The sequence below is a fragment of the Bacillus sp. NPDC093026 genome, assembly GCF_044754665.1.
Lineage (GTDB): Bacteria > Bacillota > Bacilli > Bacillales > Bacillaceae > Bacillus > Bacillus maqinnsis.
In genome coordinates, this window is sequence record NZ_JBIVPN010000005.1 from 1 (window position 1) to 115343 (window position 115343).

116 protein-coding genes, 1 other RNA gene, 2 pseudogenes, 1 riboswitch and 4 other annotated features (1 of these 124 running past the window's edge) are annotated in these 115343 nt (G+C 40.7%); of the genes and pseudogenes, 17 read left to right on the forward strand and 102 right to left on the reverse strand.

All coding sequences use genetic code 11. The annotated features are described in order from the left end of the window. From ACIQCE_RS11950 to ACIQCE_RS11960, 3 genes are all read right to left on the reverse strand, one after another. A partial coding sequence (locus ACIQCE_RS11950) for a nuclease-related domain-containing protein (protein WP_400495187.1) occupies positions 1-570 on the reverse strand: 570 nt, incomplete at its 3' end. Between the two features lie 704 nt (positions 571-1274). Then, positions 1275-1658 (reverse strand): immunity 22 family protein, encoded by a 384-nt coding sequence (locus tag ACIQCE_RS11955; protein ID WP_400495188.1) that lies wholly within the window; start codon positions 1656-1658, stop codon positions 1275-1277. Between the two features lie 4 nt (positions 1659-1662). Beyond that, positions 1663-3285, reverse strand: coding sequence for a ribonuclease YeeF family protein (locus ACIQCE_RS11960; RefSeq protein ID WP_400495189.1), 1623 nt, complete (start codon positions 3283-3285; stop codon positions 1663-1665). A gap of 370 nt (positions 3286-3655) precedes the next feature. Between ACIQCE_RS11960 and ACIQCE_RS11965 the strand changes: the two are divergent. Further along, positions 3656-3826 (forward strand): annotated as a pseudogene (locus ACIQCE_RS11965) (RNA polymerase subunit sigma-70); the annotation flags it as partial. A gap of 420 nt (positions 3827-4246) precedes the next feature. Here ACIQCE_RS11965 and ACIQCE_RS11970 read toward each other — a convergent pair. From ACIQCE_RS11970 to ACIQCE_RS11990, 5 genes are all read right to left on the reverse strand, one after another. Beyond that, on the reverse strand, positions 4247-4540 hold the full coding sequence (locus tag ACIQCE_RS11970) for a spore coat protein (RefSeq protein WP_400495190.1): 294 nt from the start codon (positions 4538-4540) through the stop codon (positions 4247-4249). Between the two features lie 607 nt (positions 4541-5147). Continuing rightward, positions 5148-6488, reverse strand: coding sequence for a sugar porter family MFS transporter (locus ACIQCE_RS11975; RefSeq protein WP_400495191.1), 1341 nt, complete (start codon positions 6486-6488; stop codon positions 5148-5150). Positions 6489-6578: 90 nt separating this feature from the next. Continuing rightward, the gene (gene araA, locus ACIQCE_RS11980; protein ID WP_400495192.1) at positions 6579-8000 is read right to left on the reverse strand and encodes an L-arabinose isomerase; all 1422 of its coding nucleotides are present in this window, start codon (positions 7998-8000) and stop codon (positions 6579-6581) included. Between the two features lie 17 nt (positions 8001-8017). Next, positions 8018-8722, reverse strand: coding sequence for an L-ribulose-5-phosphate 4-epimerase (locus ACIQCE_RS11985; RefSeq protein WP_353856496.1), 705 nt, complete (start codon positions 8720-8722; stop codon positions 8018-8020). Then, positions 8716-10341: a xylulokinase gene (locus tag ACIQCE_RS11990; RefSeq protein WP_400495193.1), complete on the reverse strand. Its 1626-nt coding sequence runs from the start codon at positions 10339-10341 to the stop codon at positions 8716-8718. The genes ACIQCE_RS11985 and ACIQCE_RS11990 overlap by 7 nt, the downstream gene beginning before the upstream one ends. 284 nt (positions 10342-10625) lie before the next feature. Here ACIQCE_RS11990 and ACIQCE_RS11995 point away from each other — a divergent pair, with 284 nt between their 5' ends. Next, positions 10626-11717, forward strand: a complete 1092-nt coding sequence (locus tag ACIQCE_RS11995) for a GntR family transcriptional regulator (protein WP_400495194.1) — start codon at positions 10626-10628, stop codon at positions 11715-11717. Positions 11718-11750: 33 nt separating this feature from the next. Here ACIQCE_RS11995 and ACIQCE_RS12000 read toward each other — a convergent pair whose 3' ends face one another. From ACIQCE_RS12000 to ACIQCE_RS12035, 8 genes and pseudogenes are all read right to left on the reverse strand, one after another. Then, positions 11751-12473: a DsbA family oxidoreductase gene (locus ACIQCE_RS12000; RefSeq protein WP_400495334.1), complete on the reverse strand. Its 723-nt coding sequence runs from the start codon at positions 12471-12473 to the stop codon at positions 11751-11753. 175 nt (positions 12474-12648) lie between these two features. Then, on the reverse strand, positions 12649-13515 hold the full coding sequence (locus tag ACIQCE_RS12005) for an alpha/beta hydrolase (RefSeq protein WP_400495335.1): 867 nt from the start codon (positions 13513-13515) through the stop codon (positions 12649-12651). Positions 13516-14049: 534 nt separating this feature from the next. Further along, positions 14050-15216, reverse strand: a complete 1167-nt coding sequence (locus tag ACIQCE_RS12010) for an acyl-CoA dehydrogenase family protein (protein WP_400495195.1) — start codon at positions 15214-15216, stop codon at positions 14050-14052. Positions 15217-15545: 329 nt separating this feature from the next. Then, positions 15546-16377, reverse strand: a pseudogene (locus ACIQCE_RS12015) (manganese catalase). 140 nt (positions 16378-16517) lie between these two features. After that, positions 16518-17558 (reverse strand): 2,3-butanediol dehydrogenase, encoded by a 1041-nt coding sequence (locus tag ACIQCE_RS12020; protein WP_400495196.1) that lies wholly within the window; start codon positions 17556-17558, stop codon positions 16518-16520. Between the two features lie 403 nt (positions 17559-17961). After that, complete coding sequence (locus tag ACIQCE_RS12025) at positions 17962-18132, reverse strand: hypothetical protein (RefSeq protein WP_400495197.1); 171 nt, start codon at positions 18130-18132, stop codon at positions 17962-17964. Positions 18133-18238: 106 nt separating this feature from the next. Further along, the gene (gene fdhA, locus ACIQCE_RS12030) at positions 18239-19453 is read right to left on the reverse strand and encodes a formaldehyde dehydrogenase, glutathione-independent (protein WP_400495198.1); all 1215 of its coding nucleotides are present in this window, start codon (positions 19451-19453) and stop codon (positions 18239-18241) included. 470 nt (positions 19454-19923) lie between these two features. After that, positions 19924-20520, reverse strand: a complete 597-nt coding sequence (locus ACIQCE_RS12035; RefSeq protein ID WP_353855136.1) for a class I SAM-dependent methyltransferase — start codon at positions 20518-20520, stop codon at positions 19924-19926. Between the two features lie 266 nt (positions 20521-20786). Here ACIQCE_RS12035 and ACIQCE_RS12040 point away from each other — a divergent pair, with 266 nt between their 5' ends. Beyond that, positions 20787-20912, forward strand: coding sequence for a YjcZ family sporulation protein (locus ACIQCE_RS12040; protein ID WP_400495199.1), 126 nt, complete (start codon positions 20787-20789; stop codon positions 20910-20912). A gap of 42 nt (positions 20913-20954) precedes the next feature. On the opposite strand, the gene ACIQCE_RS12045 is transcribed toward ACIQCE_RS12040, so the two are convergent. The 7 genes from ACIQCE_RS12045 to ACIQCE_RS12075 all read right to left on the reverse strand — a co-directional run bounded on the left by ACIQCE_RS12045 (position 20955) and on the right by ACIQCE_RS12075 (position 25611). After that, entirely contained in the window at positions 20955-21116 is a 162-nt protein-coding gene (locus ACIQCE_RS12045) for a hypothetical protein (protein ID WP_400495200.1), read from the reverse strand. A 160-nt stretch (positions 21117-21276) separates the two neighbouring features. Beyond that, entirely contained in the window at positions 21277-21411 is a 135-nt protein-coding gene (locus ACIQCE_RS12050; RefSeq protein WP_008342648.1) for a YrzI family small protein, read from the reverse strand. 424 nt (positions 21412-21835) lie between these two features. Further along, positions 21836-22069, reverse strand: a complete 234-nt coding sequence (locus tag ACIQCE_RS12055) for a YrhC family protein (protein WP_353855135.1) — start codon at positions 22067-22069, stop codon at positions 21836-21838. 71 nt (positions 22070-22140) lie between these two features. After that, complete coding sequence (locus tag ACIQCE_RS12060; protein WP_400495201.1) at positions 22141-23289, reverse strand: bifunctional cystathionine gamma-lyase/homocysteine desulfhydrase; 1149 nt, start codon at positions 23287-23289, stop codon at positions 22141-22143. A 1-nt stretch (position 23290) separates the two neighbouring features. Continuing rightward, complete coding sequence (locus ACIQCE_RS12065; RefSeq protein WP_400495336.1) at positions 23291-24214, reverse strand: PLP-dependent cysteine synthase family protein; 924 nt, start codon at positions 24212-24214, stop codon at positions 23291-23293. Between the two features lie 47 nt (positions 24215-24261). Then, positions 24262-24957, reverse strand: coding sequence for a 5'-methylthioadenosine/S-adenosylhomocysteine nucleosidase (gene mtnN, locus ACIQCE_RS12070; protein WP_400495202.1), 696 nt, complete (start codon positions 24955-24957; stop codon positions 24262-24264). 15 nt (positions 24958-24972) lie between these two features. Next, complete coding sequence (locus ACIQCE_RS12075) at positions 24973-25611, reverse strand: class I SAM-dependent DNA methyltransferase (RefSeq protein WP_400495203.1); 639 nt, start codon at positions 25609-25611, stop codon at positions 24973-24975. 186 nt (positions 25612-25797) lie between these two features. Between ACIQCE_RS12075 and ACIQCE_RS12080 the strand changes: the two genes are divergently transcribed. After that, the gene (locus tag ACIQCE_RS12080) at positions 25798-26001 is read left to right on the forward strand and encodes a DUF2536 family protein (protein WP_400495204.1); all 204 of its coding nucleotides are present in this window, start codon (positions 25798-25800) and stop codon (positions 25999-26001) included. A gap of 194 nt (positions 26002-26195) precedes the next feature. Here the strand turns inward: ACIQCE_RS12080 and ACIQCE_RS12085 are convergent, their stop codons facing one another. The 3 genes from ACIQCE_RS12085 to greA all read right to left on the reverse strand — a co-directional run bounded on the left by ACIQCE_RS12085 (position 26196) and on the right by greA (position 29198). After that, a complete protein-coding gene (locus ACIQCE_RS12085) occupies positions 26196-26864 on the reverse strand; it encodes a DUF1510 family protein (RefSeq protein ID WP_400495205.1) in 669 nt (222 codons plus the stop codon). A 67-nt stretch (positions 26865-26931) separates the two neighbouring features. Further along, complete coding sequence (locus ACIQCE_RS12090; protein WP_400495206.1) at positions 26932-28674, reverse strand: peptidoglycan D,D-transpeptidase FtsI family protein; 1743 nt, start codon at positions 28672-28674, stop codon at positions 26932-26934. 50 nt (positions 28675-28724) lie between these two features. After that, positions 28725-29198, reverse strand: coding sequence for a transcription elongation factor GreA (gene greA / locus ACIQCE_RS12095; protein WP_353855128.1), 474 nt, complete (start codon positions 29196-29198; stop codon positions 28725-28727). A 790-nt stretch (positions 29199-29988) separates the two neighbouring features. Here greA and ACIQCE_RS12100 point away from each other — a divergent pair. Further along, positions 29989-30144, forward strand: coding sequence for an Ig-like domain-containing protein (locus tag ACIQCE_RS12100; RefSeq protein WP_400495337.1), 156 nt, complete (start codon positions 29989-29991; stop codon positions 30142-30144). A 105-nt stretch (positions 30145-30249) separates the two neighbouring features. Here the strand turns inward: ACIQCE_RS12100 and udk are convergent, their stop codons facing one another. The 12 genes from udk to ACIQCE_RS12160 all read right to left on the reverse strand — a co-directional run bounded on the left by udk (position 30250) and on the right by ACIQCE_RS12160 (position 41348). Next, entirely contained in the window at positions 30250-30882 is a 633-nt protein-coding gene (gene udk / locus ACIQCE_RS12105) for a uridine kinase (protein ID WP_400495207.1), read from the reverse strand. 7 nt (positions 30883-30889) lie between these two features. Then, positions 30890-32158, reverse strand: a complete 1269-nt coding sequence (locus ACIQCE_RS12110; protein ID WP_400495208.1) for a peptidase U32 family protein — start codon at positions 32156-32158, stop codon at positions 30890-30892. Positions 32159-32178: 20 nt separating this feature from the next. Next, positions 32179-33108 carry a peptidase U32 family protein gene (locus ACIQCE_RS12115; protein ID WP_400495209.1) on the reverse strand — a complete coding sequence of 310 codons (930 nt, stop codon included), beginning with the start codon at positions 33106-33108 and terminating at the stop codon, positions 32179-32181. Continuing rightward, positions 33105-33770: an O-methyltransferase gene (locus tag ACIQCE_RS12120; protein ID WP_400495210.1), complete on the reverse strand. Its 666-nt coding sequence runs from the start codon at positions 33768-33770 to the stop codon at positions 33105-33107. Before ACIQCE_RS12120 ends, ACIQCE_RS12115 begins: the two co-directional genes overlap by 4 nt. Before the next feature lie 208 nt (positions 33771-33978). Continuing rightward, entirely contained in the window at positions 33979-35061 is a 1083-nt protein-coding gene (mltG, locus tag ACIQCE_RS12125; protein ID WP_400495211.1) for an endolytic transglycosylase MltG, read from the reverse strand. A gap of 86 nt (positions 35062-35147) precedes the next feature. Then, the gene (locus tag ACIQCE_RS12130; protein WP_400495212.1) at positions 35148-35525 is read right to left on the reverse strand and encodes an AMP-binding protein; all 378 of its coding nucleotides are present in this window, start codon (positions 35523-35525) and stop codon (positions 35148-35150) included. Then, complete coding sequence (locus ACIQCE_RS12135; protein ID WP_400495213.1) at positions 35522-36091, reverse strand: biotin transporter BioY; 570 nt, start codon at positions 36089-36091, stop codon at positions 35522-35524. Before ACIQCE_RS12135 ends, ACIQCE_RS12130 begins: the two co-directional genes overlap by 4 nt. 147 nt (positions 36092-36238) lie before the next feature. Beyond that, on the reverse strand, positions 36239-36523 hold the full coding sequence (locus ACIQCE_RS12140) for a DUF1292 domain-containing protein (protein ID WP_353855118.1): 285 nt from the start codon (positions 36521-36523) through the stop codon (positions 36239-36241). A 15-nt stretch (positions 36524-36538) separates the two neighbouring features. After that, positions 36539-36955: a Holliday junction resolvase RuvX gene (ruvX, locus tag ACIQCE_RS12145; protein ID WP_353855117.1), complete on the reverse strand. Its 417-nt coding sequence runs from the start codon at positions 36953-36955 to the stop codon at positions 36539-36541. Positions 36956-36958: 3 nt separating this feature from the next. Continuing rightward, positions 36959-37225: an IreB family regulatory phosphoprotein gene (locus tag ACIQCE_RS12150; protein WP_024718370.1), complete on the reverse strand. Its 267-nt coding sequence runs from the start codon at positions 37223-37225 to the stop codon at positions 36959-36961. 89 nt (positions 37226-37314) lie between these two features. Beyond that, positions 37315-39951, reverse strand: coding sequence for an alanine--tRNA ligase (gene alaS / locus ACIQCE_RS12155; RefSeq protein WP_400495214.1), 2637 nt, complete (start codon positions 39949-39951; stop codon positions 37315-37317). A gap of 82 nt (positions 39952-40033) precedes the next feature. Then, positions 40034-40240 (reverse strand) — a binding site (T-box leader). Positions 40241-40283: 43 nt separating this feature from the next. Next, positions 40284-41348, reverse strand: coding sequence for an AI-2E family transporter (locus tag ACIQCE_RS12160; protein ID WP_400495215.1), 1065 nt, complete (start codon positions 41346-41348; stop codon positions 40284-40286). 195 nt (positions 41349-41543) lie between these two features. Between ACIQCE_RS12160 and ACIQCE_RS12165 the strand changes: the two genes are divergently transcribed. The 4 genes from ACIQCE_RS12165 (at position 41544) to ACIQCE_RS12180 (ending at position 44492) form a co-directional block, all read left to right on the forward strand. Beyond that, on the forward strand, positions 41544-42272 hold the full coding sequence (locus ACIQCE_RS12165) for an amino acid ABC transporter ATP-binding protein (protein ID WP_400495216.1): 729 nt from the start codon (positions 41544-41546) through the stop codon (positions 42270-42272). 22 nt (positions 42273-42294) lie between these two features. Then, positions 42295-43095, forward strand: coding sequence for a transporter substrate-binding domain-containing protein (locus tag ACIQCE_RS12170; protein WP_400495338.1), 801 nt, complete (start codon positions 42295-42297; stop codon positions 43093-43095). A 77-nt stretch (positions 43096-43172) separates the two neighbouring features. Then, complete coding sequence (locus tag ACIQCE_RS12175; protein WP_400495217.1) at positions 43173-43826, forward strand: amino acid ABC transporter permease; 654 nt, start codon at positions 43173-43175, stop codon at positions 43824-43826. Between the two features lie 15 nt (positions 43827-43841). Then, positions 43842-44492, forward strand: coding sequence for an amino acid ABC transporter permease (locus tag ACIQCE_RS12180; RefSeq protein ID WP_400495218.1), 651 nt, complete (start codon positions 43842-43844; stop codon positions 44490-44492). 36 nt (positions 44493-44528) lie between these two features. On the opposite strand, the gene ACIQCE_RS12185 is transcribed toward ACIQCE_RS12180, so the two are convergent. From ACIQCE_RS12185 to cymR, 8 genes are all read right to left on the reverse strand, one after another. Then, positions 44529-44660 carry a YrzQ family protein gene (locus tag ACIQCE_RS12185; protein ID WP_353855111.1) on the reverse strand — a complete coding sequence of 44 codons (132 nt, stop codon included), beginning with the start codon at positions 44658-44660 and terminating at the stop codon, positions 44529-44531. A gap of 20 nt (positions 44661-44680) precedes the next feature. Further along, positions 44681-44872, reverse strand: coding sequence for a hypothetical protein (locus tag ACIQCE_RS12190; protein WP_003216308.1), 192 nt, complete (start codon positions 44870-44872; stop codon positions 44681-44683). 13 nt (positions 44873-44885) lie between these two features. Next, a complete protein-coding gene (locus ACIQCE_RS12195) occupies positions 44886-45344 on the reverse strand; it encodes a PRC-barrel domain-containing protein (protein WP_400495219.1) in 459 nt (152 codons plus the stop codon). Between the two features lie 233 nt (positions 45345-45577). Then, positions 45578-47962, reverse strand: coding sequence for an SF1B family DNA helicase RecD2 (gene recD2, locus ACIQCE_RS12200; RefSeq protein ID WP_400495220.1), 2385 nt, complete (start codon positions 47960-47962; stop codon positions 45578-45580). Positions 47963-47981: 19 nt separating this feature from the next. After that, positions 47982-48635 (reverse strand): tetratricopeptide repeat protein, encoded by a 654-nt coding sequence (locus ACIQCE_RS12205; RefSeq protein ID WP_400495222.1) that lies wholly within the window; start codon positions 48633-48635, stop codon positions 47982-47984. A gap of 62 nt (positions 48636-48697) precedes the next feature. Continuing rightward, positions 48698-49816: a tRNA 2-thiouridine(34) synthase MnmA gene (gene mnmA, locus ACIQCE_RS12210; RefSeq protein WP_400495223.1), complete on the reverse strand. Its 1119-nt coding sequence runs from the start codon at positions 49814-49816 to the stop codon at positions 48698-48700. A gap of 94 nt (positions 49817-49910) precedes the next feature. Beyond that, positions 49911-51053, reverse strand: coding sequence for a cysteine desulfurase family protein (locus ACIQCE_RS12215; protein WP_400495224.1), 1143 nt, complete (start codon positions 51051-51053; stop codon positions 49911-49913). A gap of 18 nt (positions 51054-51071) precedes the next feature. After that, positions 51072-51491, reverse strand: a complete 420-nt coding sequence (gene cymR / locus ACIQCE_RS12220) for a cysteine metabolism transcriptional regulator CymR (protein WP_400495225.1) — start codon at positions 51489-51491, stop codon at positions 51072-51074. Positions 51492-51695: 204 nt separating this feature from the next. Here cymR and ACIQCE_RS12225 point away from each other — a divergent pair, with 204 nt between their 5' ends. After that, on the forward strand, positions 51696-52961 hold the full coding sequence (locus ACIQCE_RS12225; RefSeq protein WP_400495226.1) for a replication-associated recombination protein A: 1266 nt from the start codon (positions 51696-51698) through the stop codon (positions 52959-52961). Between the two features lie 52 nt (positions 52962-53013). On the opposite strand, the gene ACIQCE_RS12230 is transcribed toward ACIQCE_RS12225, so the two are convergent. The 5 genes from ACIQCE_RS12230 to ACIQCE_RS12250 all read right to left on the reverse strand — a co-directional run bounded on the left by ACIQCE_RS12230 (position 53014) and on the right by ACIQCE_RS12250 (position 57743). Continuing rightward, on the reverse strand, positions 53014-53778 hold the full coding sequence (locus tag ACIQCE_RS12230) for a tRNA threonylcarbamoyladenosine dehydratase (RefSeq protein ID WP_353855103.1): 765 nt from the start codon (positions 53776-53778) through the stop codon (positions 53014-53016). 92 nt (positions 53779-53870) lie between these two features. Continuing rightward, a non-coding RNA gene (ssrS, locus tag ACIQCE_RS12235) (6S RNA) lies at positions 53871-54051 on the reverse strand. Between the two features lie 72 nt (positions 54052-54123). Then, positions 54124-55908 carry an aspartate--tRNA ligase gene (aspS, locus tag ACIQCE_RS12240; protein WP_400495228.1) on the reverse strand — a complete coding sequence of 595 codons (1785 nt, stop codon included), beginning with the start codon at positions 55906-55908 and terminating at the stop codon, positions 54124-54126. Between the two features lie 18 nt (positions 55909-55926). After that, positions 55927-57201 carry a histidine--tRNA ligase gene (hisS, locus tag ACIQCE_RS12245; protein WP_353855101.1) on the reverse strand — a complete coding sequence of 425 codons (1275 nt, stop codon included), beginning with the start codon at positions 57199-57201 and terminating at the stop codon, positions 55927-55929. A 73-nt stretch (positions 57202-57274) separates the two neighbouring features. Next, positions 57275-57514, reverse strand: a binding site (T-box leader). Positions 57515-57572: 58 nt separating this feature from the next. After that, entirely contained in the window at positions 57573-57743 is a 171-nt protein-coding gene (locus tag ACIQCE_RS12250; protein ID WP_353855100.1) for a YrzK family protein, read from the reverse strand. A 160-nt stretch (positions 57744-57903) separates the two neighbouring features. On the opposite strand from ACIQCE_RS12250, the gene ACIQCE_RS12255 reads away from it, so the two are divergent. Beyond that, positions 57904-59457 carry an N-acetylmuramoyl-L-alanine amidase family protein gene (locus ACIQCE_RS12255; RefSeq protein WP_400495339.1) on the forward strand — a complete coding sequence of 518 codons (1554 nt, stop codon included), beginning with the start codon at positions 57904-57906 and terminating at the stop codon, positions 59455-59457. A 94-nt stretch (positions 59458-59551) separates the two neighbouring features. Here ACIQCE_RS12255 and dtd read toward each other — a convergent pair whose 3' ends face one another. The 8 genes from dtd to ACIQCE_RS12295 form a co-directional block, all read right to left on the reverse strand. Continuing rightward, positions 59552-59995 carry a D-aminoacyl-tRNA deacylase gene (dtd, locus tag ACIQCE_RS12260; protein WP_353855098.1) on the reverse strand — a complete coding sequence of 148 codons (444 nt, stop codon included), beginning with the start codon at positions 59993-59995 and terminating at the stop codon, positions 59552-59554. 18 nt (positions 59996-60013) lie between these two features. Beyond that, positions 60014-62224: a RelA/SpoT family protein gene (locus ACIQCE_RS12265; protein WP_353855097.1), complete on the reverse strand. Its 2211-nt coding sequence runs from the start codon at positions 62222-62224 to the stop codon at positions 60014-60016. A 142-nt stretch (positions 62225-62366) separates the two neighbouring features. Then, positions 62367-62879 (reverse strand): adenine phosphoribosyltransferase, encoded by a 513-nt coding sequence (locus ACIQCE_RS12270; protein ID WP_353855096.1) that lies wholly within the window; start codon positions 62877-62879, stop codon positions 62367-62369. A gap of 23 nt (positions 62880-62902) precedes the next feature. After that, positions 62903-65236 carry a single-stranded-DNA-specific exonuclease RecJ gene (recJ, locus tag ACIQCE_RS12275; RefSeq protein WP_400495229.1) on the reverse strand — a complete coding sequence of 778 codons (2334 nt, stop codon included), beginning with the start codon at positions 65234-65236 and terminating at the stop codon, positions 62903-62905. 80 nt (positions 65237-65316) lie between these two features. Next, entirely contained in the window at positions 65317-65676 is a 360-nt protein-coding gene (locus tag ACIQCE_RS12280; protein ID WP_400495230.1) for a LapA family protein, read from the reverse strand. Between the two features lie 101 nt (positions 65677-65777). Then, on the reverse strand, positions 65778-66266 hold the full coding sequence (locus ACIQCE_RS12285; RefSeq protein WP_400495231.1) for a cation:proton antiporter regulatory subunit: 489 nt from the start codon (positions 66264-66266) through the stop codon (positions 65778-65780). A 329-nt stretch (positions 66267-66595) separates the two neighbouring features. Further along, a complete protein-coding gene (gene secDF, locus ACIQCE_RS12290) occupies positions 66596-68824 on the reverse strand; it encodes a protein translocase subunit SecDF (protein ID WP_400495232.1) in 2229 nt (742 codons plus the stop codon). Positions 68825-68859: 35 nt separating this feature from the next. Further along, complete coding sequence (locus tag ACIQCE_RS12295; RefSeq protein WP_400495233.1) at positions 68860-69156, reverse strand: post-transcriptional regulator; 297 nt, start codon at positions 69154-69156, stop codon at positions 68860-68862. A 116-nt stretch (positions 69157-69272) separates the two neighbouring features. Between ACIQCE_RS12295 and spoVB the strand changes: the two genes are divergently transcribed. Next, on the forward strand, positions 69273-70823 hold the full coding sequence (gene spoVB, locus ACIQCE_RS12300) for a stage V sporulation protein B (RefSeq protein ID WP_400495234.1): 1551 nt from the start codon (positions 69273-69275) through the stop codon (positions 70821-70823). Between the two features lie 2 nt (positions 70824-70825). Here the strand turns inward: spoVB and ACIQCE_RS12305 are convergent, their stop codons facing one another. After that, positions 70826-71488 carry a DUF421 domain-containing protein gene (locus ACIQCE_RS12305; protein ID WP_400495235.1) on the reverse strand — a complete coding sequence of 221 codons (663 nt, stop codon included), beginning with the start codon at positions 71486-71488 and terminating at the stop codon, positions 70826-70828. Positions 71489-71655: 167 nt separating this feature from the next. Between ACIQCE_RS12305 and ACIQCE_RS12310 the strand changes: the two genes are divergently transcribed. Further along, positions 71656-72033 (forward strand): TIGR04086 family membrane protein, encoded by a 378-nt coding sequence (locus tag ACIQCE_RS12310; RefSeq protein ID WP_353855088.1) that lies wholly within the window; start codon positions 71656-71658, stop codon positions 72031-72033. Positions 72034-72081: 48 nt separating this feature from the next. On the opposite strand, the gene yajC is transcribed toward ACIQCE_RS12310, so the two are convergent. The 7 genes from yajC to ACIQCE_RS12345 form a co-directional block, all read right to left on the reverse strand. Next, the gene (yajC, locus tag ACIQCE_RS12315; RefSeq protein WP_353855087.1) at positions 72082-72348 is read right to left on the reverse strand and encodes a preprotein translocase subunit YajC; all 267 of its coding nucleotides are present in this window, start codon (positions 72346-72348) and stop codon (positions 72082-72084) included. Positions 72349-72394: 46 nt separating this feature from the next. Beyond that, positions 72395-73540 (reverse strand): tRNA guanosine(34) transglycosylase Tgt, encoded by a 1146-nt coding sequence (gene tgt, locus ACIQCE_RS12320; RefSeq protein WP_400495236.1) that lies wholly within the window; start codon positions 73538-73540, stop codon positions 72395-72397. A 30-nt stretch (positions 73541-73570) separates the two neighbouring features. Beyond that, positions 73571-74599 (reverse strand): tRNA preQ1(34) S-adenosylmethionine ribosyltransferase-isomerase QueA, encoded by a 1029-nt coding sequence (gene queA / locus ACIQCE_RS12325; protein ID WP_400495237.1) that lies wholly within the window; start codon positions 74597-74599, stop codon positions 73571-73573. Positions 74600-74633: 34 nt separating this feature from the next. Beyond that, on the reverse strand, positions 74634-74834 hold the full coding sequence (locus ACIQCE_RS12330; RefSeq protein ID WP_353855084.1) for a DUF2905 domain-containing protein: 201 nt from the start codon (positions 74832-74834) through the stop codon (positions 74634-74636). Then, the gene (gene ruvB, locus ACIQCE_RS12335; protein WP_400495238.1) at positions 74827-75831 is read right to left on the reverse strand and encodes a Holliday junction branch migration DNA helicase RuvB; all 1005 of its coding nucleotides are present in this window, start codon (positions 75829-75831) and stop codon (positions 74827-74829) included. Before ruvB ends, ACIQCE_RS12330 begins: the two co-directional genes overlap by 8 nt. Before the next feature lie 11 nt (positions 75832-75842). Then, positions 75843-76445 (reverse strand): Holliday junction branch migration protein RuvA, encoded by a 603-nt coding sequence (gene ruvA / locus ACIQCE_RS12340; protein ID WP_400495239.1) that lies wholly within the window; start codon positions 76443-76445, stop codon positions 75843-75845. Between the two features lie 150 nt (positions 76446-76595). Then, on the reverse strand, positions 76596-77096 hold the full coding sequence (locus ACIQCE_RS12345) for a BofC C-terminal domain-containing protein (protein ID WP_400495340.1): 501 nt from the start codon (positions 77094-77096) through the stop codon (positions 76596-76598). Positions 77097-77333: 237 nt separating this feature from the next. Between ACIQCE_RS12345 and ACIQCE_RS12350 the strand changes: the two genes are divergently transcribed. Next, complete coding sequence (locus tag ACIQCE_RS12350; RefSeq protein ID WP_400495240.1) at positions 77334-77978, forward strand: protein kinase family protein; 645 nt, start codon at positions 77334-77336, stop codon at positions 77976-77978. Positions 77979-78014: 36 nt separating this feature from the next. Here the strand turns inward: ACIQCE_RS12350 and ACIQCE_RS12355 are convergent, their stop codons facing one another. From ACIQCE_RS12355 to nadB, 7 genes are all read right to left on the reverse strand, one after another. Beyond that, positions 78015-78194, reverse strand: coding sequence for a hypothetical protein (locus ACIQCE_RS12355; protein WP_400495241.1), 180 nt, complete (start codon positions 78192-78194; stop codon positions 78015-78017). Between the two features lie 358 nt (positions 78195-78552). Then, entirely contained in the window at positions 78553-80310 is a 1758-nt protein-coding gene (gene thiC / locus ACIQCE_RS12360; RefSeq protein ID WP_400495242.1) for a phosphomethylpyrimidine synthase ThiC, read from the reverse strand. Positions 80311-80435: 125 nt separating this feature from the next. After that, a riboswitch (TPP riboswitch) is annotated at positions 80436-80544 on the reverse strand. Positions 80545-80818: 274 nt separating this feature from the next. After that, positions 80819-81445 carry a YhcN/YlaJ family sporulation lipoprotein gene (locus ACIQCE_RS12365; protein WP_400495243.1) on the reverse strand — a complete coding sequence of 209 codons (627 nt, stop codon included), beginning with the start codon at positions 81443-81445 and terminating at the stop codon, positions 80819-80821. Between the two features lie 133 nt (positions 81446-81578). Beyond that, the gene (gene safA / locus ACIQCE_RS12370; protein WP_400495244.1) at positions 81579-82751 is read right to left on the reverse strand and encodes a SafA/ExsA family spore coat assembly protein; all 1173 of its coding nucleotides are present in this window, start codon (positions 82749-82751) and stop codon (positions 81579-81581) included. A 131-nt stretch (positions 82752-82882) separates the two neighbouring features. Beyond that, positions 82883-83992 carry a quinolinate synthase NadA gene (gene nadA, locus ACIQCE_RS12375; RefSeq protein WP_400495245.1) on the reverse strand — a complete coding sequence of 370 codons (1110 nt, stop codon included), beginning with the start codon at positions 83990-83992 and terminating at the stop codon, positions 82883-82885. Next, positions 83979-84842, reverse strand: a complete 864-nt coding sequence (gene nadC, locus ACIQCE_RS12380) for a carboxylating nicotinate-nucleotide diphosphorylase (protein ID WP_400495247.1) — start codon at positions 84840-84842, stop codon at positions 83979-83981. The genes nadA and nadC overlap by 14 nt, the downstream gene beginning before the upstream one ends. Further along, positions 84824-86413, reverse strand: coding sequence for an L-aspartate oxidase (gene nadB / locus ACIQCE_RS12385; protein ID WP_400495248.1), 1590 nt, complete (start codon positions 86411-86413; stop codon positions 84824-84826). The genes nadC and nadB overlap by 19 nt, the downstream gene beginning before the upstream one ends. 80 nt (positions 86414-86493) lie before the next feature. On the opposite strand from nadB, the gene ACIQCE_RS12390 reads away from it, so the two are divergent. After that, a complete protein-coding gene (locus ACIQCE_RS12390) occupies positions 86494-87636 on the forward strand; it encodes an IscS subfamily cysteine desulfurase (RefSeq protein WP_400495249.1) in 1143 nt (380 codons plus the stop codon). Positions 87637-87639: 3 nt separating this feature from the next. Further along, positions 87640-88182 (forward strand): transcription repressor NadR, encoded by a 543-nt coding sequence (locus ACIQCE_RS12395; RefSeq protein WP_400495250.1) that lies wholly within the window; start codon positions 87640-87642, stop codon positions 88180-88182. A 156-nt stretch (positions 88183-88338) separates the two neighbouring features. Here the strand turns inward: ACIQCE_RS12395 and pheA are convergent, their stop codons facing one another. From pheA to ACIQCE_RS12495, 20 genes are all read right to left on the reverse strand, one after another. Then, positions 88339-89220 (reverse strand): prephenate dehydratase, encoded by an 882-nt coding sequence (gene pheA, locus ACIQCE_RS12400; RefSeq protein ID WP_400495251.1) that lies wholly within the window; start codon positions 89218-89220, stop codon positions 88339-88341. Between the two features lie 19 nt (positions 89221-89239). Beyond that, positions 89240-89683: an ACT domain-containing protein gene (locus ACIQCE_RS12405; protein WP_400495252.1), complete on the reverse strand. Its 444-nt coding sequence runs from the start codon at positions 89681-89683 to the stop codon at positions 89240-89242. A 55-nt stretch (positions 89684-89738) separates the two neighbouring features. Then, the gene (obgE, locus tag ACIQCE_RS12410; RefSeq protein WP_400495253.1) at positions 89739-91025 is read right to left on the reverse strand and encodes a GTPase ObgE; all 1287 of its coding nucleotides are present in this window, start codon (positions 91023-91025) and stop codon (positions 89739-89741) included. 21 nt (positions 91026-91046) lie between these two features. After that, complete coding sequence (locus tag ACIQCE_RS12415) at positions 91047-91640, reverse strand: Spo0B C-terminal domain-containing protein (protein ID WP_400495254.1); 594 nt, start codon at positions 91638-91640, stop codon at positions 91047-91049. A 273-nt stretch (positions 91641-91913) separates the two neighbouring features. After that, positions 91914-92198: a 50S ribosomal protein L27 gene (gene rpmA / locus ACIQCE_RS12420; protein ID WP_003216586.1), complete on the reverse strand. Its 285-nt coding sequence runs from the start codon at positions 92196-92198 to the stop codon at positions 91914-91916. 5 nt (positions 92199-92203) lie between these two features. Then, positions 92204-92548, reverse strand: a complete 345-nt coding sequence (locus tag ACIQCE_RS12425; RefSeq protein WP_400495255.1) for a ribosomal-processing cysteine protease Prp — start codon at positions 92546-92548, stop codon at positions 92204-92206. 14 nt (positions 92549-92562) lie between these two features. Continuing rightward, on the reverse strand, positions 92563-92871 hold the full coding sequence (gene rplU / locus ACIQCE_RS12430; RefSeq protein ID WP_353855067.1) for a 50S ribosomal protein L21: 309 nt from the start codon (positions 92869-92871) through the stop codon (positions 92563-92565). Between the two features lie 12 nt (positions 92872-92883). Next, positions 92884-92956: a sequence feature (ribosomal protein L21 leader region), on the reverse strand. A gap of 66 nt (positions 92957-93022) precedes the next feature. After that, a complete protein-coding gene (locus ACIQCE_RS12435) occupies positions 93023-93892 on the reverse strand; it encodes a M50 family metallopeptidase (protein WP_400495256.1) in 870 nt (289 codons plus the stop codon). Continuing rightward, positions 93885-94667 carry a peptidoglycan DD-metalloendopeptidase family protein gene (locus ACIQCE_RS12440; protein WP_353855065.1) on the reverse strand — a complete coding sequence of 261 codons (783 nt, stop codon included), beginning with the start codon at positions 94665-94667 and terminating at the stop codon, positions 93885-93887. Before ACIQCE_RS12440 ends, ACIQCE_RS12435 begins: the two co-directional genes overlap by 8 nt. Positions 94668-94779: 112 nt before the next feature. After that, entirely contained in the window at positions 94780-95583 is an 804-nt protein-coding gene (gene minD, locus ACIQCE_RS12445) for a septum site-determining protein MinD (protein WP_353855064.1), read from the reverse strand. A 2-nt stretch (positions 95584-95585) separates the two neighbouring features. Continuing rightward, positions 95586-96269, reverse strand: coding sequence for a septum site-determining protein MinC (gene minC / locus ACIQCE_RS12450; RefSeq protein WP_353855063.1), 684 nt, complete (start codon positions 96267-96269; stop codon positions 95586-95588). 54 nt (positions 96270-96323) lie between these two features. Then, the gene (gene mreD, locus ACIQCE_RS12455; RefSeq protein ID WP_400495257.1) at positions 96324-96842 is read right to left on the reverse strand and encodes a rod shape-determining protein MreD; all 519 of its coding nucleotides are present in this window, start codon (positions 96840-96842) and stop codon (positions 96324-96326) included. Further along, a complete protein-coding gene (gene mreC / locus ACIQCE_RS12460; RefSeq protein ID WP_400495258.1) occupies positions 96839-97738 on the reverse strand; it encodes a rod shape-determining protein MreC in 900 nt (299 codons plus the stop codon). The genes mreD and mreC overlap by 4 nt, the downstream gene beginning before the upstream one ends. 17 nt (positions 97739-97755) lie before the next feature. Continuing rightward, entirely contained in the window at positions 97756-98778 is a 1023-nt protein-coding gene (locus ACIQCE_RS12465; protein WP_353855060.1) for a rod shape-determining protein, read from the reverse strand. A gap of 90 nt (positions 98779-98868) precedes the next feature. Continuing rightward, positions 98869-99543 carry a RadC family protein gene (gene radC, locus ACIQCE_RS12470; RefSeq protein WP_400495341.1) on the reverse strand — a complete coding sequence of 225 codons (675 nt, stop codon included), beginning with the start codon at positions 99541-99543 and terminating at the stop codon, positions 98869-98871. Positions 99544-99591: 48 nt separating this feature from the next. Then, complete coding sequence (locus ACIQCE_RS12475) at positions 99592-100161, reverse strand: Maf family protein (RefSeq protein WP_400495259.1); 570 nt, start codon at positions 100159-100161, stop codon at positions 99592-99594. Positions 100162-100339: 178 nt separating this feature from the next. Beyond that, positions 100340-101344: an SPOR domain-containing protein gene (locus ACIQCE_RS12480; protein ID WP_400495260.1), complete on the reverse strand. Its 1005-nt coding sequence runs from the start codon at positions 101342-101344 to the stop codon at positions 100340-100342. A 163-nt stretch (positions 101345-101507) separates the two neighbouring features. Continuing rightward, on the reverse strand, positions 101508-102239 hold the full coding sequence (locus tag ACIQCE_RS12485) for a prepilin peptidase (RefSeq protein ID WP_400495261.1): 732 nt from the start codon (positions 102237-102239) through the stop codon (positions 101508-101510). Positions 102240-102384: 145 nt separating this feature from the next. Further along, positions 102385-103689 (reverse strand): bifunctional folylpolyglutamate synthase/dihydrofolate synthase, encoded by a 1305-nt coding sequence (locus ACIQCE_RS12490; protein WP_400495342.1) that lies wholly within the window; start codon positions 103687-103689, stop codon positions 102385-102387. A 66-nt stretch (positions 103690-103755) separates the two neighbouring features. Next, complete coding sequence (locus ACIQCE_RS12495) at positions 103756-106398, reverse strand: valine--tRNA ligase (protein ID WP_400495262.1); 2643 nt, start codon at positions 106396-106398, stop codon at positions 103756-103758. Between the two features lie 58 nt (positions 106399-106456). After that, positions 106457-106687 (reverse strand) — a binding site (T-box leader). Between the two features lie 171 nt (positions 106688-106858). Between ACIQCE_RS12495 and ACIQCE_RS12500 the strand changes: the two genes are divergently transcribed. Further along, positions 106859-107047 (forward strand): hypothetical protein, encoded by a 189-nt coding sequence (locus ACIQCE_RS12500; RefSeq protein ID WP_400495263.1) that lies wholly within the window; start codon positions 106859-106861, stop codon positions 107045-107047. A 91-nt stretch (positions 107048-107138) separates the two neighbouring features. Here the strand turns inward: ACIQCE_RS12500 and ysxE are convergent, their stop codons facing one another. The 8 genes from ysxE to hemA all read right to left on the reverse strand — a co-directional run. Continuing rightward, positions 107139-108170, reverse strand: a complete 1032-nt coding sequence (ysxE, locus tag ACIQCE_RS12505; protein ID WP_400495264.1) for a spore coat protein YsxE — start codon at positions 108168-108170, stop codon at positions 107139-107141. Positions 108171-108207: 37 nt separating this feature from the next. Beyond that, positions 108208-109449, reverse strand: a complete 1242-nt coding sequence (locus tag ACIQCE_RS12510; protein WP_400495265.1) for a LysM peptidoglycan-binding domain-containing protein — start codon at positions 109447-109449, stop codon at positions 108208-108210. 131 nt (positions 109450-109580) lie between these two features. Continuing rightward, entirely contained in the window at positions 109581-110873 is a 1293-nt protein-coding gene (gene hemL / locus ACIQCE_RS12515; protein ID WP_400495266.1) for a glutamate-1-semialdehyde 2,1-aminomutase, read from the reverse strand. Positions 110874-110900: 27 nt separating this feature from the next. After that, the gene (gene hemB, locus ACIQCE_RS12520; protein WP_400495267.1) at positions 110901-111869 is read right to left on the reverse strand and encodes a porphobilinogen synthase; all 969 of its coding nucleotides are present in this window, start codon (positions 111867-111869) and stop codon (positions 110901-110903) included. Beyond that, the gene (locus tag ACIQCE_RS12525) at positions 111869-112660 is read right to left on the reverse strand and encodes a uroporphyrinogen-III synthase (RefSeq protein WP_400495268.1); all 792 of its coding nucleotides are present in this window, start codon (positions 112658-112660) and stop codon (positions 111869-111871) included. Before ACIQCE_RS12525 ends, hemB begins: the two co-directional genes overlap by 1 nt. Beyond that, positions 112657-113592: a hydroxymethylbilane synthase gene (gene hemC / locus ACIQCE_RS12530; protein WP_400495269.1), complete on the reverse strand. Its 936-nt coding sequence runs from the start codon at positions 113590-113592 to the stop codon at positions 112657-112659. Before hemC ends, ACIQCE_RS12525 begins: the two co-directional genes overlap by 4 nt. 37 nt (positions 113593-113629) lie before the next feature. Then, entirely contained in the window at positions 113630-114460 is an 831-nt protein-coding gene (locus tag ACIQCE_RS12535; protein WP_400495270.1) for a cytochrome c biogenesis protein, read from the reverse strand. A gap of 7 nt (positions 114461-114467) precedes the next feature. Further along, a protein-coding gene (hemA, locus tag ACIQCE_RS12540; RefSeq protein ID WP_400495343.1) for a glutamyl-tRNA reductase crosses the window boundary here: on the reverse strand, positions 114468-115343 show its 3' portion. The gene runs 492 nt beyond the window's last position; only the last 876 of its 1368 coding nucleotides appear in the window; its start codon lies beyond the right edge, outside the window; it ends in the stop codon at positions 114468-114470.

Sequence of the window (115343 nt, forward strand, 5' to 3'; positions counted from 1 at the left end):
TTCAAAAACAAACGAAAAGTCATTAGCAATTGATTTCGCATTTTTATGATTAATCCCATGAATAACTGTTCCACGCCAATACTTCGTTTCTATAATATAGATATCTGATGGCAAAATAACTAAATGGTCAATTTGTCTGGTCTTTGTCTCCCCATTGTCATCATAGGGTACAAATACGTTTCCCATTATGACCATTTCGTTTTCATTTATTTTCCCATCAGATATTAACTTATCTTTTAATTCCGTTAAAATCGTGTGGGTAATGACTTCACTGGTATTTCTTGAGCATTTTTTATGATTGTTTATGTATTTATCCATCTTTTCAATCTTGTTCTTTAGAAATTCCTTTTCATTTAAAAATGCATACTTTTGATTATCAATCATGACTTCAGCTTGTTGTAAAGCAACTGAAGCCTCTGTATGAGCTTGCGCCAGATGATCTTCATATGTTTGCTCTAGTGTTTTCAATTCACGTTCTAAATTGTTTTGATAAAATTTTTTTGTCTCTTTTAATTTCCAGATCATATAACCAGAAAATCCAAGAAGAACAATAATAACTAATGTAGACACCGATCTCCTCCTAGAAAGTATATAATTATACATTTTATTACAAATAAATTCTTTTTTGAAGTGACTGGAAGAAAAAAGATCAAATTTTTTTATTTTCTTCTAATCCGACCATTTACCTTGCTGCATGTGTCTTTCCTTTTCCCAATCTTTTCTGAATAACTGCTCATTCTTAGCAGTTGAAGAATTAATCTTCTTTTTATCATCAATAAACAAAAAACCCTTAATTTCATACTCATGACTCCTTACTGAATAATCACCACCTTACGCTATTCGCTTAAATAGATTTTTCAATGATGACTACACTCCGAGAGGATGCCAAATACAGTCAATCATCGTAAAATGAAAAACTGTCCTCGATACGGCTGCCGCAGACCAGCTGCTATCCGAGCTCAGAATGTCCCTCTCGTATGGCCACATTCCTCAACACCTTTGTTCCGTATCCAGATTCGCCATTATATGGGAAAGGTGCGTCTCCCAATGATAAAAAGCGGACACCAATCAAGGCACTTAAAGTGCTCAATGATCAGCGTCCGCAGGTTCTTCTTTCTGGACAAAATATTCCGTACGTTTTGTTTGTCTCTATTATACGATGATCCACATAGAAAAAAAGGTCCCCTTTTTGTCGGCTTTTTCTCGGTTTTTTCTCGGCAATGCAAATAAAAAAGCACCCATTGCCTTTTAAGCAAGTAAGTGCTTTAAATTGATCAATCTACATATTCTGCTGTACCAATAAACTGTATTGTGTATTCATCTTTCTCTACTGAATTAACAGCCAAACCGTCTTTCTCATAATTATAATTATAAATTAAAATAATGGTATTATATTTAGAGTTTAATTTGATATCATTAAATTGTTTTATCAATTGATCATCATATGAGAAATCAACCAGAAGTTCTTTTACATCATCTTCAGCTTCTGGAATCCAATCTTTTTCAATTAAACTCCTATCATAATAACCTAGTTTAAATTCTTTCTCAAAAATAGATGGAATGCTATCACCATCATCGTTATACATAACTTTTGTGTAATTTTCGACCTCATCAAAATTACTAAAGTTCCCCAACCACAAAGAAACATCATTTTTCATTATATTACCTCCTTAGCCCTTCCGGTAAATCCTGAACGCCATTTTTCATGCGTTTACTCGCCCATTCATTTAACTCTCTAACAAAACTTTCATAATCAGGAGCATTATCAATAATTTTTAATATTTCATTATGTGCTTTAGTAGAGCCCCGTCCTCCATGCCGTCCAGGAGGATTAACAAATTCAACATCTTTAGTTAGCGTCCTCAATTCTTTTATGCGATCCATACTCACATTCCACTTTTTAAATTGAGGTGTTCTTGCTACAAGATGCCACTCGTGGTAGCCTCCTGGTTGTCTAATTCTATCTTCAATTTTACTTCTCAAAGCAGGAACATTCCACGCTTTCTCAAATTCATCGACTGATAATTTATCAAACCACTTATTAAATTCTTTATTTCTAACAGAAGGGATATCAGTGCTCTTGCCAGCTCCCTTTACCCCCATTTTCCCCTGAAAACCTTTCGCCCCAAACGGCAAAAGTATTCCTAGCGCCGCATTCATACTCGCTTCCTGCTGTTCTTTCGAGATTTTATTTCCAAACATGTCTCTGCCTGTAATCGCTTCGCTGAAGCCGTTGGCGGCGGTGAGACCATATAAGCCTTTTTGAGATGTTTTTAAGGCGTCAAAGGATTTTTGCGATTTCTTGTAAATGTCGACTGCTCGTACTGCGGCTGATGTGGCTTGGGTGGTTTTGTAGATCGCTTTCCCGCCTTTGAAGATGCGCCCTGCCCAGCCGACGATTGGGATGTAGCCTGCTGCTGCCATTCCGCCTGCCGCGACTCGCTGTCCTGCGGTGAGCTTTTCGCCTGTTATTGGATCAATACCCGTTGCGGCACGTTTTGCATCATTCACACCTGTTAGTTCATTGACGATATTTCCCCCATAATCGAGGGCTTTTTCATACCAAGGACGGTTCGCCAGTGCTTCTTGTTCTTTCGCAATCTTGCGGGCTTCTTCCTGTTCTTTTTTGATTTTGAGATATTCAGAAGTTTGCTTCTCAATATCGCTTTTTGCCTTGTAGACTTCGCTATTTTGATACGCTTTCTTATCAAAATTCATCGGTGAAATGGTTTTTCCGTCATTTGTCGCATTCATCATTTCGGCGTACAATGCCATTGTAGCCTGCTCTTCAGTCTCTGACAAAGCATATTCATCTTTTAGATGTTGGTCTAATTCGTTTAAATCGTTTACGGTCTTTTTCCGTTCGTCTTCGGCATCCGTTATCTTTTCATGAAAGATGTGATCATCAAACACATCAAGGGAGATGAGATCATCTATGTCCTGAAAAATGCTTTCCAGTGCCTTCTTTTGATCAGATACAATGCTTTTGGCGTTTTTTAACCCCATCTCTACCTGATTTTCTAAAAAGTGTTCATCAATAAAGGTATCACCGCCAAGATTGGCATCTTCAAGTGTACCCGCAACACCTTCATGGAAGGCTTTTTGTTTATCTGTGAAACTAATCAGCATGTCCACATTTCCAGCTAGTTCTTGATAAAAACTTTTAATATTGTCAGCACCTTTTCCCGTGAAATCATCACCGAGATTGGCTACACCTTGTAATGCGTGCTTCAAATCTATCATTTGTTCTCGGAGTTCCTGATAGTGCTTCGCTCTTTCTTCCATAGCGCTGGTTAGTGCTTTGGCATCAAGTATTTTCCCCAGAGGAAATCACTCCCTCCTATTCATTGATAAGGACAATTTTACCAACACAAAGATTGTCCTTAAATAGGGAAAAAGATACAAAAACAGCAATCAGCAAATTTCGGAGTGCAATTTAAAACCATCAATTATTGATTATATTGTTTTCTTTTAGAAACCGCTCAGATAATTTATTCCCTTCATCATCAAACAGAATGAATTTTGGTTATTAAAAAACAACATCCTATACATTTCAACCAAAAAAAGTAAGTTAATAAGAATTAAGGATGAGAAATATAAAACTGAACCAGAAGAATAAAATTTTGCTGGACTGTTATTGCACCCCTCGTTTGACATTAATAACGAGATTCTCATGCATTTGCGTGCGCTCAAAAAAACAAAAAAAGATGTTTCACTTCACGACCCCATCGGTCAAGATAAAGAAGGTAACGAAATTTCTTTGATTGGCATTTTAAAATCAGAAAGTGAAGACGTGATTGACACCATTCAGCTAAATATGGAGCTTGTTCAATCCCTTTAGAAAATAAAAAAGAAAGAAAAAACATGATTCAAAGAAAAATTTCTAGAGCTTTGTGATTTTTTTGATTTAACGCATGCCTTGACATGCCTGTCAATCAGTATTCACTAGGAATGAAATATAAGCTTTTCTTTAATAGTATGGTGGCAAGGTCTCCAGAACTGATCATTCTTGATGAACCTTTTACATCTCTTGATGAAGCGCTTCAAACTCAATCGATTTCCTTGCTGAAAAATGAATTCTCACATATATGTATTTTTATTTACAAGTCATCAACGCTATCTCTATTCTGAATTAGGGAACCGTTTCTTTCAGCTCGACAATGACAGCGAAAAGAAATGGAAGGTTAAACAGACAAAAGGCATCCCTATAAAGGATGCCCTCTTTCTTTCTTGCCTTACTGCACATTTACCATTTGCAACGTTTTACCGGGCGGCAGCAAGGATTCTTTACATCCCAACCGCAATCGTATTCTTCAACAATATACTCATTCTGTTCAGATTGGGTCACAGGATAGTAGTTTTCAATTCTTTTGATATGCTTGTTTACGTTTGTGATATGAGTTGGATGAATTTTTCTAATGGTTTTTTCGTTCGTTGTTGTATTGACAATCTGACGTGTAGGGGATACAACCGTCTCAACTTCTCCCTGATTCCCTCGGCGAGGACCAAAGAAAAAATTGTCTAATTTGTTTCGGCTCATTTTAACACCCCTTCAACTTGTCTTTTGCTTACACTTTATCGTATGCCAGCGATTAATGATTGATTAGATGCTCGTCTAATTCTTAAAAAATCCGCTATGATTCTATTTCAACCTCTTCTTTTCTTGCTTTATAACAGGGGATTTTTAACATATCATACACATGATATCTTGTAAGGAAAGCAAACATCATCGGCGCCCTTCGACGGCTTTTATCTAATAATGCGACTGAAAAAGGGACCTTCCAGCATGCTATTTATCAGGAAGGCTATCGTTCTCGAAGCGATTTCGCCATTTTATAAAAAAACATATTGATCCTAAGGAGGGTAGCTCTCTATTGGCATACATGGAAAAGCAAGAAGGGGATGACACTTTTGTCTACCGCACCGTAGCCTGATAAGTGAGTCAAATTGATAATGAAAGCAAGAGGTGACGTACATGACGACGATACAAATTATCCCGATCAGCTAAGCGGAATTTATACTAAATATTCTGACTTTCTTGAAGTGTTAGATATGTCTCCATATAATCAATAAATTTTCTCTCTGTTGAACTGAAAAATGAGCTCCGTTAAAAACCCATCTACCACTTATGGATAGATGGGCTCTCTTTATACACGTGCTGCCATATCGGTTTCGATTTGCTCTAAGCTTCTTCCTTTTGTTTCGACTAAAACAAAGCGGGTGAACAATAGTCCGATTAAGCAGATCACTCCGAATGAGGAGAAAATGATACCAAAACTAAATTGATCAGCCAAGATCGGGAAGACAAGTCCGACGGCTAGTGATCCAGTCCAGTTGAAGGCAGATGAAATGCCTGCTCCAATGCCCCTGACAGAGAGCGGAAAGATTTCGCCGATGATGATCCAAGTGATCGGCGCCCATGAGAAGGCATAGCACAAAATAAAGCAGCAAAGTGAAATCAATGTGACCCAGTTTAAAATCCCTTCACTGACTCCGAGTGCACCTAATGCCGCTGGTGCAAAGAAGGAAAGTGCCATCCCTGATCCCCCTACTGTGAGGATCGTTCGGCGATCAAACCGATCAACAAATTGTAAAAAAATGACGGTTGTCACCACAAATATGACACCAACGATGACCGTAAATCCTGCAGCCACCTGCGGAGCAAGGCCCACATTTCTCGCAATACTTGTTGCGTAGTACACAATTGAATTAGCTCCCTGTATTTGCTGAAGTGTGGCCATGCCAATCCCAATGACAAGTGCCATTCGGAATTTCTTTTGGAACAATTGACGAATACCTGAACGTTCTTCTTTTGCCACCTCTAAAATTTCTTGCATTTCCGCCTCGATTTCTTCATTGGAGGAGCGAAGAGATCTTAACACATCACGGGCTTTATTCGCCATTCCATGCTTGATTAAGTACCTCGGAGATTCAGGAAGTTTAAGCATTCCAATATAAAGAACGATGGCAAATAGGGCTGCACTGCCGAGCATAAACCGCCAGCTATTCGGAATGGGTTCAAATACAAATGCCACAATATAACTAAGCAATAACCCGCTGACAATCATAAGCTGATTAAGCCCAGACAATTTGCCGCGAATTTTAGCAGGAGCCATCTCCGACATATAAGCTGGCACTAATGATGAAGCGGTTCCTACTGCTGTTCCTAAAAAGATGCGGGCAATGGTCAGAGAGATTTCTTCTGGCGCTATGGCTGATCCGATGGCACCTACAAAAAAGATGATGGACGAGACCAAAATGAGCTTTCGGCGACCAAACTTATCACCTAATAGACCGCTTAAAATCGAACCAATGATCGCACCACCCATTAATGAGGATACGACAATTCCAAGCCATAATGGACTGAGCTGAAATTCTTGCTGAATGTGCCCTTCTGCACCCGCAATAATGCCAATATCGTATCCAAATAATATCCCTGCAAACGATCCGAAAAAGAAGATAAATTTACTTGACACTTTTTTCTCCAAGTTGATACCCCCCTCGCTTAATAAACCGCTTTCATTTCTCCCAATGATTGTACTTTTTTCATAGAATAAGAGAACCTTTTCAACATTCCTTTATACGACAACGTAATCTACATTCACAAGCTTAGCAAATCGAATGATTTGATCAACAGTTAAATGGAGAGACACCACTGTATGATGCCCACCACCTTGTTCGATCCATGCCTTCACACCACCCTGAAAGGTCGGTTTTACTTTCCATAAAACGCGAGCAACTGGTAAATGGGGTGCTGCTTCTTGCGGCTCAAAGGCTTCGACTTCTTGAATGAGCCATTTGAAATGCGTACCAAAGTCTGCAATGGATACGACCACCCCCTCTCCCGCTTTTCCGTCAAACACAAGGCGAGCTGGATCTTCTCGATTTCCTATTCCAAGAGGAGACACAACAATGACGGGTTTGGTATTGGCGAGTGCCGGATCTACTTCTAACATATGAGATTGCAGCACAGCTTCCTGTCCAAACGTCATTTCATACGTGTAGTCCTCCATAAAACCAGTTGATTGATGATGGCTCATAACCTTTAATAAACGAGCAAGCGCTGCCGTTTTCCAATCACCCTCACCTGCAAAACCATATCCCTGTGCCATGAGTCGCTGTACCGCAAGTCCTGGCAGTTGCTTCATCCCATGTAAATCCTCAAAGTTCGTCGTAAAAGCATTGTAACCGCCTTCATCTAAGAAACGTTTAATTGCAATTTCATATCGCGCCTGCTCCTTCACACTCGCTTCCCATTTTTCCACTGAATACGATCCATAATTGATATCATATTGTTCTAGATAATCGGCAAATAACGCATCAACTTCTGCCTCTTTCACCGCATTCACATATTCAACAAGATCGCCTATCCCATAGTAATCAACCGTCCAGCCGAATTGAATTTGTGCTTCTATTTTATCCCCTTCTGTAACAGCCACATGGCGCATATTATCACCAAAGCGGGCCACCTTAATTTGAAAGCTCTCATGATAGGCAGCAGCTACATCCATCCATTCGGCGATTTGCTGCTTCACATCTTGTTTGGACCAATGACCGACCACAATATGGTTTCGCTTTTTCAATCGCGCATTAATATATCCATACTCCCTGTCTCCATGAGCAGATTGATGTAAATTCATATAGTCCATATTAATGGTGTCCCATGGAATTCTTTCATAATACTGCGTGACTAAATGAAGGAGGGGCTTTTGCAACAAAGAGGTGCCTCGTATCCACATTTTTGCTGGAGAAAATGTATGCATCCAAGTGATGACACCTATGACCTCATCACGATAATTGATCTCTTTCATCAGTTGTGTGATTTGATCAGCACTGACAGCAAGCTCTTGTAAAATAATCGGGTATGGTAGTAAACCGCTTTCATTTAAAGCATTCGTCATCGTTTGTGCATCTGCCTTCACTTGTTGTAACGCTTTATCCCCATATAGATGCTGTGAACCAACAACAAACCAAAACTCTTTTTTCTGACTTGTTAACATAGAAATCCCTCTTCTCTTTATCTTGAAGATTTTTGTCCGTAATACGCGTTTTGACCATGCTTTCTTAAATAATGTTTATCTAAAATTCGCTGCGGGAGCGGCTCGGCATACTCGTTCAATTGCTTTGCAAAGAGATTCATTTTCGCAACTTCGTCTAGTACCACACTATTCATGACCGCGCTCTTCGCATCTTTCCCCCACGTAAATGGACCATGACCTTGCAATAAGATGCCTGGAACCGCCATCACATCTAAATCTCTTTTCTCAAACGTTTCAATGATCAGTCGACCTGTCTCCACCTCATAGCCGCGATTTACTTCGTCTTCTGTGAGAAAGCGAGCGCAAGGGACATTACCATAAAAGGTATCAGCATGGGTTGTGCCCATTGCGGGTAAATCAAGACCAGCTTGTGCCCATACCGTCGCCCAAGTCGAATGACTATGTGAAATACCACCAATCTCTTCATAGTGTTTGTAAAGCACAGCATGTGTGGCTGTATCTGAAGAAGGGCTCAATTCTCCTTCAACCACCTGACCGTCAAAATCGACAACCACCATATCTTCCGCTTTTAATTTGTCATAATCGATACCGCTTGGTTTAATCACAAACAGACCGCTGTCACGATCGCATGCACTGACATTGCCCCATGTAAATTTCACAAGTCCATATTTGGGTAGGTCTAGATTGGCTTGAAACACTTCTTCTTTTAATCGCTCTAACAAATCCATTCCGCTCCCTTCTTCAGCGTTAAATGGTCTACTGCTGCTTTCTCAATATGCAACCCTTCTTGATAGCGCTTTAAAAATACCTCAAAGCCTTTGACATCTAGTGGATCTGGTTCCATCAGCTCTTCTGATGTACTTGCAAACACTTGATGTTCAAGGAAATCAGCCAAAGGTTGCTGTTGATGATGCACTACGTATGAAGCGAGGACGGCCATACCAAATGCACCACCTTCTCCTGCAGTTGAAATAACTGAGACAGGTGTGTTCAAAGCAGCGGCCACCATTTTTTGACCAACGAGGGGTGTTTTAAACAAACCACCATGCCCTAGTAATCGATCAATCGCCACTTGTTCATTTTCTTTTAACCTATCCAATCCTATTTTCAACGCACCAAATGCAGAAAAAAGATGGGTACGCATAAAATTGGCTAGATTAAAATGGCTCTCTGCCGATCGGACAAAAAGAGGTCTGCCCTCTTGCATCCTTGTAATATTTTCACCAGAATAATAGCCATAGCTTAATAGTCCTCCACCATCATAATCTGCTTTTAAGGCTTGACGAAGTAATACTTCGTACAACCTTTTTGTGTCAACCGGCTGGCCCATTGCTTCAAAAGCTTCACGAAATAAACCCATCCAAGCGTTTAAGTCACTTGTACAATTATTGGCATGAACCATCGCTACTGGATTCCCATCTGGTGTGGTGACGATATCGACTTCAGGGTATACACCTGCCAGATCTTTTTCTAATACAATCATGGCAAAGACAGACGTACCAACTGAAATATTCCCTGTTCGTCTTTTTATACTGTTTGTGGCCACCATCCCTGTCCCAGCGTCTCCCTCTGGCGGGCAAAAAGGAATACCTGGCTGCAATTGCTTCGATTGATCTAAAATAGATGCTCCTGCTGTCGTTAACATGCCAGCCTCTTCGCCAGCAAGATATACACTCGGCAAAAGATGACGAAGCTGCCACGGATAGCCTTTTTCCGCAATCAATTCATCAAATTGATTGAGCATGGCTTCGTTATAATTCTTCGTTGTTTCATCGATTGGAAACATCCCTGAAGCATCCCCAATTCCTATGGCCTGCTTTCCAGTTAACAGCCAGTGAATGTATCCAGATAAGGTTGTCATAAATTCTAGACGATAGACATGTTTCTCCTCATCTAATATCGCTTGATACAAGTGAGCAATGCTCCATCTTTCTGGGATATGAAATTGGAATAAGTCCGTCAACTTTTGACTAGCTTCGCTGGTTGTTGAATTCCGCCATGTTCGAAACGGGACGAGCAGCTCCCCTGTATGATCACATGCGATATACCCATGCATCATGGCAGAAACCCCAATAGAGCCAATTGTCCGAATCGTGACTCCATAAGTTCGCTCTGCCTCCTCTTTCATATGGCGATAAGCAACCTGAAGACCCGTTATGATATCGATTAAGTGATACGTCCACATTCCATTTTGGCGTGTACTATCCCATTCATATGTCCCCTGTGCGATTGTTTGAAACTGCTCATCTATTAAAATCGCTTTAATTCGAGTTGAGCCAAACTCAATGCCTAAAGATGTCCGTCCCTCTTCAATGACTCTTGCAGTAAATTCATGATTCATTTTTACGTTCATCCCCCATTTTGGTAGCGGTTTCAAATTTCATTTTAAGATAAAGTGTGTTTATCTGTGTACAAACATAATATAATATTTGTACGTACATGTGTCAATAATAAATATAGTTGTACATACATAAAAAGAGTAATTCCTCCATTTTGTGCTTATCTAAGAAGATAATATGTGAGAAAATGAAATTGCATGTTCCTAATCGAACAACCATGTTAAAATATGTCCATACAATTTCTTCTCAATCCGAGCAGATGAACAACTGAGAAAGAAGTGAAACGATGAAAAAGAAATATCAAATCATTATGGATGATATAAAAAGTAAAATACTTACAGGCGATTACCGCATTGGGGATCAGATTCCAACCGAGTCTAGCTTACAAGACATCTATCAAGTGAGCAGGCATACTGTTCGCAAAGCGATATTAGAACTGTCAAGTGAAGGGTTTTTGCGAAGCGAAAAGGGCTCTGGTACATATGTCTCCAATCAATATCAAACAAAGCCTGCTGGACATTCTCATATGAAAACAATTGGTGTCATTACAACATACATATCTGATTATATTTTTCCTTCGATCATACGAGGTATTGAAAGTCGGTTAAATGAAGAGAACTATTCTCTCTTGTTGGCTAGCACAAATAATGATGTCGAACAGGAAAAAAAAGCGTTAGAAATGATGCTCTCCTTTGGTGTAGATGGGCTCATTGTCGAACCGACAAAAAGCAATTTATATAATCCGAACATCTCGTATTATCTGTCATTCAAAGAGCAGGACGTACCGCTTATCATGATTAATGCCTATTACGAGCAGCTAGATGTTCCTTTTCTCTGTTTAGATGATGTCAAGTCCAGCTATCTTGCCACAAAAGAGCTCATCACCTCTGGACATACAGAGATTGGGCTCATTTCAAAAACTGATGATTTGCAGGGGAAATACCGAATGAAGGGATATATTCAAGCGCTCGGAGAAGCCAAACTCAACTTTCTGCCAGAGCATGTTCTTTTCTTCGATACAGAATCGAAGCAGCATCTGGGTGATCACATAAAAAACTTCCTTATGGACCATCAACATGAACTGACAGCCCTCGTTTGTTATAACGATGAAGTTGGATTAGAAGTAGCCAATGTGTGCAGCCAGATTGGTCTTTCTATCCCAGATGACCTTTCGATTATTGGACAGGATAACTCTTATATTGCACAAAAAAATGCCCATGTGAAGCTCACTACATTGACTCATCCCCAAGAGCAAATGGGGCGAGACGCTGCAAATTGGATGATTAAGAAAGTGCAAGGAAAAAAGAATCTTCCTGATCAAACCTATTATGAGCCTGAATTAGTGCCCGGTGATACGATCAAAAAAATGAAAAAATGAGCCCCTCATGTAGGAAAGCTCATTTTTTCATTTTTATTCTCTCTCTTCTTTTGAAGAAGTCACCACACACATACCATCAGCACATGCGGTCTCATGAAATGCTCCATTTGACATCTGACCTGCTTGCTCATTCCAAGCCGTTTCAAGTGCACGCAGCAAGGTGTCTGATGATTGTGCACCTGCAACAGAATACTTGTCATTGATCAAGAAAAAGGGAACTGCAGCAATGCCAAGCTCTCTTGCCTCTGTTTCGTCGCCGCGAACATCCTCTGCATACTCTTGACCGTCTAATACTTTTTGTAGCTCACCTTGATCAAGACCTACTTTTTTTGCAATGTCCAAGAGGGTTTTGTGATCGCCTACATGCTTTCCATCTGTAAAATATGCTTTAAAAAGCTCTCCCATGACGATATCGCCTTTTCCTGCTTTGCTAGCATACTGCACAAAACGATGCGCATCAAATGTGTTGGTCAGAATTATAGGATCAAATTGAAAATCAACCCCCTTTTCCTTCCCTACCTTCTTCACCTGCTCATTCATGGCAATCGCCTGACTACGGCTCATTCCATATTTTTTGACTAGCATGTCATGCACATCGTAATCTACTTGTTTTGGTGCATGCGGATCAAGCTCAAAGCTTTTAAACTCTACCTCTACCTGATCTCTCTGTGGGAACTGTTCAAGTGCCGCTTCTAACTGTTTCTTTCCTATATAACAAAAAGGACAGGCAACATCTGACCAAATTTGTACTTTCATTTTCATCTTCCTTCCACCTGCTTCAAGTCTTCTCTCAATAGATGTAACTATTATAGTTACATCTATTGAGTATTGTCAAGGAATTATTGTTTTCCGTCTTCTTTCAAATGAAAAACCTTTCCTTCAAATGGAGGAAAGGTTACGGTCTTGTGTATAGCCAATTGAATCAGCCTGTTTATTGATTTTGTTTCTTTAAAAAAGCCATAACTGCCTTTGTCATATCTTGTGCTTCTTTTGGCGCTCGGTCCGATCCAAACCACTTATTCAGACCACTATGCGTCAACGTATTGACCCGAAAAACAAAACGATTGCCTTTTTCATGATTAAGCCTTTCTGCAAAGCGGTACACCTCGGGATTTTCCCATCGTGTAATCAAATACACAGGTGGTAGATTTGCTTGATTCATATAAGTGACCGGTGATGCTTTTGTCCATACCTTTTCATTTTTCCCAAACACTTTTTGATAGGATGGAATGGCTTGTATAAATTGATTGATGTTTAAAGGTCCGTCTAAAATCACGATTGATCGAATTGATTTTGGCGAAAGCCCCACACGCTTTAAATAAGTCGCATCCGTAGCAACTAAGGCCGTTAAGTGACCGCCGGCTGAGTGACCCATCACATTGATTTTCGCTGGGTCGATTTGGTACTGATCCGCATGAACCTTAACCCATTTGATGGCTTTCGCTGTGTCATATGCCATCTGATCATACTGGGCATCTGGATGAAGCCGATAATTGATGGAGACAAACACATACCCATGCTCGGTAAAATAATTGGCTTTTGAAGCGATCTTGCTCTTATCGCCGCCTGTCCATCCGCCGCCATGCAAATAGATCATCACCGGATGCTTCCCAGCGGTTCGACTTGTGTCCTTAGGCATGTACATATCGAGTGTTTGCTGATTGTTTTTGGTGTCTGCATAATGGATGTTCGCCGTCGGCTGAGATTGATTTAAACGAAAAACAAAGAACACACATCCCAATAACCCCGCGATAACAGCTACAAACATAAGCCATTTAATGATTCGTTTCAACGTCATTGCACCTTTCTGTGTTGGGATGAACAAGCATAGCTATCTTTTTGAGTCAAAAAAGCTTTTTTATATTCTATTGAGATCAGCCTGCCATTTATATGAAATAGAAAATTTGCATGTGAGTTGGTTTTTTAGAGTTTTGTTCAGTGAATGTCGTTTTTGTGGAATGAAGATGATGTTTTAAATCCTTCCATTAGGAAATAATGAAAGAGAGACCTAGCACAACATATTGACGATTTATTTTAACTATATATTATACATTAATCATCCTTACAAATATCAACTCATCTTGCAATAGTTTAAGGCAATATTGATTCTAATGGGAAATTTTTAAGAAGTAAAGACACTATCCCCTTCTTTTAGATGGGGAGTGTTATTCTCTTATATTTGCCAAGTTCCTTTCGATCAGCACAAAAAATTTGGCTCTCATGACTCACTTTCAGTGATTGTAGGCAACTCGGTGCTTCCATGCCCCGCTCATGTCTCTTTATTTCTCCTCCTAAAAATTAAGGTACAATTCATTTCATCTGGCTCTCCATTTCAAATGAGTTGTTTTTTCTCTTCAATGGCCTGCTTCGCTATTTTTGAAATCGTCATATCATCCATTGGCGGGTTATGAAGTCCAGCACGAATGTCTCGATAGTAACGCTGAAGCGGGCAACCAAGGCTTAAGCTTTTTGCTCCGACTAGTCGCATGGCTTTATCGACAATTTGCAGACTATGATTGACTACCGTATGCTTCACAGCGCCAAATTCATTGGATAGGATTTCCCTTTTTTCTACTTGTTCATATAACCGTGTTGTTGAATAGATGATGTGCCGTGCTTGTTTTAACAGTAAATCGATTTCCCCAATGAGTTGTTGGACATTAGGCAGATCACTAATCGTTCCGGTGATGCTGTTAGGTGAATGTGTGATCGCATACTGGACAGCATAATCTCTTGCTGCTTGCGCAATGCCTAAATAGCAGGAAGGAATATGTGCGATCCAAGGGTTTAAAGTATCGCCTCGTGGACCTTGCTGCACTTCGACCAGCATGTCATCTGAGACCACTACCTGATCCAATATCAAATCATGGCTTTCTGTCCCTCTCATTCCAACAACATCCCATGTTTCTTCTATAGAAACACCTTCCGTATCACGATGAATCAAGAAGAATCCTAGTGCTTCTTTTTCTTCAATCCAAGTTCCTACTAAAAAGTATGTGAGCACTGGTGACATCGTTGTAAAAATCTTACGTCCATGGATAATCCATTGGTCGCCAGATTTTATGGCCGTTGTACCAGGCTTTCCCCCTCTAGTTGGACTGCCTGTCTGCACTTCGCTGACTGCTCGATTCACAAGCGCCCCCCGCTTAATCTCTTCTGCAAAAAATTGCAACTTCTCTTCATTCCATTGCTTTTTTTCATAAATCTCACCTACCACACCTTGGTGCCAGCCAATGGATAAAGCAGTCGCACCATCCATGCTACCTAATGTTTCTTGAAACAATACCATGTCTGCCACAGATTGACCTCCTCCGCCGTACTCGACTGGCAGAGACAAGGTTGTATACCCCATTTCTACTAATGATTCTATATTCTTTTTAGGAAAATAAGCGCCCTCGTCATGTTCTTTTGCGGATTGTTCTATCGTTTCACGAAGTGACTCCAGTTTATTCAGCCATGTTTTTTGAAAGTCTGTATCAACAAATAATGCCTTAGACAACGTGTATCCATCTCCTCTATACTCTCTTAACTAATCAGAATACATAAAACATACTTTACTTATAGGATTTAATGTGTTAAATTTTATCAATATGAAGTACATCTGTCAAAGGTCTGAGATGCTACTATGCGCTCATCTACTCATCCTATGGTTCAACTAGATGAGAATTACAAATAACACGTTTCATAACACTGATATGAAAAAAGACATATTTGTATAAAGATACCTTGTATTCAGCCGGTCACCGACTTGTCCGAAGTGCCATTTTTTCTTTAGAAAATATAAAAAGTCGATTAGACATGAAAACCTGATCGACTTTTTTGATTCATTTATTCACCTTTTTTAGGCGTGTTAAACAGTTCCTTTGGTGCCGGCTTAAGCTTTGGCGCAGAGCCGAACACAACAGGTGCGGAAATATATCTGAACTCTCCTTTTCCATCCATGCTTCGTCCATGTGCCCATCTGCCATTTTTGCTTTCTTCTCCTCTTGAGAAGTTAAACAAATCATATGATACTTGCTGTTTTTCAAGTGAACGCGGGAAGGTTGTGGGTACGACCACATTCCCTTCTCTTTCCTCTAATTCTTTAATTGCGGCAAGCCACATATTTTGATGATACGTATCACGTGCAATGAGAAAGGACAGCATATCTTTCACTCCAGGGTCATCGGTCATTTCATAAAGCCTTGCAACCTGAAGTCTTCCTTGAGATTCAGCATTTAAATTTGCCCGAAAATCAGCCATTAAATTCCCACTTGCAATAATATACTTTGCATTCCAAGGATAGCCTTGACTATCTGCTGCCATCGCGCCTAAGCCCGCAACGATGGCATGCTGAGGATTCGTTCCCCCCATGACAGCAGCAAGCGCAGGATCGCTATGATACGCTAACTCCTGCTCTTTGACCGGTGCTTTATCAAGCAGACGTGCAATCATCGTCGCCAGCATCTCGACATGGCCAATTTCTTCTGTTCCAACATCAAACAATAAGTCCCTGTATTTTTGATCAGCTCGACAATTAAATCCTTGAAATAAATATTGCATCATGACGCTGATTTCTCCATATTGACCGCCTAACACCTCCTGCGATTTTTTTGCATAAAGGGGGATCAGGCTTAGTAGGCTTAGCTTCATATTGCAGTTCTTTGATGTGATAAAACATGATGTCATCTCCTTCAATCATCAAAATCTCTTCTCTTATACTATTCAAGCGCAACTCTCTTTATGAAAAATAAAGAAATACATCAAATTTTGAAAAAAAAAAAAGAGAATGGCTTTTTAACCATTCCCTCATTTGTCTTACTATTCTGCACTGACTAAAATTTTCACTTGATCTTTCTCTTTGATTAAAGCATGGAAACCATCTTCAATCACATCGTCTAGCTTGATTTTTTTTGTAACGAGTTTATCTGCCGAGAAATAGCCTTTTCTCATTAAGTTTAATACAGATGGGAATACATCTCTGTAACCGATAATTCCTTTTACTGTACGTTCTTTAATAACAATATCATTCGGCAGAATTTCTGCACCTTTTTCCCAAATGCTCACAATAACAGTTTCACCAGAAATTCTAGTCGATTGAATCGCTTGCTTTAATACAACCGGTACACCTGTCACTTCAAAAGAAACATCGACTCCGCCATTTGTACGGCTTGCAATCTCTTGTACAACATCATCGTATTGAGAAGGATCAACAATGATTGCTCCAAGCTCTTTTGCTTTTTCTTGGCGTTCTTTGGATAATTCAACTGCATAAATATCTGTAGCTCCTGCTGCTTTTAATGCTTCGATCACAAGTAAACCAATTGGGCCACAGCCAAACACAGCCGCTGTATCCCCAGCTTGTACTTTACTAGAACGAACGGCGTATAAAGCAACTGCAGAAGGTTCTACAAGCGCGCCTTGCTCATATGACAATTCATCCGGTAAGTGATGAAGTAACTCTTCATCAACCGATACATATTCAGAGAATCCACCGCCGCCTCCGGCAAGTCCTAAAAAGCCCATGTTTTCATCTAAGTTATAAGCACCTTGGTGCCCGTGAGTCGCAAAAATAGGCTCTACAACCACTCGATCGCCTACTTTGTAATGGCTTACGCCTTCTCCTACTTCAACAACCTCACCAGAAAATTCATGACCTAGCGTCACTGGTGCTTTTTCTTTCGTAAGTGGATGAGGTTCATTCACTGGAATGAAAATAGGTCCCCCTAGATATTCATGTAAATCACTACCACAAATGCCACACCATTTCACTTTTAGTTTTACTTTTCCTGGAGCAACTGTTGGTTCGTCTATTTCCTCTAGTCGAATGTCTTTTTGATCGTGCCATCGTAGTGCTTTCATTTGTAAGACCCCTTTTCAATATAATTAACTAACTTAAATAATTATAACATAGTTTTTTTAATTTGCTAAACCGGAGGCACTATTTGATTAAAAATCAATGGACGGAAATGATAAAACATAGTAATAAACAGAAAAGAAGCATACTAATAGATGTTTGTATAGATAGAACATGCGCCATTCCGCCAAGAAACCCTGTCATGCCAATCGTCAAAATCACTTCACATAAAGCATAAAAGCTTGTCCTCCGTCCCATTACTTCTACCAGGATATTTGACTGATAGAAAACTATAAAGCCTGTGTTGGCAAATGCTAAAAAGAATGTGAGAACAAAAAAACAACAGACGCTACAAACAATGTGTTAGTAAAAGCATAAATCAGATAAATCCGTTCCAAACACTTGATCTTAACGGGCGATTGCTTTTGCTGTATGACCGCACCTGTTGCTATATCCAGCAAGGTTTTGACGGTCAGCCCATTCAACTAGCAGATCATGATCCTCTTCTTTTGCGTAAGTTTGGCTCATCACATACTTTTCTGCGTTTCGTCCAAATGGGTCAGTGACTTTTCTTTTCACCTGTCTGAATTCATACTATTCCTCCCCTTTGAAAATGTCTTCTATGTAATCTTTTCAAAATAAAGAGCCGTCCATTTCATTGAACGGCCCAATTTAATTTAAGTGATTATCGAGAAATCACCCCATGCGGGTCAATCACAAACTTCTTCGCCACACCAGAATCAAAGTCACTATAACCTTCTGGGGCTTGATCAAGATTGATGACTGTCGCATTGACGGCTTTAGCAATTTGCGCTCTGCCGCTTAAGATCGATTTCATCAGACTGCGGTGATATTGCATGACAGGGGTTTGGCCCGTCACAAACGTATGGGCTTTTGCCCAGCCAAGTCCAATCCGTACTTTAAGAGAACCGACTTTGGCATCCTCATCGACTCCGCCTGGATCTTCTGTGACGTAAAGACCTGGAATGCCAAGTTTCCCACCAACTTTGGTAATATCCATAATTGTGTTTAAAACGGTTGCTGGTGCTTCTCCTTGATCTCCATGACCTGAAGCTTCAAAACCGACACAGTCAACTGCACAGTCGACTTCTGGCTCACCTAAGATGTTAGTGATTTGTTCGCCAATTCGATCATGTTTTCGTAAATTGATCGTCTCACAGCCAAAGCTTCTTGCTTGCTCTAGCCTTTGCTCATTGAGATCTCCGACGATCACAGCAGAAGCGCCAAGGAGCTGAGCGGAATGCGCTGCTGCAAGACCTACTGGCCCTGCACCAGCAATATACACGGTAGATCCGGTCTTTACTCCGGCAGTATAGGCACCGTGAAACCCTGTCGGGAATATATCAGAGAGCATCGTCAAATCAAGTATTTTTTCCATTGCCTGATCTTTGTCTGGGAATTTCAGCAACTGGAAATCTGCATATGGAACCATTACATATTCGGATTGCCCACCAACCCATCCGCCCATATCAACATATCCATAGGCGGAGCCAGGACGATCAGGGTTTACATTCAGACAAACATGGGTTTTTTGTTCCTTACACATGACGCATCGTCCACAAGCAATATTAAACGGAACTGACACAAGGTCACCTTTTTGAATAAACTCCACATCTCGACCGACCTCAATGACCTCACCTGTAATTTCATGTCCAAGTACAAGTCCTTCGGGTGCAGTTGTACGCCCTCTCACCATGTGCTGATCACTCCCGCAAATGTTTGTCGTCACGACTTTTAAAATGACGCCATGCTCACATTTACGACCAACATTGGCTTTAGGAACACCTGGACCATCCTTTAATACCAAATCAGGGTAACCTATATCCTCAACTGCTACATTTCCAGCCCCTTTATAAACGACACCTTTGTTTCCCGACATGTGTTCATTCCTCCCTAGTTAGAAAATAAGATCTCTACATTTTTCTATTTTTATCGACATTTCCCTTCTTTGAATTGCACATTGAGTCAAAGAGAAATGAACAACCTTGTCTATCACAGGGAGAAACATGTATACTCCAGTCAAATAAAAAAGAAAAAATTGAAAAAAAAGCTAAACTTTTGCAGAAACGTGTCGATATAAGAATTAAGCCAGACAGGTATCCTTAATCGACAAACAAATTCCTTATATATACTATCATTCCTTACACACCTGGCTGGCCCTACATATGAACACAAAAAGTTCTACTAAGCTTGTCGACAAAGTTGACAAGCTTTTTTCTTTCTGATGAGTGAATCCATCTAAATAACACTATATCCAGTATGAACAAAAGTGAAAAACCCCTTTTTCTAAAGAAAAAGGGGTTCTAACATTTGCGGCTCTTCTTGTTCATTACCTGGGAAATATATTCATCATTTTAACGCTTTGATACAGATGTATGTATCATAGTGGTAAATGGAGACTTCTCTAAAATGATAGTTAGAAAACATGCGTCTCACGTCTTGTTCATTGTATAACGATTGTGCCTGTTTTTGTTCTTTCATTAACTCCTGCTTTTGAAAAGATAAGTATACTTCTCCATCCACTTGAAGGACCCGGTACACCTCTTTCATCACTTGCTCTATATCAGTCCAAAAATAGATGGTTTGCACCGTAAATAATTTATTAAATGATCTGTCTTCGAAGGGTAAACTTTCGGCCTTCCCGAGTGAAATCACTGCTTTATTTTGTTCCAGCAGTTTTTTATTTTTTCTTTTTGCGTATTTGACCATATGACGAGAAGCATCAACTCCATAGATTTTTCCTCGGTCGAGTTTTTCTGCAACTTTTGATAAAGTCATGCCTCTTCCTGTTCCGATTTCTAAAATACGGTCATTTTCTTGTATATTTAAGAGTTGAATCGTCCATTGGTTGATATCATGATGATTTTTTTCCATATAGCGGGCAACCCATTTTGAAAACAAGCCTTTTGGTTCCCTCATTTGCTTTCCAATCCAGCTTTGAATCAATGTTTAACACCTGCTTTACACCAGTAAATAAAACTATTTACAAATTTTCTTACTTTTTATATCGGCTCTCATCTAACAAAAATTAAGACCTAGTCCTAAATCCTTTGTCCTTTATAAGACGACATCTTTTCTAAAAATGTTTCGCATAATCAAAAATTTTTAACCAAGTAGGCGGTTTCATTAATTCTGCCGAGATTGATTTCGTTTTCTGCATGAGCTGCATATTTTATGAATGTATCTTGATTAGATAAAGGTGGTGCTAGATTATGGGCTTTGGCGGTTATTCTGGAGGCTACTGCGGTGGTTACGGTGGCGGTTTTGCAGGCGGATTCGCGTTGCTTGTTGTACTGTTCATTTTATTGATCATCATTGGTGCAAGCTGGGTTTATTAATGTAAAAGGAGCAGAAAACGGTGACGTTTTCTGCTCCTTTCTTTAGTACCAATAGGTAGGATAACTGTATATATGCCGTCTGAGCATTTCCTGCTGCTCCCTTTGGAATCGATATGGATTGCCATACCCATGCTTTAAGGAATGCGGAATGGACACATATCCGTGTCCAACTGATGGAAATCGCATATATGGTGACATAGACATTCATTGATCACCTCACTATCTGCCTTTTACGATTATCATATGTGGAGGTCATCAATGTGGAACGTGTCTAAACCTGGTCCTTCTCCCTTGTATAAAAAGCAAGCATTGCAAGCATGATAAACATGTCTGTCTCCTCCTTTACGTGATTTTCTTCTCATCTTTAGTTCATATACTTTAGTTGTTTCTGCTTCATTTCTTCATAAAAGGTTTCTACCTGTTGTTCATAAAGAACTGTTTCAATGTCTTTGTATTTACGCTGGATCGTTAATGTAATAAAAAATAAGTGGATTGTCATATACGCTCACCTCCCTTCAGTTCGCAAAACGCGAAATAGCCCACAGATCTTCTATATCAGTTGACCTGTGGGCACACAAAAACGCAGATCAAAAGACGCTGTCTTTCAACCTGCGATGGATGATGCGCTGAATCCTCGTTTCTTAAACAGATGTAAAGCGTGCTCCGTAATAGGTAAAGGAAGAACACGAACTCTTCCACAGGCTGATGACATAATGAAATTGATGGTTTAATTGATTTTTAAATACAAGCAACATATTCTTCAGCCTCCTTTACGTTTTTATTTACTTTGTAAGTATATCCAGCAAGCGCCATTTTGTAAACCAGTTTTTAGGAATTTAGATGATTTTTGTGTTTTTCACTAATCGGCCTTGTTCGTTCATCCAAGTCAATTTAAAAAGCCCCCTCATCATGAGGAGACTTTTTTATAAATCTTCGTCAAGTTCTTGAAGTTTCTTTTGATAAAATAAAGCCCGTTTCACACAAACAAAAGCAGCGAATAGGAATACACAATCTACTCCTATCATCAGCATTTTTGAAAATGCTTCTACGTGTTGGTTTGGCAATATGGTACCAATATATATAAAGGTACTGACAGCAAGCAAAATAAAAGCGTATTGCTTGTAATCTGTCATTAAACCATACCACTTTTTCTTCACTTGTTTCACCTTCCATGTTCAATGTCTATTGATAGCTTAACATAGTAAGAGAAAGTGAAGTGCATGTAAATCTATCCATTCATTAGAACGTTTAGCCCTTGCTCTAAGTCATGTAATAAGTCATCAATATCTTCAATTCCAACCGAAATACGAATTAAACCATCTGTAATGCCAAGCTCTTCTCGTCTTTCTTTAGGGATAGATGCATGTGTCATACGTGCTGGGACAGAAATTAAGCTTTCAACAGCTCCAAGGCTTTCAGCAATCGTAAACAACTTGAGTTGACTTAAAAACACATCCACATTTTCTTCTTTCCCAATATCAAAAGAGATCATGCCGCCGAAGCCTGTCGCTTGTGTTTTCGCCAGCTCGTGCTCTGGGTGAGCTGGCAGTCCTGGATAATAGACACGTGTTATCGCTGGATGCTTCTCTAAATATTCGGCTATCTTTTGCGCATTTTGTTGATGCGCCTCCATTCTCAGACCTAGTGTTTTCATCCCTCTCATTAAAAGCCATGAATCTTGAGGACCTAGAATACCGCCTGTTGAATTTTGAACGAAATGTAGTTCTTCTCCAAGCTCTTTTGTCGCTGTCACGACAAGTCCGCCTACAACATCACTGTGACCTCCTAAATATTTTGTAGCACTATGCAACACAATGTCGGCACCATATTCAATCGGCTTTTGGAAGTAAGGCGTGAAGAAGGTGTTATCTACAATCATCAGAATATTGGCTTCTTTTGTCATTTGACCAATCGCTTGTAAATCTGTCATTTTTAATAAAGGATTGGTCGGTGTTTCAATGTATACAGCCTTCGTCTGAGGCAAAATGGCATTTTTGACTGCTTCAGGATGACTTGTATCAACAAATGTTGCATCAATCCCAATGCGGTTTAGTACCTTGGTGATGACTCGATAGGTACCGCCGTATACGTCGTCTGTAAGCACAATATGATCTCCGCTGTTAAATAACATCATGACAGCTGTAATAGCAGCCATCCCTGAACCGAATGCGTAGCCACTTGCTCCTCCTTCAAGATCACGAATGACTGTTTCAAGTGCAGTTCTCGTTGGATTCGCTGTTCTGGAATATTCATAACCTGTATGTTCTCCAGCTTTCGGCTGCTTATAGGTGCTCACTTGATAAATTGGTACAGACACTGCGCCTGTTTTTTCATCTCCTGTTGTTCCCCCATGGATCATCATCGTTTTCGGTTTCATTTTATTTTCCTCCCTCATAAATTCCTTTACTTAAATATCGATCACTGCTATCTGGAAAAACGGTTACAATCACTGTCCCAGGTACTGCCTTTTTGGCTTCCTCCAGTGCTGCAAATAAAGCGGCTCCAGATGAGCTTCCTAGTAGAATCCCCTCTTTCTCCGCTGCTTCCTTCACCATACGGAAAGCATCATCATCACTGACGGTATAAATCTGATCAAATAAAGCCGTGTCCATATAATCTGGTATAAATTCAAGACCAATTCCTTCTGTCCTGTGCGGCCCAGGCTCTCCCCCATTTAAAATAGATCCTTCTGGTTCAACCACGACCGTTTTTAATGCATGATTTTGCTCTTTTAAATATGCGGCACATCCTTGGAAGGTTCCTCCAGAACCTGCTCCTGCAACGAAGATGTCTATTTTTCCATGTAATTCAGTCCAAAGTTCAGGGCCAAGTGTTTTATAGTAAGTCAATGGATTTACTTGGTTTTTAAATTGTAAAACGCAATAAGCATTGTCAAGGCTTGCCTCTAACTCAAGTGCTTTATTTATTGCACCTTTCATTCCCTCTTTTCTTGGTGTATGAATAATCTCTGCACCAAGCGCCTTCATAATTTGTTGTTTTTCTTGACTAAAGTGTTCTGGTACACAGAAAATAGTCCGCAATTGATATTTTCTTGCACTTAATGCAAGCCCAATCCCAGTATTTCCTGCAGTTGCTTCAATCACGGTCCCTCCTGGGCGAAGTTGACCAGACGCAAATGCTTCTTTGATCAGCATTTCCCCTAATCGATCTTTAATACTTCCACCTGGATTCATCATTTCAAGCTTCGCATACACTTCAACACCTTCTGGTACGCCAATACTTGACAGCTTTAGAAGTGGTGTTTGACCAATTAATTCAGTGATATCCTTAATGACAACCATCATTTTTCCCTTCCTTTACGTGGAAAAGAAGGGGGAAACCCTTCTTTTTATTGTGTTTGCTTTATCATACGCAGGACAAGGTCTGTTGAGTGAATCGCTGCTTGCTCTAGAAATTGATCAAAGGAAACATTCGATTCTTTCCCAGCAATATCCGATAGCGCTCGAACGACAACAAATGGTGTTCCAAACAGCTCGCATACTTGCGCAACTGCTGCTGCCTCCATTTCAACCGCATATAACTCTGGGAACTTCTCTCTCACAAACGCTACACGTCCTGGGTCATTCATAAACGAATCTCCTGTTGCGATCGTTCCTTTCACTACTTGAATATGATCAATCTCAGAAGCTGATTCCTCTGCTAATCTCACAAGTTTTTCATCTGCGACAAAAGCAGCTGGTAAACCTGGCACTTGTCCATATTCATAATCAAAGATCGTCACATCCACATCATGATGTCTCACATCAGTAGATATGACAATATCCCCTACATTTAAAGAGTGATGGAAACCGCCAGCAGAACCTGTATTGATTACATAATCTGGCTGAAAGCGATCAAGCAAGAGAGTTGTGCTGACAGCAGCATTCACTTTTCCAATCCCTGATTTTAATAAAATCACTTCTTTATTTTCATAAGTCCCTGTTGTAAATTCACACCCAGCAATGTTTTCTTGTGAGGCATTCTTTAATTGATCTCTTAAAATGGTTACTTCTTCTTCCATTGCACCTATTACTGCGATTTTCAAATCAAAAACATCCCTTCATTCCCATTTCTTCGCCACTACGATCCAAACAAAGTCATTCATCTGCTGAAAGGATGTGCTAAAACCTTCTTCTTCAAAGATTTGCTTTAGCACATCAATGGATGGATAATATTCCGTTTCTAAATCCTCTGCAAGCTGGTCAAATCCAGCGGCTTTTGCTTTTTCAATTTCAGCATGATGTGCTGCTTGATTTTGAAACATTGTATCAGCAAAGACTATTTTACCATCTGAGTGAAGGATGTTGCTATAGATGTGAATGGCTTGTTTTTTTTCTTCGTCCGTTAAATGGTGGAAAGCATATGAGCTGACGATCGTATCCGGCTTAAAAGGAGGCTCCGGAAACGTTAAAAAATCACCATCGTGTACATTTGGCACTCCTTTTTGTAGAGCAGCTTCTCTCATCGCTTGTGATGGTTCAACACCAAAAACTTGTTTACCCGCTGCAAGCAGCGCATCCGTTAAATTACCTGTGCCACTTCCGAATTCAAGGACACATTTACCTGAGCGTTTGACAATTTCTTTTAAAATAGCTGGATAATGGCGAAAGACCTCTTCATACTGCTCATCATGGCCATTTACCGTGTCATCATAAGATGAAGCCCACTGATCAAATAAAGAAAGAAACTCACGTCCCATTTTCTTTACCTCCACTTTATCTATTTATTCCTATATGCATAGTATGCTTTATTCCGCGAACAGTTTTTATCCTACCACATCTTCTGCTTCTTTCCTACTAAAAAATACTGGGAAGGGGTAGAAAAATGATTGCACTTTTGAAATAGAGAGATTATGATGAGCCTAAAGCATGAAGGGGTGAATTTGATGGATTTTCAACTGGATTTTCTAAAGGATAAAATTGAATTTTTTGAAGCAACTTCCTTAAAAGAACTCGAACAAAACATCCAAAAACAAATTGAACATAATCAGGCTATTCTGCTGACAGTCCATTCAGTGAGTCACCAAACAACTGTCATAGATGACCGTCTTTTATATACAGCCGTTGTTCATTTTAAAGCCAATGTCTAATGAAAAAAAGATAGTATGACTATCTATTCAACGTGTAGACAAACCCTCGCATTCGTTGTTATCTGTGCGCTGGTGCTCACGAATATTTCATTCGCTCCGCATAAATAGCTTAGGTCTTCCTGACTTCAAGGGTTTTCAATTCACGATGAAAAAATGACAAAGGGCTAAAATAAAAACCATTTAGCCCTTTGTGGTTATTTTAATTTTTCAACCTTTACAGGTTTCCAGCCTTTTTCATCAACCCATGTCATTTCCACACGGTAGCGCTGACCTGTCGATTTATCTCGGATGGTTCCTTTTGCATCTTGAGGTCCACCATTGTTACCTAACCAAATAACAGTCATTTGATCCTCTGGAATACCCGTTGCATATGACATGGCTTTCAGCATTTCCTTCCAGTCTTCTGACTTGGAATCGTAGGTAGCAGTATGTGAACCAGTTTGCTCTGTACCTATAGGTTTCCAGTCATCATTTTCATATGTTTTGTCCACATCACTGATTTTCCCGCCGTCTGTCTCTTTGGCGTCTTTTAACGCATCTTTGTTTGGCTGATCTTCATCATCATTGGTTATCTTCGTATCGTCGTCTTGGTCAGATGAATCTTCTTTTTTTGCATCTGAATCATCAGATTTGTCTTTGTTTTGATCTTTTACATCTTCATCTGTTGTCTGTTTATTATCACTCGATGCAGGTGCCGTTTTTGATGGTTCATTCGCTACATCTGTATCTTTCGGTTTATTAAAAATTAACAAACTCGATGCGACAACTAAAATAAGCACGACAACTATACCAATTAATATGTTAAGCACCATATTCGCCTTTCTGCGCTTATCACGATGTTCAAATCGAGAGTTTCTACTCAAAATCTCTGCACTCCTTTGCCTCTGTTCCCTAAGTCGTTACTATTCTAACATGACATGAAGGGATGTTCTATGTCTGTTTCTTTTCAATTTCATTGACCTTTTTTACAATATCATAAAACGCATCATTTGTCTTAGCCCGGCCACTTGTCTCATCTAGATGGACCACAACGAGAGCATATTTGGGTTTTTCCATTGGAAAGTATCCTGCAAACCATTTATGGTAGAGCGTATTCCCTTTTTTATCTTTACTGCCGGTTTGGGAAGTGCCTGATTTCCCCGCAACTTTAAATGGCAAATCTTGAAATCTTCTTCCTGTGCCTTTTTCATCTGTCACCACCTGCCTTAAATATCGCTGCAATTTTTGCGCGGTATAACGGTCAATATTCTCACCTTGTGCTCGTTTATTTTGAAAGGAAAGCATGGTCGTTCCATTTTGATAAAGGACTTTATCTGCAATTCTCACTTCTCTTCGTTCGCCGCCCCTTGCAATAGTTGCCATCATGTTGGCTATTTGAAGAGGGGTCGTTTTGACATTTTTTTGTCCAATCGCTGTTTGTGCAATCGCCTTTTTGACATGCTTGTCTCTTTTATCTCCCCAGACGTTGCCCGTCTCTTCTCGATCAAATTGTTTGAACTGCTCCTTGTGGTAAACATCACCTTCCCAGCCAACACGATCAATGAGCCCAAGTTTCGTAGCTGTCTGCTCGATGATTTGTGGATCGGTTTGAATCATCTTGTCAGCTAGTGTCGCAAAGGTATAGTTACAGCTTTGCGCAAAGCTTTCGGACAGGTTCAGCACGGCCTGTTTTCCCTCTGGCTCTCCATATAAATTCTTTCGACAGTCATACATGGTATGAGGCTTGTCAAGGTTTTTTTCTATGGCAGCGGCAAGCACGGCTGTTTTAAAAACGGAACCTGGTGAAAATGCCGTAAGCATGTAATTCCTCGCCTTGTGCCGATTCTTGCTTGTGACACTTGGCACACTCGCCATGGCCAGCACACTGCTATTTTGAATATCTAAGAGAACAGCCCCGCCTTTTTTCACTCCTTGTTCTTTAAGAATAGTCTCCATTTCAACTTGCATCTCTTCGTCCATTGTTGTCTGCACCTGAAGCGGATAAAAGGAATTGGCTTCTGCTGTATATTTGACGTCCATCCCAAACAAAGGGTTTCCCTTGCCGTCCACATGATATAACAATTTTGTGTCTTGTTCAGGCAATAAAAATTCATCAAACGTACTTTCCAGACCAAACGTACCAATTTCAGTTCGAATCGAGAGCTCCTTTTTATCTGGATAACGTTTTCTGAGCAATTCTGGATTCTCGCTTGTGAACCCTAATGTCTGAAGTGCAAGCCTTTTTTTGTCTTTCTCTTTCATATATACGCCGTAGACGCCTGAATATTTCATATCATTGATATCTTTCAGCTTTTTTTTCGTGATGTCGTCTTTTAATATGAGAGGCTTTTTGGTTTTTGATAGCTTCCTTTTGAGTTCTTCTGGTTCCATATGGAGAATAGAAGCGGTTTGTTTTAAATGAGGGAGATCGTATTGCAGAAAAGGAAATAAGATGACCGCTGGCTGTTCTTTTGTGAGAAGCCGCTTTCCATTTCGGTCTAAAAACTCACCTCGTCCATCTGAAATGACCACTTCTTCTGTTCGTTGTCTGACACTTTCTTGAATTAAATTGATGTCAAGCTTTGAGAAGGATTCTGTGAAAAACAGCTGTATTTCTGCCAGTCTCGCTAAAAGACCGAGCAATAAAATAAAAATAATGGCTCCTGTCCATTGAATTCGTCTTTTTTTACGCATAAAAACACCTCATCCCTATTGTGGACGAGGTGTTTATCGTGTAAACGTATTTATGAAATTTTCACAATTTGTACGAACATTTCGCCGCCTGGTGTTTGAACGGTTACTTTGTCATCTACTTTTTTGCCTAACAAGCTTTTCGCAATTGGTGAATCGTTTGAAATTTTTCCTTCAAACGGATCAGCCTCTGCACTTCCAACAATGGTGTAAGACTCTTCTTCTCCGTCTGGTAATTCAACGAATGTGACTGTTTTACCAAGAGAGACGACATTTGAATTGCCTTCATGTTCAATTATTTTTGCATTACGAATCATGTTATCAAGCGTTGTAATACGACCTTCTACAAACGCTTGCTCTTCTTTTGCTGAATCATATTCTGAGTTTTCAGAGAGGTCTCCAAAGCTTCTAGCGATTTTAATTCGCTCGACAACCTCTTTACGTTTAACCGTTTTCAAATATTCAAGCTCTTCTTCTAATTTACGCTTTCCTTCTTCTGTCATTGGAAATACTTTCTCTTGTGCCATGAATCATTCACTCCTTCTATTAATCCTCAACATACAAGCTTCTGTATGTGAGTGACGACTGAAATATACAAGAATGAGGACATGTTCAGGCCCTCATTCTTTCTGTCCCATATTCGTAAAAGTCCATCTTACATGGCAACCCGATTAGATGCAACTATTATGCCTTTTTTAAGCCAAGGAAAGAAGCGATCTAATCATGGGCTATCTTCATCGCACAAACTGTGGAAAGGCACAGGAAGCTCCTGTACCTAGTTCGGCCATTTCGATCCTATGCAAACGGAAGAATGACTTATCCATTCTTCATCATCCAATACATAATATGGTCAGTGTACGATATGTCTATGCTATATTATTACAAAATTTCATTTTGATCAAGAATTGTTTGAAAATTTGTGATGATTTGTTGTCGTTTTTTTAATATACTTTTAAAAAAGTCGAAAACTTCATCTATCTGCGTTCTATCGTATCTTTTTTATTTTACTTTCCCTTCATTGTTTTCCTATCATATCAAAACTCTCATACAATCTTTCTTTTAAAGAAAAATATTGGATGTTGTCGAATTCTTATGATGTAAGACCAAATACATGTCAAGGAGTTTTGAATGAAAATAAAGAAAACAATGGTTTCCGTTTTATTCGTCTCTAGCTTATCTTTTTCACGAATGGGTATGGCATCTACCTAAGAAACACATGCTTTTGCAACGAATAACAAGTATTCCGAGCTTCAAACATCTAGTGTAATATCAATTCAAAATTATAACTTATCTTTAAAAGTGGGTGAGCGTTAATCCATTTCTGACAGTGCAGCTACACGCTATTGGACAGATAATCAAGGGGTAGCTTCTGTTAGCTTTAATGGAGTGGTGACGGCTCATTCACCAGGAAAAGCCACAATCACTCTTTATAAAGGAACTTCTGTTTTCGGACAAGTCTTCGTGACTGTCTGATGATGTCGCTTGAAAAGAAGACAAAGGGCTAAAATAAAAACCACTTTAGCCCTTCTGTCAACAATCTAGATCTTTACGATGTTAAGGTCTTTTTTACTACAATGTTTATTCTCCCCGGTTCTGGAGGATCGTCTGAATCTTTGTGACCATCAAATCAATTGCCACATGATTTTGACCGCCTTCTGGGATAATGATATCAGCGTAACGTTTTGTTGGTTCAATGAATTGATTATGCATCGGTCTTACGACAGACACATATTGTTCAATTACTGAATCAATGGAGCGGCCTCTTTCTTTCATATCTCGTAAAATACGTCGAATGATCCGAAGGTCTGCATCTGTATCAACATACAGTTTCATATCCATCAAATTTCTTAAACGTTCATCTTCAAGAGCAAAGATGCCTTCAACGATGATGACATCCTTTGGTTCAACATACACCGTTTCTTCTGAGCGTGTATATAGCTTAAAATCGTAAATTGGTTTTTCGATTGGTTCGTATCTTAATAGCTGTTCCAAATGCTCAATCATGAGGTCATTATCAAATGCAAGCGGATGATCATAGTTCGTGAGCAGGCGCTCTTCAAATGGCATATGACTTTGATTTTTATAATATAAATCTTGCTGGAGCATGAGGATGGAATGTCCTTTGAATTTTTCATAGATAGAATTTGTGACACTCGTTTTACCTGAACCCGAGCCGCCCGCTATTCCAATCACCACTGGTTTTCTCCCCATGGACCTGTTATTTCCCCTTTCTCATCATGTTGCTAGGGTAAACTTTTTGATCAAGCTTAAATTTCACGATTTGTAGCGGGTGACGGGCGGCATCAAGCTCATTCCCTTTTTCATCCCAAATTTTATCAATTTTGCATGTGAAGTTCTCAATTTCCGGTCCGAAGAATTCAACTTCATCTCCAGCTTTAAAGAAGTTACGCTGCTGCAATGTCACGATTTGTTCTTTTTCATCATAATGAAGAACAAGTCCTACGAAATCAAATGTTGTTTTCTTCCCATGAACGCCAAACATTTGTTCATCCGTTCCTGGTACTCCCTCAAAAAAGGCAGGGGCCGTGTCACGATTTGCACATTTATCTAATTCATCTAACCATTCTTGCTGGATGACAAAATTGTCGGGGTCCGCACAATATGCATCGATCACTTTACGATACACGCTGACAACGGTTGCCACATAATGAATAGATTTCATTCGTCCTTCAATTTTTAAGCTATCAATACCCATTTCAATCATTTGTGGAATCGATTCTACAAGCTTTAAATCTTTTGGACTCATCGCAAAAGGTGCATCTTCTTCACCAAATAATGGCTTTTCCTCTGAACCATCGAGCTTATACAAATCATAGTCCCAGCGGCAAGATTGACAGCAGCCTCCGCGGTTGGAGTCTCTAGCTGTCATATGGTTACTAAGCACACAGCGTCCAGAATAGGCAATACACATCGCGCCATGAATGAAAGTTTCGATTTCAATATCTACCTTTTCTTTCATTTCTTTAATTTCTAACGCGCTTGTTTCACGTGCAAGCACTACACGCTCCAGTCCCTCTTCCTTCCAGAACTGAACGGCTTTCCAATTTGAAAGAGATTGCTGCGTACTTAAATGTACTTCTAGTTTAGGTGCTACTCGTTTGCACGTTTCGATAATTAGCGGGTCGGCTACGATAATGCCTGCTACACCAGCACCTTCAATCGCTTGGAGATATTCTTCAAGGCCGTCCATATTCTCATTGTGAGCAAAAATATTCGTTGTCACATAGATTCGTGCGCCATATTTGTTCGCAAACGCAACGCCTTCTGCCATTTCTTCAATTGAAAAGTTATCTGCATTTGAGCGAAGACCGAATTCTTTTCCACCAATGAATACGGCATCTGCTCCATAATGTACAGCAATTTTCAGCTTTTCCAGGTTACCTGCTGGTGCAAGTAATTCTGGTTTTTTTGTAATGACACGTTTTCCATTGATCATTTCAGAAATTCCATCTTTTAAAAGTGCCATATTCTCTGCCTCCTTTTGTTTTAATAAACCGTTTCTTTAAAGAAGAATCCTGTGTCAATGGAACGATTGACAGGTTGAATTTCTTCAATGCGCTTGACCCAATCCTCTTTTTGATTTTCATAAGCTTCTTTATCTACCATCAGCAGGTCAATTGCTTTTCTGTAAAGTGAGGTCACCTCTGTCATGTAAGAAAGTGACTTTAAAATTCCGTCAATTTTAAATGAATCAATTCCTGCGTCAACAAACTCTTCTAATTCATCAATCATACAAACATCATTAGGACTCATGATATGCGTGCCGTTTTTATCCTCAAATATAGGATATTTGTTTTGACGCTCTTGATCATGGAGGAATAGACCTTCTTCCATATCTCTTCCTTCAATGTCCATCTGCTTGCCTTGATACTCATAGTAATTACCGATTAGCGTACGTTTTGATTGGAACATACAGGTCATGCCATGTACTTGAATTTCGATCTCAACATCAGCGTTTTCCTTAATCTCAATCACACTGTCCATATTGAGTTCTTTAGCTAGAACTGCTCGGGTTGCACCTTTTCTGCCCCAGTAGTTACAAGTGAAATAGTTTGTTCCGGTTGTTTCTGTGCTCCAGTGAAGATTCAGGCTGACACCTGCTTCCTTCGCAACCATGATCACTGCTGGGTCACCGAAGACCACACCGTCTACTTTTAATGCATCGAGAAATGTTAAATAATCTTCAAGCAGTGGAACACGGTCATTATGAAAAATAGCATTCATTGCCACATAGACTTTTTTGTCGTGTGCATGTGCAAGGTGAACGGCCTGTTTCACATCTTCTCTTGAAAATTCGCCTGCAAGACGAATACCATATGTTTGTTCACCTATTAAAAATGCGTCAGCTCCCGCCTCGATTAGTGGCAGTATATCTGATACTTTCCTTGGCGTCACAAGTAATTCTGGTTTTTTCATGATTGGTCACCTCTTTTTGTACTAATGGCTATCCCATCTCCAACCGGTATGATACAAGTTTGAAAATGAGGATTTGACATAAGCCACTGATTATATCGATCAATCTTTCCAATTAATTGTTTTTTGCGTTTATCTTCTACCTCTTCTTCATAATTTGTCGCCACTAAGCCTTTAAATAATACATTGTCTGTGATGATCATTCCACCATCAGCCAGCATGGGCTCAAACAATTCAAAAAAGCGTTTATACTGTCCTTTTGCAGCATCAATGAAAATCACATCATATGGCGCCATTGTTTGAACAGTTTCTGCCGATTCAATGGCATCACCAAAGAACACATGTATTCTTTCTTTTAACTGTAATTCCTCAATATTGCGTGTCGCTTCTTCATACCGTTTCTGATTTCGTTCAATGGTGTAAATGTCAGCATCAGGTAGAGCCGTAGCCATCCTGATAGCCGAATAACCAATCGCTGTTCCAACTTCGAGAATTTTCTTAGGCTTTTTCATTGAAAGGAGCTGCAGTAAAAACTCAATGCTCACCTTTTCCATAATCGGAACATGATTCACTTTGGCGTATGCTTCTAATTGCACTATTTCATCAGGACCTGGCGGAATTAAATTTTCAATATAATTATTTATTCGATCATCTTCGATTGTCATTATATGTCTAGCTCCTTCATGACCTTAGAAAGAAGAGTCCTGCCTTTTTGCAACTCCCTTTCTCGTCAATCTTTCGTTCGTCTAAGTAAAAACAACCCGATACATTTTACCATAAAGAAGTGGTAATTGCGAACCAATAAATTGGATGACTCAACGAAAAAAACTGCAGCCAATCTGTCAGTTGTCTACAGTCTTTTTCTCTCACAAGTTAATTGCTGCCTGTGATGTATTTTGCTTTGGCTTTGTTATGCTCATTCAGCGTTTTGGTAAAGACGACTTCTCCATTTTTCTTCGCTAGGAAGTAAACAAAATCTGTTTTCTCTGGATGTAATGCTGCTTTCCAAGAAGATTCCCCAGCATTTGCAATTGGTCCAGGTGGCAGCCCTTTGTTTACATACGTATTGTAAGGTGATTTCACTTTCAGGTCTTTGTACAGGACGCGAGATTTATGTTTACCGAGCGCATAAAGAACGGTTGGATCTGTTTGTAGCGGCATGTCCTTTTTTAATCGGTTATAAAAAACACTTGAAATTTTTGCTCGATCCGTCTTTTCGGTAGCTTCCATTTCAATTAAAGACGCCATTGTCAGAACATCGTGAATGGACATGTTTCTCTTTTTCATATCTTTTTCATGCATTTTCACGTATTGATCCGTTTGTTTAATCATTGTTTCAATGATGCTTTCCAATGGTTCATCTTCACGATAAAACGGATACGTAGCAGGAAATAAATACCCCTCTAATGGATGTTTGATATTTTTCTGCTCAACTTTTGATGTCACAGTCTTCGGGTATTTTTTCATGAGTTTTTTGATAAAAGCTGGATCATCCAACTTTGCTACAACTTCCTTTGCTGAATAGTTCGTTTGGTTGGCAATAATCGTTGCAATATCAGACAACTGTTTTCCTTCTGGAACCACAAGCTGAAAGGCGTAATCTGTTCCGCCAGAAGTCAATTTTTGGATAAGCTGATCTACATCCATTGTTTGTTTCAAATGAAAGTATCCTGCTTGAAAGCCGGTAGCTTTTTTGTATTTTGCAGAGTAAGTAAAAATAGTCTCATTCGAAATAAGCCCTTTTTCTTTCAAAATGCCGGCAATCTCTCGAACAGATGTACCGTTTGGGATATGGATATTAATCGTTTGTTTGCTTTTTTGATCGACCGGTCCGAGCGCTGATTGAACATATAAAAAGCTTGATAATGTCGTAATGATGATCACAGCAAGCACAGATAACAGGGCGATCCCCATTTTTCTTTTAAAAAATGGTGGTTTCTTTTGTTCTGAAAACATGCATGGCCCTCCTCACATCTAGCCTTTATACTACATGATTCGACGGAGTTCGGCAATGACTTGCTCATACATCAGTTTAGAGAACTTCACATAATACCGCTAAACCAACACCACCGCCACTCTTTTTCAAACATTCTCATATACCGATCTTCAACAATGACTATAGCTGCCTCACTTAAGATGAGCTTCTCTACACATTCTGCATGAGACCATCTCGGATCAAGCGGAATGGCTGTCCACCCTGCTGAAGCAGCTCCAGCAAATATTTGAAGAAAAGACACACCATTCGATATTAAAAAAGCGACTCTTCTTTGCTGATGAGTTACTTTTTTCAACCACTGTGCTGATTTCTGAACAAGCTCATACCATTCTCTATAAGTCATGCTTTCTTTCTCATTGATGATAGCCATTTGATCAGGTCTAGTCTCTGCATAACTTGCATACGTTTCAGTTACAAGTGTCAAATTGCTCGTCCTCCTTTATGTATTTCCCTTTTGCGATAAGACATCGCTTGGATGATTTTGACCGTGAAAACGGAACAAATGCCAGCTTTGATTAAATCGCCAGGTACATAAATCATACTCAGTAATGCTGCTTGTTTTACTTCTATATGCATCATCATTGCTTGAAAAGGAACACCGCATATATACAAAATACCAATACTGCATAACGCATACACAGCAAATAGACGTAATGCGGTCATTTTTTTCAGGCGATTCAGCCACCAACTGATCACAAAGGCAGCAATTGGATAGGCAAGTAAAAAACCGCCACTTGGTCCAAAAAAGACCCCAATTCCACCTCTTCCTCCTGACAAAAGCGGTGCACCCGCTGCCACAATTAGAAGAAAAAGAAGTAAACTCATCCATGCTTGTTTTGGCTTTAACAACCCGCCAGCTAGCAGCAAACCAGCCGTTTGTAATGTGATTGGAACCGGTGTAAAGGTGAAGAAAATAGGCGGGATTAAACCTAAAATACCCATAATAGCTGTCATGAGTGCGATTTGCATCATTTCTTGAATTTTTAACATACATGCCCCTCACTCTATTTATATATAGAAATAAGAGTAAAAGTTCTTCTCATATATGTCAACTTAAAAAATAATTAGGTTAACATAATGTATATAAAAAGACCTGTGATTGAGATCTCGGATCATGATCACAGGTTTTTTTTATTTCTACTCTTCGTCCTCTTCTTGATCTAAGAACGTATTTAACGTTTCTTCAATCATGTCCCACTCTTCATCTGTTTCAATCGGCTCAAGTTCCCCATCTTCCCCATTTTCATTAGGTGTGAAGCTTGATGCATGAATTTCAATTTCTTCATTGTCTTGCTCAGAGATTGGGTAGTAAAGAACATATGATTTGTTGAAATGGTCACTTTCAAAAGTAAATAATATTTCGCAAAGCTGTTCATTTCCATTATCATCAACGATTGTAATTTGTTTTTCTCCGTGTTCCATTTGATTCACCTCATTTTAATTTAAGCTGTCTAAATACCCTTGCAGGATCATCACAGCCGCCATTTTATCAATGACTTTTTTACGCTTTTGTCTGCTCACATCGGCAGAGATGAGCATTTTTTCCGCTGCCATCGTCGACAGACGCTCGTCCCAAAGCACAACAGGAACATTGTACGTGTTTTCCAGCACTTTCGCAAATGATTGGCTGGCCTCGCCTCTTGGACCGACCGTACCGTTCATATTCTTCGGAAAGCCAAGCACAATTTGATCAGTTCCGTATTGCGCAATGATGTCAGACAGGCGGCTTAGACCAAAGTCTCCGCCTGCTTCATCAATTTTAATTGTTTCAATTCCTTGAGCTGTCCATCCCATTTCATCACTTATGGCAACACCAAGGGTTTTCGTGCCTAAATCTAAGCCTAAAATTCTCATGTTTTACGCCTCTTTATGTGTCTCTAAGTACGATTTAACCAATTCCTCAATTAATTCGTCTCGTTCTAGTTTACGAATTAGGTTACGTGCATCCTGATGTCTTGGAATATAAGCAGGGTCGCCTGACAGCAAGTATCCAACAATTTGATTGATCGGGTTGTATCCTTTTTCTTGGAGTGCGTCGTAAACTGTGATTAGCACTTCATTCACATTGGTTTCAGCTGAATCATCAGAGAAGTTAAATTTCATTGTCTTATCAAATGAACTCACTGCGTCTTGCACCTCTCTTCCAACATTCTACTAGCAAGCATTTGTCTAACCGCTCATCTAATACCATTATTCTACACTACATTGCATGATTATAAAACGGATTTGACAGATTCTTCGACAGTTGCTAGTGCTTCTTCAAGCTTGTCTGGTTGTTTCCCGCCTGCTTGAGCCATATCTGGACGACCGCCTCCGCCTCCCCCGCAGATTTCAGCCACCTGCTTGACAAGCTTGCCTGCATGAAGTCCTTTTTCAATAACGTCTTTTGTCACACCTGCTGAAATGTTTACTTTTCCATTTTGTACAGCGCCGAGTACGATGACAGCTGATCCTAATTTAGCTTTTAGGTCATCTACCATTGTTCTTAAGTGGTTCATGTCTTTTGCGTTCACTTTTTCTGTTAAAATTTTCACTCCGCCAACGTCTGTTACTTTTTCTAAAATAGAGCCTGCTTCTGCCTGACTTAGTTTCGCAAGAAGGGATTCATTTTCTCTTTGAGCCTCTTTTAACTCTGCTTGTAAGGAAGCGATTCGTTTTGGTACATCCTTTAGATTTGATTTTAATTCCGAAGCAGCCTTCTCCAAAATCGCAAGCTGGCCATTTAATTCTTCATAGGCTCCTTTGCCTGTGACAGCCTCGATACGGCGCGTTCCTGCACCAATACCCGATTCTGATGCGATTTTAAACAAGCCGATTTCAGCCGTATTTTGCACATGACAACCTCCGCAAAGCTCGATGCTGTAATCACCTACTTGAACGACACGAACGATATCGCCATATTTCTCACCGAATAACGCCATCGCGCCCATTTCTTTTGCTTCTGCAATAGGTTTAAGATCAATTGCAACAGAGATTCCTTCCCAAATCTTTTCGTTGACGATTGTTTCAATTTGCGCCAATTCCTCTTTTGTGACTTGTCCAAAATGAGAGAAGTCAAAACGAAGTCTATTTTCATTCACTAATGAACCTGCTTGATTGACGTGACTGCCCAGTACATCTTTCAGTGCCTGATGAAGCAGGTGCGTCGCAGTATGGTTTTTCACAATACTTTTTCGAAGAGCAGCTTCAACTTCAGCAGTAACTTCAAGACCTTTTTGCACAGTGCCGCTGACAACCATTCCTTCATGGACATGCTGGCCGTTTGGTGCCTTTCTGACATCGTTAATTTCAATGATGGCTTCAGCACTTCTTAACGTCCCTTTATCTGCTACTTGTCCGCCGCTTTCTGCATAGAAGGGTGTTTCATTTAATATAATTTGGACCTTTTCACCTTCATGCGCTTCTTTCACAATCTCACCATTTTGAAGCAGTTCAATGATGTGTGCTGTAGTTGTTAAATTTTCATACCCAACGAAGGTGCTCTCTACTTTAATATCCCCTAAAGCACCGCCTTGAACTTGCATGCTGCCGACATCTTGCCGCGCTTTTCTTGCACGTTCACGCTGTTTGTCCATTTCAGCTTGGAAGCCTTCTTTGTCTACTGTCATTTTCTCATCTTGTGCATATTCCTCTGTTAGCTCGACAGGGAAGCCATACGTATCATACAGCTTAAAAACATCTTCACCTGATATTTGTGAGCTCCCTTTGTCTTTTTCTTTTTTGATCATCTCTGACAGAATGGCAAGCCCTTCATTGAGCGTTTCATGGAAGCGTTCTTCTTCGTTTTTGATCACTTTCGAAATAAATTCTTCTTTTGCTAGAACATCTGGATAGAAATCCTTCATGATCTCGGCCACAACTGGCACAAGGTCATACATAAATGGACGGTTGATATGAAGCGTCTTCGCATAACGGACTGCACGGCGCAGCAAACGTCTTAGTACATAACCGCGTCCTTCATTGGAAGGGAGCGCTCCATCACTAACCGCAAAAGCTACTGTACGAATGTGGTCAGCAATGACTTTAAATGCTGTGTCCTTTTCTTTCGTTTCTCCATAGGTTTCTCCAGAAATCGTTTCCACCGCACGAATAATTGGCATGAACAAGTCTGTATCAAAGTTCGTTGGAACATTTTGAATGACTGATACCATTCGTTCAAGACCCATCCCAGTATCAATGTTTTTCTTTGGTAGTGGTGTATAAGAGCCATCTGGATGATGGTTAAATTCAGAAAAAACAAGATTCCATACTTCTAAGTAGCGCTCGTTTTCACCACCTGGATAAAGTTCCGGATCATTCATGTCATTTCCGTATGCTTCGCCGCGGTCATAGAAAATTTCAGTATTTGGTCCGCTTGGTCCTTCTCCGATATCCCAGAAATTCCCCTCAAGACGAATAATGCGTTCCTCAGGGATACCAATTTTGTCTCTCCAAAGAATATAAGCTTCCTCATCTTCTGGATGAACAGTCACAGATAACAAATTCGGATCAAAGCCAATCCATCGTTCGCTTGTCAGGAATTCCCATGCCCAATCAATCGCTTCTTCTTTAAAATAGTCACCGATTGAGAAATTACCAAGCATCTCAAAGAACGTATGATGGCGGGCTGTTTTCCCTACATTCTCGATATCATTTGTACGAATTGATTTTTGTGCGTTACAAATACGCGGATTTTCAGGAACAACACGTCCATCAAAATATTTCTTTAATGTCGCCACCCCGCTGTTAATCCATAGAAGTGTTGGGTCATCATGCGGTACGAGTGAAGCACTCGGTTCTACCGCATGTCCTTTTTCTTTAAAGAAGTCTAAAAACATTTGACGTACTTGCGCAGAAGTTAAAGTTTTCATTTAAAAAATCCTCCCTTTTTATTTAACATATCTCCACACAAACGAAAAAACACCCCGCCCTATGCAAGCATAAAACTACTTACACAGGGACGAGATGCTCTCGCGGTACCACCCTGATTATAGACACCAACGTCTATCACCTTCACATCCGATAACGCTGGAAAGAGCGGCAGTGTTTATCTGCACTCAGGACTAGCTTCCGTTAAAGGTCTGATAAGGCTTTTCTCAGCAAATAAAACCTCTCTCTTTATCAGCTTTTTAACGTACTCGGGTCCATCATTGAATTGACTATGTATGAATCGAAATTATTATAGACAACTCGGCACATATTGTCAATGAACGCTTCGTCTCATGTGAATATATTGCACAATGATGACTCTAATAATTGCTGCAGATGGTACGGCCAAAATCATACCAATTAAACCAAACAATTCTCCTCCTGCAAGCAGAACAAGCATGATGACCACAGGGTGCATATGAAGACTTCTACCCACAATAATCGGGCTGAGCACATTGCTTTCTAAAAATTGCAGAACTGCCACTGTGATCATCACAATGATGACTGATTTAACTGAGACAGTGAAAGCAATGATTAAAGCAGGAACAGCACCAATTATAGGTCCAAAGTATGGGATAACATTGGTTGCGCCAATCAGTACACCTAATACGAGTGGATAAGGAATATGAAACAACCAGAAAATTATGGCTGCTGCTCCTCCAATCAGTGAACAGACAAACAATTGTCCTCTTATATAATCACCAAGTGAGTTATCGACAGCCCTTACAAATGCATATCCTCTCTTTCGGAACTTAGGCGGCGTTAAATACCATGCAGCCCGCTTCATCGTGTTTATATCTTTCACCATGTAAAAGACAAGAAAAGGAATCAAAGCAGCGACTAATGCATAATCAAATAACACCTTACAGCTAAGAATCATCCGCTCTGCGCCATTTGCCGCATAAGTTTCCGATTGCACAATGAACCGGTCAAGCCGTTCATGCAGCCTGTCAGGCCAGTGGCTCGTATGACGATGAATATGAGATAAAGCGCCATTATAGGTTTCAGCAAGCACTGGTATTTGCTCTGACAGCTCATTTAACTGTGCAATCATTACAGGCGCCCCTTTATATACAGCAAAACCTGTGCCGCCGAAGAATAATAAATATATCAGCAAGAGACTGAATGTTCTCGGCAAACCCTGACCGTGCAGCCTTTCAACAATTGGATAGAGCAAATAAGTAATAAAAATGGCGATGAAAAGCGGAATGAGAATAGCTTTTAACAATAAAAAAATAGGCATCCATATCTCGTCTAACTGAATCAAAATGAGTAGGGATGCAAGGACAAGCAATACACCTGCAGCATATATAAGAAACTCTATCGGACGTTTCTTCACCTTTTTCACCTCTTTTCTTATTGTTTAACCTTCTTCTGTAAATATCCATATAAATAAAATTTGTCCTAACTTTGTTAAAAATGAATACACATGAAACATACAGCTCCATCCAACGTCACTAGAATTTTGTCACATCCCATTCCATCATTTCCCTTTTTCACAAGCGTCGAAAATGAACAGAAGAGGAGGTTCTTCATGATCACATTCGAAGAAGTCAACAAGTATTATGGCCAGTTCCATGTACTCAAGGACATTAACCTACATATTCAAAAAGGTGAAGTTGTTGTGATCATCGGTCCTTCGGGGTCTGGTAAAAGTACCATGCTCAGGTGCATCAATCGTCTTGAAAGTATTGATGAGGGGAAAGTGCTCGTCAACCAAGTATCTGTTCAGCACCCCAAAACCAACATTAATCTTGTCAGACAAAACATTGGCATGGTGTTTCAGCACTTCCATCTCTATCCTCATAAGACGGTGTTAGAAAACATCATGCTAGCGCCCATGAAGGTCAAAAAAGTGAGCAAAGAAGAAGCAAAGGAAACGGCTGAATTTTATTTAAATAAAGTCGGTATTCCTGATAAAGCAGATGCTTACCCTTCAAAGCTTTCTGGAGGTCAGCAGCAGCGTGTGGCCATTGCAAGAGCTCTTGCAATGAAACCTGAAGTCATGCTTTTTGACGAACCTACTTCTGCTCTTGACCCAGAGATGATCGGAGAAGTACTAGATGTCATGAAACAGCTGGCCCGTGAAGGAATGACCATGGTCGTCGTCACACACGAAATGGGATTTGCCAGAGAGGTTGCTGATCGAATTGTCTTTATCGATGAAGGAAAGATTCTTGAAGAATCCACACCTGCTGCATTTTATGAAAAACCGCGTGAGAAACGCGCTCAACAATTCTTAAGCCGAATTTTAAATCACTAGGGGGAATTGATTCATGAAAAATATGAAACGCTTATCTTTACTTGTTTTCATCACTTGTTGTGTTGTCGCACTTACAGCTTGTGGTTCTACAGAGAAAGGATCATCTGTTCCAAAACAAAAAAGCTCATTAGAAGCCATTAAGAAAGATAAAAAAATTATTTTTGGTGTAAAAAATGACACACGTCTGTTCGGTCTAAAAAATCCTAGCAGCGGGGAAATAGAAGGATTCGATATTGATATTGCCAAAGCCATTACGAAGGAAATACTCGGCGTTGATGGAAAAGCAGAATTTAAGGAAGTCACGTCTAAAACGAGAATTCCCTTGTTGCAAAAGGGAGATATTCATGCGATTGTCGCCACTATGACGATCACAGAAGAACGCAAAAAAGAAGTCAACTTCTCTGATGTTTACTTTGAAGCAGGACAATCACTTCTTGTGAAAAAAGGAAGCAACATACAATCCATTGATGATATTAAAAAAGGAACCAAGGTGCTTGCCGTCAAAGGTTCCACCTCTTCCCAAAATATTCGCCAAAAAGCACCGGAAGCATCTGTCTTAGAATTTGAAAACTATCAAGAAGCCTTCACTGCATTAAAATCTAACCAAGGACAGGTGCTCACAACAGATAATGCGATCTTGTTTGGAATGGCAGATGAAGACTCAAACTATGAAGTAGTCGGCGGCACCTTCACAAATGAGCCTTATGGGATTGCCGTGAAAAAAGGCGATCAAGAGCTGACAGATGCAATCAACAAAGCATTAAAAGATTTAAAAGATAAAGGAGAGTATGACAAGATTTATAAAAAGTGGATTAAGGAATAATGGTTTTACAAGCAATACAGCTGTCGCCAGGTTGAGCCGCTTAGGCTCGCCTGTTGATCAGAAAGGAAGTGGACTGATTGCTGCGGTTTTCAATTTTAACTGAAAACTTAGACCTTTATTTAGAAGGGTTTAAATATACCATTGGTGCAAGCATTATCGCCTTAATCGGAAGCTTTTTGATCGGTACGTTCATTGCCATTATGAGAATTGCTCCACTAAAGCCGCTGAACTGGTTAGGGACGGCTTACGTGGAGTTTATTCGGAATATTCCGTTATTATTGATCACATTTGTTTTCTTTTTTGGTTTACCAGAGTTGGGCATTGTGGCAGATGGCTTTACAGCCGGAACCATCGCACTTGCCATTTACACCTCTGCGTTTATTGCCGAAGCCATTCGAGCAGGCATACAAGCTGTTCCAATTGGACAAATGGAAGCAGCTCGTGCTTGTGGTCTGTCATATGGTGAGACAATGCGATATATTATTTTGCCGCAAGCCATTAAAATGGTCATTCCTCCTCTTGGAAATCAATTTATTAACCTTGTCAAAAACTCCTCTATTCTAGGCGTCATTGCAGGGTTTGATCTGATGTATCAAGGGGATCTCATTGCTTCCCGAACGTTTGTGACATTTGATGTATACATCTTCGTTGCTATGTTTTATTTACTATTAACGATTCCGCTTAGTATAGGGGTTGGCTATTTAGAAAGAAGGTTAGCCCGAAGCCACTAGAAAGGAGGAAACACAATGGATTTTTTAGGGGCCTATCAGCCTGATCATCTCGTCTTTTTACTCGAAGGATTTGCTGTCACCTTAAAAGTGGCTTTTATCTCCATCATTTTGAGCTTTGTCATTGGATTGATCGTTGGCACATTGAGATTCGTTCAAATTCCTGTTCTATCAAAAGTGCTCGCTGTCATTGTTGAAACGATTCGGAACTTGCCGCTTTTGCTCATTATTTTTTTTACGTATTTTGCATTGCCTGAAATCGGTATCAAGCTTAGTATTACCGTCTCAGCAATCGCTGCATTAACCGTTTTTGAATCGGCTATGTTATCAGAAATTATACGTAGCGGACTTAAATCAATTGATAAGGGGCAGGTTGAAGCAGCAAGGTCCTCTGGTTTCACTTATATTCAAACATTAAAAATGATCATGATGCCTCAAGCTTTACGCCGTATGGTGCCACCGATTGTGAGTCAATTTATTTCACTTTTAAAAGATACATCCTTAGCGGTCGTCATTGCTCTCCCTGAACTATTGCATCACGCTCAAATTTTGAACGGCCAAAGCCAGTCATACTTACTTCCCATTTTCCTCCTTTCGGCATTGCTGTATTTTATCGTCAACTTCGGCTTATCACTGATTGCAAGGCGATTAGAATATAGGCAAACTTAAAAAGGACATCCGCTCATTCATGGATGTCCTTTCCCTTTAAAGCATACGCATAACACGTTTTCTCAGCTTTTTCATATTCCGCTTAGATGGCATATCATATTTACTTGCAAGGTGATATGCAAGTGCACCCGCACTAAGCGTTAATAGTGAAGAAGTCATTTTGCCCATTCGAAATTCCCCCTTAACACTTATAGTTGAATCGAACGTTCATCATCACTAAACAGATCATCTAAACTGCTTAGTGTACCGTCTTCCTCCACTTGATGTGTAGATATTTTGCCTTTTGACAGCGTCAATTCAATAAAACAGCCCCAACAATAATATTGATTGACCCCTATTTTTCCGATGTCTTTACATTTGCAATTTGGGCAAATGAGCATAATCAGCACCTCTTTACGTTCGGTTTAGAACAAGTGCTTCCTTTTGAACGTTCATCAAGGTTCCAGCAGCGTAAAGCTGCTTTCGTATCCCTGATAGCTCTGTAAAGAAGCCGTCTGAGAGTTCATATGCTACGATTGTGCCCGAATTTGGACAAAAGTATACATCTTCCAAAATGCCTAAATTTTCACCATCGGGTGATTGCATCATTTTCTTTTTTAGTTTCGAAAATAATATGGAGGGTGCAGCGGAATCTAATCCCATCGACTCATGGCAGCACACATATAAACCTTTGTCTGTCAGTTTATCGCCACCTGAGAATGGAATGAGCGCACAATCTTTCTTTTTCCCGTCTAAAATATACCCTCCGCAGCTACCGCCGGCTAATAAACAAATATCTTTGATTTGACCAAGTGAATGAGACAGTTCATCTGTATAGATAGACATTCCCTCAAGCTCTCGACATGTTCTCAAAATGTGATCAACCACCTTTTGCGGAACAGTCTTATCGTGTGCGTTTGTTGTATGCCTCATACGAAGAAATGGCTTCCATGAATGAAGGTAGACAAACCCATTCGTTGTCAGATCTGCGTGCTGGTGCTCACGAATGTTCAATTCCCTTCGCACAAGTAGCGGTTTTCAATTCACGCTGAAAAATGTCAAAGGGCTAAAATAAAAACCATTTTAGCCCTTTGTCAACAATCTGTTTAGTCATGCATAAAATCAAATGGGGTGATTCCCTCCATTCCGATATTTGCATCATGTACGCTAAACGGAAGTTCTTTTTGAAGTGCTTCAAGTTCAGCATCCATCACCTTTTCGGTGTTTACAAGTCGCATCGTTAATGACGTTTGTCGAAGGGAATCTTCATTATTTTTGACGCCCCATTCCAGTGCTAATTCTTCACCGCACAGAATCAAATACTTTTTGCTTCGTGTAATGGCTGTGTACAACAAATTTCGTCGAAGCATTCGATAATAGCTTCTGACCACTGGGAGCACAACGATCGGAAACTCACTGCCCTGTGATTTGTGAATGGAGCAGCAATAAGCATGTGTAAACTGATGAAAATCTTTTTTCGTAAAGGTGATTTCATTCCCATCAAATGATATGACGACCATGTCTTCTTTTTCCGTATTTTCTTTTGCGTAAAAAATCGAGACAATTTCGCCAATGTCACCATTGAAAATGTTATTCTCCGGCTGATTCACAAGCTGAAGCACCTTATCCCCCGTCCGGTACACAACATCACCAAAGGAGATTTCCCTACCCTTTGGTTTTTTAGGGTTCAAAATTTGCTGAAGCATTTTATTTAGCTCATTGATGCCGGCTTTTCCTTTATACATAGGGGCTAATACTTGAATATCTTTCGCCGTATAGCCTTTTTGAGCTGCGTTTAGGACAACCTTTTCAATGACTTCTTTCAATTGATCTGTTGTACATTGAATAAAGGATCGATCTTTTGATCGTGCAGCTATATTTTTTGGTAGAACACCATTTTTCATATCATGAGCTAGCTCAACAATGGTCGAGCCGTCTGCCTGCCGGTAAATATCTGTTAAGGTGACAGCAGGTACGACATTTGATGCTAGTAAATCCCTTAATACTTGTCCTGGGCCAACAGATGGAAGCTGGTGTTCATCCCCCACCATAATGACTTGAATCTGATCAGGGATCGCTTTGAATAAGTGGTTTGCAAGCCAAATATCCAACATGCTCGATTCATCTATGATGACAAGTTTCCCTTCAATTGGCTGATCCTCATCGTGCGAAAAGCCTTCAGACCCATTCCAGCCAAGCAGCCTGTGGATGGTCACTGCCGGAAGCCCTGTTGATTCGGTCATTCGTTTGGCCGCCCGTCCCGTTGGAGCAGCTAGGACAAATGGAAACGATTCATCCTTTTTGTAATCACTTGGATCAAGCGATACGCCGTGCAGATCGCTATACAGCTCAACGATTCCTTTAATCACCGTTGTTTTTCCTGTCCCTGGTCCGCCCGTTAAAAGCAGCATAGGTGACATGAGCGCTTTTTGGATGGCTTCTTTTTGTGTAGGAGCATACTGTACACCTAAACGTTCCTCCAATTCACCAAGTGCAAGGAGGAATTCTGATTCAGGAAATTGATCTGCATATTCGGTTTGGGATACAATTTTTTGAATTCGTTTTGCCACACTCTGCTCTGCATAAAACAAAGAAGGATGATAGCACCTGTCATCTTCAATTATCATATCTTTCCCTTCACCAAGCGCGAGTATTTGATTAGCTACATCCATCTCCGTGACTTTGTCATCATTCCCTGTTTGGTTGAGCAACTTTCTCGTTTCAACAATGAGATCTTTTGTTTGGATGTAAGTATGGCCGTCTTTCAGGCAGGCAGTCTCTACTGTATAAAGAAGTGCTGCACGAATCCGAGCCGGATCATTTCCGGAAATGCCCGTTCTTGCCCCTAGCTCATCTGCTTTAATAAATCCGATTCCCTCTACATCTTTCACAAGTTGATAAGGATTTTCTTTAATTTTTTGCAGGGTTTCGCCTTCATACACTTGGTAAATTTTCATACTCAACTGTGGACCAAAGCCATACTGATTTAGGTGGATCATGATTTGCTCCAGTCCTTGATGCTGTTGAAGCGCAGCAGCAAGCTTATCGGCTTTCTTTTTTGATAAGCGTGGAACCTCATACAAAACAGCTGGGTCACGCATAATTTTATGAAGCGTTTGATTCCCTAGCTGACCCACAATGTCTTCTGCTGTTTTCTTCCCTATCCCTTCAAATAAGTCACTGGAGAGGTAATGAATAATTCCTTGTTTCGTTGTTGGCACTTCTTTTTCAAAATGAGTCGCCTGAAACTGTTCGCCGAATTTCGGATGGCTCGTGACTTTTCCATAAAAAATGTACGTTTCGTTCTCATGAAGTGCTGGGAAGTAGCCTGTGACAGATGCCGTTTTTTCCTCTAAGTCTTCTGATGTCTCAATGACTTTCACTTTTAATACTGAATATAAATTGCTTTCATTATGGAAAATAACAGCTTGCACTGTGCCTTTTAGAAATGGCTCATCATCAAGCTTCATTTGATCTGGATTTTCCTGCACAGGTCTTCCCTCCTTCCTTTTATTTTACCTCTTGAATCAGCTTTTGGGCATGAAGTGCGAGCAGATGATCAGGCTGAACTTCAACGGCTTTCCCTAGCATTTCAAGTGCTTCGTCCTTATTCTCTAGATAAGCATAAGCGACCCCTAAATTATAAAAGGCATCTGCATGTTGTGGGTCACGCTTTACCACTTCTGTAAATATATTCACTGCTTCTTGCAGTAGATGTTCATTTGCTAAACACATGCCGAATTGAAACCTTGCTTCATTGTCATCTTCATTTAATTCGATTGCTCGCTGTAGATAAGGCATGGCGAGCTTCGGCTGCTCTAATTTCATAAGCGTATGACCTAACATATAAAATAGATCACTATTTTCCATTCCAGTTTTAAGTGCTTTTTCAAAAAAGTCTTTTGCTTTCATAAAGTCTTCTTTTAATGTGTACACATTTCCTGCTCCGTAATAAGCCGCAGCTGCTGTGTCATCTAGCTCAATTGCTTTCTGGAAAAAATTCAAGGCACGTTCGTATTCATTGATACTTGAAAGTAAATTGGCAAAATTGATATATGGAACGGGGTCTTTAGGGCTTTCTTCTATTGCTTTTGTAAAAGCTTCTGCTGCCTTTTCGATATCCCCTTGATTGAGTGCTTCAATGCCGATCTCATTGTGATTCATTTCGTTTATCTCATCCTTTCATTAAAAAACCTCAACAGTGACGTTGAGGTTTTTGAAACATGTTAAACATACGACAGCTTTTGACCATCTTTAAAGACATCATCTATTGTACCGCCCCCAAGACATTCGTCACCATCGTAAAAGACAACAGCTTGACCTGGTGTGACAGCACGAACTGGTTCTTCAAAGAATACCATCGCTTCTTGCTCACCTGTTATTTTGACTTTGACTGGATGATCTTCTTGACGGTATCTAAATTTTGCTGTGCATGTTAATTCACCGTTTTCGTCTACAATATGAGAACGAGTCCAACTGATATTGACGGCTGAAATACTGTCAGAATATAAAAGCGGATTATGGAAGCCTTGTTCCACAAATAACACATTTCGTTCCAAATCTTTCCCAACAACAAACCAAGGGTCACCGCTTCCACCAATTCCAAGCCCTTGACGTTGACCAATTGTGTAATACATCAATCCATCATGCTGACCTTTCACTTCTCCATCCATTGTCTGCATCACGCCAGGCTGTGCTGGCAGGTACTGACTAAGAAATGTTTTGAAGTTTCTTTCTCCAATAAAGCAAATGCCAGTCGAATCTTTTTTCGTAGCAGTTACCAGCTTTGCTTCTTTCGCCAGTTCACGAACCTTGCTTTTCTCTAAATCACCGATTGGGAACATCACTTTATCAAGCTGCTCTTGTGTCAATTGATTTAAGAAGTACGTCTGATCTTTGTTCGCATCAAGGCCTCTTAGCATTTTGACTTCGTCGCCTGTTCGATCGACACGTGCATAGTGACCTGTTGCCAAATAATCTGCACCGAGCGATAAAGCATGCTCAAGAAAAGCTTTGAACTTAATTTCTTTGTTGCACATGACATCTGGGTTTGGCGTTCTGCCTGCTTTATATTCATCGAGGAAATATTGAAACACTTTGTCCCAATATTGCTTCTCGAAATTTACTGCATAATAAGGGATTCCGATTTGGTTACAGACACGAATGACATCCTCGTAATCTTCCGTTGCTGTACATACACCATTTTCATCAGTGTCATCCCAGTTTTTCATAAATATGCCGATGACATCATAGCCTTGCTCCTTTAACAAAAGGGCAGCAACTGATGAATCGACTCCTCCGGACATCCCGACCACAACTCTTGTCTCTTCTGGTCTTTTTGTCATCTTCATCAACTCCAATTTCAATGAAACAGCGTTCGTGTTTCTTCTTCAGGTGTAAAGCTGTTTCATTCTTCACACTAAAATGAAGGGGAAACATTCATTTGACAAGACGTTTCACAACAGCCGCTATTTTGTGTGCTGCCTGCTCCACATGATCCTCTTCATTTCCAAGACCGAAGCTTATTCTAACTGAGGACGTCAGCTCTTTTGCTTCCTTGCCAAACATGGCGCTTAAAACGTGCGAAGGAAGGACAGATCCAGCCGTACATGCAGATCCACTTGAAACAGCAATTCCTTCCATATCCAAATTCACAAGTAACGATTCAATAGAGACTCCCAGGAAATGAACATTTAATATATGCGGCAATGTATGTTCAGGATGTCCATTGATCGTGAAAGCAAGGGATTCTTTCTCAAATACTTGCAACATGGTTTCTTTGAGCTTATCATAATGCGCTGCTTTTTCTCTTCTATTTTGCTTTGTCAGTTGTACTGCTTCTGCAAGCCCAACGATTCCAGCCACATTTTCAGTACCAGCACGCCGCTTTCTTTCTTGTTCTCCCCCGAACATTTGCGGCAAGAGTTTCACACGTTCATTCACATATAAGAAGCCTGTCCCCATCGGTCCATTTAGTTTATGGCCTGAAGCAGACAATAGATCAATATGGAGATCGACTACATCAATAGGCATTGTCCCAAATGCCTGTACGGCATCTGTATGAAAATAAGCAGGATGATCTTTCAAGAGTTCGCCAATTTCTCTTATTGGCTGAAGAACCCCTGTTTCATTATTACCGTACATGATGGTGACGAGGATGGTATCATCTCTTAGCTCCCGTTTTAACTGATCTAGATGAATCAATCCTGTTTGATCCACATCTAAGTAAGTCACCTCAAACCCTAGCTTCTCTAAATGTTCACACGTATGCAACACCGCATGATGCTCTGTTTTCGCTGTGATGATATGTTTTCCTTCATGTTGCCTTGCCATTGCTACACCTGTGATCGCCAAATTATCTGCCTCTGTTCCACCACTTGTCAGGATGATCTCCTGCGATTTACAGTGTAATTCTGCTGCGATCACTTCTCTTGCTTCATCAAGCCACTTTCTTGCCTCACGTCCAAACGAATGAATACTAGAGGGGTTGCCGAATGTCTCTGTAAAAAAGGGCAACATCTTGTCCACAACACGCTGTTCCATTGGTGTTGTGGCAGCATGATCTAAATATATACGTTCCATTTCCGGTACACCTCTGAATTAAATATAGAACATGTACGCATCTTGGTCCCCATCGCCTGTATAACTAGCTAGGTCTTCAAGAGTTGTATTGTCCAGTACATCTTTTACTGCATCACGAATACGAATCCATAGCTCACGCTTAGCTGGTTCCTCATTTTCAATAACTTCGACAGGACTAATTGGTCCTTCTAATACACGAATAATATCACCAGCTGTAATTTCGTTCGGTTCATGGGCAAGTACATAACCGCCGTACGCTCCGCGAATACTTTTCACAAGACGGGCATTGCGAAGTGGTGACACAAGTTGTTCTAAATAATGCTCAGACAAATCATTGTTTTGAGCGATAGATTTTAATGATGTAGGGCCTTCGCCATGTTTTTTGGCTAGTTCTATCATAATCGTCAGACCGTATCTGCCTTTAGTTGAAATTTTCACGTTAAACACCTCTGCGTTTTCTATTCTATGTCATCAAATTTTTCTGATTTCATATACGCTTATATAGACCAAAAGCAATTATATCATACTTTCAACTAACTTTCATTTGCAGGTTCCCCGCTTCACGTGAGGCCACATCCCTTTCCTATTTGAAGAAATTTCGGTACTCTATACACACAAGACAAAGCTCAGGAGAGATAAATCATGAAACCTTTAGCTTATCGGATGCGACCAAGTCATATTGAAGACATTATTGGACAAGAGCATCTAGTTGGAGAAGGCCAAATTATTAGACGAATGGTAGAGGCCAAACATTTGTCCTCAATGATCTTATACGGACCGCCTGGGATTGGCAAAACGTCAATTGCCACTGCTATTGCTGGTAGTACAAGCATTGCCTTTCGAACACTGAATGCGGTCATTCATAACAAAAAAGATATGGAAGCTGTCGCAGCTGAAGCAAAAATGAGCGGCCAAGTCATCCTGATTTTAGATGAAGTACACAGGCTGGATAAAGGGAAGCAAGATTTCTTACTTCCTTATTTAGAGAATGGGATGATCATCTTGATCGGCGCCACAACAGCGAATCCCTATCATGCGATGAATCCCGCCATACGAAGCCGAACCCAAATATTTGAGCTAAAGCCTCTTGAAACAGAGCAAATCAAAGCAGCCTTAACACGGGCATTGCTTGATGAACATCGAGGACTTGGCGGTTATTCCGTAACCGTCGCTGATGAGGCAATGAACCATTTTGCACAGGGATGCGGCGGGGACGTCCGGTCCGCTTTAAACGCCCTTGAACTAGCCGTCTTATCGACGAAAGCTGATGAAAACGGAAATATCTCCATTACCCTTACCGAAGCAGAAGAATGTTTACAAAAGAAGAGCTTTTCGCACGATAAGAACGGTGATGCTCATTATGATGTCCTCTCGGCTTTTCAAAAATCCATTAGAGGATCTGACGCTGATGCTGCTCTCCATTATCTCGCAAGACTTATTGAAGCTGGAGATCTTGAAAGCATCTCAAGACGATTACTTGTGATCGCTTATGAGGATATCGGCCTAGCCAGTCCGCAAGTGGGACCACGCGTATTAAGCGCTGTTCAAACAGCAGAAAGAATTGGTTTTCCAGAAGCACGTATCCCGTTAGCAAATGCAGTCATCGAGCTGTGCCTTTCCCCAAAATCAAATTCTGCTTATACTGCCATTGATGCAGCTTTAAAAGACATTCGATCAGGAAAAGTAGGTGAAGTGCCTGTTCATTTAAAGGATGCTCACTATAAAGGAGCGACGGCACTTGGAAGAGGCGTAGATTATTTATATCCGCACGATTATGAAAACGGCTGGGTGAAACAGCAATATTTACCTGATCCGCTTAAAAACAAGCAGTACTATCAGCCAAAACAAACTGGGAAATTTGAAGGAGCGCTTAAGCAGGTCTATGAGAATATAAAACGACAAAAATAAAAACCCCCCCCTGCATCAGGATGAGGTCAAGTCCCATCAACAGGCGGGGAATTTATTTATCTTTTACACGGGTAATTGGAATGTCTTTTAAAAGCTCCATAATGACATGACCACCCATGATCAGCCCAGCAACAGACGGTACAAATGCATTGGATGAAGGCGGCATTTTCGCCTTGCGAATCTTCGCCTCATCATTTCCTACTTCTTTTCTTACATCCTCACGAATGACAATTGGACTTTCGTCAGAGAAAATGACTTTAATCCCCTTATGGATGCCTTCCTTACGCAGACGTGTTCTCACAACTTTTGCAATTGGATCCGTATGTGTTTTCGAAATATCAGCAATTTGAAATCGTGTCGGGTCTGTCTTATTCGCAGCACCCATACTAGAAATCATGTTGACATTGCGCTTTAGACATTCTTTCATCAAATGAATTTTGTAATGAATGGTGTCAGAAGCATCGATGACATAATCAAGAGGATATTCAAAAAATTGCTCATATGTTTCCTCTGTGTAAAACATCTTCAGGGCAATAACTTCACATTCTGGATGAATATCAGCAATTCTTTCCTTCATTAAATCAACTTTGGGTTGACCAATTGTTGACAAAAGAGCCGGCAACTGACGATTTATATTCGTAATATCAATATCATCTTTATCAACAAGAACAATACGCCCAACGCCCGAGCGAGCAAGTGCTTCTACTGCAAATGAACCTACTCCGCCCACACCAAGCACTGCAACCGTACTGTTTTTTAACCTATCTAAGCCTTCCTTGCCAATGGCAAGCTCGTTTCTTGAAAACTGATGTAACAAGTGCCTCACTCCACCTTTATTTAAAATGAATCGAAAGAATCATATCACATTCAGACTTCTCCGTCATCCTTCTCAAAGAGAAAAAAACACAAAAAAGCCCCGAACACGCCGCCAGCTTTTCCTTCGTTTTGAACCCCGCACCATGCAGGTGGGTGCTCTCTTCCTCACTTTATAAGTCCTCTATTGAGGCATTTATGCAGAAAGGAAAGACAAGCTCCCGTATAAAAAAATGTTCGGTCAAAACTAGGTAACCACCGTACGTATCAGGACTTTATTTACTGGTTGATGAAAGCATATCACAGGCATGCCTTACTTTCAAGCGTTTACATACCCATAAACATGCATCTATTTTACTGTTTTACTTTTTGTTTTGATAGCTAGATTTAGCTCATCAAGCTGCGCTTTGCTTACCTCACCAGGTGCGTCTGTTAGTACGCAACTCGCACTTGCTGTTTTAGGGAAAGCAATCGTGTCTCTTAAGTTAGAACGACCCGCTAGCAGCATCACTAAACGGTCAAGCCCAAGTGCAATACCGCCGTGCGGAGGAACACCATGATCAAATGCATCAAGCAAGAAGCCGAATTGTTCGTATGCTTCTTCCTTTGAAAAGCCAAGTAAACCAAACATTTTTTCTTGAATGTCCTTTTCGAAAATACGAATAGAACCTCCGCCAAGCTCATAACCATTTAGCACAAGGTCGTATGCCTGTGCCTTCATGTCTTCTGGGCTTGTTTCAATTAATTCAAGATCGTCACGAACTGGCATAGTGAATGGATGATGGGCAGCATAGAAGCGGCCTTCGTCTTCATCTTTTTCAAACAGCGGCCAATCGACAATCCATAAAAAATGAAATGCAGACTCATCAATGAGTCCAAGCTCTTTGCCGAGTTTTAAGCGAAGTGCTCCGAGCGCATCATGGACAACTGACGTCTTATCAGCAACAAAGAGTAAAAGGTCGCCTTCTTCTACTTGTAGCTGCTGCTTTAATTCTGTTTGCTTCGTCTCATCAAAGAATTTGGCAATTGGCCCCTTCAATTCTGCCCCTTCTGCTTTTAGCCAAGCTAGACCTTTTGCGCCGTAGTTGGCTGCAAATGCACCAAGTGCATCAATGTCTTTTCTTGAGTAGTTGGCTGCAGCTCCTTTCACATTAATTGCTTTCACAGCTCCGCCATTTTGCACAGCACCACTGAACACTTTAAAGTCTGAGTCCTTCACCGTGTCTGAAATGTTCACAAGCGTCATGTCAAAACGCGTATCTGGCTTATCTGATCCATAACGATTCATCGCTTCATCGTACGTCATACGTGGTAATGGTAATGTCAGATCAATTCCTTTGACATCTTTCATGACCTTTGCCATCATTTGTTCAGCAAGATCCATGATATCCTCTTGACTCATAAAGGACATTTCAATATCGACTTGTGTAAATTCCGGCTGGCGGTCAGCTCGTAAATCTTCATCTCTGAAGCACCTTGCGATTTGATAGTAACGATCTATACCTGACACCATCAGCAATTGTTTAAATATTTGTGGAGACTGAGGCAGTGCATAAAACTCCCCTTCATGTACACGGCTTGGTACAAGATAGTCACGTGCACCCTCTGGGGTACTTTTCGTTAAAATCGGCGTTTCAATGTCTAGAAAACCGTTGTCATCTAAAAAGTGGCGGAATGCTTTTGTCACTTCATGACGCATCTTCATCGTTTCAAACATCACAGGGCGGCGAAGATCTAGGTAACGATATTTTAACCGGACATCTTCTGATACCTCGTCTGCTTGATTTGAAATTACAAATGGAGGCGTCTTCGCTTCACTTAAAACCTTGACAGATTCTGCTTGGATTTCAATTTTGCCTGTTTTTAGATTAGGATTGACAGTTGCTTCCTCTCTTGCGACAACCGTACCTTTTATATCAAGGACATATTCATTTCGAATTGATTCTGCTGTCTCAAGCGCCTCTTTCGAAAGATCTGGGTTGAATACAACCTGAACAATTCCCGAACGGTCGCGCAAATCAAGAAAGATTAACCCGCCAAGGTCACGTCTCTTTTGAACCCACCCCTTTAAGATGACTGACTGACCAATCTGGTCTTCTGTTACTTCTCCACAATAAAAAGTTCTACCAAACACAAACATTCCACTCCTTCTTTACGCTTTCTGGTGGGCTTTCAACATTTGAATCAGCTCATCAAGCTTCACTTCAATTTGTTCACCCGTTGTCGTATCTTTTACATTTACAATATGTTGATCAAGCTCATCGTCCCCAAGAACGGCAATAAATTTTGCTTTCAGGCGGTCAGCTGATTTAAATTGCGCCTTTAGTTTTTTCCCTGTATAATCCATTTCGCTTGAAATGCCTTCTTTTCTAAGTCGATTCAATAAAGAAACGGAATAGTCTTTCGCTTTATCTCCAATGACAGCAATGTATAAGTCGATGCCATCTTGTACTGGAAGCTCTATCTTTTCAGCATCAATCGCCGAAAGAAAACGCTCAATACTCATGGCAAAACCGATACCTGGGGATTCAGGTCCGCCAATTCCTTCGACAAGTCCATCATAGCGACCGCCACCAGCTAATGTTGTAATAGCACCAAAGCCTTCTGCATTGCTCATGATTTCAAAAGCGGTATGATTGTAATAATCAAGACCGCGCACTAAGTTTGGATCGACGACATATTCAATGCCGACATCTGTTAAATATTGTTTCACCTTTTCAAAATAAGTCCGTGACTCTTCATTTAAATAATCCTGAATGGATGGGGCTGTTGCCATCAATTCATGATCACGGTCCTTTTTACAATCAAGAATGCGCAGTGGATTTTGGTGTAATCTTAATTGACAATCATGACAGAATTCATCAATTCTTGGCTCAAAGTGCTCCACTAGTGCCTTGCGGTAATCAGCACGGCTATCCTTGTCACCAAGGCTGTTAATGACGAGCTTCAAGTTGGAAAGACCTGCTTTCTCATAGACACTCATTGCGAGTGAAATAACTTCTGCATCAATGGCAGGATCTTTTGAACCGATCGCTTCAATTCCAAATTGATAAAATTGACGGTATCTTCCCGTTTGCGGACGCTCATAGCGGAACATTGGTCCAATGTAGTATAGCTTTGTCGGCTGCATTGGTTGTGCAAATAGTTTATTTTCAACATAAGAACGCACAGTTGAAGCAGTTCCCTCTGGACGAAGAGTAATGCTGCGTCCCTTCTTATCTTCAAATGTGTACATTTCTTTTTGAACGATATCTGTTGATTCGCCTACCCCCCGCGCAAAAAGCTCGGTATGCTCAAAAATCGGTGTACGAATCTCTTGGTATTGATAGACAGCACATGTGTCTCTCGCAATTTTTTCAACATACTGCCAGCGTTCTGACTCTCCAGGTAAAATATCCTGTGTCCCTCTTGGAATATGAAAACTCATTTTTCGTCCTCCTACGACCATCATTCATTTTTTGTGTGGGCATATAAAAAACCCCCGCCTCTACTATTTGTATAGTAGGGACGAGAGTTATACCCGTGGTGCCACCCTAGTTGAAACATGATCATACCATGTTCCCGCTCAAATCCTTAACGCAGATTCACGTCCTCTGCCTAATGACTCATTTTCAGAGCGTTCAGCAAGAAACCTACAGAGTGTTCTTTCGTCATAAATGCCATGCGGATTCGCTTTCAGCCAAGGGCGATTCCTCTCTGCTCACGCAATTTATCCTACTATTCTCTATCATCGGTTCCACATTTTAAATTTTCAAGTGTGTTGATTTATATTATAATAAGGTCGGTGTTGCCACTCTGTCAACCCTTGCTGTGTCTCTTTTTCTTTTCTAGCTCTTCTTTTGACGTACATCCGTATTCAGAAGCAATTTCTTCAAGAAAGCCTGGTTGATCCATTTCGTCATGTTGTTTTAGATCCATGTCACGATGTCCATTATATTGAACTCGTCCTAATTTCCTACTTAATCTCATGTTTTACATCCTTTTATCACATTTTTATTTAGTATAAACAGATTAATTTATTTTTATTAGGAAAACTGCAAGGATTTAGAACGTGACATAACGAATGGACATTCATTGGTTTTACAAAGGAGGGGAAAACACCGTTTTGAATGTTAAAAAACACAATCAAATGATTCTTCTGCTCACCTGCTTTGTTCTCATGGCAAGCACTTGGCCACTCACTTTCGTGACTGCCCAAACAGATCAAGCTGTGGTCGCAACAGATGAAATGAATGTGAGAACTGGTCCAGGTTTAAGCTACGGAATAGCAGCCGTTGTAAAACGAGGAGAAAGTTATCCGATTCTCACTGAACAAGGCGATTGGGTGCAGATCGGGCTGTCAAGCGGACAAAAGGGCTGGGTCGTCTCATGGTTGATTAAAAAATCTCCTGACGCACAAAGTACGGCTAAGTCTAAAGGAAAAGGGCAAACCGATTCAAAAAACAGCACGATCACATCGACTGCCACTGACCTTCGTATTCGAACAGGCCCAGGGACATCCTATCAAGTGATTGGGACATTTCCGCAAGGCGCATTCGCCACAAAGCTGAAGACAAGCGGCGCATGGACAAAAATTTCTTATCAGCAAACAGAAGGCTGGGTTCACTCTGATTATATTTCCAGCGGACAGACAGTCTCTAAGTCAAGTCATCCTTCTATTTCTAAACAAACAGGTACAGTAGGCGTGTCTAGCTTAAATGTCAGACAAACTGCTGCACCGAATGCACAAGTTGTGGCTTCGCTCCCTAGAAACACACAAATCACCATATTACGGGAGCAAAATGGTTGGTATGAAATTCAGGTTGGCCATCACAAAGGCTGGGTCGCAAGCTATTACATTGTCAGCAATCAAGAAAAAAGTGATGGAAACGAAAAAAGTCCATCCTCTTCGGCTACGTCTAAACAAAAAGCATACATTGTCTATGATGGAACCAATATTAGAAAAAGCGCTTCTACATCTTCGGCAATAGCAGAAAGAGCAACTAAGGGAGCTACTTATCGAATTGTTCGCACACAAGGGGATTGGTACGAAGTAGCACTATCAAACGGCGGAACAGGATTTGTCGCCGGCTGGGTCGTTCAAACAAAGAAAAACAGCAGTGAAGCACCAAGACCGCAACAAGAATCATCTTCTGGAACAGGGTCTTTAAAAGGAAAAACCATCGTTATTGATCCTGGTCACGGCGGGAAAGACGGCGGCACCATCGGAGCAGATGGCGCATTTGAAAAAAACATCACGATTAAAACCGCCAAGTTACTTGCAGACAAATTGCGAGCTTCTGGTGCAAAGGTCTACTTGACTCGAAGTGATGATACGTTTATCAGCCTTCAATCGAGGGTCGCAACCTCTCATTACCGAAATGCAGATGCATTTATTAGTATTCATTATGATAGTTTTATGGATCCAAGTGTCAGAGGAAGTACAGCTTATTATTATCAAACAGCAAAAGACCAAAGCCTAGCCACAAACGTTCATCGTGAAGTGGCAAAGCACGCCCAAATTCCAGATAAAGGCGTACAATTCGGAGATTATTTCGTTTTAAGAGAAAATAAGCGTCCTTCCCTTCTTTACGAACTCGGATATTTAAGTAACCCTCAAGAAGAAGCGGTGATTTATAGCGCCTCCTATCAAGAACGAGTCACAGAAGGAATAACAGAAGGATTAACACATTATTTCCGTTAAAAAAAGAGGCTGTTAACGCCTCTTTTCTTATATCATCCAAAAGAAAAAGACTCTAAACAAACTCACGTGAGTTTATCTACAGTCTAGGGCAAGTCTATTCTTTGCTATCCATCCATATTGTCACAGGTCCTGAATTGGTCAATGACACGTCCATCATCGCCCCAAATCGACCAGTTTCTACGTGAATTCCTTTTTCTCTAAGAGTTTCATTCAATAATTCGTAAAGTGATTTCGCTACATCTGGCTTCGCTGCTTGCATAAAATTTGGGCGCCTTCCCTTTCTTGTGTCACCATAAAGAGTAAATTGAGAAACAGACAGAATGCTTCCTTTTACATCAAGTAATGAACGATTCATTTTCCCGTTTTCGTCTTCAAAAATACGCAAATGTACCAGCTTTTCGGCTAAGTAGAGCACATCAGCTTCTGTATCTTCATGTGTGACACCAACAAGGACCATATACCCCTCATTGATGGCACCTGTGATTTCTTCTCCTATCCTCACAGAGGCATTCGTCACACGCTGCACAACAAGTCTCATAGACGGTATACTTCCTTTCTAATTCATAAATCGGCGAACAGAGTAAATGTCTTTGATTTGTTTGATACGTTCCACTACTTTGTGCAAATGGTTGATATTTTGAATAAAGATCGCCATATGAATAGTAGCTACTTTATTACGATCAGACTTCCCAGAAACAGATGAAATGTTCGTTTTTGTCTCATTGACTGCTTGAAGGACCTCATTGAGTAAACCACGTCTGTCATATCCCAATATTTCAATTTCCACATTGTATTCTTTACGGTTTTGGGCAGGTTGATCATGCTCCCACTCCACTGGGATTAAACGTTCCTTTGCTTCTCCTGTTCCTACATTAGGACAGTCCTCACGGTGAACAGAAACACCTCGACCTTTTGTAATAAACCCAACAATGCTATCGCCAGGAACAGGGTTGCAGCACTTTGATAAGCGGACGAGCAAGTTATCAATTCCCTTGACTCTGACGCCTGCTTCACGTTTTTTCCTGTGATACGGCTTCGGCTCCACCGTAACTTCTTGGACCGTTTTTTCCTGTTCTTCCTGATCTCTTTGTTTTCTTTCTTTTTCAGTTAAACGGTTTGCTACTTGGAGTGCAGTAATTCCGTTATATCCAACAGCAGCATACATGTCCTCTTCATTTGAAAAATTAAATTTATCGGCTACTTTTTGAAGATTTTCAGCTGTGAGAATATCTTTGACATCAAACTCAAGGTTTTTAATTTCTTTCTCAATGAGCTCTCGTCCTTTTTCTACATTTTCTTCACGCCGCTGCTTTTTGAAAAACTGTCTAATCTTGTGCTTCGCTTGAGAAGTTTGGGCAAGCTTTATCCAATCTTGACTTGGTCCATAGCTATGCTTTGATGTCAAAATTTCAATGATGTCGCCTGTTTTCAGCTTATGGTCGAGAGTGACCATCTTGCCATTGACCTTTGCACCTATCGTTTTATTCCCAATTTCCGAGTGAATACGATATGAAAAATCAATTGGCACAGATCCAGAAGGCAGTTCAATGACGTCTCCTTTTGGAGTAAACACAAAGACCATATCAGAAAAGAGATCGATTTTTAAAGATTCCATAAACTCTTCCGCATCTGTGGATTCATTTTGGAACTCAAGGATTTCTCTAAACCAAGACAGTTTCTTTTGGAAAACCGCTTCTTCAGTTGATTCTGCTGACTCTTTGCCTTCTTTATATGCCCAATGAGCCGCAATCCCATATTCTGCAATTTCATGCATTTCAAATGTACGGATTTGCACCTCGAGCGGATCTCCTTTTGGACCGATCACTGTCGTATGAAGGGATTGATACATGTTTGGCTTTGGCATTGCAATATAATCTTTGAATCTGCCCGGCATCGGCTTCCAGCATGTATGAATAATCCCAAGAACGGCATAGCAATCCTTAATGCTGTCAACCAAAATACGAACAGCCAACAAATCATAAATTTCATTGAATTGCTTATTTTGCAAAACCATTTTTCGATAAATGCTGTAAATATGTTTCGGTCTGCCGGAAAATTCAGCCTTAATGTTCACTTCGGACACACGGTCTTTCACTTCATTGACGACCTCGTCCAAATATTTCTCACGCTCGGCTCTTTTACGTTTCATCAGATTCACAATCCGGTAATATTGTTGCGGATTTAAATAGCGAAGCGCTGTATCTTCCAGCTCCCACTTAATTTTTGAAATCCCTAATCTATGCGCAAGCGGCGCAAAGATTTCGAGGGTTTCATTTGAAATTCTTCGCTGCTTTTCCTGTGGAAGGTGCTTGAGTGTTCTCATATTGTGAAGACGGTCTGCCAACTTTATTAAGATGACACGAATATCCTGTGCCATTGCCACGAACATTTTGCGATGGTTTTCTGCCTGCTGCTCTTCCTGTGATTTATATTTAATCTTCCCGAGCTTTGTCACACCATCAACAAGCATGGCAACTTCTTCGTTAAAATGCTCTTTTAAATCCTGTAATGTCACTTCTGTATCCTCTACCACATCGTGCAAGAAGCCGCCAGCAATGGTCGATGGATCCATTTCAAGATCAACGAGGATACCCGCCACTTGAATAGGATGGATAATATAAGGCTCACCGGATTTCCGGTATTGCTCTCTGTGTGCATTCTCAGCAAATTCATATGCACGTTCTATAAATTGAATATGTTCTGCAGACAGGTATTCTCGTGCCTTATCTATGACCTGCTGCGCTGTTAAAACTTGTTCGTTCGCCATGGAATCACCTTTTTAAATGAAAACTGTATTGTAGTTTATTATCAAGAAAAAATCGATAGATGTAAAGAGAAGAAGACCACTAAAAAAATGTTGATAGGAAAAAAGCACCCTTCTTACTGAGTGCTTTTTGCGTAAAACCTCATTAGTATTGCATTAACGTCAAGATGTCGTAGCCGTCTAGCTTCTTTCTACCGTCAAGATACGTCAACTCAATTAAGAATGCGAGCCCAGCAACAACGCCGCCTAATTCTTCTACAAGCTTAATGGATGCTTCAATTGTTCCGCCCGTTGCAAGTAAATCATCTGTAATTAATACACGCTGACCAGGACGAATCGCATCTTTATGAATCGTTAACACATCTTTACCGTATTCTAAGCCGTACTCTACTTTAATGACTTCACGAGGAAGTTTCCCTTCTTTACGAACTGGAGCAAAACCTACACCAAGTGCATATGCCACAGGGCAGCCGATAATGAATCCTCGTGCTTCAGGTCCGACAATGAGATCAATGTCTCTTTCCTTCGCATATTCAACGATTTGATCCGTTGCGTAACGATACACTTCGCCTTTATCCATTAACGTTGTAATATCTTTAAATTGTACGCCTTCCTTTGGGTAGTCAGGTACAACCGTCACATATTGTTTTAAATCCATCTTTTCCTTATCCTCCTCGTACGTCAAAGCACAGGTGAGACTTCGCTCATCATGCTATTTAGCCATTCCTTCAGCTCTTTGGCTGAGGAATATGTTAATGTTTGATCAAGTTCCATCAATCGTTGTTTTGCTGTATAGGACGCTGATGCCGTTAATTCTTTTTTAGGGGCATCAAGGACTATTGACAGCACACCATTCTCTATTTTAACAAAACCGAGCTCAAAAAACACCTTTGTCATAAAAATGATTGTATCTTTTGTCCACCCTCTATGTTTGGCTAGCTCCATTCCTTGTTCTTTGAGATGGAAACTTCCCCGTTTCAATAAGAAACCATAAAACCATTTGAATTGATCACGAGATGGGAAAGACGACATAAAGTGATCTTCTTTCCTTTGAAATATCGTATAGATTCGTGCTGGTTTTTGATCTTCTAATAGCTGCTTGAGTATGTGTGTATCCGCCGGAAAATCGGTCAGCACCACATACTTGTCATTCAAATCAAACGTTGAGACATTTTCTCCATTAACAAGGCTTAAGGGGACATTTAGTAGATCAGCGTCATGCTTTGTTTCTTCATTAAAACAAAATACAAGACGCTTCTCTGGATCGAGCGCTGACACTTTCTTTTCCCAATCTTTTTTGCCGCGCAAATCAAATAACTGCCATTCATCTACTCGGGCATCTTTTAACATGAGCTGCGGTTTTTTTCGATTGTTCCATTCATTAATCGATACTTCACCGATCACAGAAATGTGAGTTCCTGGTACAATCTCATCCTTTAATTCACCTTGATGAAAACCGACACAATCAAGAAGTGTGTCTTCGTCTTTAAGCGCCATTTTAATATGATGATGATTCGCACCGATTGTTCTTATCTCTTCCAGCTTGGCATCTTTAATCATAATAAACGGCTTTGGATTGTGCATGCCAAATGGTGACAGCATGCTGACTTCTTCAATGGCTTGAACTGTAATTTCGTCCACTTTACAAATAGCATCGACCCGCTGAATCGGAATAAAATCTTCCTCTGTCAACGCCTCATTTGCATATTGGTTCAGTCTTTCTCTAAGTAATGGAACATCATCTGCTTGAAGAGTCATGCCTGCTGCCATTGGATGACCGCCGAAATGCGGCAGGATGTCACGACATTTGCTCAAATGGAAAAACAGATCAAATCCCGGAATACTCCGTGCAGATCCTTTCGCCATTTGCGTCTCTTCATCAATCCCAAGTACAATCGCTGGGCGAGAAAATTTATCGGTCAATTTAGAGGCAACAATCCCAACAACACCTGGATTCCAGCCAGCCTTGGCCACAACGATCGCAGATTGGTCGCCCTCATCAGCTTCTACCATCTGAATGGCTTCTTCTGTGATTGTACTCACGATTTTTTGACGTTCTTTGTTGAGCTCTTGTACAAAACGAGCCAGCTCTTCTGCTTCGTCCATATCCTCTGTCATCAGCAGATGGACAGCTTGGTCTGCTTGTTCAATGCGTCCAACCGCATTAATTCTTGGTGCTATTTGAAAGCCAATGGTATCTTCGTCTGCTTCTTCAAGAGAGACTCCTGCTTCTTTCATTAAAGCTTTAAGCCCCGGTCTGTTGGACTTACGCAACTGCACGATCCCCTTTTTAGCCAGCCATCTATTTTCATCATGTAGCGGTACAAGGTCAGCAATCGTTCCAATGGCTACAAGATCTAATAGCTGAGCCGGCACTTCGCCAAGAAGGGCATGAGCCACCTTAAAGGCCACACCAACTCCTGCCAGCTCTTTAAACGGATACACGCAGCCAGGCTGTTTTGGGTGGACGATGGCAAGCGCCTCAGGCAGTTCTTCGCCTGGTTCATGATGATCTGTGATGATTAAATCTAGTCCAATTTCCTTTGCAATACGTGCTTCCTTTACAGCGGCAATGCCTGTATCGACCGTGATCACAAGCGATGCCCCCTGCTCCTTGATATATCGAAAGGCCTGTTCATTGGGCCCATAGCCTTCCTTAAATCGATCTGGAATATAAAAATCCACTTTCGCTGATCGCTCTTTTAATGTATGTAATAGCACAGACGTACTGGTCACACCATCTGCATCATAGTCTCCGAAGATCACGATCGATTCCTGCTCTTCGATCGCTTTATTGATGCGCTCTACTGCTTCTTTCATGCCTTTTAATAAAAATGGATCATGAAAATCCGCTTTTTGATCAAATAAAAAAGACCTCGCTTCATCTACTTCTTCGAGTCCTCTTTTTACAAGAAGCGTTGCAGTCAGCGCTGAAATATTCAGATTTTCAGAGAGTGATTTCACTTTTTCTTCGCTTGGATGTTCATATTCCCAGCGCATTTTGGATAATAACATAAATTCACCCCTCAACCACACTATTATACTAGAGTGGACTGAGGGGTTTCAATTTTTATTTTATGAATTGTGCTGGATAATTACTTTTCCTTTTGGTCAAAAGAAGCCGTCTGTTCTTTTAAAGAAGATGTGACATTTGATTTCTTTTGAGTATCTTTGTCCAACTTTTTTGTAGAAGTAGCTGCGGCTGTTGAAGCGGCTACATGCTCAGCTTTTAACGCTTTTAGTTCACGCTTGAGCTTAAAAATCTGAAAAATTCCTCCAAAAGCCACAATTAAGCCGCCCATAAGAACGGAGACAATAATGACGAGGATCAGCGGCCATTCAGCCGTTCCAAATAAGTAGTCTACTTGCACAGGTCGGACATTAATCACAGCAAATACTGAGACAATTAATACAAAAATAAATGCTAGTATAATGGTCCATTGTTGTTTATTCATCTACATTTCCCCCAAGCTTTTTCTTTTATTCTTCCCTATTCTCTATCCTTTTTAAACACGGAAAGACAACAGCGGAAGAGATTCTGTCAGCAAGGGAACGATTAGCTGCTGAGTTTTTCTTTAATGAGATTCTTTAATTCTTTTCTTTCTCCAGAAATGACAAGGGTATCCCCTTCTTCAATGACCGTTTCTGGTCCTGGGTTTAACATCTTCTCATGTGATTTTTTCACAATGGCGATGACTGTTACTTGATCATTTTGGTGAACATTGAGGTCTCCAATCGTCTGCTGAACAGCTGGTGCGTTCTTTTCAATCTTGAACCATTCAATCATGAGCTCATCAATTGCCACCTCAACCGTTTCAAGTGCCTTTGGTTTATACACCATGCCGCCTAAAATAGCTGAGATTTGTCTTGCTTCCTCATCGTTCAACAAGATGCCAGAGATGCATTCTTCGTGATCGTCCTCTTGGAAATGATACATTTCTCTTCTACCGTCATCATGTGTAATGATGGCAAGTTTTTCATTATTTCTTGTGATCATTTCGGTTTTGTGACCGATACCTGGCAGTTCAGTTTCCCGAACCTTCATAACAGCCCCTCCAATGAATAAAGCGAAATGCCTCATATGGACACTTGCTTTCTATACTGATCTAAACGTATGCCATTATAGCAAAAGACCATTACAAGATCAACGAAACCTGAAATTATTTTTGAAAAAAGAAAAAGGGCTAAAATAAAAAGCATTTTAGCCCTTTGTCATCTTTTCAGCGTGTATTTGAAAACCCTTGTAGTCTAGGAAGACCCGATCTACTTGTGCGGAGCGAATGAAATATTCGTGAGCACCAGCGCTTAAGGATCTGACAACGAATGCAAGGGGTTGTCTACACGCTGAGACTGCCATAAGGCAGCCTTTGAAGATCAAATATCTTGTTCTGTTTCTATCTTAGCTGGTTTCTTCAGCTCACGACCTTTCCATATAAGCCAAATTTGCGCTGCAATATAAAGAGATGAATACACCCCTGTTAATAATCCGACAAGCAAGGCAATGGAGAAGTTCGCAATAGATGCTGATCCAAAGATAAGCAATGCGATCACAACAACAAGTACAGTGAGCACTGTATTGACAGATCGCGTAAAGGTTTGCTGTAAACTTAAGTTCACAATATATGATAAATCTTCAATGGTTTTCGGTTTGCGTTTCTTCATTTGTTCACGGACCCTGTCGAAAGTTACGATCGTGTCATTGATGGAGTATCCTATGACCGTAAGTATGGCCGCAATGAAGGTAACATCTACCTCTAACCGCGTAATACTAAAGAAGGCGACAATAAAGAATGCATCGTATAGCAGAGAAATGATGGATGCAATCGCCATTTTATATTCAAAACGGAAGGATACATACAAAATGATCCCGATTGAAGCAATAATGACAGCATATAAAGCATTACGAGCAAGTTCTTTTCCGACAGTCGGAGAAACAGTACTTACATTCGGTTCTGTGCCGTATTTATCTTTGAAGTAATCTTTCACTTCTGCAATCTTTTCTTTATTAGGCACACCGACAAATCGGGCCGCTGCCTGATTCTCTTTTTGACCAGATAATACAACGCTATCTGTATCAAGATCTAGCTTTTTAAAGTCTTGCTCAATTTGTGTGGTGGATAGCTTATGATCGCTTTGAATATCAATTCTTGTCCCACTGGCAAAGTCAATACCAGCATTGAGCTTGAAAATAGAAAGAACAATGATACCAGCGATGGTGACAGTCGCTGAAAAGATCATAAAGCCTTTTCGTTTGCTGACAAAATCCCATTTATCAAATGGTGTTTTCGGTTCGGTATGTTCCGTTGTTTCGTGGATGTCGATCATGTCCTTTTTACGAACACCAAACCAGCCTTTTTTACGATCAAGAGCACGACTTTCAACAAGCAATCCAAGCAAGAACCTTGATAGGAATACAGCTGTGATAAAGCTTGTTAAGATTGATAGGATCAGCATCGTTGCAAATCCTTTGACAGAGCTTGTACCAAAGAAAAAGAGTACGCCCCCTGCAATAATACTCGTCAAGTTGGCATCAAAGATGGTCGCAAATGATCTGCGGTTCCCTGCCCTGAAAGCAGAACGGACAGATTTACCGAGCTTGAGCTCCTCTTTTATCCGCTCATATGTGATAATGTTCGCATCAACAGCCATTCCTACACCAAGAATCAGTGCTGCAATTCCAGGGAGTGTCATCACCGCACCCATCCAGTCAAACACTTGCAAGGTAATATAGATGTATGCAGACAGCGTAATAATAGCAACAAGACCAGGCAGTCGATAGTAGAGCAACATAAATAAGAAGATAATTGCAATTCCTACAATTCCTGCAAACACCGTTTCTTTCAGTGCCTGTTCACCAAATTGTGCACTCACAGATGTTGAATATTTTTCAGTTAATTTCACTGGCAATGCCCCAGCATTTAAAATGCTCGCAAGGTCTTTTGCTTCTTGGACAGTAAAGTTTCCTTCAATTTGTACGTCACTGCTGTTAATTTCTTGATTGACATTAGGAGCAGACACATACTTATGATGTGCTTTTGTGACTTCTTTTTTGAAGGAATCGCCTTTATGGTAATCAAGCCAAATGACAAGCTGATTATTCGGCGCCATGGCCGCCACTTTTTTCGTCACGTCACCAAATTTTTTCGCATCTTTTAGTTTTACAGTGACAATCGGTTCATTCGTTTGATTGAATGTCTGCTTTGCACCGTTTTCTACAAGATCCGATCCATTAAGGAGCTCTTTATCATTCGTATCTCTGAAGGAAAGCTGCGCTTCAGTTGAAAGAATCTCCCTTGCCCTGTTTTGATCTTTTACTCCCGCGAGCTGAACACGGATTCGGTTATTGCCTTCAATTGAGATATTCGGCTCACTTACACCAAGCACATTGGCTCTGCGGTTTAAAGCCTCAACGGTACTGACAAGAACACCATTTGTGATCTTGTCACCTTTTTTCACTGGGTGCACATCATATAGGACTTCAAATCCACCTTGTAAATCCAGCCCTAGTGTAATATTATTCGCAACAGGCTTTGTCAGATAGCCCACAATCGTTCCAATTAACAGAACCACTAAGAAAAACGCAAGAATGCGCCCTTTTTTCATTATGTATTTCCTCCTTAAACACCTGAATCCATGGCTTATTTCAACAGTTCATCTAGCATATTCTTGCCATCTTCACTGCCTAAAATAGCAGACGTTTTAAACGACTGAACGGTTGCATAGTTCATAAATTCGCCAATCTTCACAGATAAAATATCTGTGGCCAATTCATGAATCGAATACTCTCGTTTTTTCTTCCACTTCTTTTTCTCTAAGTATGACCATAATTCCTCTAAATCTACATCTTTATAACCCAAAATGATGAATTCTTCAAGCTTACTGACCAGAAAAGGCTTTAAATGATCTTTGTATATAGCAGCCGGATGTTGTTCCAATGTAAGGCTCCCCCTTTTCATTTTTTTATCGAGAGACTTGTCATGCTTGGACGATATACACGCATATCTTATTGTATATGATTCTATGTCGTTTGAGAAGGCAGGTGATCTGTGATTTGACGAAGCAAACGTTTTTAAGAGGAACGATTATTTTAATTTTAGCCGGTTTTATCACTAGAGTATTGGGTTTTGTGAATCGAATTGTGATTGCAAGGTTCATTGGCGAAGAAGGTGTCGGACTTTATATGATGGCAGCGCCAACCTTTTTTCTTGCCGTTACTTTGACACAATTTGGATTGCCTGTCGCAATCAGTAAGCTTGTCGCAGAGGCAGAAGCGCGGGGTGACAAACAAAAAACAAAACGCATTCTGGTCATATCACTTGCGATCACAGGAACACTCAGCCTGATTTTCACACCGCTCTTTTTGTGGTTTGCCCCTATTATGGCAGAAAAGATGCTGACAGATCCTAGAACTGTGTATCCACTGCTTGCTATTACACCGGTTGTGCCGATTATTGCCATATCCAGTGTATTGCGAGGCTACTTCCAAGGCAGACAGCAGATGAGCCCACTTGCAATATCTCAGGTGCTGGAACAGGTGGCAAGAATTTCACTTGTGGCCATATGTACAACGGCTTTCCTTCCTTATGGCATTGAATATGCGGCAGCTGGTGCGATGATTTCATCTGTCATTGGAGAGATGATTTCACTGGCTTACCTCATGATCGCCTTTCGTTATAAAAAAACGATCCGTATTCGAAAGCAATTCTTTCAGGCTATTCATGACGGGAAGGACACGTTTAAGCAACTAATGAACATTGCCTTGCCTACAACAGGGAGCCGCTTTATTGGCAATATTTCTTGGTTTTTAGAGCCCATAGTTGTCGCACAAAGCCTTGCCATTGCCGGATATGCAGCCGTTGAAGCCACTAGACAGTACGGAGAATTGACTGGACTTGCGCTCACCCTTCTAACACTCCCAAGTTTTATTACGTATTCTCTATCCACAGCCCTCGTCCCAGCAATCAGTGAAGGAATGGAGCAAAACAAACGCAAAACGGTGGAATACCGGCTGAAGCAGGCGATGCGCCTTTGTTTACTAAGCGGAGGGATGTCATGCATTATTCTCTTTGTTTATGCAGAGGACTTAACCATAATGATGTATGGCTCATCGCATGCAGCGATCTATGTGAAGTTCATGGCCCCTTTTTTTCTTCTTTATTATTTTCAAGGACCTTTGCAAGCGGTTCTCCAAGCATTAAATTTAGCCGGTGCAGCGATGACAAACAGTTTGATTGGGGCAGTTGTTAAAACAGGCATGATCTTTATCCTTGCTTCTCAGCCAAGCTTCGGCATTATGGGGGCTGCACTTGCGATACTAATTGGCATCGTGCTCGTCACATTACTCCATGCGGCAACTGTCGGAAAGGTTTTGCCCATTCATTTACCTCTTAGAGAATATGGCACTTGCGTCTTTGTGATTTTAGGTACAGGGGGAGTCAGTATGTGGCTGAAGCATCAGGTAAATGGAGTTTTTTCAGCCCCTTTAGAGCTTGTGATGCTCATTGCCATGACATGCATGCTGTATGTCATTCTATTAATCTGTCTTGGCCTCATTACGCGAGAAGAGCTGCGCCGCATTCCGTTCATAGGGAGGCTGTTCTAACTTCAGCTCTTCTTTCTCACTTCATCTTTCAAGTCAATATAAAATGTCTTTTGATTAAAGCTGCAAAATGATACCTCATCAAGTTGGTGATACCCTCTTTTAGCAAGTTCATCTCTCAGCCACTGTTCATTTTTATTGATTTGTTTGAGATGGTCATGTTGAACCACACCGTCTGCAATGAGAGGAAGCTCAAGTGCTGCATGTTTGCGTTTGTTTTCTTTTTCTACGACAGATAGCTTTCCTGAGGGTTCTAATATCGCATAGGATACATCCTGAATACTATCTATGTTATTTTCTCTAAGCTGTAACATCAGATCATCAAAGTTGTATCGCTGTTTTCTCATTGCTCCCTCATCGATCTTTCCATTAATTATGATCAATGAGGGCTTGCCATCAAGAAAACGCCGTATGCTTTGAAACTTTAATGAGAGATAGGCAAGTGTCATTTGAAGGATCGTTAAAAGCAGAATCGGCCAAATTGTATGTAACATGTGATCCTCTACTTCTTCTATAGCTAGCACCGCAATTTCAGCGATCATCATAAAAATGACAAGATCTAAAATACTAAGCTCTCCAATTTCCCTTTTTCCCATTAAACGAAAGATAAACCATATGAGAAAATATAGAATGATCGTCCGAATTGAGATGAGTAAGATGTCCTGCATGTTGGTCGCATCCTCCTTCTTCCACTATAGCTTGTGTCAAAACACTTTATTTATGTAGAAAAGAAAGCCAGTGTTTTTATGCAGAGAAACATGTCTATTTTTCCTCCGAGATGAATACATTTTAGTAAAAAGACAGGCTTCTGTTAATTGGAGAGGAGACGAATCAAATGCAGGAAACAAAACAGATAGGAAAAGGAATTTTATCAGGCTTAGTTGCCATTTTTGTAATAATGATTGTCACAAGTTTACTTGTGTCACTCTTGCTCACCTTTACAAGTATGCAGGAATCGTCGTTTACATGGATGATTATGATATTGTCCTTTGCAGCGCTTTTTCTAGGAGGAATCATTTCGGGGGGAAAAGCGAAGGAGCGAGGCTGGCTCATTGGCGCCATGACTTCTTTTATTTTTTCTCTTACTGTCTTCTTATTTCAGTATTTAGGATTTGGAGAAACCTTTTCACCAGAACAATTGATATATCATGCCGCCTTTTTAGGTATTTGCATGCTGGGCGGAATGATCGGCGTCAATCTTCGAGGCAAATAAAAAAAGAGCGTACAATTCGCTCTTTTTCTATTGCTATGTATTGAAGGATTAGCCTTTATCAACTAATTCTCTAATAGCACGACGGTCGAAAGTTAAACGGTTGTTTTCGCTCGTTTTGATGACCACTTTTGATTCATCGATTGAGTCGATCTCACCGTGTAAGCCTCCGATTGTGACGATTTTATCGCCTTTTGATAATGATTGCTGCATCTGACGCACAGCTTTTTGTTGCTTTTGCTGTGGACGGATTAACAAGAAATAAAGCACAGCAAACATGACAACAATCATAATGATTGAACCCATACCACCATCCATTTTATCTCACCCCTTTCTAAATGATTGTAAAGCCTTCGTTTATGCGTTAAAAGTTTTTTGCATTCGGTTTGTTGAAACCGTAACGCTCAAAAAACTCTTCTTTAAAATCACCTAAACGATCCTCACGGATAGCTTCTCTCACTTGCTCCATTAATTTTAACAGAAAATGAAGATTATGATAAGTTGTTAATCGAATACCAAAAGTTTCATTCGTACGGATTAAGTGTCTAATATATGCACGTGTATAGTTTTTGCACGTATAACAATCACAATTCTCATCAATTGGTCTGAAATCACGTGCATATTTTGCATTTTTCACGACAAGTCGTCCTTCACTTGTCATGAGCGTACCATTTCTTGCAATCCTCGTTGGCAGTACACAGTCAAACATGTCTACGCCGCGAATGGCTCCATCAATCAATGAATCTGGTGAGCCTACGCCCATTAAATATCTTGGCTTATCTGCTGGCAAAAATGGGGTTGTGAATTCGAGTACACGGTTCATCACATCTTTTGGTTCACCTACTGATAATCCTCCAATAGCATATCCAGGGAAATCAAGTGAAACAAGATCTTTCGCACTTTGTTTACGAAGCTCTTCGTATTCTCCTCCTTGGACAATACCAAACAGCCCTTGGTCCTCTGGACGTTGGTGTGCTGTCAAGCAGCGCTCTGCCCACCTGCTTGTCCGTTCAACAGATCGTTTCATATAATCGTATTCAGCTGGATATGGTGGACATTCATCAAATGCCATCATAATATCAGATCCGAGCGCATTTTGAATCTCCATCGCTTTTTCAGGAGAAAGAAATAGCTTATCTCCGTTTAAGTGATGACGGAAGTGAACACCTTCTTCTTCAATCTTTCTAAATTCACTGAGAGAAAAGACTTGGAACCCGCCAGAATCAGTGAGAATAGCGCGATCCCAGTTCATAAACTTGTGCAGGCCACCTGCCTCTTTCACAATGTCATGGCCTGGGCGAAGCCATAGATGATAAGTGTTACTTAAAATAATGCCTGCATCCATCGCTTTTAGCTCTTCAGGCGCCATTGTTTTCACTGTAGCAAGTGTACCTACTGGCATAAACACAGGCGTTTCAAAGGAGCCGTGCGGTGTATGAACTCGCCCAAGACGCGCACCTGTTTGTTTGCATGTTTTCATGAACTCATAACGTATCGGTATTTGCGACAAAATGAGCCCTCCTGTCTTTGATGTATGATTTTATTGAATCAGCATGGCATCGCCAAAACTGAAGAATCGATACTCCTCTTTCACTGCTTCATTGTAAGCATGCAACACATGCTCTCGTCCAGCTAACGCACTGACGAGCATAATTAAGGAGGACTTCGGCAGATGGAAGTTGGTAATCATTCCGTCGATTGCCCGAAACGTATAGCCAGGATAAATAAAGATAGATGTCCAGCCGCTTGATGCGTGAAACACACCATCATGCGCACTTGCAATGGTTTCAAGTGTTCTTGTCGAAGTGGTTCCAACCGATATTATGCGGCCTCCTTCTTTGCGGACTCGATTGAGTACTTCAGCCGTTTCTTCATTCATCTCGTAAAACTCTGCATGCATTTCATGTTCTTCAATGTGCTCAGCACTGACTGGGCGAAAAGTTCCAAGCCCTACATGCAGGGTGATAAAAGCGATATGGACGCCCTTTGCTCTTAAAGCATCTAGTAGTTCTGTTGTAAAGTGAAGACCAGCAGTAGGTGCAGCCGCAGAACCAACCTCTTTAGAATATACCGTTTGATAGCGTTCACGATCGTCAAGCTGCTCCTTAATATAAGGCGGAAGTGGCATTTCTCCAAGCGATTCAAGCACTTCATAAAAAATACCTGTATACTGGAATTCGACTTTTCTTCCGCCATGTTCCAATTCCTCCGTACAAACCGCTTTTAAACGCCCATCACCAAATGTGATGACTGTTCCTTTTTTCACACGTTTCGCTGGTTTCACAAGCGTCTCCCATGTATCCCCTTCCTCCTGTGTTAGCAGAAGAACTTCCACTTTTGCACCTGTATCTTCCTTTGTACCGAACAGCCGTGCAGGCAACACACGTGTGTTATTTAAGACGAGACAATCACCCTTGTGAAAATAATCAGTAATCTGCGAAAATGTTGCGTGTGTGATCGCACCTGTTTCTTTATTTAATACCATCAGTCTTGATGCATCTCGCTTTTCAAGCGGGACCTGTGCAATCAATCTTTCTGGTAAATCAAAATCAAATAGTTCTAATTTCATTTCCTTCACCTATTCTGTAGTTAACTAGTTAATGTTATTTCATCCGTCCAAATATATTCAATAAAATGGTTAGCACAATGCTAATGACAATACACGTAATAACAGGAAAAAAGAACGTCACATTCCCTTTTTTCACAAAAATATCACCGGGAAGCTTTCCAACCAATTGAAACATAAGACCTGCGGCAAAAAGGACGCCACCTAAGATCATCAATATTTTAGGAAATTCAGTCACAAGCAGGACCCTCCATTTGAAAGTGTTCATACGCTTCTCTTGTGACGATCCGCCCTCTCGGTGTTCTTTGCAGGAACCCAATTTGCAGTAGATACGGTTCGTACACATCCTCAATCGTATGTGATTCTTCTCCAATCGTCGCTGAGATCGTATCAAGTCCAACAGGACCGCCTCTAAACTTCTCAATCATACTTAAAAGCAACTTATGGTCAATATGGTCTAACCCAAGGCGATCGACTTGAAGACGTTCAAGTGCATCTTCTGCAATGTCCTGTGTGATGACATGATTTCCAAGCACCTGCGCAAAATCTCTGACCCTTCTCAGCAAACGATTGGCTACCCTCGGTGTTCCCCTAGAACGTCTCGCAATCTCTTCAGCTGAGCGAATGTCAATACCGATATCAAATAACTCTGCTGTTCGTGCAACGATATGCGCTAAATCTCTTTGCTCATAGTATTCCAATCTTGCATGTACGCCAAACCTGTCTCGAAGCGGTGCAGTTAAAAGTCCGACACGTGTCGTTGCGCCCACAAGTGTAAATGGTGGTAAATCAAGCCGAACAGAACGTGCTGTATCTCCTTTTCCAATAACGATGTCTAGACAGAAGTCTTCCATCGCTGGATACAGCACTTCTTCTATGGAACGCTGGAGACGATGTATTTCATCAATAAAAAGAACGTCACCAGGTTCAAGTGAAGTCAAGATGGCTGCCAAATCACCAGGACGCTCGATGGCAGGTCCAGATGTCGTACGCAACTGTACATTCATTTCATTTGCAATGATAGACGCAAGCGTAGTTTTCCCAAGTCCAGGCGGTCCGTATAAAAGGACGTGATCTAGCGTTTCCTGCCTCATTCGGGCAGCTTCGATAAATACACTGAGGTTATCCTTTACTTTTTGCTGACCAATATACTGGCTAAGTGTCTGTGGTCGCAGACTTTGCTCAATGGCTGATTCATGGTTTTCTGCTTCAGTTGAGACGAGCCGTTCATCCATGAGACATCACCTTATTTCAACATTTTTTGTAAAGCTTTTTTTACATATTGATCGGTTGTCAAATTCTTCTCTTCTTTCAATAATGGAAGGACTTTTTTAATTTCACGATCGCCATATCCAAGGACACCTAAGGCTTCAAGTGCTTCATCTAGTGCTGTTTGTTCCTCCCTCTTGATATGGTCCTCGTGGTTAAACAAGTTGCCAATCATTTCCGGCACCACATCAGCAAGCTTCCCTTTGAGATCAAGAATGATCTGTCGCGCTGTTTTTTTGCCAACGCCAGGGAATTTAATGAGGAAGGCTTCGTCCTCACGTTCTATCGCTGAAATGACAGATCCAGGATCTCCGGAAGCAAGAATCGCAAGTGCACCCTTTGGTCCAATACCTGTCACATTTAACAATTTTGTAAACAACGCTTTTTCTGCTCTTGTCGAAAATCCATATAACGAAAAAGCGTCTTCCTTTATGTAATGATACGTATAAATGGTTTCTTGTTTTTTCACTTTAAAGACAAACGGGTTTGGGGTATACACTTGATATCCTACGCCGCCGTTTTCAATAACAACATATTGAGGGCATACATAATCAATGGTCCCTTTCACAAACTCTATCACCGATTTCACCTCTTTGACTGTTCTTCATTGTAACATAAAACGAAGAGAAAACCGCAATAAAAGTTAACATATGTTCGCTCAAAACCTTTTTGAAAAAGATCCAAGAAAAACAGCTTGCGGTCTTCACATCAGCAAGCTGTTTTTCCCTCTCTAATATGAGATTTCATTTCGATAAGGCTTCATCACCTCAAGCACATGCTCAAATTCATCTTTTGTGCGAAAAGGAATGCCATTTTGCAACTGCTCCTCAACATGACTTTCTAAACGGGACGTATCAATTTGAAAAAAAAGATGAACAGGCTCCGCCCAGACATCTGGCCTTCCATGAAACGTTGAAATGACACCGCCTTCTGATAATCCGATATATCCGTTCGCTTTACTTAAAGGAGAGATATCATCCATTTGTTTTCTAAAAAGGGCAAAATCTGCTCTTTGTTCGACCAATGTCCAGCCTTTATATTGCTTCCAAAATGTTTCTCTTTTTTCCAATGATGTTTGATGTCTTTCAATACTCACATCACCGTCTAAATATACTTTTTCAAGCTGAACGGTCATTGTTTTTGGTTGCCTTTGCAAGTGTTCTTTTCCTTCCATATCCGTTGCGAAGAAAAGTATACTTGTCATTATGAGTCCTGTGAGAAAACATTTCATATTCACTTTCAATATTTACACCTCTTTAGAACATGAGATCGATTCATGACATATGTAGTTTGACCCATTTTTCTATACATTAACCAAATCGAATGAACTGGTTCTTTTAAGAGTAATTCATTGTACACTTCTTTCGTAAGTGTTATGTTTTATACAATACACCGTTATGCTGAATGATTCTGTTTTTTCATCATTCGTTTTTAGCCGCATAAACTGATACCAAAGAAGGTGAAATCCATGACAGAAGCAAAAAGATTAGCCGAATCTATTCAGTATCATGAAGAAAACCGCTTTAATAAGCTTGTCACAAAACCGACAGAGCTTGAGCTGTGCGGCAAAGGAAGAAGTGCCTATGTATTCTCATACAAAAAAGACGACCAGAAGATGGCGCTGAAAGTTTTTTTTCCTTCTTGTCAAAAGATTGCCCAAAAAGAGGCAGCTATTTACGAAAAACTTTCCGGTTCCCCCTACTACCCTGCGATTTATGAGTCAGGTGATCAGTATATTTTAATGGAATATATTAAAGGCTACACTTTTTATGAATGCCTGACAAAAGGGATTCCGATTAAGAAACATATGATTGAACAGGTGGATGAAGCATTAGAAGAAGCGCGTCAGAAAGGGTTAAACCCTTCAGATATTCACTTACGTAATCTCATCTTAACGAAAGAAGGTCGCGTCCGTGTAATTGATGTCGCTCGCTTCACACAAACGAAAACATGTCATCAATGGGATGACTTAAAAGCCGCTTACGCCTACTATCAAAAACCTTTTTTTCCAAAAAAAGCGCCGCGCCTATGGCTTGAAATGATTGCGTATTTGTATAAAAAGAACTGGTTCTTTCGTCATCAAATGACCAAGAGAAATGATTTCTTATCATAACAAAAGCCACTCGAATGAGGAGCGGCTTTTGGTGTTTTATTTTGTTTCAACATGAATACTATTAACATTTAATAGATTGATGATGTCATCATTGAGCTTAAACCAATGATTTGCTTCCTCGATTTTTTTATACACATCATAGGTAGCTGGTCGTTTCAACTCGAACTCAAGCACTTCCCCATTGTTCATATGAAATGTTACCTTAAATACTTTCATTATAAGATCACCTTCCACTTTTTCTTGATCGCTCATTGAATTGGATTAGCTCTTTTCATTCATTCTCTATTTAAACCGTTTCCCCTGCTTCTTTGCTTTTAAACACAAGATGTTTACATTTTGTTTAAATTCTCGCAAAACAGCCACTCATCTGACTTTAATGTAGTATATTGTTTAAAAAGTGTTTCATGAAACGGAAGAAAAACCGAGCACCGTCTAAAGAAAATAAAGCAGTGTGGTTTCATCTAGTAGATGCCTTTATAGAATGGTCATTGCACTTAGGACGTTCTTTCATGTAGTCATAAGAGCTTTCATCCGTTTTATAAAACCTCGCACCAAACGAGTGAGAGGTTCTTTTTTATGGTTGATAAATCTGACTTCCTTGACTGATAAATTCTTTTGCCTTCTTCTCCATCTCTTTTTGTACTTGATCGGATTGATGCCTGATGTCATGAGAGATTTTCATGCTGCAAAATTTCGGTCCACACATGGAGCAAAAATGAGCCGTTTTAGCACCTTCAGCCGGCAGTGTTTCATCATGAAATGCAAGTGCTCGTTCTGGATCAAGAGAAAGGTGGAATTGATCTCGCCATCTAAATTCAAACCTAGCCTTCGATAATGCATCATCACGTTTTTGAGCAGCAGGATGACCTTTTGCTAAATCAGCTGCATGTGCTGCAATTTTATAGGCGATAACCCCCTCTCTCACATCCTCTTTATTCGGAAGACCTAAATGCTCTTTTGGTGTCACATAACATAGCATAGCCGTTCCATACCAGCCGATCATGGCGGCACCGATTGCTGATGTAATATGATCATATCCAGGGGCAATATCTGTTGTAAGCGGTCCTAATGTATAAAAAGGTGCCTCTTTGCAAATCTCCATCTGCAAATCTACATTCTCTTTTATTTTATCCATAGGGATATGTCCCGGTCCTTCAATCATGACCTGTACGTCATGTTTCCATGCGATATCAGTCAATTCTCCTAAAGTTCTTAGCTCTGCAAACTGGGCTTCATCATTCGCATCGGCAATCGATCCTGGTCTCAGCCCATCTCCAAGTGAAAATGCAATATCATACGTTTTCATGATTTCACAGATTTCCTCAAAGTGGGTATATAGAAAGTTTTCTTTATGATGGGCCAGACACCACCTCGCCATAATGGCACCGCCCCTTGAGACAATACCTGTTACCCTGTCTACTGTTAACGGAATATACCTTAATAGCACACCTGCATGAATCGTAAAGTAGTCTACACCCTGCTCTGCTTGTTCAATTAAAGTGTCTCTGTACACTTCCCACGTCAAATCTTCTGCCACTCCGTTGACTTTTTCAAGTGCCTGATAAATCGGGACAGTTCCTACAGGGACAGGGCAATTCCGAATAATCCATTCTCTCGTTGTATGAATGTCCTTTCCAGTAGATAAGTCCATCATTGTATCTGCTCCCCATCTAATGGCCCATGTCATCTTCTCTACCTCTTCTTCAATAGAAGAGGTCACCGCTGAATTCCCAATATTCGCATTAATTTTGACATGAAAGTTCTTGCCGATAATCATTGGCTCACTTTCAGGATGGTTGATATTTGCTGGAATGACCGCTCTTCCGCTGGCCACTTCCTCTCTCACAAATTCTGGACTTAACTGCTCCCTAATCGCAATAAATTCCATTTCTGGGGTGATGATCCCTTTTTTCGCATAATGCATTTGTGTCACACATGCACCTTTTTTTGCCCGGAGCGGTGAATGGGAAAATTTTGTATTATCCATATTCAATTGATTTTCCTTGAGACGATATCCATTATCTTCTGGTTTCACAATACGCCCTTCGTAAGATTCTGTGTCTTCTCTTTCTGCGATCCATGCCGCTCTCATTCGTTTCAATCCCTTTGTGACATCAATCTCAACGTTTTCATCCGTATATGGTCCACTTGTATCATAGACGCGAAGTGGTTCATTTTGTGTTTCACCAGTTTGAGTCACCGTATTTGAGAGTGTAATTTCCCTTTTCGGCACTAAAATGTCAGGTCTTGAGCCTTGCTCATATACCTTTTTACTGCCGTCAAAGCTTGACATAAATGGTTGGTTTGACTGTAAAATTGTTTTTCGTTTCATTTGCTGTTCTCCCCTTCTCTTAATCAGTAAAAGGACAGGATTGAATCAGCACCAGCAAAAAACCAGGCTCTTGTTTAGAACCTGGTTAGTCGTCAGAACAAACATGAATGTCATTTCAATGACTCATGTATTATCTTCAACTTCCCCACGCTGGTACGAGCCAGATCAGGTCCAAAGGGTTAAGAAGCCTCACTTCTCTCTCAGCCCTATGAAAGGGCACCCCTAGTTACTTTTATTTACTTCCACATCAGTGTAGCATAGGTGCAAAATGAAAAAAAGAACATTCAGGAAAATAGTTCCTATTTCCTATACACAATTTCAATAGAACACTTTCTCATTACAAGAAAAGTCATGAATTAGACAATAATGAAGTGAATCTCCATTATTGGCAAAAATCCACTACTCCAATTTACTGTTATTTAAGGGTTAAGGTTTGTTTTTAATGAAAAGGCTAAAGTACAAAATGTCATGAACACTTTGTCTTTAGCCTTTTCATTTTTAACACTTGTTATCGCGTCATGCCTGTTTGACCTGTTTCAAATTGAGTTCTTCTCATGTCACGAAAACGTGTAAATACGCCTTCATCTTTGAAGACTTGTACAGATCTTCCATCCGCATAGCGATTGGCTGCTTCTTCTATTTGGGATATTCCCTTTGATGTGAGACGTCCATCCGATTTAATGGCAATATACACATTTTCATCTGTTACCATTACTTGTGAGTCTGCCACGTGGTTCATTTTATTGACACGGTTTGCAATTTTTCTTGAACGCTGAACATTCTCTTGTTTATCATATCCAGAGAACGACATTTGTTGATGATAATTCATGTCTCCATGACTATAGCGTCCATCTCCGCCAGTGAGCGGCATTCTGGATTGATCATCTGTTTGAGTTTGAGGACGTGCACGGTTATCAACATTCGTTGTATTTTCTCTCATGCCTTCCATGAGCTCGGAAACTGGTCCTTGATGATCTTGATGATTTTCTGTCGACTGTTGATTTGAATGATAACCAACAGGTTGACCTGATTGATTATAGCGTGTATCTACACCCGCATTGTCATTTGCACCACATGCAGTTAAACCAATGGGAAGAAGCAATAATGCGATCGTTGTTTGCCATTTTTGTTTCAAACGAAAAACCCCCTGTGCTAATTCAATCTCATGAGCGCAAAACAGGCTCTTTTTTAGCATGCACAGTTGAGGAGAAAAACAAGCTGGCATTTATAAACTAAAAAAGGAACGATTGAGATCGTCCCTTTGTTCACTAATCTTCTTCGTCTTCTTCTGGTCTTGCGAAAACAGATTGATTTGGATTTTGCTGCATGGGATGCTGCGGATATGCACCCATTTGTCCATAAGGAACAGGGTTTGGATAATATCCCATCCATGGTTGATGATGTTGTTGCTTCATGCCATCATCACAGCCACAGTCTTCCTTGCCATACGCTTCATTTGGTCCATTTGGATAAAAACCTTGATTCATGTTGGCATTTGCATTTGGATGCATATGATGATGCAAATGGTGTCCATCATTTACTTGATGTTCATAATTTTCTCCATAATAAGCTGGCGCTTGATATGCCGGATAGTATGGCTGAGCATGGTAAGGATACGGCATCATATGATGATAATACGGTTGAACGGGATAACAAAATCCTGAACCCGGTAAAATAGGTGAAGCAGGTACTAATTGCTGTGGATATGGATACATAGCAGGCGGCGTATAACTGCCATAACCATAATAAGGATCATACTGCTCATGATGATGTTGGTGATGATCTTTATTTTCAGCCATTCCCCCTACATTCGCTCCTCCTACATTCGGCATTTGCGGGAAATTAGGCAGATTTGGGTCATTGTTATGTTCCATGTTTTTCCCCTCCTCTTTTTGTTGTGGAATATGAATGAACGGATCATATCCCTTAGCCACCTCATCTTTTTCATGCTCTTTATGTTCATGATGAAAATGGTCCTTGTGATCCTTTTTCTCATGAACATCATCTTTCTTTTCATGATAGTGATCTTTTTTCTCATGATGTTCTTTTTTTGGAGGAGGCGTGAATGGTTGATAAAGATTGGTCTGATAATAGTTCACATCTACTTGCGGGAAAACTGGCTGTTCTATCTTTGGGACTGGCGGTACATACGGAACCGGCTCATTTGGCTTTTCTTTAGGCGTTGTGTCTTGAACTTGAACGACATCCTTAGGCTTTTCTTTCACATACGGATGTTCTTTAGGCTTTGGCATTTCTTTTGCTTTGTGCTGATCTGTTTTCACAGGGACACCACTAGATGGAATCTTAATTTTCATACCAGGCATAATCAAATCTGGATTACTGAGCTGTGAATTTAGTTTTTTCAATTCTTGAAAGTCGACTCCATATTTCTTAGAAATTTTCCAAAGGGAGTCTCCTTTTTGCACAATATGAATTTTCAACGTTTTCCCCTCCTATGCAAAACGTGAACGTATCGGTTATGTCAGAAGTACAATATGTTTCAATATAAATTTATGCATATTTACAAGCCAATATGATAAAAACTTGTTTTCTTGTAGGAGGGGAAACTTGATTATCTAATGGTCAACATTCGATTCAGTGCATGCAATGCCTCTTTTGTGATTTCTTCTTCGACCTGAATCAAACCGACCGGCTCGCCCTTTTCAATGCTTTCCAATGACCATAATAAATGAGGCAAATCAATGCGGTTCATCGTTAAACACGGACACATATCTGGGTTCAGTGATTCAATTTGTTTGTCTGGATGTTGATCTATAATACGCTTGACCAAATTCATTTCAGTACCAATCGCCCATTTGCTTCCAGGTGGAGCCTGTTCAATTGTATCAATAATAAATTTCGTTGAACCAGCAAAGTCTGATGCTCTCACCACCTCATGCGTACACTCCGGATGAACGAGGATTTGAATGTCACGATCCCTTTTTCTCATTTCTTCTATATTCTTGATCGTAAACTTCTCGTGTACTGAGCAGTGACCTTTCCATAAAATCATTTTGATGTTGTGAAGAGGCTGATCGGTGATGAGCTTCTCTTCTATCTGGTCCCACACAGCCATTTGCTCTAAAGGAATACCTAAATCAAAGGCAGTATTACGTCCTAAATGCTGGTCAGGAAGGAAGAGAATCCGTTCTTTTTGAGTGAGTGCCCACTTTAGCACATTTTTGGCATTTGAAGAGGTGACAGTAGCACCGCCATGTTTGCCAACAAATGCTTTGATAGCAGCCGTTGAATTCACATAAGTAAGTGGAAGAATCGTATCACCAAACAAATCTGTGAGCTTTTCCCATGCTCTGTCGGTCTGTTTCATATTCGCCATATCCGCCATTGAGCAGCCCGCTCTCATATCAGGTAACAACACGTGTTGGTTCTTCTTTGACAGCATATCAGCCGTTTCAGCCATAAAATGAACGCCGCAGAAGACGATGTATTCCGCCTTATGATTATCAGCCGCTATTTGCGCAAGCTGCAAAGAATCTCCCGTCGCATCTGCGAATTGAATCACCTCGTCCTTTTGATAATGATGGCCTGGAATAAAAAGTTTTTCACCAAAAGCTTGTTTTATTTCTATCACTCGCTTTTTCATCTCGTCATAAGAGCGGTGCTTATATTCATCCGGCATCATGGTCTCGTTTTGATTTGTTAACAAATCAAGCATGGACATGAGTTGATCCCCCTTTGTGACTAAATTCCATATTCATACTGAAATCAAATGACGGTGCAGAATGTGTGAGAAAGCCAAGGGAAATGAGATCTACGCCTGTATGCCTGTAGTTTGGCAAGGTGTCTAACGTGATCCCTCCTGATGCCTCTGTCAAGATCGTCTCTGGCGTCATTTGTTTAAACCGTTTTACTTGATCTGGTAAACAGTTATCAAACATAATGACATCTGCTTTCGCTTCAATTGCTTCCTTTAGTTGCGTTTCTGTTTCAATTTCCACTTCTATTTTTACCATATGACCAGCATAAGTTCTTGCTTTTTCTACAGCTTCACGGATCGAACCGCATGCTGCAATATGGTTATCTTTGATCATCACACCATCTGATAAGCCAAATCGATGATTCTTTCCGCCTCCTACTTTCACTGCATATTTCTCTAGCATGCGCAATCCAGGCGTTGTTTTTCTCGTATCACAAATCGTAATGGCTGGATCATCTAATCTTTGAATCGCTTCATGTGTTAGCGTCGCAATTCCTGACATTCGCTGCAACACATTCAGAATGACCCGCTCACCTTTTAACAAATCGTTGATCGGTCCTGATATTTTGGCCAAAACGTCACCATTATTCAACCATTCACCATCATGAAAGAACAATTGAGTATGTATGTGTTCATTCAGCAAATGGTAACCCGTTTCAATTACTTGCGACCCCGCAAGTACACCCGATTGTTTCGCCATGATGTAAGCTGTTCCTTTCTTATCTTCAAAAATGGCTTCTGCTGACACATCCCCAAAGCCAATATCTTCTTGAAAAAAATACGTGAGCATTCGCTTTAACTGTAAACGTTCCAATTGACACCGATCCTTTCATTTTTCATTATTTGAACTTGATCTTTTTCATGAATAATTTGTTTACCTCGCCAGAAGGCATCTTCTCTTTTCGGATAATCCGTTCGATAATGACCGCCTCTGCTTTCTGTACGGAGAAGGGCAGATTTCGCCATACAAATCGCTAATGACCAACAATTCAATAATTCCACCTGCTCATTTGTGATATCCTTCACATTTATTGGCTGAAAAGACACATGTTCTAATTCCGCTAGCAGTGCCTGCAAGCCTTTCTGATGTCTCACAATCGCCGCATATTTTGTCATCAAATGTCTCAGTTTTGTTTTTGAGATGTCTGGAACTTGCCATACTTCTTGAATTTCAACAGAAGGTACTTTCACATGTCGCTTTGGCATTTGTTCAATTCGCCGGGCAGCTTTGTTACCTGAAACAAGACCTTCCAAAAGAGAATTACTTGCTAACCGATTGGCTCCATGTAAACCTGTACACGCCGCTTCGCCTATTGCAAATAATGATTGAACGGCTGTTTCTCCATGTTCATTTACCATGATCCCGCCCATTAAAAAGTGCATACCAGGAGAAACTGGCAACCTGCCGCTTCTAATATCGATCCCAGCCTGTTGACATAGCGCGTAAATGGTTGGAAAGCGCGTGGAGAAATGTGGAATGCCTTTAATATTAAGATAAATTTGATGACCAGCCTCTTGCTCATTATAAATAGCTCTAGCAACAACATCTCTAGGTGCTAAATCTACCTGCGGATGAATTCTTGCCATGATTCGTCTACCTGTTTCATCCTCTAAGTATGCCCCTTCTCCTCTCACCGCCTCTGAAATAAGACCAACTGCTTTTCCATCAATCGTTAGAAGTGTAGGATGAAATTGAACAAACTCTAAATCCACTAATTGAGCACCAGCACGATAGGCCATCATGATCCCATCTCCAGTTGCAGAAGGGGCATTTGTATTTGTCTCATATAAGGAACCACAGCCTCCTGTAGACAAAACAACAGCATCTGCAGTCATTGTATGTGTGTGCCCTTTCTCGTCTTTCCATACAACACCAAAGCATTTCCCTTCATTGACTAAAAGATCAATGACGTGATGATTTTCATATAAATGAATATGCGAGCCGAGCTGTTTTTTTAAAAACTGCACAAGGGTCTTACCTGTCTGATCTCCGCCCGCATGTAAAATACGTTCAGTAGAATGCGCCCCTTCTTTGCCTAATTGCAGAATGCCATCTTCATCGTTATCAAAAGGACAGCCTTCTTCTACGAGTTGCTTTACAAGTTCCTTGCCTCGCCGTAATACATCCAGCACGGTCTTAAGATCTTGATGATCACAGCCAGCAACTAATGTGTCCTGCATGTGCTTTTCAACCGAATCATGTGCTGAGAAAGCTGAGGCTATTCCTCCTTGCGCAAGCATTGAATTACTAGAGGAATATTGATTTTTTGTCATCATGATAACTTGACAGTTATCCGAGATGGTTCTAGCAAAGGATAGTGCTGCAATCCCCGATCCAACCACAATGACTTTTTTGAATGACGACACACTTGACCCTCCTGTCATTTACACCTGTCTTGACACATATCATTACACAACAATACAATAATTACAAGAAAAAATTTTCATACAGGAGATGGCTAAGGTTGGTTTATTTAGATTACGCAGCTTCTACACCAGTTTCTAAGGAGGCACTTCATGTTTTTCAGCAACTTAGTAGAGATTGCTATGGCAATGCAAGTAGCCTTCATGATGCAGGGGGAAAAGCAAACGAGATTTTAACCTATAGCAGACAATCGCTTGCCAAGCTTCTTGACGGCCAATCAGATGGGGTCTTTTTTACAAGCGGTGGGACTGAATCAAATATACTTGCTATTCATTCGATCATGAATGGATTGCCAGCACATAAACAGCATATCGTCACAACAAAAATGGAACACCCTTCGGTTCATTATGCGGTAAATGCCTTAACCCATCGCGGGGTAAAGGTCACCATCATCGAACCAAATGAAGAAGGCATCATCACAAAGGACATACTAGAAGAAGCCTTATTGCCCGAAACAGGACTCGTGTCTATACAGCATGCAAATTCAGAAACAGGAATTATTCAGCCGCTTGCTGAACTAGCACCCCTTCTGAAAAAAAGACATGTATTCTTCCATACAGATGCTGTTCAAACATTTGGAAAGATCCGTGTATCGATGAAGGAGCTTGGTGTAGATGCTATATCCATCTCTAGCCATAAAGTGTATGCACCTAAGGGCGCTGGAGCTGTATATATGAGCACAGAAGTTCCTTGGAAGCCTTTATATACAGGTGCTGTACAGGAAAATGGATTTCGCCCAGGCACTGTGAACGTTCCATGCATCGGTGCTTTTGTTGCTGCAAGTGAACAAACCATTCTCCAGTTAGAAGAGCAGCACAAACTTGATTGTCAGCTTCGAGATTACTTCATTCAACAATTAAAAAAACAGCAACTGCCTGTCCGTACGCTACATGACAATGGAAAGCGCCGCATGCTGCCCCATATTATTGGTTGTTTTTTCGAAGGATTTGAAGGACAATATGTCATGTTAGCATGTAACAGGCATGGGATTTGTATATCCACTGGAAGCGCGTGTGCTTCTGGTTATCACCATCCTTCCCCTGCTGTGAAGGCATTACATATATCAGATCGCGATGCACTGCAATTCATTCGGATATCGTTTGGACGAATGACCTCAAAAGATGATATCGATCAGCTTTTGCATACATTCAAGAATTTGCAAAAAGAGAAGGAAGGAGAATAATACGTGGAGCACGAAAGGAAACTGATTGGAGAAGAGAGAAGAAGTGCGATTTTAGAGTGGCTGAAAGAAACCGATACACCCCTTACTGGAAGCTTTTTAGCCAAAAAAGCCGCTGTATCAAGGCAAGTGATTGTCCAGGATATTTCATTACTCAAAGCAAAAAATGTACCTATTATTGCGACAAGCCAAGGGTATGTCTATATGACGCCACGGCAAGCTCCTGAAAGGGAAATTGAACAGATTATCGCCTGCAAGCATGATCCTCAACGAACGGAAGAGGAGCTTAAGCTGATTGTAGACTTTGGTGTGACAGTGAAAGACGTCATTATTGAACATCCTGTCTACGGTGAGCTGACAGCTTCAATTCACGTCAGCACACGTAAACAAGTGGCTGACTTTGTTCAAAAGATTTCAAACACAGGGGCATCCTACTTGTCAGAGCTAACAGATGGTGTTCATTTACATACACTGACTGCTTATAGCCAAAATCACCTTGATCAAGCGATAAAGGCATTGAATGAAGCTGGTTTTCTCATTACCGATTAAAAAATATTGCGAAAAGGGACACTATCAGATGATTGACAAAGGGCTAAAATGATAGTTGTTTTAGCCCTTTGTCTTCTTTTTCAGCATGTAAACCTATGAAGTTTAGGAAAACCCGAGCACCAGCACTCAAGATTAGACAACGAAAACATGACTTGTCTACACACTGTCATTCGATAATTCATATGTTTGGTAGCTGCCTAGCAACTTGACCTCACAGCCAATCGCTTCTAATTCTTGAATAGCACCGGGTACAAGGACATTATCCATTTCTTTTTCAATGTCAATGATAAATAAATATTGCCCGAGACCCGTTTTTGTTGGACGAGATTCGATTTTTGACAAGTTGAGATTTCGCCAAGAAAAAGCAGATAACACGCGATGCAGTGCACCTGATTGATCATCCTTTGGCAGGCTCACAACGATTGTGGTTTTCGGTTTTGAAGAAAAACCAGAATTCATTGGGAATGACGCCTTTGGATTTTTATGTAATATGACAAAGCGTGTATGATTGTGCGGATAATCATGAATATCTTTTTTAGCAATCGTCAATCCGTATGTTCTCGCTGCGATCTCATTGGCAATAGCCCCAACTGCCTCATCCGAATGTTCACTAATATATTTCGCTGCATATCCTGTTGATTCCACTGGACGATGCGGGATATGAGGAAACTGTCTTTTCAGAAATTGGTGACACTGTGCAATCGCATGCGGATGTGACTGAATCACATCTAGTGTCTCCCAGCTTTCCGCTCTAGATGGATGGACGAGCAAATGCTGCCGAATCGGTGCCGTCATTTCTCCCACAATGGAAAGAGCCTCTTCATGAATTAAATAATCAATTGTTAAGTTCACAGACCCTTCTAATGCATTTTCAAGCGGCACAACTGCGAGGTCCACTTCACCTTTTGATACAGCGTCCATACATTGCGGGATCGTTGCATATGCCCGCTGCACTGCGTCCTTTGGAAAACAAGAGCATACGGCCAAATGAGTAAATGTTGCCTCTGGTCCAAAATAACCTACAGTTAATTGCTTCATCTGCTATGATCTCTCCTTTTTACGCCCCAGAACCTAGAATTTCAACTTTTTCGACAAATTCAAGTTTTCTCAATTGAGTCATGACTGCATTAATATTATCTTCCATACCAGCCGTACTAATTGATAGGGTCACATTCGCTCTTCCTTGTAGCGGAATGGTTTGGTGAATGGATAAAACATTACAGCCAGAATCAGCCACAATTTGTAAAAGTCTTGAAAGGGCCCCAGACCGATCTTCAAGATGGAAAAACAATGTGATGATCTGCTCTTTGACCATCGTATAAAACGGAAAAACAGCATCCCGATATTTATAAAAAGCACTACGGCTTAAATCAGCCTTTTGAACAGCATCGGCTACCGAATCGGCTTTTTTGCGATCAAGCAGTTTTTTGACTTCAAGCGTTTTTCTCATCGCATCTGGGAGTACATCCTCTCTCACTAAATAGAACGTTTCTTCTTTCACCTTTTTTCTCCCCTTTTAAAAATGGGAGAGCCCATATACTGGACCCTCCTTGTGATCAATCAATAAATTCAAATTCAAATTCAAGCAGACGAATGATGTCGCCATCTTTCGCACCACGCTCACGAAGAGCATCATCGACACCCATTCCGCGAAGTTGTCTTGAGAAACGTTTAACCGACTCATCTCTTGAGAAGTCTGTCATCTTAAAGAGTCGTTCAAGTGCTTGTCCCGTTAGAACAAACGTACCGTCAGGATCTCTTGAAATTTCAAATGGCGCTTCTCCCTCATCAAACTTGTACATCACGCGGTTATCTGATAGCTCTTCTTCATGATAAAGCGGAAATTCCGGTGTTGTTTCAAGCTGATTGGCGATTTCAAATAAGAGCTCGCGAAGTCCTTCTCTTGTGATGGCACTAATGGCAAAGACTTGATGATCATCGGTTAGTTTTTCTTTAAATGCTGCCAGATTTTCAGTTGCATCTGGCATATCCATTTTGTTGGCTACGATGATTTGCGGACGCTCCATCAATCTCATATTATATTGCTCAAGCTCTTCATTAATCGTCAAGTAGTCTTCGTATGGGTCACGCCCTTCAAGCCCAGACATATCAATGACATGGACAATGACACGTGTACGCTCGATATGACGTAAAAATTGGTGTCCTAAACCAACACCTTGGTGCGCACCTTCAATGAGTCCAGGCAAATCCGCCATGACAAAACTTCGATTATCATCTGTCTCTACGACCCCTAGATTCGGCACAAGTGTCGTAAAATGATAATCCGCAATTTTTGGTTTAGCAGAAGAGACAGTGGAGAGCAAAGTCGATTTACCGACACTTGGGAATCCAACAAGTCCAACATCTGCAAGCACTTTTAATTCTAGGATGACATTTCGTTCTTTACCTGGTTCCCCATTTTCAGAAAGCTGAGGTGCAGGGTTTGCCGGTGTGGCAAAGCGTGAATTTCCTCGTCCGCCTCTTCCACCTTTTGCAATAACTGCCCGCTGACCATGCTCTGTTAAGTCAGCAATGACCTGTTTGGTCGCCTCATCTGTGACAACCGTACCAGGTGGAACTTTAACCACCAAATCTTCTGCATTTCGGCCATGCTGGTTTTTGCTCATCCCATGCTCACCACGATCAGCCTTGAAGTGACGCTTATAACGGAAGTCCATTAACGTTCGGAGTCCTTCGTCAACTTCAAACACAACATCTGCACCATTTCCACCATCACCGCCTGCTGGTCCACCTTTTGGCACATATTTTTCACGACGGAACGCCACCATACCATTTCCGCCGTCACCGCCTTTAACATACACTTTCACCTGATCTACAAACATAACTTCCTCCGTTTCTCTACATCACACATCTCGTTCTTGCTTCAAACAAAGCTCAATCATGGACTCATGAGGAGTCACATGAAATTGCGTTATACTCATACATGGATCGTTTGCATCATGAAATGCATTAAGTGCATCCAAACTTATTAATTTTCCTTTGAAATCAAAATATAACACGACATCATCCTCTTGATGATCTGTTTGGAATGTAACCGTTAAATGATTTTCAGTTTTTTGGCAAACTGATTGTTCGAATATCGAAAACAACTCCTGTGATACCGTTAGAAGCTGCGTGTCATACGCTGATAAGTCTCGGGTTTCACCGAGCACTTCATATTCTAAGGTGATAAAATGCGACTCCCAATTAAACGTAAGAAAGTAATAGGTCAATTGGGGAATTTTTAAATTTGAGAGTTTGGATTCATGCTGTGCTTCAATGACCATCTCTTCTATAATTTCAAACACACGGTCATATTTTTCTAAAGTCAAGTTGCCTTTGATCAACTGCAGTTTATTCATCCAGTCATGTCGTGAACGACTTAACAGCGCAATCAGTTCATTTGTTAATGCAACGTGAGTTAATTTTTCATTTTGTTTACTTCGTATCTCTTCCATTATCGCACTCCCAATCGTTTGGTCTCTCTTTTAGGAGTCTTATCATCATTATGTCTCTCTGAATTATAACAGAGAAGACAGATTAGAAAAACACTAGTTATGTGAGGTAAGGTTGTTTTTTCTGATGAATAGGAGAAAATGAGGCAAAGTCAGCATGCGTTCTTTGATATTGATGGAGTACATCTTCTTTTATCATCTTTGGTATCACATTTTAAACCAATATGTCCCTTGATAGTGAAAAAAACTCCAGTCAATGACCGGAGTTTTTAGCAATTATTGTGCCGCAGGATATACGCTCACTTTTTTACGGTCACGACCGAAACGTTCGAATTTAACAGTTCCGTCGATTTTAGCGAAAAGAGTGTCGTCGCCCCCGCGTCCAACGTTTTCACCTGGATAGATTTTTGTTCCACGTTGACGATAAAGGATAGAACCACCAGTTACGAATTGACCATCAGCACGTTTAGCGCCTAAACGTTTAGACTCAGAGTCACGTCCGTTCTTTGTAGAACCTACCCCTTTTTTAGATGCGAAAAATTGAAGATCTAATCTAAGCATGAAGTTCACCTCCTATTTTTTGTTGATAATTTCACATATTCGTGATAATCTCGTTCAATTGTCTCTAAGGAAATGACCATTCCTTCTAACAGCAACTGGGCTTTTTCAAAGGAAGATGGATCTGTTTCAGCCGGTAATTCAAAATAAAAATATCCGCCTTCTTCTCCAAGATCCAACAACGGATCAATTCCTGTCAGTGCAATAATTGAATTGACTGAGCCAAAAACAACGGCAGATACACCTGCACAAACAAGATCCTGACCTTTGTCAGCAAACTCGGCATGTCCAGTCATCTGAAAGGACGTAATGCTTTCATCTGATATTGACCGAGTAATGGTTGCTTTGATCATATCACTCACACGCCTTAAGCGTTGATTTTTTCGATAACAACTTTAGTGTAAGGTTGACGATGACCTTGTTTTCTGTGGTTATTTTTCTTCGGTTTGTACTTGAACACAGTAATTTTCTTACCGCGACCTTGTTTTTCAACTTTAGCCGTTACTGTTGCTCCAGCAACTGAAGGGTTCCCCACTTTTACAGTGTCTCCGCCGACAAACAATACGTTTTCGAAAGTAACTGTTTCACCTGCTTCAGCAGCTAGTTTTTCAACATAAACAGTTTGGCCTTCTTCAACTTTGATTTGTTTACCACCAGTTTCAATAATTGCGTACATCTCTGCACCTCCTAATAAACTCAGACTCGCCGAATACAGGGGGCCATAGGCACTTTACACCTGCTTCGTGCGGTTGTAGCACGGGTGCTACATATCCATAACATTAAAAAATATATCAAATTAGACGATGAATGTCAATGTATTTTCACCGTTAATATGGTAAAAGAAGCTCTTCCATTGAGGAAGTCGTTCTTCGATCTGAAAAATAGGCATGAAGCAATTCATTTTCATCGAGCTGACTCACTTTCACACCATTTCTCTCAATAATAATCGGATGCTTACAGCCTCTTTGAAATCGTGCCATGACGTCATATACTTTGTCTTCAGCACGCGCTTTTAGCGGAATAAGTCTCTCTACCTTTTGCTGTTTCTTTCCGTAATAACGTTCTAACAGAAAGCGAACCCTGACGTAATGTCGCTGCCGATATTCCATCACAAGTGAATGGGCTAAAAAAGTGAGCAGGACCCAGCCGTTGAATTGAAGCGGGGCAAAACAGATTAAACCTACTGCCAAAAGTGAGAAAAAGACAAGTGAACCTTTTAGCGCAAGGGCATGTGCACGTTGAAAAGGATAGAAAGCAGATAAGAGCAAAAAGAATAGTTTTCCGCCATCAAGCGGCCAAATCGGCAAAAGGTTCACAAGAAGAATCGCCATATTATAAAAGGTGAAAACGGTATATATTTCATATGATAAAAAAGATGATTCCATTAGCATCCATGCAAACAGTTGAAGCGGCAAGTGCTGAAGCGGTCCACATAAAATGACCGCCAGCTCTTCTTTTAATGGACGGTTCCCATGTTCTTCTACCTCTACTGCACCGCCAAAGGGTAATAAAAAAATTTGTCTCATACGCCACTGATAATAACAAGCAGCCGATGCATGCCCAAGCTCATGGACGCTTACAATAATAAGCAAACAAAGGAGCGGCTTGATTTGCCCTGAAAGAATAGCAAACGCCATCACCATCCAAAGAAGCGGGTGAATGTGAATTTTCGTCAGCATTAAAAGCCATTTATTCAAAAGTGATCACCTGAATCGGGTCAATGAAATGTTCATTTTGCTTAATCGCAAAATAGTAGGTTCCTTTGCCTTGATCATTAAGTGAAATTTGACCGATTTTTTCACCCTTATCTACAAAATCATACAATGCAACATCCGCTTCCTTTAATTGACCGTACCAGCTGTAGCTGTTATCCGCATGTTGTACCACTACAGTCAGTCCTGTGTCACTTTTCTTTTTCACTTCTACAACATACCCTTCTTTCATACTGTCAATGGCTTCAGAGGATGTTTCGACTTTGACTCCAGCCCCATTTTGAGTGAATGATTCTTGCACCTTTCCAGATGCAGGAACAGCCAATTCTCGATTGGCTTGTACGTCTTTTTGACCCTCCTTTTCCTCTTTTAAAAAAGCAAGAGGGTTACCTACTGTCTTCTCAAACCATTGATTGGCGGCAGCAAATTGAAAATCTTGTTCAAAAGTTTGACTGATAAATGGTTTCAGTTGCTGAAAAGGACCTGCCTGCCCTTTGAATGATATGGCTGCGATTAAAACAAAGGAAGCGGAGATTAAACATTTCAATACAAAGGTATTTGGGTTAAACAATGGATGCCGATATTTATTGGGATGAGAAGCCTCATAGGAAGTTGCTCCTGAATGTTTTTCTTTTTCTGTCAACATGACCCATGGCGGAATATCGTCTTTATTCTTTAAAGCCGTCTTCTTTGGCATAGCAGGTTGCTTTGTTCTGCGACGCTGTGCAACTTTTTTTCTATACTCGTCCACTCGTTTCATGAGATCACCCTTTACATACAAACAGTTTGTACATTTTATGTGACAAACTGTTGCGATATGCAATAAAAAAGACCGATTCTGATCGAATCGGTCTGTCTTTTATCGTGATAGATTATGCTCTCACGCCAAAAAACGCTTTGAGCTTTGCAAACATGCCCTTGTTTTCTTCTTCAAACGATTGTAGTGGAACAGATTCACCAAGTACACGGCGTGCAATATTTCGATAAGCAATAGATGCTTTGTTTTTGGCATCCATCACAATCGGTTCACCATTGTTTGAAGCCTTAATCACTTCATCATCATCGGCTACAATCCCAAGAAGGTCAATAGATAGGTGATGCACGACTTCATCCACATCCATCGAATCACCATTTTTAGCCATGTGAGTACGGATGCGGTTCACAATTAAACGAGGCGGTTCAATGTCTTCTTGCTCTAAAAGACCGATAATCCGGTCCGCATCTCTGACAGCTGATATCTCTGGTGTCGTCACGACAATGGCCTTGTCTGCACCTGAAATAGCATTTTTAAAGCCTTGCTCAATACCAGCAGGGCAATCAATGACAACATAATCAAAGTCCTGTTTCAATGTTTGAATCAATTCTTTCATCTGCTCTGGTTCCACTGCGGTTTTATCGCTCGTTTGAGCAGCGGGTAAAAGATAGAGAAGATCATCAAAACGCTTATCTTTGACAAGTGCTTGATGAATTTTGCATCTTCCTTCTACTACATCTACTAGATCATAAATAATGCGGTTTTCAAGCCCCATCACGACATCTAAATTCCGAAGTCCAATATCGGTATCAACAAGACACACTTTTTTCCCCTGAATTGCTAATGCTGTGCCTAAGTTTGCAGATGTTGTTGTTTTGCCAACGCCGCCTTTTCCTGAGGTAATCACAATAGCCTCGCCCAATTTCACATTCCTCCCTCAAGCCTTGTCAGATTAGGTCTTATATGAGCCAATTGCTGCAGGCGTTCAATGATCATATTGCCATCTATATCTAAATAAGCACATTCCATTTCATTTCCGTCTTCTCTTTGATCTGGTGCGCGGTTAAATACTTGTGCAATGCGAAGTTGTGTTGGAATCATACGAGATGCCGAAATAACGGCTTGTTTGTTCCCATTACAACCAGCATGCGCAACTCCTTTTAAAGCGCCAAGCACAAAAATGTTTCCCCCTGCACGAACTGTGCCGCCGGGGTTGACATCCCCAATTAAAAGGAGATCGCCCTCGACATATAGCACCTGCCCAGAGCGTACGATTTTTGCCACAGACGTGATTTCAGCTTCTGCTTTTAATCGTCTCGCCTCTTCAGTAGACATGACGTCACTTTCAATTGAATGAATGATAAGGTGTTCATTTTCAGACACAGCTTCCGTCAAACGTGCCTCCTGCTCTTCTGTTAAATAACGAAAACCCAGTTTAATATGCACATTGACCTTGTGTCCTTCTCTTCCATCTGTATACTGCTCAAGTAATAGCACCTCACGCAAGCCAGAAAGAAGATCTTCAAACGAACAGTTATCATTTAACTGTAAAGTTAATCCGTTTTTTGTTCCTTTTATCGTCACATATTGCTGTTTTTGAGTTTTCAAGATGCTCACCTCAACAACATACTCATTTCGCCGTAAATGGACAAATTCCTGCTTTTATTCGTCGATCAGTCCTTGTTTCACATTGATGAAAAACAGCCTTAGCGGCACAACAAGTATGAGAGACGCAGCAGTATTTAAAAGAATCGTTGGAATAAAGCGTTCGATCACATACGTATTAAAAGGCATAATACCCGGTTGAATCGTCGCTTGAACGCCGTAAACATAAAATTCCATTACTGAAACAGCAATGATAGACAGAAAGACAACAACTAAGATATTCGTCTGAAGTACCTTGAAGGCTTTAGCTAACAAATAGCAGAGCGCACCAAAGCCAAACATATGTACGCCAAGTATACCTGTATACGAAATATCATATAAAAGTCCAAATACAAATCCGTAAATCACAGCATATGTTTGATTGATATAGGCAGTCATAAATACAAGTGCGAGCAAGATGAAGTGAGGTGCTAAAATTTGATTCTCTGAAACAAACGGGAGCTTAACTAAATCAACAAAAATACTGTCAAACACAAAGATAAACAACATGACGAAAGCAAGGAGGAAACGTTTCACGATCCTTCCTCCTCCGTTAATTCAGATGCATCTGCTGTACTTGTGCTACGTTTCACAACAATCACACGATCTAAATTGTTTAACTCAGCAGCTGGTTCTACATAAATGATTTTTGTCAGTCCGTAATGGTCAGGTTCAATTTCACTTACCTTACCAATCGTTAAGCCTTGCGGGAAAACGCCCCCTGCTCCTGATGTTTCAACTAGATCTCCTTTTTTGACATCTCCATCAGCATCAGATTTTAAAATATTCATTGTCAGCATTTTTTTCTTGCTATCATAGCCGTTAATAATTCCATTGAGTTCTTCTTTGCCCTTTTTCGCAAAAATTTTCGTTGAAATTCTATTATTTTGGTCTGTAGAGCTTAGCAACCTTACAGTAGAAGTAAAATTGTAGAGCTTATCACTTTCAATTTTCCCAATTAAAGCACCACTCTCATTTGTGACGGCCATATCTTTATCAACACCTTGCCTCTTTCCTTTATCAATCATCACAAAGTTATCCCAAAGTGACGGATTTCTTGCAATAACTGTTGAAAGGATTGGCGTATAATCACGAATGGAGTTCACATAACCGAGCTGTTTGCGAAGCTTTTTGTTTTCATCTTCAAGTTCTTGAAGTTTAGCTTCATACTGGGTTTGTCCATCTAGCTTTTTTCGCAGTCGTTCGTTTTCATCATATGTGTTCTTTAAATCTTGTACGTTCCCATAAATACCGGCAATAAATTGTGATGGTGTATGAAAGACACCTTGAAAGAAGCCTGTCGTATCACCTACTAATTTTTCCGGCCATGAAGCACCTCTGCCGCTTTTCGCTGAAAAACCAATCATGGCCACCAGTACGATGACACAGACAAGGAGCAACATGAATCTTTTATTCATAAAAAACTGCGGCATGTCTTACACCTCTTTATTTACGCTCGATTATCTTTTGATTTTCCTTTGAATAAGTGAATATGTTCTAGTGCTTTTCCTGTTCCAATTGCCACACAATCTAATGGATCCTCGGCAATAATAACTGGCATTTTTGTTTCATTACTAATGACTTTATCAAGATTACGTAACAGTGCACCGCCGCCTGTTAAGACAATCCCGCGATCCATAATATCTGCTGCCAGTTCAGGTGGTGTTTTTTCAAGTGTTACTTTCACCGCATCCACAATTGCTTCCACCGTATCGCGAAGCGCTTTTGCAATTTCTTCGGCTGTAATGGAAATCGTTTTTGGTAAACCAGTTAACAGGTCACGTCCGCGAATGTCCATCTCATCATGTACATCTGGTTGTGCAGAACCGATTTCCATTTTAATCGCTTCTGATGTACGGTCACCAATCATCAAATTGTAAGTTTTGCGGATGTAGCTACTAATTGCCTCATCCATTTCATCCCCTGCAACACGGATAGATTGAGACGTCACAATGCCGCCAAGTGAAATAATGGCCACTTCTGTTGTACCGCCGCCAATATCCACAACCATACTTCCTGTTGGCTCCCAGACAGGTAAGTTAGCACCAATCGCCGCAGCAAAAGGCTCTTCAATCGGGTATGCATCACGTGCACCGGCTTGTCTTGTTGCATCAATCACAGCACGCTCTTCTACTGCTGTAATACCAGATGGAACACAAACCATGACGTATGGCTTTCGAGCAAATAGTCCTTTGTTTTTTAATGCCTGATTAATGTAGTATTTCATCATTTTTGCTGTTGTCTCGTAATCTGCAATAACCCCATCTTTCATTGGGCGAAGTGCCACAACATTTCCAGGTGTACGACCAATCATGTTTCTTGCATCATTTCCGACTGCCACTATAGACTTCGTATCAGTTTCCAAAGCTACGACCGAAGGCTCCCTTACAACAATGCCTTTTCCTTTAATAAACACAAGCGTATTCGCTGTTCCAAGATCTATTCCAAGGTCTTTTGTACCAATTCCAAACATATGTATGTATCTTCCTTTCTTAAACCAAAATTCCCTTTAGGGAAAAACTCATAAACTCTATTATATCGTAAAATATTGAAAAAAAAAGTGTTACAAATACCCTTTTTCCTTCAAACTTACAAATTTTTGATCACCAATGACAAGATGATCAAGCAACTGTATTCCAATCAGCTGTCCACATTCAAAAAGTCGCTTTGTAACTTCAATATCCTCCCTGCTAGGCGTCGGATCTCCAGACGGATGGTTGTGCACACATATAAATGATGCGGCTGAACGTTTAAAGGCTTCTTTAAAAATTTCACGCGGGTGAACAATCGATGAGTTCAGGCTACCAATAAACACTGTATGCTTATGAATAACCTGATTCTTTGTATTGAGATAAAGACAAACGAAGTTTTCCTGCGTCAAAAATCTCATATCTTCCATCACAAAATTAGCACCATCCTCTGGCGTACGAATGACGTAACGGTTGTCAGCCGTTTGGTGGTGCAATCTAGTGCCAAGCTCTAAAGCAGCTAAAATAGAGATAGCCTTTGCTTTTCCAACTCCCCGGATCTTTGACAATTCTTCAATAGAAGCTTCTTTCACTGAACGAAGACCTCCAAATGTTTGCAGAAGCCTTGCAGAAACTTGGAGGACAGACTCCTTTTTTGTACCAGTCCTTAAAAGGATAGCAACAAGTTCATGGTTCGACAAACTATTTGGACCATATTTAATAAATCTTTCTCGCGGCTTTTCATCATGAGGAAAATGCTTTAACAACATAGGGAAATGATTGATTATCAACACTCCTTTGAGAGTTCCTTCCCGTCATCAAAAAGGGGTAATTCCAAATGTTTCTAGCACTCTCGCTGTTTTCGCAATGGGGAGTCCTACAACGGAAAAATAATCACCATCTATTTTTTGAACAAACAGTGCACCTTTTCCTTGAATGCCATAGCTTCCAGCTTTATCTAACGGTTCACCAGTTTCAATATAGCGGTCTATTTCATCTTGAGTAAGCGTCCAAAATGTCACTTCCGTCTGTTCGTAAAATGTTTCTTTTCTATTCTCTGACTGAATGCTGACACCAGTCAAGACTTGATGTGTCTTTCCAGACAGTAAATGAAGCATTGCCGCTGCTTCCTTTTTGTCTTTTGGTTTCCCGAGACATTTTTCGTCAATTGCAACAATTGTATCTGCACCAATGACTACAGCTTGGGGATATAAAGTTTGAATATCATTTGCTTTTTGTTCTGCCAACCATTGGACGTTCTCAGCAGGCGAAAAGTTTCGATTGATTTCTTCTTTTAAATGACTTGTTTGAATGTCATAAGAAAACCCTGCTAAGTCAAGCAATTCTTTTCTTCTAGGCGATTGAGATGCAAGAATCAATTGGTTCATGTATGTTCGTCCTTTCAGGGTTTTGTCTAAGTGGTAAGATACCCATTCATCCTACCAAATGTACATCTTACCGACAATTCACAAAAATACACTTTTACTGTTCCTATCTCATTATGTTTGAAGCAAAAGAAAAAAACTAGTCGTTTTTTTGACTAGTTTTATCTCATAAAACATGATTTTACGTATTTAATTGATCGAGCAGCACTTGCTGAGATTTCCATCCATTTTCAGCGGTTGGTTCATTTAATAGTTGAACCGCTTTTAACAAACTGCTCTTTGCAGGTGCATCAGTTGTTTTAGCATTTTCCAGCTCGGTGATCAACTGCGTGACTTCATTTTTTTCCACATCATCACCGGCAATGATTTTAGAAGATAAGACTGACGCTTTTTCTATTACATCAGTCAGCTCATCTGGCACTTGAAATGAGAGCTCTTTTCCTCCCCACGCTTCAAAATGTTGATCAATGAGCTTTTTACCGACCGCACTTGTCATGCTTTGTTCTTTTGCAAGTCCAGCAATCACATAATATCCATCATCCATCGATACTTTTTTACCTGCATACCCTGCATCCTTTAAGCTGTCGACCAATTCATCTGCCCCTTTTTCTGAGGAAAACTTTCCAGCCTGTACAACAAAGGTTGAAAAATGGCCAGATGCGCTTTTTTCGTCTTTTTTCTCTTCTTCAGCACCTGATGTTTCCGTCACGTCTCCTCCTGCCTTCATCGACGATTCGTTTCCAGACGTTGAAGCACTTACATGGTCTCCTGCCGGTGGATTTGCTGAACCGTCTTTACTCAAACTAAGTGCAAACACACCAAGGCCTGTCCCAAGAACGACAGCAAATACAATCGTCGTCATCACTCTTTTCAGTGGCCCGCGATTTTTGCTGAACTTCTGATCAAATGAACCTTTTTTCTTTTGATAGGGCGTGACAACCTTAGGATCAGAATGGTAAATATGATCAGCTGCATCATCCCAATGGAAATCTTCTTCTTTTGGTTTAGACTGATCTTCTTGAGAAACTGCTGTCTCCTGTTCTGTCTGCCTCTTTTCCTCCCAGTTCGAAAACTTTACACGATCCTCTTGCGCTTCTTCCAACTTTTGATCGGCTTCATGAATGGTTTCTTCTTTGCCATTGATGTTGACCTTTAACCCTTGTTTTTTTGCTTGCCTTTTTTTCATTGTAATTCCCCGCTTTCTGACATTGTTTGTAAGAAAGACCTTTCTGTCCAATGAATCAGCGCAAATTTAACCCGTCCTTCTTTCTGTTTCACACTTTAACACAGCAGGTAAAAAAAAGAACAAGACTTTTGTCGGCGGTAAAAAAAAGTGTTCGTCAATTTTTTCATTCGAACCATCCACCATTTTGCTCAAGTACATCATACCCAAACAAATACAGCCAGAAAGAAACGGCGATAGCGGGAACAAAGGGGAATGGCTCGCGTAAACGAAAGGAAAATAGTTTAGCATATACAATCCCCAATGTAGACGATAGGAAGAGAATGATTAAAAATGCCTTCAAACCAAAGCAAAAAGAAAGCACACAAAACAATTTCATATCGGCTCCGCCGATGCTATTTGGATGTAACCGGTCTAAACAATAAAAAGTAAGAAAACAGAAGAATGCAGAAGCCGCTCCTTCCCACCAAATAGGAAGAGGGTATATTGTGCGGTAAATGACGAAAAGAGGAAAAAAGAAGAGAAACAAATCGTTTGGTATCCTCATATAGAGAAAATCGCTCACGACAGCAATCACGAATAAACTACAAAGTATCACAACAAAAACCCCCTCAAACGAAAAGCCAACGTACTTATAAATGAGCAGAAAGAGCATGCCTGACAGCAGTTCAATCAGCGGATAAAGCTTAGACAAACGGGCACCGCACCGTTTACAAGCTCCTTTCAACAGAAAGTACGAAATAAGAGGAAGCATTTCATCAACAGAGAGCATTTGTTTACAGGCTGTGCAGTGAGAACGAGGGAACATGATAGACTGCTTAAGAGGCAGCCTTTCACCGACTAGATGAAAAAACGACCCCATGCTGATACCTGTAATAAAAACAAGAATGTCGACCATGACTTTACTCCTTTCAGAAATAGAATAGATCGGATTGTAACACGGACAAGCATCTTGAGCACCAATTGATTTTATGGTTTTAAGTCTCAGCAGCAGGTCAAAATGAAAAAGACGCAGATTGCCAACAAGCAAAATGCGTCTTTGATTACCCCATTATACGATTTCGAATGTCTGAAATAAAATAAAGTGAGCCAGTAACAAGTACAATGGCTGCAGGGTCATTACTTTTCTTCCGAATAAACTCCAGCACTGTACCAGGATCCGACGCATACGTTTTTGCCTCTAAATGACTGCATTCATAAAGTACTTCTGCTGATTCAGCTCTTGGGAAATCAAAAGAGACAAAATGAATGGATGTACTGATTGTCTCAAGCTTTTGAATCATTTGTTTGTACGGTTTATCTTTTAACGCACTAAAACAAACATGAACCTGTTTATGAGAAAAATGAGCATGCACTGTTTCAATTAAGCGAATCATCCCTTCTTCATTATGCGCTCCATCTAGATAGACGGGAGGGTGATCACTCACCTTTTCAAACCTGCCGGCCCATACAGCATGTCTAATGCCTTCATATATATGCTCTTTTTTTATCTCAATAGCCCCTTGTTGTTCCAGCCATTCGATTAAGAGAACAGCAAGTGACGCATTTTGTCTTTGATGTGTCCCTATTAATCCTGTTTCAAGCAAAGGATACTGCCTTCTTGGGGTGTGTAATGTAAATTGCTCACCTGTTTCGATTGCTTGTTCGTCCTCAAAGCTGCACGTATCGTGTAATGATATGCACTTTGCTTTCTTTTCTTTTGCGACATCTTGAATAACTGCTAATGCCTCTTGTTGATGAGCAGCAGTGATCATAGGGATGCCTTCTTTGATGATGCCTGCTTTTTCAGCGGCAATTTGTTCAAGCGTATCACCTAAAATCGCCATATGATCATATCCGATCGAGGTAATAGCCGTTAAGATGGGATCAACAACATTCGTTGAATCAAGTCTTCCACCAAGCCCTGCTTCAAATAGAACAAAGTCTACTGGATGTACATTGGCAAAATATGCGAAGGCACAAGCTGTAATGATTTCAAATTCTGTTGCTTGTCCATACTCCGTTTCATCTAATTCATCTACTAAAGGCTTTAGCTGATTCACAAGACTCAACCATTCCTCATCACTAATTGGCTCTCCGTTGACACTGATTCGTTCATTGAACGTTAAAATAAATGGAGAAGTGAAGGTACCTACCGAATAACCGGCTGCATTTAATACCGAACGAGTAAAAGCAATGGTCGATCCTTTTCCATTTGTACCTGCGACATGCACTGCCTTTAATTTTCGTTCAGGATGCCCTAGCTTGCTTAAAAACCACTTCATTCTTTCCAGCCCAGGCTTTACGCCAAAGGTCAGTCTGCTATGTATCCAATCAATCGCTTCATGATAAGTTGTAAACAATGCCATCTCCCATTTCATACGAAATTTTTGAAAAAAGACGGCTCCATTCATCAAGGAGCCGTCTTTTCAACATTATGCTTTCAGCTCTTCAATTCGCTTTTGAACAGCTTCACGTTTTGCCACATAATCACGTTCTTTCGCACGCTCTTCTTCAACGACACTTTCAGGCGCTTTTTTCATAAAGCCTTCATTTCCAAGCTTTTTCTGTACTCTTTCTACTTCTTTTGTCAGCTTATCAAGCTCTTTTTGCAGGCGAGCAATCTCTTCGTCTAAGTTGATCAAGCCTTCTAGTGGTAAAATAAGCTCTGCTCCAGAAATAACTGCTGTCATTGCTTTATCACTAGCAGGTACATCTGTACCAATTTCGAGAACACTTGGATTTGTGAATCGTTCAATATATGATCGGTTTTTTTCTAAACGTTCCTGCACGTCAGCAGTTGACGCTTTGATGTAAAGCTCGATTTGTTTGCTCATTGGCGTATTGACTTCACTGCGAATGTTACGCACAGATCGAATGAGTTCAACAAGTAGCTTCATATCAGCAGATGCTTGTTCATCTGAAAGCTCTGGTTTTACTTTAGGCCATTCAGCTACTGTAATCGACTCTCCTTCATGCGGAAGATGCTGCCATATTTCCTCTGTCAAGAACGGCATGAACGGATGAAGAAGTCTCATTGTTTGATCTAATACATATGCAAGGATCGAACGAGTTGTTTTCTTCGCCGCTTCATCTTCTCCGTAAAGCGGAAGTTTCGCCATTTCAATATACCAATCACAGAAATCATCCCAAATGAAGTTATACAAGTGTCTGCCCACTTCACCGAATTCATATTTGTCAGCGAGCTGTGTTACACTTTCAATTGTTTCATTTAAGCGTGTCAAAATCCATTGATCTGCCACTGATTTTTCACCTGTCAAATCAAGTTCCTCATAGGTGAAACCATCCATATTCATTAGAGCAAAACGGGATGCGTTCCAGATTTTGTTCGCAAAGTTCCAAGTCGATTCGACCTTTTCAAAGCTAAAGCGAAGGTCTTGTCCTGGTGAGCTTCCGGTTGCTAAGAAATATCTTAACGAATCTGCACCGTATTGATCGATAACTTCCATCGGATCAATCCCATTGCCAAGCGACTTACTCATCTTACGTCCTTGTTCGTCTCGAATGAGCCCATGAATGAGAACATCTTTAAACGGCTTTTCTCCAGTAAACTCAAGACCTTGGAAGATCATGCGAGAAACCCAGAAGAAAATAATATCATAGCCTGTGACAAGCAGATTCGTTGGATAGTAACGTTTAAAATCTTCACTGTCTACATCTGGCCAGCCCATTGTAGAGAAAGGCCAAAGCGCTGAACTAAACCATGTATCAAGTACATCCTTGTCTTGTTCCCAGTTCTCAATGTCTTCTGGTTCTTCCAATCCAACATACACTTCTTTTGTTTCTTTATGATACCAAGCTGGAATGCGATGCCCCCACCATAGCTGACGTGAAATACACCAGTCACGAATATTTTCCATCCAGTGTAAGTACGTTTTCTCAAATCGATCCGGTACAAATTGAACTTGCTCTTCACTTTTTTGCAATTTGATAGCTTCATCAGCGAGCGGCTGCATTTTGACAAACCATTGTGTTGATAAATACGGTTCAACGACTGCACCGCTTCGCTCACTATGACCAACAGAATGCACATGTTCCTCAATTTTGAATAAAACACCTTGTTCTTGTAAATCTTTTACAAGCTTCTTGCGGCATTCAAAACGGTCCATGCCTTTATATTGCAAAGCATTTGCATTCATTGTCCCATCTTCATTCATCACAAGGATTCGTTCTAATTGATGACGATTCCCAAGCTCAAAGTCATTCGGGTCATGAGCAGGCGTAATCTTGACAGCCCCTGAACCAAATTCCATGTCTACATAGTCATCCCCAACGATTGGGATTTCACGACCCGTAATAGGTAAAATAACGGTTTTTCCAATCAGGTGCTGATAGCGTTCGTCTTCAGGATGAACAGCTACTGCCGTATCACCAAGCATCGTCTCAGGTCTTGTTGTCGCAATCTCTATTGAACCTGTTCCATCAGCTAGAGGATATCTCAAATGATAAAACGCACCTTGGACATCCTTATAAACAACTTCAATATCAGAAAGGGCAGTCTTAGTAGCTGGATCCCAGTTAATAATATACTCTCCGCGATAGATTAACCCTTTTTCATAAAGCTGGACAAACACTTGACGAACCGCTTTACTTAGACCTTCATCCAAAGTAAAACGCTCACGTGTATAATCAAGTCCAAGGCCCATCTTCGCCCACTGACTCCGAATAAAATCAGCATATTCTTCCTTCCACTTCCACGTTTCCTCCACGAATTTTTCGCGGCCTATATCATAGCGGCTCACGCCCTCTTCGCGAAGTTTCGCCTCTACCTTCGCTTGTGTGGCAATTCCGGCGTGGTCCATCCCCGGAAGCCAAAGAACATCATAGCCTTGCATGCGTTTCATTCGTGTGACAATGTCTTGCAACGTTGAATCCCAAGCATGACCAAGATGTAGCTTTCCTGTCACGTTTGGCGGAGGAATGACGACTGTATACGGCTCTTTCGTTTTGTCATGTTGCGCTTCAAAGAATTTCCCCTCAAGCCAGTACGTATATCGATCCTTTTCAATCGCATTCGGATCGTACTTTGTTGGCATTTCTTGATTATTTGTTCCCATTTGTGTAACCTCCACATTTTTTCGGCTGATGAAACATAAAAAAGCCTTTCCATCCTTATAAAAGGACGAAAAAGCTTTTTCGCGGTACCACCTTTTTTTACGGAACACATACACATGTACCGTACACTCTAAAGGATAACGGGTTTCACCCGAATTTCTCTACTTGGTATTTCAAGAAATTAAGCTCACAGGCGACCTTCCAAAACAAGTAGCTCCTAGGAAACCTTTCAGCAGCCGGCTTCCCTCTCTTTAGGGTCTTGCTCGTACTCTTCCTGTTCAACGCTTATGATATATATCACGTTCATCAGCACGTACTCATCTTGTACTTATATTACTAAATGCTTTTTGTTTTCGTCAATCATCTTTTCCGCTTTTCTTTTTCTTTATACAAATTGGGCAGGCACCCTTTGCCTCAATGCCCATATGATAATAGCAAAATCAAGAAGGAGGGCGTTTTATCTTGAAGAAAATCAATCCTTACACGCTCCCCCCCTGGCTCAGACAAATTCGGGCAGTTGCCTCCCAAGTCGTACTCCCGATTGCCATTTTTCAAGGATTGCGCACAATCATTTTTCCAACGACGTTTGACGTCCTCATCTTAGGTATTCTCATTTTCCTTGCATGTGCATTTCACCTCGATTGGTTTTAAATTGCCGTTTCTTAGAGAACTTACACCTCAAAACTGTTTCGTACCGAGAGATTTGTTTGACCATCCTGAATAAATCCAAAACAAAACCTCGTCATTCTGATGATGACGAGGCATTTTGTTCTTCTTCTAGACGTCTAGCCTGCTCGATTTCGTGAATTTTCATAACAGTCGGCTCTGAATTTTTCATTTGCCAATACGCTCTTAAAAGTTGCTGACAGCTTTTCATCTCGTTTTGTCCGCCAGATTCATATGCTTTCACCGCATCAAACAGTCCTTGCGGGTAAGCGAGATAACTCAAAAACAAATGAAGCTCTTCTTCCCTGAGCGGATTCCCCTTTTGATACGTATAAAACAAGGAAGTACATTCTGGAAAAGGAGCAGGATATGATTTGAATGTCCGAAAGTAAAACGTCAAAAGATCATAGATGGGGGCGGCCTTTTTAGACCGCTCAAAATTGGTAAAATGTCCTGTCCCTACATCATTGTATAGAAAATGATGAATTGACAATTGTCCATGATTTAAAACAACCCGAGTTGTCTCCTGATCTTTCATTTCCTCATGCCAATCCTCTAAACGTTCAAGCGCAAATTCACTCGCAGACATAGCTTCTGAAAAATACATAGCAGCGGCCAGCTCAAATGGCGACATGTACCATGTTTGTTCTGCCCGCTCTATGAATCGTTCATACATATCTTTCTCTGTTTCCCATTTCATCTTGATTTGTGTGTAGTGAGCTTCTATCTCATGCTTTGTAATATCTATCATCACTTCGGTTCGTTTATGAAGCCTAGCAATCTCTTGGAATAAATACTCATGTTTATCATCTTGCTCTTCTCTCTTTTCATTCGTCAGCCATGGCATGAGATAATAAGCGTGCTGGCTTTCCCGATGACTTGAGAAAAAAGAGCCGTTTTTTGTGCGATAAATAGGCACAAATGAACGATAGCCTTTTGATTCTAGTTCAAGCATTTGCTCTGTAAACTGCATATTTCGCTGCGCCTTCAATTGTTTTAGTGCAAATACTCCCTGCTTTGTATAAACCCTTACGACCGACGGGCTGACAGGTTCAATATATTCAGCCTCAAGCCCATATTCATATAAGACTGATTGGATTTCATCCACGTTCACTCACCACATTTTCTAGGTCAGTCTCCTCATGCTATGCATTGCTTTTTTGATATTCAGGAATATAAAGAATTTGCCCTTCTTCCAGCTCCGCATCTGCCGATAATGAATTCGTTCTAAGAAGCTGCTGAACATTCAATTGATATCGTTCACAAATGCGATCGACCGTATCTTCTTGCTGCACTATACATATTTTCATGCGAGAAAAATCTTCCTCCTCCTGCTTAGCAAACAGCTTCGTTAAATAAAGTGAGTTCTCACTGCCAGATGACTTTCTCACGTCACTTTCAGGTTCCTCCGCTTCTTGGGATACTTCATATTCTTGAGGTACTTCCCGTTCGTATAACCGGTCTATTTGAAATGGCTCCTCACGATCCTCCTGTATCGAATCAACATGATAGGCAGGTGGTTCAAATGCAGGATCGTCTGTGACATCTTCCTCTTGTTCTTCCTCCATCGCTGACTCAAGTTCCTTCCTTACTTCAACCTTAAAGAACGAATCATCTCGCTCCTCTTCTTCTAATAATTTTGGGGGCTCAAAAAATGGCGGCTCCTGACTCTGGGCTTCTGGATAGGCACGATAGCCAAGTACCACCGCTTCTTCTTGTTCCTCCGATTCTTTCGTTTCTTCCATGTCCGCCGGCTCTATATTCACTTCTCCTTGTTCCTCACGTGCATCACTTTGTAACAGTGTTTGTTCTTCAATGTCCTCACGCTCTTCACGTGCATTAGCTTGTAATCCTTCTTGTTCTTCTTGTCCCGTTACTTGATATTCATATGAAACATCGCCATAATCCTTTTCAGACCGATGAACAAATTCATACGGCTCCTCTGCCCGCTCTTGCGGCATTTCTTCATCTAACAGACCTTCAATCGCTAAATCAGCCTGAATGGTCAATATGCGGCTTTCTGTTAACTGATAATCAAATGCATCAATGAACACAAATACATCATTTAAATGACTGATTTTGTTCTTTGGGATGGTAATATCCACTGGAAATTGATGCAGAAGCTCTGCTGTTCCGTCCTCTCTCACCTTCACCTCATCTACCTGCCTGTATGATGCATAGGAACTGGATTCACCCAATAGCTCCTGTTGATTTATGTTGTATTCTCCTGTTAGCTCGAGTGAACCTCTAATTGAAACATAATCATTCACTTCTTGAACGAGAATGTCAGGATCAAGTGAAATTGACAGTAGCTCACTGACTTCCTGTCCGCTTTTAAAATAGATGGATTCTTCTACCGAAAACTGTAAACGATTGTTTTGAGACAAGTCGGTGTCCTCCTTTCATCTAATCCTTCAAAATAAAATTAGATGTCAATACAGGTGTATGTGAGCACAGATGAAAATATGAATGGTTTTTGCAAAGCAAAAAGCCGGCATGTGTCCACACCGACTTTCGTTTATTTACGTAATTTTTGAAAAACCTTTTCCACTGTCTCAATGGTATATTGAATGTCCTCATCTGTATGAGCGGTAGATAAGAACAGACCTTCGAATTGAGAAGGCGGGAGGAAAATACCATGATCAGCCATTTCCTTATAAAATTCAGCGAACAAAGCAAGATCAGCCGTTTTCGCCGTTTCATAATTAATGACTTGTTCATCCGTAAAGAAGAATCCAATCATCGAGCCAGCGCGGTTAAATGTCAATGGAATTCCAGAGGCTTTGGCTGCTTTTGAAATTCCCTCTTCCAGCATATCACCTTTACGTCTAAACTCTTCATAAGACTCTGGGGTTAGCTGTTTTAACGTTTCTAAACCTGCTGTCATTGCAAGTGGATTACCAGATAAGGTACCCGCTTGATAAATCGGCCCGCTTGGCGCAATTTGTCTCATAATATCCGCTCTTCCACCGTAAGCTCCTACCGGAAGACCACCTCCGATTACTTTTCCAAGACAAGTCAAATCAGGCGAGATACCAAAGTAGCCTTGTGCACAGTTGTAATCAACGCGGAATCCTGTCATGACCTCGTCAAAAATGAGTAAAGCACCGTATTGTTCTGTGATGTCTCTTAGTCCTTGCAGAAAGCCTTCTTGAGGTGGAACAACTCCCATATTACCAGCAACTGGCTCTACGATGACACCTGCAATATCGTCACCAAATTCTTCAAATGCCACTTGAATGCTTTCTAAATCATTATAAGGAACCGTAATGGTATTGCTAGCAATTCCTTCAGGTACACCAGGGCTATCGGGAAGACCAAGTGTGGCGACACCTGAACCAGCCTTAATGAGTAAAGAATCACCGTGTCCATGATAGCAGCCTTCAAATTTCACAATTTTATTTCTACCTGTAAAGCCACGTGCTAGACGAAGCGCACTCATGGTTGCTTCTGTTCCAGAGCTGACCATGCGAATGACCTCAATTGAAGGAACACGTTCTGATACAAGCTTAGCTAATTCATTTTCAACTAAAGTAGAAGCACCAAAGCTTGTACCATTTTCAGCTACGCGCTGGATACTTTTGACAACACGATCATGACTGTGTCCCAAAATGAGCGGTCCCCACGATAATACATAATCAATGTATTTATTTCCATCAATATCGTAAATGTTTGCGCCTTTGCCTCGTTCCATAAAAATCGGATCTGTATTCACTGATTTAAATGCACGAACAGGGCTGTTGACACCCCCAGGCATTAATTGTTGCGCTTCCTTAAATGCTTGTTTTGATTTTTCATAGCTGCGTACCATTTCAACGTCCTCCTGTCTATCCGTTCTTTATTCTGAGAGCCATTTTACCGCTTCTTTTGCATGATACGTAATAATTAAATCTGCCCCAGCACGTTTCATACTTGTCAGCATTTCAAGCACAAGCTCTCTTTCAGAAATCCAACCATTTTGAGCAGCTGCTTTGACCATTGCATACTCTCCACTTACATTGTAAGCCACAACAGGGAGTGTAAATTCATTTTTCACATCACGCATAATATCTAAATAAGATAGAGATGGTTTGACAATGAGAAAATCAGCGCCCTCTTCTACATCCGATTGTGCTTCTCTTAACGCTTCTAAACGGTTTGCAGGATCCATTTGATACGTTTTGCGGTCCCCAAACTGCGGTGTACTGTGCGCTGCATCACGAAATGGACCATAAAAAGCACTTGCATATTTCACCGCATATGACATCACGGGCACATGAATAAAGCCAGCCTCATCAAGAGCCTCTCGGATTGCGACAACAAAACCATCCATCATATTAGAAGGCGCAATGATATCAGCACCTGCACGTGCTTGACTAACAGCCGTTTTTGCTAAAAGTTGAAGAGATTCATCATTTAAAATCTCGCCACCTTCGACGATTCCGCAATGTCCATGATCTGTATATTGGCATAAGCAAGTATCTGCGATAACGACGAGCTCAGGGAAATGTTTTTTGATCTCAATCGTTGCCCTTTGAACGATGCCATGATCGTGATAAGCCTCACTTCCAACATGATCTTTATGATCTGGTACACCAAACACAATGATGGACTTGATACCAAGATCCACAAGCTCTTGCACTTCTTCCTTCACAAGATCAACAGAAATGTGATACACACCTGGCATCGAAGGAACTTCTTTTCGTACATTCTCTCCTTCGACAAAGAAAATCGGATAAATGAAATCCGATGGTTTTAAAAAGGTTTCTCTTACTAATTCTCTCATTCCTGCGCTTGTACGCAATCTACGGTGTCTGTTAAATTTCATCAATGTTTCAACTTCCTTTCAGATAAACGACACATCAAATCAAGCATCCCGTCTATTGTATAAGTTTCTGGGGTTTCAGATCGAATCCCGTATTGAAGCAGTGCCTCTTTTGTGAGAGGACCTATCGTGACAAAACTTGTATCGGATTCAGCCAAGCGTGCTGCATCTGCTTTCATTGCATGCATAAACGAATGGACAGTGGAGGAGCTTGTGAATGTAATAAAATCAAATGATTGCTCCATCATGGCCGCTTTCAAAGCGGCAATTCCTTCCTCATCCTTGACTGTTTTATATAAAATCCATTCCTTGACCTCAATCCCAAGTGGAATAAGGGTATGTTTCACCACATCTCGTGACAAATGCCCTTTTGCAACAAATACCTGCTCTCCCGGTAATACATGTTCAACCAAGGCATCTGCTAGCTCTTCGGCTATAAATCGTTCAGGTACAACATCCACCTTAAAGCCATGCTGCTTAAGATAAGCAGACGTCTTCTCACCAACAGCAGCGATTTTTAAGTGAGACAAGTCCATATGTAAATGATGGTCTTGTAGATATTTCAAGAAAAAAGATGCACCATTCACACTCGTGAAAACAAGCCAATCACTAGTTTCTAAGTCTTTCCAAAACGCCTCTACTTTTTCTTTTGTGAGTGTAGGCTCAAACCGAATCAAAGATGTTAAGACCGCATGACCGTTAAGCGATTCAATCTTTTGCTTAAACACACCTGCTTGACGTTCATTTCGTGTGACAAGCACCGTCTGTCCGTTAAGCGATTTGGCTGTGTTCATGTGGAGGACAAGTCCTTTTTCACTTTGTCGATTAAATCCTTTGCTCCCTTATCAGCCATTTGTTTTGCACATGCTACACCAACCGCTTCAGGGTCCGTACCAGTCACTGTTCCCCGAATAATAGTATGACCGTCAGCAGAAGCAACAAGTCCAGTTAGTTCAATTTCATCACGTTCATTCATGGTGGCATAACCGGCAATCGGTACTTGGCAGCTACCGTCCATTTGCTTAAGGAAAGCCCTCTCAGCTAGTACAGTCTTCTTTGTATATTCATTTGTCAATTGAGCAAGGAGCTGCAATAACTCTTCATCATTACTGCGGCATTCAATTGACAGCGCACCTTGTCCAACAGCCGGCAGGCAAGTCTCAGGTGATAAAAATTCTGTAACAACCTCTTTGCTCCACCCCATCCGAGAAAGGCCAGCAGCAGCCAGAATAATCGCATCGTATTCTTCATTTTTTAACTTTTCAAGTCTTGTATCAATGTTTCCACGAATCCATTTCATCTTAAGATCAGGTCTTTCCTGAAGAAGCTGAGCACTCCGCCTCAAACTGCTCGTTCCAATCACTGCTCCCTTCGGCAATTCATGAAGACGCTGATGATGCTTTGAAATGAGTGCGTCCCGCACATCTTCACGCTCAGGAATACAACCAATGACTAGACCCTTAGGTAAGGTAGCCGGCATATCCTTCATACTATGAACAGCCATATCAATGTCATGATTTAACATTGCCTGTTCAATCTCTTTCACAAACAGCCCTTTTCCGCCAACCTTTGATAAGGTCACATCTAGAATTTGATCACCCTTTGTGACAATTTCTTTTATTTCAAAAGAATAAGAAGGGTTTAATTCAGACAGCTTTTGAATGACCCATTTTGTCTGTGTCATTGCAAGCTTGCTTCGTCTAGAACCTACTTTAATTGTACGCATTACGTCTTCCTCCCGACAATGCCCTTAAAACTCATCATTATTGAAACCAATGAAAGGTTGATAAGCTCCCAAGCAAAAAATAATTGATCATCAGCACAAGAAATGAAGCAACATTCCATCGTGCCACGATTTTGCCCTGCATATTTCTTACCAATCTGATGTATAAGTAAAAGCCGTATAAAAATAACATAATAAACGAACCAAGCACCTTCGCATCTGTCCAGTACAACGTATCATACGAGATATATGCCCAAATAATGCCAAGAATTAAACTAAGCAAGAGCATTGGCACTCCAATAATATTTAGTACATACGCCATGTGATCAAGCTTTGATAAGTCTTCAATTCTAAGAAGCCATTTCCCCCATTTTTTCTTTTTCAGCAAGCGATATTGAAAGAGATACAGCAATGAAAAAGCAAATGAAAGTGAAAAGGCCCCGTATGATAATATAGCCATCGTAATATGAATGACAAGCAGTTCTGACGTTAGCTTTCCCGCAATTTCGGTAGAATGAAAATGAGATGGTGTGAATGTGTGAATGGCCATCATGGAAAAACCAATCACATTTGTAAAAAAGACAATAAATTCAACACGCAATACTTTTGTGAGCACGAGTGAAAGTGTCACGAGCACCCATGTATAAAAATATAACCCCTCTGCTACATTCAACACAGGGAATCGGTCTGTTGCCATCATAATATAGAACATGTAGGCTGTTTGCAGCAGCCAGACAATAGAAAGCAACCAGAAAGCTATTTTTCCAGCCTTCCGGTTGTATTGAAGAAAATCTATGAAATAGAACAAAACACTTAGTGCATAGATCAAAATCGTCGCTTCGCCTAGTCTCGCCACAATGGTTTCCATCATCGCCTAATCACTCACTGGCAATCGTAGCAAAGCCTTGCGCCATATTTGATTTGAATAGCTGAAATGATCCTTGTTCCACCTGCACAGGCTCTACCTTTTGCTCTTCATCTTCAACCTGTAAGTCAAAGATTTCTTTGAAGAATAAAAGTTTTTCCTCTGCATTCGGCTCCCCAGCAATTTCCTTAGCCTTTAAAATCGGATCTTTCAGCATTTGATTGATAATACTTTTCGTATGTTTATTTAACAGTTTCATTTCACGATGTGTGAGATTCGGAAGCTTACGTTCAATGCTTTGCATCGTATCTGCTTGAATGGTCAGTGCCTTTTCTCTTAATGCAGAAATGATAGGAACAACCCCAAGCGTATTTAGCCATTGCTTAAATTCTACGATTTCCGCTTCGATCAGCAATTCAACCTGCTCAGCAACTGCACGGCGTTCCTTTAAATTGGCTGCCACGATGCCTTCAAGGTCATCAATGTCATACAAAAAAGCACCTTCCACTTCAGAAATGGCTGGATCTAAATCACGGGGCACTGCAATATCCACCATAAATAGCGGTCTGCCTTTCCGCTTTTTATTCGCACTCTCTACCATTTCTTTCGTAATGACAAATTGTTTCGCACCAGTGGAGCTAATTAATATATCTGCTTCTGATAATGTCTTTTCCAATTGATTTAAGCTCTTAGGTTCTCCTGAAAAACGACTAGCCAGCTCCTTTGCCTTCTCATACGTTCGATTAATGACAGTAACTTGACCAATCCCTTGTCCTTGAAGGTTTTGTGCTGCCAGCTCGCCCATTTTTCCCGCACCAATAACAAGGACATGCTTATCAGAAAGATGTCCAAAGATTTTTTTGGCAAGTTCGACAGCCGCATAGCTGAC

Coding starts and splice junctions, on each gene's coding strand:
- ACIQCE_RS12215 (WP_400495224.1), bottom strand. CDS start 51,053: ATGGAACGTATATATTTAGATCATGCTGCCACAACACCAATGGAACAG.
- ACIQCE_RS12115 (WP_400495209.1), bottom strand. CDS start 33,108: ATGAAAAAACCAGAATTACTTGTGACGCCAAGGAAAGTATCAGATATA.
- ACIQCE_RS12465 (WP_353855060.1), bottom strand. CDS start 98,778: ATGTTTGGAATTGGTACAAAAGACCTTGGAATAGATCTTGGAACAGCG.
- ACIQCE_RS12165 (WP_400495216.1), top strand. CDS start 41,544: ATGATCACATTCGAAGAAGTCAACAAGTATTATGGCCAGTTCCATGTA.
- ACIQCE_RS12000 (WP_400495334.1), bottom strand. CDS start 12,473: ATGAAAGTACAAATTTGGTCAGATGTTGCCTGTCCTTTTTGTTATATA.
- rpmA (WP_003216586.1), bottom strand. CDS start 92,198: ATGCTTAGATTAGATCTTCAATTTTTCGCATCTAAAAAAGGGGTAGGT.
- ACIQCE_RS12495 (WP_400495262.1), bottom strand. CDS start 106,398: ATGGGAACAAATAATCAAGAAATGCCAACAAAGTACGATCCGAATGCG.
- dtd (WP_353855098.1), bottom strand. CDS start 59,995: ATGAGACTTGTTGTGCAGCGTGTGACGAATGCCTCTGTGAGGATAGGA.
- ACIQCE_RS12180 (WP_400495218.1), top strand. CDS start 43,842: ATGGATTTTTTAGGGGCCTATCAGCCTGATCATCTCGTCTTTTTACTC.
- ACIQCE_RS12045 (WP_400495200.1), bottom strand. CDS start 21,116: ATGTCTATGTCACCATATATGCGATTTCCATCAGTTGGACACGGATAT.
- ACIQCE_RS12265 (WP_353855097.1), bottom strand. CDS start 62,224: ATGGCGAACGAACAAGTTTTAACAGCGCAGCAGGTCATAGATAAGGCA.
- ACIQCE_RS12490 (WP_400495342.1), bottom strand. CDS start 103,689: ATGGCATTGTTTACAACTTATCATGAAGCGATTGATTGGATACATAGC.
- ACIQCE_RS12280 (WP_400495230.1), bottom strand. CDS start 65,676: ATGAATAAACAACAATGGACCATTATACTAGCATTTATTTTTGTATTA.
- ACIQCE_RS12345 (WP_400495340.1), bottom strand. CDS start 77,096: ATGAAATGTTTTCTCACAGGACTCATAATGACAAGTATACTTTTCTTC.
- ACIQCE_RS12250 (WP_353855100.1), bottom strand. CDS start 57,743: ATGAGATTAAGTAGGAAATTAGGACGAGTTCAATATAATGGACATCGT.
- ACIQCE_RS12140 (WP_353855118.1), bottom strand. CDS start 36,523: ATGGAACACGGAGAAAAACAAATTACAATCGTTGATGATAATGGAAAT.
- pheA (WP_400495251.1), bottom strand. CDS start 89,220: ATGAAGCAATTAACTGTAGGTTATTTTGGACCAGAGGCAACATTTACT.
- ACIQCE_RS12120 (WP_400495210.1), bottom strand. CDS start 33,770: ATGACAATCGAAGATGATCGAATAAATAATTATATTGAAAATTTAATT.
- ACIQCE_RS12020 (WP_400495196.1), bottom strand. CDS start 17,558: ATGAAAGCACTACGATGGCACGATCAAAAAGACATTCGACTAGAGGAA.
- greA (WP_353855128.1), bottom strand. CDS start 29,198: ATGGCACAAGAGAAAGTATTTCCAATGACAGAAGAAGGAAAGCGTAAA.
- secDF (WP_400495232.1), bottom strand. CDS start 68,824: ATGAAAAAAGGGCGCATTCTTGCGTTTTTCTTAGTGGTTCTGTTAATT.
- ACIQCE_RS12480 (WP_400495260.1), bottom strand. CDS start 101,344: ATGAAAAAAAGGCAAGCAAAAAAACAAGGGTTAAAGGTCAACATCAAT.
- nadA (WP_400495245.1), bottom strand. CDS start 83,992: ATGTCCATGCTTGATTTGTTAACAAATCAAAACGAGACCATGATGCCG.
- ACIQCE_RS12090 (WP_400495206.1), bottom strand. CDS start 28,674: ATGCGTAAAAAAAGACGAATTCAATGGACAGGAGCCATTATTTTTATT.
- mnmA (WP_400495223.1), bottom strand. CDS start 49,816: ATGACAAAAAGACCAGAAGAGACAAGAGTTGTGGTCGGGATGTCCGGA.
- ACIQCE_RS11970 (WP_400495190.1), bottom strand. CDS start 4,540: ATGAGCCGAAACAAATTAGACAATTTTTTCTTTGGTCCTCGCCGAGGG.
- ACIQCE_RS12075 (WP_400495203.1), bottom strand. CDS start 25,611: ATGGGACGTGAGTTTCTTTCTTTATTTGATCAGTGGGCTTCATCTTAT.
- ACIQCE_RS12485 (WP_400495261.1), bottom strand. CDS start 102,239: ATGGTCGACATTCTTGTTTTTATTACAGGTATCAGCATGGGGTCGTTT.
- ACIQCE_RS12110 (WP_400495208.1), bottom strand. CDS start 32,158: ATGGCACTTTTAAAAGATGGAATTTCTGAAATGATCAATGGAAAACGT.
- ACIQCE_RS12355 (WP_400495241.1), bottom strand. CDS start 78,194: ATGAAAGTATTTAAGGTAACATTTCATATGAACAATGGGGAAGTGCTT.
- ACIQCE_RS11990 (WP_400495193.1), bottom strand. CDS start 10,341: ATGAATCATGAATTTACTGCAAGAGTCATTGAAGAGGGACGGACATCT.
- ACIQCE_RS12225 (WP_400495226.1), top strand. CDS start 51,696: ATGAAACCTTTAGCTTATCGGATGCGACCAAGTCATATTGAAGACATT.
- ACIQCE_RS12005 (WP_400495335.1), bottom strand. CDS start 13,515: ATGACGTTGAAACGAATCATTAAATGGCTTATGTTTGTAGCTGTTATC.
- ACIQCE_RS12525 (WP_400495268.1), bottom strand. CDS start 112,660: ATGAACACAGCCAAATCGCTTAACGGACAGACGGTGCTTGTCACACGA.
- ACIQCE_RS12080 (WP_400495204.1), top strand. CDS start 25,798: ATGGATTTTCAACTGGATTTTCTAAAGGATAAAATTGAATTTTTTGAA.
- ruvX (WP_353855117.1), bottom strand. CDS start 36,955: ATGAGAATTTTAGGCTTAGATTTAGGCACGAAAACCCTTGGTGTTGCC.
- ACIQCE_RS12060 (WP_400495201.1), bottom strand. CDS start 23,289: ATGAAACCGAAAACGATGATGATCCATGGGGGAACAACAGGAGATGAA.
- araA (WP_400495192.1), bottom strand. CDS start 8,000: ATGTTAACAAGTCAGAAAAAAGAGTTTTGGTTTGTTGTTGGTTCACAG.
- obgE (WP_400495253.1), bottom strand. CDS start 91,025: ATGTTTGTAGATCAGGTGAAAGTGTATGTTAAAGGCGGTGACGGCGGA.
- ACIQCE_RS12270 (WP_353855096.1), bottom strand. CDS start 62,879: ATGGATTTAAAACAATATGTGACGGTTGTACCTGACTACCCAAAGGAA.
- ACIQCE_RS12535 (WP_400495270.1), bottom strand. CDS start 114,460: ATGATGGAAACCATTGTGGCGAGACTAGGCGAAGCGACGATTTTGATC.
- fdhA (WP_400495198.1), bottom strand. CDS start 19,453: ATGTCGGGAAACAAAGGTGTCGTTTATAAAGGGGCTGGAAATGTAGCA.
- ACIQCE_RS12255 (WP_400495339.1), top strand. CDS start 57,904: ATGATTCTTCTGCTCACCTGCTTTGTTCTCATGGCAAGCACTTGGCCA.
- ACIQCE_RS12170 (WP_400495338.1), top strand. CDS start 42,295: ATGAAACGCTTATCTTTACTTGTTTTCATCACTTGTTGTGTTGTCGCA.
- mltG (WP_400495211.1), bottom strand. CDS start 35,061: ATGTTTTCAGAACAAAAGAAACCACCATTTTTTAAAAGAAAAATGGGG.
- hemL (WP_400495266.1), bottom strand. CDS start 110,873: ATGGTACGCAGCTATGAAAAATCAAAACAAGCATTTAAGGAAGCGCAA.
- ACIQCE_RS11955 (WP_400495188.1), bottom strand. CDS start 1,658: ATGAAAAATGATGTTTCTTTGTGGTTGGGGAACTTTAGTAATTTTGAT.
- ACIQCE_RS12190 (WP_003216308.1), bottom strand. CDS start 44,872: ATGCTCATTTGCCCAAATTGCAAATGTAAAGACATCGGAAAAATAGGG.
- radC (WP_400495341.1), bottom strand. CDS start 99,543: ATGTTGTTAAAGCATTTTCCTCATGATGAAAAGCCGCGAGAAAGATTT.
- ACIQCE_RS12065 (WP_400495336.1), bottom strand. CDS start 24,214: ATGGTTGTCATTAAGGATATCACTGAATTAATTGGTCAAACACCACTT.
- ACIQCE_RS12305 (WP_400495235.1), bottom strand. CDS start 71,488: ATGCAGGACATCTTACTCATCTCAATTCGGACGATCATTCTATATTTT.
- ACIQCE_RS12415 (WP_400495254.1), bottom strand. CDS start 91,640: ATGGAAGAGATACGAAGTAAACAAAATGAAAAATTAACTCACGTTGCA.
- ACIQCE_RS12350 (WP_400495240.1), top strand. CDS start 77,334: ATGACAGAAGCAAAAAGATTAGCCGAATCTATTCAGTATCATGAAGAA.
- ACIQCE_RS12310 (WP_353855088.1), top strand. CDS start 71,656: ATGCAGGAAACAAAACAGATAGGAAAAGGAATTTTATCAGGCTTAGTT.
- ACIQCE_RS12050 (WP_008342648.1), bottom strand. CDS start 21,411: ATGACAATCCACTTATTTTTTATTACATTAACGATCCAGCGTAAATAC.
- ACIQCE_RS12285 (WP_400495231.1), bottom strand. CDS start 66,266: ATGAAGGTTCGGGAAACTGAACTGCCAGGTATCGGTCACAAAACCGAA.
- ACIQCE_RS11995 (WP_400495194.1), top strand. CDS start 10,626: ATGAAAAAGAAATATCAAATCATTATGGATGATATAAAAAGTAAAATA.
- rplU (WP_353855067.1), bottom strand. CDS start 92,871: ATGTACGCAATTATTGAAACTGGTGGTAAACAAATCAAAGTTGAAGAA.
- ACIQCE_RS12185 (WP_353855111.1), bottom strand. CDS start 44,660: ATGGGCAAAATGACTTCTTCACTATTAACGCTTAGTGCGGGTGCACTT.
- ACIQCE_RS12040 (WP_400495199.1), top strand. CDS start 20,787: ATGGGCTTTGGCGGTTATTCTGGAGGCTACTGCGGTGGTTACGGTGGC.
- nadB (WP_400495248.1), bottom strand. CDS start 86,413: ATGACAGGAGGGTCAAGTGTGTCGTCATTCAAAAAAGTCATTGTGGTT.
- ACIQCE_RS12205 (WP_400495222.1), bottom strand. CDS start 48,635: ATGAATCACAATGAGATCGGCATTGAAGCACTCAATCAAGGGGATATC.
- recJ (WP_400495229.1), bottom strand. CDS start 65,236: ATGTTATTATCCAAAATGCGCTGGGAATATGAACATCCAAGCGAAGAA.
- ACIQCE_RS12425 (WP_400495255.1), bottom strand. CDS start 92,548: ATGATCAAAGCAACCATTACTCGGTCAATATCAGATGAAAGCATTACG.
- mreC (WP_400495258.1), bottom strand. CDS start 97,738: ATGCCGCAGTTTTTTATGAATAAAAGATTCATGTTGCTCCTTGTCTGT.
- alaS (WP_400495214.1), bottom strand. CDS start 39,951: ATGAAAACTTTAACTTCTGCGCAAGTACGTCAAATGTTTTTAGACTTC.
- hemB (WP_400495267.1), bottom strand. CDS start 111,869: ATGAAATTTAACAGACACCGTAGATTGCGTACAAGCGCAGGAATGAGA.
- ACIQCE_RS12475 (WP_400495259.1), bottom strand. CDS start 100,161: ATGAACCAATTGATTCTTGCATCTCAATCGCCTAGAAGAAAAGAATTG.
- ACIQCE_RS12440 (WP_353855065.1), bottom strand. CDS start 94,667: ATGAAACGAGTGGACGAGTATAGAAAAAAAGTTGCACAGCGTCGCAGA.
- hemC (WP_400495269.1), bottom strand. CDS start 113,592: ATGCGTACAATTAAAGTAGGTTCTAGACGAAGCAAGCTTGCAATGACA.
- ACIQCE_RS11960 (WP_400495189.1), bottom strand. CDS start 3,285: ATGGAAGAAAGAGCGAAGCACTATCAGGAACTCCGAGAACAAATGATA.
- ruvB (WP_400495238.1), bottom strand. CDS start 75,831: ATGGATGAACGGCTCGTCTCAACTGAAGCAGAAAACCATGAATCAGCC.
- hisS (WP_353855101.1), bottom strand. CDS start 57,201: ATGAGTTTTCATATTCCAAGAGGGACACAGGATATTTTACCTGGAGAG.
- udk (WP_400495207.1), bottom strand. CDS start 30,882: ATGGGGAGAAAACCAGTGGTGATTGGAATAGCGGGCGGCTCGGGTTCA.
- thiC (WP_400495242.1), bottom strand. CDS start 80,310: ATGAAACGAAAAACAATTTTACAGTCAAACCAACCATTTATGTCAAGC.
- queA (WP_400495237.1), bottom strand. CDS start 74,599: ATGAAATTAGAACTATTTGATTTTGATTTACCAGAAAGATTGATTGCA.
- ACIQCE_RS12135 (WP_400495213.1), bottom strand. CDS start 36,091: ATGTTAAAAATTCAAGAAATGATGCAAATCGCACTCATGACAGCTATT.
- yajC (WP_353855087.1), bottom strand. CDS start 72,348: ATGGATGGTGGTATGGGTTCAATCATTATGATTGTTGTCATGTTTGCT.